This is a genomic window from Streptomyces sp. NBC_01190 (assembly GCF_045039895.1).
Classification (GTDB): Bacteria; Actinomycetota; Actinomycetes; order Streptomycetales; family Streptomycetaceae; genus Actinacidiphila.
The window spans coordinates 2827501-2942843 of the sequence record NZ_CP108580.1 but is presented as its reverse complement, the minus strand read 5'-3'; the positions used below and the strand labels follow the sequence as shown (position 1 = coordinate 2942843).

General features: G+C 72.1%; 88 protein-coding genes, 1 tRNA gene, 1 pseudogene and 1 riboswitch (2 of these 91 only partly in view). Of the genes and pseudogenes, 58 read left to right on the top strand and 32 right to left on the bottom strand.

The annotated features are described in order from the left end of the window. Window positions 1-8, top strand: the 3' portion of a protein-coding gene (locus OG519_RS12240) for a TetR family transcriptional regulator (RefSeq protein WP_405592677.1). It extends 655 nt beyond the left edge of the window; the window shows 8 of its 663 coding nt (coding positions 656-663); its start codon lies beyond the left edge, outside the window; its stop codon occupies window positions 6-8. Between the two features lie 60 nt (window positions 9-68). Here OG519_RS12240 and ppc read toward each other — a convergent pair whose 3' ends face one another. Then, the gene (gene ppc, locus OG519_RS12235; protein WP_405582451.1) at window positions 69-2807 is read right to left on the bottom strand and encodes a phosphoenolpyruvate carboxylase; all 2739 of its coding nucleotides are present in this window, start codon (window positions 2805-2807) and stop codon (window positions 69-71) included. 227 nt (window positions 2808-3034) lie between these two features. Between ppc and OG519_RS12230 the strand changes: the two genes are divergently transcribed. Continuing rightward, complete coding sequence (locus OG519_RS12230) at window positions 3035-4408, top strand: sensor histidine kinase (protein ID WP_405582448.1); 1374 nt, start codon at window positions 3035-3037, stop codon at window positions 4406-4408. Between the two features lie 100 nt (window positions 4409-4508). On the opposite strand, the gene OG519_RS12225 is transcribed toward OG519_RS12230, so the two are convergent. From OG519_RS12225 to OG519_RS12205, 5 genes are all read right to left on the bottom strand, one after another. Next, window positions 4509-5432, bottom strand: coding sequence for a DivIVA domain-containing protein (locus OG519_RS12225; RefSeq protein ID WP_405582446.1), 924 nt, complete (start codon window positions 5430-5432; stop codon window positions 4509-4511). Window positions 5433-5615: 183 nt separating this feature from the next. Continuing rightward, window positions 5616-8708 (bottom strand): SUKH-4 family immunity protein, encoded by a 3093-nt coding sequence (locus OG519_RS12220; RefSeq protein WP_405582443.1) that lies wholly within the window; start codon window positions 8706-8708, stop codon window positions 5616-5618. A 7-nt stretch (window positions 8709-8715) separates the two neighbouring features. After that, window positions 8716-9726: an SMI1/KNR4 family protein gene (locus OG519_RS12215; RefSeq protein WP_405582441.1), complete on the bottom strand. Its 1011-nt coding sequence runs from the start codon at window positions 9724-9726 to the stop codon at window positions 8716-8718. A gap of 165 nt (window positions 9727-9891) precedes the next feature. Further along, on the bottom strand, window positions 9892-10635 hold the full coding sequence (locus tag OG519_RS12210; RefSeq protein WP_405582439.1) for a hypothetical protein: 744 nt from the start codon (window positions 10633-10635) through the stop codon (window positions 9892-9894). Window positions 10636-10876: 241 nt separating this feature from the next. After that, window positions 10877-11656, bottom strand: a complete 780-nt coding sequence (locus OG519_RS12205) for a sensor domain-containing protein (protein WP_405582436.1) — start codon at window positions 11654-11656, stop codon at window positions 10877-10879. Window positions 11657-11933: 277 nt separating this feature from the next. Here OG519_RS12205 and OG519_RS12200 point away from each other — a divergent pair, with 277 nt between their 5' ends. From OG519_RS12200 to OG519_RS12170, 7 genes are all read left to right on the top strand, one after another. Then, complete coding sequence (locus tag OG519_RS12200) at window positions 11934-12443, top strand: YwqJ-related putative deaminase (RefSeq protein WP_405582434.1); 510 nt, start codon at window positions 11934-11936, stop codon at window positions 12441-12443. An 8-nt stretch (window positions 12444-12451) separates the two neighbouring features. After that, window positions 12452-12949, top strand: a complete 498-nt coding sequence (locus tag OG519_RS12195; protein ID WP_405592675.1) for an SUKH-3 domain-containing protein — start codon at window positions 12452-12454, stop codon at window positions 12947-12949. A 513-nt stretch (window positions 12950-13462) separates the two neighbouring features. After that, window positions 13463-14356 carry an ABC transporter ATP-binding protein gene (locus OG519_RS12190; RefSeq protein WP_405582432.1) on the top strand — a complete coding sequence of 298 codons (894 nt, stop codon included), beginning with the start codon at window positions 13463-13465 and terminating at the stop codon, window positions 14354-14356. Further along, entirely contained in the window at window positions 14353-16923 is a 2571-nt protein-coding gene (locus tag OG519_RS12185) for an ABC transporter permease (protein WP_405582430.1), read from the top strand. Before OG519_RS12190 ends, OG519_RS12185 begins: the two co-directional genes overlap by 4 nt. A 278-nt stretch (window positions 16924-17201) precedes the next feature. After that, on the top strand, window positions 17202-20780 hold the full coding sequence (gene mfd / locus OG519_RS12180) for a transcription-repair coupling factor (protein ID WP_405582427.1): 3579 nt from the start codon (window positions 17202-17204) through the stop codon (window positions 20778-20780). Between the two features lie 188 nt (window positions 20781-20968). After that, the gene (locus OG519_RS12175; protein WP_405582425.1) at window positions 20969-22063 is read left to right on the top strand and encodes a glycoside hydrolase family 19 protein; all 1095 of its coding nucleotides are present in this window, start codon (window positions 20969-20971) and stop codon (window positions 22061-22063) included. Between the two features lie 187 nt (window positions 22064-22250). Next, window positions 22251-23195, top strand: coding sequence for a TolB family protein (locus OG519_RS12170; RefSeq protein ID WP_405582422.1), 945 nt, complete (start codon window positions 22251-22253; stop codon window positions 23193-23195). A 67-nt stretch (window positions 23196-23262) separates the two neighbouring features. Here OG519_RS12170 and OG519_RS12165 read toward each other — a convergent pair whose 3' ends face one another. From OG519_RS12165 to OG519_RS12155, 3 genes are all read right to left on the bottom strand, one after another. Then, the gene (locus OG519_RS12165) at window positions 23263-24864 is read right to left on the bottom strand and encodes a DUF2079 domain-containing protein (RefSeq protein ID WP_405582419.1); all 1602 of its coding nucleotides are present in this window, start codon (window positions 24862-24864) and stop codon (window positions 23263-23265) included. A 125-nt stretch (window positions 24865-24989) separates the two neighbouring features. Continuing rightward, complete coding sequence (locus OG519_RS12160; RefSeq protein ID WP_405582417.1) at window positions 24990-26510, bottom strand: DUF2079 domain-containing protein; 1521 nt, start codon at window positions 26508-26510, stop codon at window positions 24990-24992. Window positions 26511-26800: 290 nt separating this feature from the next. Then, the gene (locus tag OG519_RS12155; protein ID WP_405582414.1) at window positions 26801-27532 is read right to left on the bottom strand and encodes a hypothetical protein; all 732 of its coding nucleotides are present in this window, start codon (window positions 27530-27532) and stop codon (window positions 26801-26803) included. 312 nt (window positions 27533-27844) lie between these two features. Between OG519_RS12155 and OG519_RS12150 the strand changes: the two genes are divergently transcribed. The 16 genes and pseudogenes from OG519_RS12150 to OG519_RS12075 all read left to right on the top strand — a co-directional run bounded on the left by OG519_RS12150 (window position 27845) and on the right by OG519_RS12075 (window position 46967). Continuing rightward, complete coding sequence (locus OG519_RS12150) at window positions 27845-29902, top strand: N-6 DNA methylase (RefSeq protein ID WP_405582412.1); 2058 nt, start codon at window positions 27845-27847, stop codon at window positions 29900-29902. Between the two features lie 104 nt (window positions 29903-30006). Beyond that, a complete protein-coding gene (locus OG519_RS12145) occupies window positions 30007-30741 on the top strand; it encodes a hypothetical protein (RefSeq protein WP_405582409.1) in 735 nt (244 codons plus the stop codon). Continuing rightward, complete coding sequence (locus tag OG519_RS12140) at window positions 30738-32264, top strand: protein kinase domain-containing protein (protein WP_405582406.1); 1527 nt, start codon at window positions 30738-30740, stop codon at window positions 32262-32264. Before OG519_RS12145 ends, OG519_RS12140 begins: the two co-directional genes overlap by 4 nt. A gap of 151 nt (window positions 32265-32415) precedes the next feature. Then, on the top strand, window positions 32416-33201 hold the full coding sequence (locus OG519_RS12135; protein WP_405582404.1) for an HNH endonuclease family protein: 786 nt from the start codon (window positions 32416-32418) through the stop codon (window positions 33199-33201). Between the two features lie 262 nt (window positions 33202-33463). Further along, on the top strand, window positions 33464-34132 hold the full coding sequence (locus OG519_RS12130; RefSeq protein WP_405582401.1) for a SurA N-terminal domain-containing protein: 669 nt from the start codon (window positions 33464-33466) through the stop codon (window positions 34130-34132). Window positions 34133-34248: 116 nt separating this feature from the next. Continuing rightward, the gene (locus OG519_RS12125; protein WP_405592673.1) at window positions 34249-35277 is read left to right on the top strand and encodes a nucleoside triphosphate pyrophosphohydrolase; all 1029 of its coding nucleotides are present in this window, start codon (window positions 34249-34251) and stop codon (window positions 35275-35277) included. Between the two features lie 142 nt (window positions 35278-35419). Beyond that, complete coding sequence (locus tag OG519_RS12120) at window positions 35420-36649, top strand: cytochrome P450 (protein ID WP_405592671.1); 1230 nt, start codon at window positions 35420-35422, stop codon at window positions 36647-36649. 362 nt (window positions 36650-37011) lie between these two features. Further along, window positions 37012-38097, top strand: a complete 1086-nt coding sequence (locus OG519_RS12115; protein WP_405582399.1) for a transglycosylase family protein — start codon at window positions 37012-37014, stop codon at window positions 38095-38097. A 367-nt stretch (window positions 38098-38464) separates the two neighbouring features. Then, window positions 38465-38615: riboswitch (cyclic di-AMP (ydaO/yuaA leader) on the top strand. Between the two features lie 6 nt (window positions 38616-38621). Next, window positions 38622-39341, top strand: a complete 720-nt coding sequence (locus tag OG519_RS12110) for a transglycosylase family protein (protein WP_405582397.1) — start codon at window positions 38622-38624, stop codon at window positions 39339-39341. A 234-nt stretch (window positions 39342-39575) separates the two neighbouring features. Beyond that, window positions 39576-40856, top strand: a complete 1281-nt coding sequence (eno, locus tag OG519_RS12105) for a phosphopyruvate hydratase (protein ID WP_405582395.1) — start codon at window positions 39576-39578, stop codon at window positions 40854-40856. Window positions 40857-41011: 155 nt separating this feature from the next. Further along, entirely contained in the window at window positions 41012-41524 is a 513-nt protein-coding gene (locus tag OG519_RS12100; RefSeq protein ID WP_405582393.1) for a septum formation initiator family protein, read from the top strand. Window positions 41525-41632: 108 nt separating this feature from the next. Then, window positions 41633-42034: pseudogene (locus tag OG519_RS12095) on the top strand (DUF501 domain-containing protein); the annotation flags it as partial. Between the two features lie 195 nt (window positions 42035-42229). Beyond that, the gene (locus OG519_RS12090) at window positions 42230-43174 is read left to right on the top strand and encodes an exopolyphosphatase (protein ID WP_405592669.1); all 945 of its coding nucleotides are present in this window, start codon (window positions 42230-42232) and stop codon (window positions 43172-43174) included. Window positions 43175-43553: 379 nt separating this feature from the next. Continuing rightward, a complete protein-coding gene (locus tag OG519_RS12085; protein ID WP_405582392.1) occupies window positions 43554-44969 on the top strand; it encodes an NAD(P)/FAD-dependent oxidoreductase in 1416 nt (471 codons plus the stop codon). Between the two features lie 181 nt (window positions 44970-45150). Then, on the top strand, window positions 45151-46473 hold the full coding sequence (locus tag OG519_RS12080) for a class I SAM-dependent methyltransferase (RefSeq protein ID WP_405582390.1): 1323 nt from the start codon (window positions 45151-45153) through the stop codon (window positions 46471-46473). 411 nt (window positions 46474-46884) lie between these two features. Further along, window positions 46885-46967 (top strand) — tRNA-Leu (locus tag OG519_RS12075). A gap of 2 nt (window positions 46968-46969) precedes the next feature. Here OG519_RS12075 and OG519_RS12070 read toward each other — a convergent pair. Next, entirely contained in the window at window positions 46970-47857 is an 888-nt protein-coding gene (locus OG519_RS12070) for a bifunctional DNA primase/polymerase (RefSeq protein ID WP_405592667.1), read from the bottom strand. A gap of 246 nt (window positions 47858-48103) precedes the next feature. On the opposite strand from OG519_RS12070, the gene OG519_RS12065 reads away from it, so the two are divergent. Further along, window positions 48104-48991, top strand: a complete 888-nt coding sequence (locus OG519_RS12065; RefSeq protein ID WP_405582388.1) for a Bax inhibitor-1/YccA family protein — start codon at window positions 48104-48106, stop codon at window positions 48989-48991. A gap of 114 nt (window positions 48992-49105) precedes the next feature. On the opposite strand, the gene OG519_RS12060 is transcribed toward OG519_RS12065, so the two are convergent. Beyond that, window positions 49106-49339, bottom strand: a complete 234-nt coding sequence (locus OG519_RS12060) for a DUF4287 domain-containing protein (RefSeq protein ID WP_405582386.1) — start codon at window positions 49337-49339, stop codon at window positions 49106-49108. 187 nt (window positions 49340-49526) lie between these two features. On the opposite strand from OG519_RS12060, the gene OG519_RS12055 reads away from it, so the two are divergent. Beyond that, window positions 49527-49862, top strand: a complete 336-nt coding sequence (locus OG519_RS12055; protein WP_405582383.1) for a hypothetical protein — start codon at window positions 49527-49529, stop codon at window positions 49860-49862. Between the two features lie 55 nt (window positions 49863-49917). Here the strand turns inward: OG519_RS12055 and OG519_RS12050 are convergent, their stop codons facing one another. From OG519_RS12050 to OG519_RS12040, 3 genes are all read right to left on the bottom strand, one after another. Further along, window positions 49918-50736 (bottom strand): hypothetical protein, encoded by an 819-nt coding sequence (locus OG519_RS12050; RefSeq protein WP_405582381.1) that lies wholly within the window; start codon window positions 50734-50736, stop codon window positions 49918-49920. A 306-nt stretch (window positions 50737-51042) separates the two neighbouring features. Next, window positions 51043-52263, bottom strand: coding sequence for an acetyl-CoA C-acetyltransferase (locus OG519_RS12045; RefSeq protein ID WP_405582378.1), 1221 nt, complete (start codon window positions 52261-52263; stop codon window positions 51043-51045). 389 nt (window positions 52264-52652) lie between these two features. Next, window positions 52653-53681, bottom strand: a complete 1029-nt coding sequence (locus tag OG519_RS12040) for an SGNH/GDSL hydrolase family protein (RefSeq protein ID WP_405582375.1) — start codon at window positions 53679-53681, stop codon at window positions 52653-52655. 148 nt (window positions 53682-53829) lie between these two features. Here OG519_RS12040 and OG519_RS12035 point away from each other — a divergent pair, with 148 nt between their 5' ends. Continuing rightward, window positions 53830-55224, top strand: a complete 1395-nt coding sequence (locus tag OG519_RS12035) for a cystathionine beta-synthase (protein ID WP_405582372.1) — start codon at window positions 53830-53832, stop codon at window positions 55222-55224. Window positions 55225-55614: 390 nt separating this feature from the next. On the opposite strand, the gene OG519_RS12030 is transcribed toward OG519_RS12035, so the two are convergent. Then, window positions 55615-56034 (bottom strand): hypothetical protein, encoded by a 420-nt coding sequence (locus OG519_RS12030; RefSeq protein ID WP_405582369.1) that lies wholly within the window; start codon window positions 56032-56034, stop codon window positions 55615-55617. 90 nt (window positions 56035-56124) lie between these two features. Between OG519_RS12030 and OG519_RS12025 the strand changes: the two genes are divergently transcribed. From OG519_RS12025 to OG519_RS12010, 4 genes are all read left to right on the top strand, one after another. Further along, on the top strand, window positions 56125-57456 hold the full coding sequence (locus OG519_RS12025) for an AMP-binding protein (protein ID WP_405582366.1): 1332 nt from the start codon (window positions 56125-56127) through the stop codon (window positions 57454-57456). A 279-nt stretch (window positions 57457-57735) separates the two neighbouring features. Continuing rightward, a complete protein-coding gene (locus tag OG519_RS12020; protein ID WP_405582364.1) occupies window positions 57736-59928 on the top strand; it encodes an MMPL family transporter in 2193 nt (730 codons plus the stop codon). A 382-nt stretch (window positions 59929-60310) separates the two neighbouring features. Beyond that, on the top strand, window positions 60311-61357 hold the full coding sequence (locus OG519_RS12015) for a MurR/RpiR family transcriptional regulator (RefSeq protein ID WP_405582362.1): 1047 nt from the start codon (window positions 60311-60313) through the stop codon (window positions 61355-61357). 79 nt (window positions 61358-61436) lie between these two features. Then, complete coding sequence (locus OG519_RS12010; RefSeq protein ID WP_405582360.1) at window positions 61437-61982, top strand: hypothetical protein; 546 nt, start codon at window positions 61437-61439, stop codon at window positions 61980-61982. A gap of 122 nt (window positions 61983-62104) precedes the next feature. Here the strand turns inward: OG519_RS12010 and OG519_RS12005 are convergent, their stop codons facing one another. Further along, the gene (locus OG519_RS12005) at window positions 62105-63433 is read right to left on the bottom strand and encodes a diaminopimelate decarboxylase (protein ID WP_405582358.1); all 1329 of its coding nucleotides are present in this window, start codon (window positions 63431-63433) and stop codon (window positions 62105-62107) included. 292 nt (window positions 63434-63725) lie between these two features. Between OG519_RS12005 and hutU the strand changes: the two genes are divergently transcribed. From hutU to hutI, 4 genes are all read left to right on the top strand, one after another. Next, window positions 63726-65390: a urocanate hydratase gene (gene hutU / locus OG519_RS12000; protein WP_405592665.1), complete on the top strand. Its 1665-nt coding sequence runs from the start codon at window positions 63726-63728 to the stop codon at window positions 65388-65390. Window positions 65391-65455: 65 nt separating this feature from the next. Beyond that, window positions 65456-66667: an allantoate amidohydrolase gene (locus tag OG519_RS11995; RefSeq protein ID WP_405592663.1), complete on the top strand. Its 1212-nt coding sequence runs from the start codon at window positions 65456-65458 to the stop codon at window positions 66665-66667. Next, complete coding sequence (locus OG519_RS11990; RefSeq protein ID WP_405582355.1) at window positions 66658-68028, top strand: formimidoylglutamate deiminase; 1371 nt, start codon at window positions 66658-66660, stop codon at window positions 68026-68028. Before OG519_RS11995 ends, OG519_RS11990 begins: the two co-directional genes overlap by 10 nt. Before the next feature lie 71 nt (window positions 68029-68099). Further along, window positions 68100-69413 (top strand): imidazolonepropionase, encoded by a 1314-nt coding sequence (gene hutI, locus OG519_RS11985; protein WP_405592661.1) that lies wholly within the window; start codon window positions 68100-68102, stop codon window positions 69411-69413. 54 nt (window positions 69414-69467) lie between these two features. Here hutI and OG519_RS11980 read toward each other — a convergent pair whose 3' ends face one another. Further along, entirely contained in the window at window positions 69468-70319 is an 852-nt protein-coding gene (locus tag OG519_RS11980) for an RNA polymerase sigma factor SigF (RefSeq protein ID WP_405582353.1), read from the bottom strand. A gap of 266 nt (window positions 70320-70585) precedes the next feature. Here OG519_RS11980 and OG519_RS11975 point away from each other — a divergent pair, with 266 nt between their 5' ends. The 4 genes from OG519_RS11975 to OG519_RS11960 all read left to right on the top strand — a co-directional run bounded on the left by OG519_RS11975 (window position 70586) and on the right by OG519_RS11960 (window position 73682). Beyond that, complete coding sequence (locus OG519_RS11975) at window positions 70586-70954, top strand: STAS domain-containing protein (RefSeq protein ID WP_405582350.1); 369 nt, start codon at window positions 70586-70588, stop codon at window positions 70952-70954. A 138-nt stretch (window positions 70955-71092) separates the two neighbouring features. Beyond that, window positions 71093-71590: an ATP-binding protein gene (locus tag OG519_RS11970; RefSeq protein ID WP_405582347.1), complete on the top strand. Its 498-nt coding sequence runs from the start codon at window positions 71093-71095 to the stop codon at window positions 71588-71590. Between the two features lie 133 nt (window positions 71591-71723). Continuing rightward, complete coding sequence (locus OG519_RS11965; protein WP_405582345.1) at window positions 71724-72398, top strand: response regulator transcription factor; 675 nt, start codon at window positions 71724-71726, stop codon at window positions 72396-72398. A 12-nt stretch (window positions 72399-72410) separates the two neighbouring features. Further along, entirely contained in the window at window positions 72411-73682 is a 1272-nt protein-coding gene (locus tag OG519_RS11960) for an ATP-binding protein (RefSeq protein WP_405582343.1), read from the top strand. Window positions 73683-73814: 132 nt separating this feature from the next. On the opposite strand, the gene OG519_RS11955 is transcribed toward OG519_RS11960, so the two are convergent. From OG519_RS11955 to OG519_RS11945, 3 genes are all read right to left on the bottom strand, one after another. After that, window positions 73815-74999 (bottom strand): dipeptidase, encoded by a 1185-nt coding sequence (locus OG519_RS11955; RefSeq protein ID WP_405582341.1) that lies wholly within the window; start codon window positions 74997-74999, stop codon window positions 73815-73817. Between the two features lie 125 nt (window positions 75000-75124). Next, entirely contained in the window at window positions 75125-75676 is a 552-nt protein-coding gene (gene purE, locus OG519_RS11950) for a 5-(carboxyamino)imidazole ribonucleotide mutase (RefSeq protein WP_405582339.1), read from the bottom strand. Continuing rightward, on the bottom strand, window positions 75669-76910 hold the full coding sequence (locus OG519_RS11945; protein WP_405592659.1) for a 5-(carboxyamino)imidazole ribonucleotide synthase: 1242 nt from the start codon (window positions 76908-76910) through the stop codon (window positions 75669-75671). The genes purE and OG519_RS11945 overlap by 8 nt, the downstream gene beginning before the upstream one ends. Window positions 76911-77049: 139 nt before the next feature. Here OG519_RS11945 and OG519_RS11940 point away from each other — a divergent pair, with 139 nt between their 5' ends. Next, on the top strand, window positions 77050-77646 hold the full coding sequence (locus OG519_RS11940; RefSeq protein ID WP_405582336.1) for a GtrA family protein: 597 nt from the start codon (window positions 77050-77052) through the stop codon (window positions 77644-77646). 106 nt (window positions 77647-77752) lie between these two features. Here the strand turns inward: OG519_RS11940 and OG519_RS11935 are convergent, their stop codons facing one another. Continuing rightward, entirely contained in the window at window positions 77753-79093 is a 1341-nt protein-coding gene (locus OG519_RS11935) for a UDP-glucose dehydrogenase family protein (protein WP_405582333.1), read from the bottom strand. A 93-nt stretch (window positions 79094-79186) separates the two neighbouring features. On the opposite strand from OG519_RS11935, the gene OG519_RS11930 reads away from it, so the two are divergent. The 3 genes from OG519_RS11930 to OG519_RS11920 all read left to right on the top strand — a co-directional run bounded on the left by OG519_RS11930 (window position 79187) and on the right by OG519_RS11920 (window position 82666). Continuing rightward, window positions 79187-80494: an LCP family protein gene (locus OG519_RS11930; RefSeq protein ID WP_405582330.1), complete on the top strand. Its 1308-nt coding sequence runs from the start codon at window positions 79187-79189 to the stop codon at window positions 80492-80494. Between the two features lie 105 nt (window positions 80495-80599). Then, complete coding sequence (locus OG519_RS11925; protein WP_405592657.1) at window positions 80600-81760, top strand: acyl-CoA dehydrogenase family protein; 1161 nt, start codon at window positions 80600-80602, stop codon at window positions 81758-81760. A gap of 219 nt (window positions 81761-81979) precedes the next feature. Then, a complete protein-coding gene (locus tag OG519_RS11920; protein ID WP_405582327.1) occupies window positions 81980-82666 on the top strand; it encodes an LAETG motif-containing sortase-dependent surface protein in 687 nt (228 codons plus the stop codon). A gap of 116 nt (window positions 82667-82782) precedes the next feature. Here OG519_RS11920 and OG519_RS11915 read toward each other — a convergent pair whose 3' ends face one another. After that, window positions 82783-84003, bottom strand: coding sequence for an LCP family protein (locus tag OG519_RS11915; protein ID WP_405582325.1), 1221 nt, complete (start codon window positions 84001-84003; stop codon window positions 82783-82785). A gap of 263 nt (window positions 84004-84266) precedes the next feature. Between OG519_RS11915 and OG519_RS11910 the strand changes: the two genes are divergently transcribed. Continuing rightward, window positions 84267-84734 carry an acyl-CoA thioesterase gene (locus tag OG519_RS11910; protein WP_405592656.1) on the top strand — a complete coding sequence of 156 codons (468 nt, stop codon included), beginning with the start codon at window positions 84267-84269 and terminating at the stop codon, window positions 84732-84734. Between the two features lie 82 nt (window positions 84735-84816). On the opposite strand, the gene OG519_RS11905 is transcribed toward OG519_RS11910, so the two are convergent. Further along, window positions 84817-86289: an LCP family protein gene (locus OG519_RS11905; protein ID WP_405582322.1), complete on the bottom strand. Its 1473-nt coding sequence runs from the start codon at window positions 86287-86289 to the stop codon at window positions 84817-84819. A 231-nt stretch (window positions 86290-86520) separates the two neighbouring features. Here OG519_RS11905 and OG519_RS11900 point away from each other — a divergent pair, with 231 nt between their 5' ends. Then, window positions 86521-87579 carry a glycosyltransferase family 2 protein gene (locus tag OG519_RS11900; protein ID WP_405582319.1) on the top strand — a complete coding sequence of 353 codons (1059 nt, stop codon included), beginning with the start codon at window positions 86521-86523 and terminating at the stop codon, window positions 87577-87579. Window positions 87580-87718: 139 nt separating this feature from the next. On the opposite strand, the gene OG519_RS11895 is transcribed toward OG519_RS11900, so the two are convergent. The 5 genes from OG519_RS11895 to OG519_RS11875 form a co-directional block, all read right to left on the bottom strand. Beyond that, a complete protein-coding gene (locus tag OG519_RS11895) occupies window positions 87719-89386 on the bottom strand; it encodes an LCP family protein (protein ID WP_405582317.1) in 1668 nt (555 codons plus the stop codon). 200 nt (window positions 89387-89586) lie between these two features. Beyond that, window positions 89587-91227, bottom strand: coding sequence for an LCP family protein (locus OG519_RS11890; RefSeq protein ID WP_405582315.1), 1641 nt, complete (start codon window positions 91225-91227; stop codon window positions 89587-89589). Window positions 91228-91286: 59 nt separating this feature from the next. Beyond that, window positions 91287-93146 (bottom strand): LCP family protein, encoded by a 1860-nt coding sequence (locus OG519_RS11885; protein ID WP_405582312.1) that lies wholly within the window; start codon window positions 93144-93146, stop codon window positions 91287-91289. Between the two features lie 184 nt (window positions 93147-93330). Beyond that, entirely contained in the window at window positions 93331-94839 is a 1509-nt protein-coding gene (locus tag OG519_RS11880; RefSeq protein WP_405582309.1) for an LCP family protein, read from the bottom strand. A gap of 198 nt (window positions 94840-95037) precedes the next feature. Next, the gene (locus OG519_RS11875; RefSeq protein ID WP_405582306.1) at window positions 95038-95796 is read right to left on the bottom strand and encodes a TIGR03089 family protein; all 759 of its coding nucleotides are present in this window, start codon (window positions 95794-95796) and stop codon (window positions 95038-95040) included. 127 nt (window positions 95797-95923) lie between these two features. On the opposite strand from OG519_RS11875, the gene OG519_RS11870 reads away from it, so the two are divergent. Both OG519_RS11870 and OG519_RS11865 read left to right on the top strand, forming a co-directional pair. Continuing rightward, window positions 95924-97156 (top strand): sugar phosphate nucleotidyltransferase, encoded by a 1233-nt coding sequence (locus OG519_RS11870; protein WP_405582303.1) that lies wholly within the window; start codon window positions 95924-95926, stop codon window positions 97154-97156. A gap of 53 nt (window positions 97157-97209) precedes the next feature. After that, on the top strand, window positions 97210-98181 hold the full coding sequence (locus tag OG519_RS11865) for a DNA-3-methyladenine glycosylase family protein (protein ID WP_405582300.1): 972 nt from the start codon (window positions 97210-97212) through the stop codon (window positions 98179-98181). Window positions 98182-98239: 58 nt separating this feature from the next. Here the strand turns inward: OG519_RS11865 and OG519_RS11860 are convergent, their stop codons facing one another. From OG519_RS11860 to OG519_RS11850, 3 genes are read right to left on the bottom strand one after another with little or no spacing between them, the layout of a single operon-like run. Beyond that, window positions 98240-99610, bottom strand: coding sequence for a coenzyme F420-0:L-glutamate ligase (locus OG519_RS11860; RefSeq protein ID WP_405592654.1), 1371 nt, complete (start codon window positions 99608-99610; stop codon window positions 98240-98242). A gap of 17 nt (window positions 99611-99627) precedes the next feature. Further along, on the bottom strand, window positions 99628-100584 hold the full coding sequence (cofD, locus tag OG519_RS11855; protein WP_405582298.1) for a 2-phospho-L-lactate transferase: 957 nt from the start codon (window positions 100582-100584) through the stop codon (window positions 99628-99630). Between the two features lie 38 nt (window positions 100585-100622). Next, window positions 100623-101183 carry a cysteine dioxygenase gene (locus OG519_RS11850; RefSeq protein WP_405582296.1) on the bottom strand — a complete coding sequence of 187 codons (561 nt, stop codon included), beginning with the start codon at window positions 101181-101183 and terminating at the stop codon, window positions 100623-100625. Between the two features lie 656 nt (window positions 101184-101839). Between OG519_RS11850 and OG519_RS11845 the strand changes: the two genes are divergently transcribed. The 3 genes from OG519_RS11845 (at window position 101840) to OG519_RS11835 (ending at window position 107788) form a co-directional block, all read left to right on the top strand. After that, window positions 101840-102103, top strand: coding sequence for a WhiB family transcriptional regulator (locus OG519_RS11845; RefSeq protein ID WP_031519519.1), 264 nt, complete (start codon window positions 101840-101842; stop codon window positions 102101-102103). Between the two features lie 307 nt (window positions 102104-102410). Beyond that, window positions 102411-106310 carry a glycosyltransferase gene (locus OG519_RS11840; protein ID WP_405582293.1) on the top strand — a complete coding sequence of 1300 codons (3900 nt, stop codon included), beginning with the start codon at window positions 102411-102413 and terminating at the stop codon, window positions 106308-106310. Continuing rightward, window positions 106307-107788: a DUF5719 family protein gene (locus tag OG519_RS11835; protein WP_405582290.1), complete on the top strand. Its 1482-nt coding sequence runs from the start codon at window positions 106307-106309 to the stop codon at window positions 107786-107788. The genes OG519_RS11840 and OG519_RS11835 overlap by 4 nt, the downstream gene beginning before the upstream one ends. Window positions 107789-107869: 81 nt before the next feature. On the opposite strand, the gene OG519_RS11830 is transcribed toward OG519_RS11835, so the two are convergent. Further along, window positions 107870-108322: a metallopeptidase family protein gene (locus OG519_RS11830; RefSeq protein WP_405582287.1), complete on the bottom strand. Its 453-nt coding sequence runs from the start codon at window positions 108320-108322 to the stop codon at window positions 107870-107872. A gap of 341 nt (window positions 108323-108663) precedes the next feature. Here OG519_RS11830 and OG519_RS11825 point away from each other — a divergent pair, with 341 nt between their 5' ends. The 7 genes from OG519_RS11825 to ahcY form a co-directional block, all read left to right on the top strand. Then, window positions 108664-109104, top strand: a complete 441-nt coding sequence (locus OG519_RS11825) for a DUF3499 domain-containing protein (RefSeq protein WP_405582284.1) — start codon at window positions 108664-108666, stop codon at window positions 109102-109104. 147 nt (window positions 109105-109251) lie between these two features. Then, window positions 109252-110610: a phosphomannomutase/phosphoglucomutase gene (locus OG519_RS11820; RefSeq protein ID WP_405582281.1), complete on the top strand. Its 1359-nt coding sequence runs from the start codon at window positions 109252-109254 to the stop codon at window positions 110608-110610. A 258-nt stretch (window positions 110611-110868) separates the two neighbouring features. Continuing rightward, entirely contained in the window at window positions 110869-111048 is a 180-nt protein-coding gene (locus OG519_RS11815) for a Trm112 family protein (protein WP_405582278.1), read from the top strand. Between the two features lie 195 nt (window positions 111049-111243). Continuing rightward, on the top strand, window positions 111244-112389 hold the full coding sequence (locus OG519_RS11810) for an SIS domain-containing protein (protein WP_405582275.1): 1146 nt from the start codon (window positions 111244-111246) through the stop codon (window positions 112387-112389). Between the two features lie 5 nt (window positions 112390-112394). Then, complete coding sequence (manA, locus tag OG519_RS11805; protein ID WP_405582272.1) at window positions 112395-113597, top strand: mannose-6-phosphate isomerase, class I; 1203 nt, start codon at window positions 112395-112397, stop codon at window positions 113595-113597. A gap of 98 nt (window positions 113598-113695) precedes the next feature. Next, a complete protein-coding gene (locus OG519_RS11800; protein WP_405582270.1) occupies window positions 113696-114655 on the top strand; it encodes a cation diffusion facilitator family transporter in 960 nt (319 codons plus the stop codon). Window positions 114656-114890: 235 nt separating this feature from the next. Continuing rightward, window positions 114891-115343: the 5' portion of an adenosylhomocysteinase gene (ahcY, locus tag OG519_RS11795; protein WP_405582267.1), read on the top strand. It continues 999 nt past the right edge of the window; only the first 453 of its 1452 coding nucleotides appear in the window; it begins with the start codon at window positions 114891-114893; its stop codon lies off the right edge, out of view.

Genomic DNA, 115343 nt, shown 5'->3' with positions numbered 1-115343 from the left:
AGAACTGACCGGCCCCGTACCTCCGCGGGTACGGGACCGGGTCGTGTGCGGCGGGCGGACCAGATCCGTCAGCCGGTGTTGCGCAGACCCGCCGCCACACCGTTGACGGTCAGCAGCAGCGCCCGGGAGAGCAGCGGGTCCGGCTCCTCGCCGCGGGCGGCGGCCTCCCGCTGACGGGCCAGCAGCGTCACCTGGAGGTAGGAGATCGGGTCCATGTACTGGTCGCGGATGCGGAACGTCCGGGACAGGGCCGGGCTCGCCGCGAGCAGCTCGCTCTCACCGGTGATCCGCAGCACCTCCCGTACCGTCAGCTCGTGCTCGGCCTCGATCGCGTCGAACACATGCTTGAGGTGGTCCGGCACCAGCGTGTCCACATAGTGGCGGGCGATCCGCAGATCGGTCTTGGCCAGCGTCATCTCGACGTTCGACAGGAAGTTGCGGAAGAAGTGCCACTGCCCGAACGCCTCGTCGATCACCGGGCCGAGACCCGCGTCCCGCACCGCCTTCAGCCCGGAGCCGACGCCGTACCAGCCCGGCACGATCTGCCGGGACTGCGTCCAGCCGAAGACCCACGGGATGGCCCGCAGCCCGTCGAGACCGGCCCCGGAGTCGGGACGGCGCGAGGGCCGCGACCCGAGGTGCAGTTCGGCGAGCTGGTCCACCGGGGTCGAGGCGAAGAAGTACGACGGCAGATCGGGGTCCTCCACCAGCTTCCGGTACGCGGAGTGGGCCGCCTCCGAGACCACGTCCATCGCCGCGTCCCAGCTCGCCAGGGCTTCCTGGGACTGCCGCGGCGAGGTGTGCAGGGCCGACGCCTGGAGCGTGGCGGCGACCGTCAGCTCCAGGTTCTCCCGGGCGAGCGAGGGGATCAGGTACTTGTCGGAGATGACCTCGCCCTGCTCGGTCACCTTGATCTCGCCCTCCAGGGTGCCCCAGGGCTGGGCGAGGATCGCGGTGTGCGAGGGGCCGCCACCGCGGCCGACCGTGCCGCCCCGGCCGTGGAACAGCCGCAGCCGTACTCCGTGCCGGTGCGCCACGTCACGCAGCCGCCGCTGCGCCCGGTGGATCTCCCACTGCGAGGTGGTGATGCCGCCGAACTTCGAGGAGTCGCTGTAGCCGAGCATCACCTCCTGCACATCGCCGCGCAGCGACACCAGCCGCCGGTAGGACGGGTCGGAGAGCATCTCGTCCAGCAGCTTGTCGGCGATCTTCAGCTCGTCGGTGGTCTCCAGCAGCGGCACGATGCCGATCTTGGCCACCCCGGCGTGCAGGTCGATAAGACCCGCCTCGCGGGCCAGCACGGCCGCCGCGAACACGTCGTCCGAGCCCAGGCACATCGAGATGATGTACGACTCCACCACCTCGGGCCCGAACCGCTCGAACGCCTCCCCGATGGTGTGGAACACCCCGAGCGTCTTGGCGCCCGCCTCGTCCAGCGGGGCCGGCGTCGGCGCCAGCGGCCGGCGCGAGCGCAGCTCCTTGGCGAGCAGCTTGCGCCGGTAGTCGCGCGGCATGTCCGCGTACCGCCAGGACTCCTCGCCCAGCCGGTCGAAGAGCTGGCCCAGCGCGTGGTGGTGCGCCTCGGCGTGCTCACGGACGTCCATCGTGGCGAGCTGCAACCCGAACGCGGACAGGGTGCGGATCGTCCGGTCCACCCGGCCGTCGGCGATCAGCCCGCCGCGGTGCGCGCGCAGCGAGTCCTGGATCAACTGGAGGTCGTGCAGCAGGTCGGCGGTGCCCAGGTAGTCCCGGCCGGCGACGTGCGGAGTACCGCCGGCCAGCCGCTCCCGGGTGTTGACCAGCTTCTGCCGTACGCAGGTGGCCTTCAGCCGGTAGGGCTCCTCGGCGTTCAGCCGCTTGTAGCGCGGGCTGATCTCCGGCAGCGCCACCAGGTCGTTGGAGAGCGAGTCGAGCAGCTCCTGGCTGGCGCCGGAGTTGCGGATGGAGTTGGAGAGGGCGCCGCGCAGCAGGTCCACCAGGTCCAGCGCGTCGGTGATGCCGTGCTCGTGCTGGAGGATCAGTACGTCCCAGGTGACCTGCGGGGTCACATTGGGGTTGCCGTCCCGGTCGCCGCCGATCCAGGTGCCGAAGGTGAGCGGCCTGGTCGTGGCCGGGAGCTGCACCCCGACCCGCTCCAGCTCGGCCGCCAGGTCCTCCAGCACGTCGCCGACCGCGACGGCGTGCAGCTCGTCCAGGTAATAGATGGCGTTCCGCGCCTCGTCCGCGGGCTCCGGGCGGACCACCCGCAGCTCGTCGGTCTGCCACAGCAGGTCGATGTTCTCGGCCAGCCGCAGGTCGGCGCGGCGCTTGTCCCCGGAGCCGTTCCCCACCGGAGCGGCCTCCAGCAGCTCCGCGATCCGGCGCAGCTTGTTCAGCACCGAGCGGCGGGCCGCCTCGGTGGGATGGGCGGTGAACACCGGCCGCACATTGAGGTTGCGGACCGTCTCACGGACATGGTCCTGGTCGCCGTCCTTCAGCAGGTCGGCGGTCTGGGCGAGCAGCCCGCCCTCCTGGGCGCGGCGGGCGCGCAGTTCGCGGCCGCGGTGCACCTGCTCGGCGACGTTCGCCAGATGGAAGTAGGTGGAGAAGGCGCGGACCAGCTTGGCCGCGGTCTCCAGATCGGTGTCACCGAGCAGGGTGGCGGCGGCCTCGCCGTCGCTGCGGGTCAGGGCGCGGACCTTCTCCACGAGGTCGAGAAGCTCCTGGCCCTCCTGTCTCACCAGGGTGCCGCCCAGCAGCTCACCCAGGCGTCGGATATCGGCTCGCAAGGCGGTGCTGCTGTCCGGGGCTGTGTCGGCGCTGCTCACAGGTGCGGCTCCTTGTGCAGGGGAATGGACGGGGAAATCGCCAGTACCCGCCCCTCGTACATACCCGACGTACGTACTCCGGACGTATGGCGTACTCGCGGACCGCGCTGTCCGACGGCTCCAGGATAGGTGGCCGATCTCACGGTGGGACCGGCGCCCACCAGCGGTGCCCGGGAGGGCCCGACGGGGCCGGGACGGCGGGCAGGGCACCGCCTAGGCTGGACACCATGAGTACGACGGGGGCGCACGTACCGGACGACGGGGCCGGAGGTCTGTCCGGGTCCGGCTGGTGGTGGTGGACGAGGCGGCGCGGCTTTCTGCTGGACGCGACGCTCGCCGCGGTCTCGGCGCTGGAATGCGCCTTCGAGGGCGGGACCTTCGCGGAGAAGACCGGGATCGTGCCGGCCGCGGGCGCCCTGCTGGGCATCCTGGTCGGCACCGTCCTGCTGCTGCGGCGGCGCTGGCCGGTGGCGGTGGTGCTGGTCGGAATCGGGGTCTCGCCCGCCCAGATGGGCTTTCTGCTGACGCTGGTCGGCCTCTACACCCTGGCCTCGTCGGAGGTGCCCCGCCGGATCACCGCGGCGCTCGCGGTGATGAACGGCCTCGGCACCATGCTGGTCGCCTTCCTCAACTTCGAGACGAGCCTGCGGCACGCGGACGACGGCTCGATGTCGCGGTCCCTGACCCTCATCGTCTCCGCGCTGGTGGCGCTCGGCCTGACCGCGCCGCCGGTGCTGCTCGGCCTCTACGCGCGGGCCAGGCGCCGGCTGGTGGAGTCGCTGCGGGAGCGGGCGGACGGTCTGGAGCGCGAGCTGGAGCTGCTCGCCGAGAAGGCGCTGGAGCGGGCCGAACGGGCCCGGTCCGACGAACGCACCAGGATCGCCCGGGAGATGCACGACGTGGTGGCCCACCGGGTGAGCCTGATGGTGGTGCACGCGGCGGCGCTCAAGGCGGTCGCCCTGAAGGACCCGCAGAAGGCGTCGGCGAGCGCGGAGCTGCTGGGGGACATGGGGCGGCAGGCGCTGACCGAGCTGCGGCAGATGCTCGGGGTGCTGCGGACCGCCTCGCAGGTGGAGGCGTCGGTGGTGCCGGCGGCGCGGGTGGCGCCGCGGCGGCCGCCGGAATCCCTGGAGTCGCTGGAATTCCTGGAGCCGCCGGAACGGTTTCCCGGACTTGAAGAGCCGGAGCGGCTGGAACCGTTGACCGCGGGGCCCTGCCTGGCGGAGCTGGAGGCGCTGGTGGAGGAGTCGCGGGCCGCCGGGATGGGCGTCGAGCTGTCGGTCGAGGGGGAGTTCCGGCCCTGCGAGGCCCCCGTCGAGGCGACGGTCTACCGGGTCGTCCAGGAAGCCCTCACCAATGTGCACAAGCACGCGGCCGGCGCGAAGGCCCAGGTGCGGCTCGCCTACCGGGAGGCCGAGATCGCCGTCCTCATCACCAACGGCCCCTCCGACGGCACCGCCACCACCCCGCTGCCCAGCGGTGGGCACGGCCTGCTGGGCATGCGCGAACGGGTCACCTCCCACGGCGGCGGCTTCGCCTGCGGCCCCACCCCCGACGGCGGTTTCCGGGTCTCCGCGATGATCCCGGCGCCGGTGGGGTAGAACGCCCGGGCGGTCAGCGGCCCGCGGCCCGCGGCCCGCGGTCGGCGGCCGGCGGCTGGCAGTCGGGTCGGCGGCCCGGGGCCGGGTGGGCCGCTTCCGGCTAGGCGGGCATCGGAGGCTCGCGGTCCTCGGGGAGGGTACGGCCGGTGAGCGCGGCGAGCGTGGTGCGGATGTGGGCGAGGTGCGCCCGGATCTCCTCCCCGTGCTCCTCGTGCTCCCGCAGCACCCGCTCCGCCTCCCGGCGCACCCGCTCCTCCTGGGCCCGTGCCCGGGCGATGAGTTCGAAGGCCCGCGCTTCGGCCGCCGCCTGCTCGGTCTGGAGCGCCTCCTCCGCCTGGAGACGTTCCTTCTGCGCCTCGGCCAGCCGTCCCTCGGCGTCGGTGAGGAGATCGGTGAGCCGGCCGTCCACACCGGCCTCGCGCTCGGCCAGATCGTGCTCCAGCGCGTCGAGCCGCTCCCGCCGGTCCTGTTCGGCCTGTGCCCGGCCGCGCTCGGCGTCGTCCCGGATCGCCGCCAGCGCCGCGCCGGCCTCGCCGCGGACCGCCTGCGCCGCGGCCCGGGCCTCGCCCAGAATCTCGTTGGCCCGGCCGCGCGCTTCGTCCAGTACGGCCTGGGCCTGCTCCTCCGCCGCCGCGACCCGGGCGGCGGCCGCCGCGCGCGCCTCGTCCTGGAGCGTGCGGCGCGCGGTGTCCGCGGCGTCCCGCGCGTACTGCGCCTCGGTCTCCGCCCGGTCCCTTACGGCCGCGGCCTCCTCCTCGACCAGCCGCAGCAAGTCCTGCGCGCCGGAACCGAGCACGTCGTAGACGGCCGAGGAGAGCGCGGCCACCTGCCCGCGCAGCTCGGCGCACTCGGCGTCCATCTCATTGGCGAGCACCGTCAGCCGGGCCGCCCGCTCCCACGCCGCGTCCCGGTCCTCGGACAACTCGTCGAGGAACCGGTCCACCTGGTCGGGCCGGTAACCGCGGACGCGCACGGTGTCGAACCGTCCCCGCGCCGCCGTCGACGCGGTCGTATCACTGCTCATGGCCACTGCCTCTCGCCCTCGAACGTCGGGCTGATCCGTGGTGCCCATTTTTCGTGTATGTCCGAATTGAGGAGCATCGACACTCCGACCGGTCTCCTACCCCGGAAACACGGACGGGCCGGGTCGAAGACGCACCTTCCACCCGGCCCGCACCCCATGGCCGTAGAACCGCCACCGAGAGAGCTACAGCAAGCCGTCCCACATCTGTTCGATCAGCACCGACCACCAGTTGTCCGGCGAGGCGATCGCCGCCGGGTCCTGGGCGGCCAACCCGCTCTGGAAATCGACCGTCCAACGGCCGGCCTGCTCCGGGGTCAGCCCGATCCGCAGCCGCCACATCCGGCCGAGCAGCGCCAGACAGCGGGCGAACTCCGGCAGGCTGGAGTTGACGAACTGCGCCGGCGCCGGCTGCCCGGCCGCCCCCGCTGCCCCCTCCGCTCCCGCCTCTAGGGGCACCGCCACGATGTGCGCCGTGCCGTACTGCACACAGAGCTGGCGACCGAAGTCGTTGCCCATCACCAGATACGAGCCCGCGTCCGCGGCCGGCCGCACCCCGCGCTCGGCGGCGAGTTCGGCGAGCGTCGGCACCGGCCGGCCCGGCTGGGCCTGTGCCCAGAAGAACGGTCCGAAGTCCACCGGCAGCCCCACCCACGTCAGGGTCCGCGCCACGATGTCCGGCACCCCCTGCCGGGAGACCGCGCGCTGGTCGAACCGGAAGACGCCCCGCGGACCGAACGCGCCCGCCAGTTCCTGGCCGATCACCTCCAGCCCCACCGGCGGCACCCGCTGGACCGTGCGCGGGTCCGGTATCGGCACCCGCTGCGGCTGCGGGCGCGCCGGAGCCCCGGCGACCTGGTGCAACTCACCCTGGTGCGTCAGCAGATGGTGCACGCCCTGTCGCCGCCCGGCATGGTCCCTGCCGTAAGGCGCGGTGTGGCTGATCCGCACCTGTGGCCAGGTCTCGCGGATCATCCGGGTGCAGTAGCCACCCGGCAGATCGCACGACTCCAGCTCGGTGTGCAGCTCAAGCACCTGCTCGGGCCGTACGCCCAACGACCGCAGCTCGTGCAGGATCTGCCACTCCGGATGCGGGGTGCCGGGCGCCGACCGCCGGATCACCTGCTGTTCGCTGCCGTCCTGACCGCGATACCGCAGCACCGCCATGTACCCCGGCCCGACAGTCGGCACCCCGGTCTGCTGCGGATAGCCGTACCCCAGCGGCGGTGGCGGAGGTGGCGGTGGCGGCAGGGGCGCCACCCCGCCCGCACCGCCACCCGGAGGCGGTGGCGGCGGGGGCGGCCCGAGGGGCCCGGGTCCGGAGAGCATGGTGGCGGCGTAGTGGGGATCGTTGGCCCCGGGCGGTGGCGGCGGGCCGGCGGGCCCGCCCAGCGGTGAGCCGGGATACTGCGGATTGCCGCTGCCCGGCGCAGCCGGCGGCCCCGCGGGCCCACCCAGCATGGTGGCCGCGTAATGCGGGTTGCCCGCCCCCGGCGGAGGAGGGGTCCCGACCCCCGGTGGGGGTGGCGGCGGGCCGACCGGCCCGGCGCCGGAGGGACCATGCGGACCGGATCGACCGGCGGGTCCGGCGGGACCCGCCGGACCGGCGAACAGGGTCGACGAATAATGGGGCGCGCCCGCGCCGGGAGGCGGCGTGGTCCCGGTCCCGGGCGGCGGCGGGGGCGGGCCGACGGGTCCCGGCCCGGCGAGCATGGTGTCCGCGTGGAAGGGATCGCTCGCGCCGGGCGGCGGTGGCGGGGTGGCCGGAACGGGTCCGGCAGGGCCCGGGTGGCCCGGAGGCGGGGGCACGCTGCCGCGCGGCGCCTTGGCGGTTTCCAGGTCGGCGATGTCCGCGGCGTCGGCACGTGGCGGCGGCAGCGGCACGGCGGGTCCGGCCGGCGGCGGGTAGGCCGAGCCACGGACCGCGTTCGGCACCCCGGGCCGCCGAGGGGCCACCTTCGTCGTTGGCAGCGAACTCACCTGCGGCATCAGCTCCGTCCGGTCGTCCGCGCCCGGCGGCAGCTCTTCCTCGGCCAGGTCCGCCCCGGTGAGCGGGGGTGCGAAAACGGTTGCCGGCACCTCGACGGACTGCCCCTCCCCAGAATCGCTCACCGTCTTCCCGGCCCAACCTCCCTCGGCGCCGACCCCTTGAGCCGGGGTCATGGGGGCAGCCGGGGCGGCCGGTGCCGCCGGCCGCGGGATGTCGCCCGGCGGCGCGGGCGGCATCGTCGGCACGCGATCAGCCGGCGCTTGCGCGGCGCCCGCCTCCCGCCGCCGGTAGTCGATACCCCCCGCGGCGGCCGGCTCGCCAGGGGCGGACGCCGGCTCGCTCGCTTGGCCGGGCCGTCGGTAGTCGATCGGGCCGTCGGCCGCAGCGGCAGCGGTCCCGTGACCGCGTGTGGAATCGGCCGGAGAAGTGTTCCCTGGGTCTTCGGGGGAGCCGGTCCCGGGAACGGCGGGGGAAGAAGCGACGGTGGCGCCGGGATCGCTGCCCCCTGCTGCGGTGGGCTGGGCCTGGGCGGACGCCTGCTCGCTCGCTTGGCCGGGCCGTCGGTAGTCGATCGGGTGGTCGGCCGCAGCGGCAGCGGTCCCGTGACCGGGTGTGGAATCGGCCGGAGAGGTGCCCCCCGGGTCAGCGGGGGAGCCGGTCCCGGAAACGGCGGGCGAAGAAGCAACCGCGGCGCCGGGATCGCCGGGATCGCCGGAAGTACGGGAGGAACCGTAGGCGTGGGCGGAGCCAGCAGGCGAGGCCGCGGCGGGCGCCTGGTCTGCCACGGGTGGGTCGGCCAGTGGGGCCGCGTCCGCCGGGCCGGGTGAACCGGCCAACGCCGAGGCCGCGTTGAGCGAATTGCCCGGGCCAGCGGAATCACCGGGCCCGGCGGCCGAGCCCCGGTTTCCCGCGTCGCTCATCCGGTCCGCCGCGTCCTGGAGCCACTGCGGGGGGCTCAGCAGAAAAGACGTCGCTTCGAGGTCGACCCGCGGTGGCGGTCCCGGCACCGCGTCGTTCGGCACCGGACCGTACTCCTCCTCGTACCGCCGGATGAGCTCGCCGATGGGCAGCGCCGGCCAGAGCGTCGCCTCACCGGTGTCCCGGGCGATGACGACGCGGACCGAGCCCTCGTCGGCGGGTCCGGCGGACGGGCCGTCCGTCCGGGCCTCAGACCACACCACGAACCCGAGGTCGAACTCACGGACCCGGATGTCCCGCGTCTCGTACCCCGACACATCCGCGTTGACCCAGTGCTCCGCGCGCTCCTGCGCCTGTGCGAACGTCACCATGCCCGCCTCACCCCTCCACCGGTACGGCGGCGGCGAAACCGCCGTCCACCATCAGGTTCGCCACCGTCTCCAGCTCCGGCGGATTGCCCGCGAGCCGCAGCAGGAAGGCGTCGAACGTGTCGCCGCACGGCAGCAGCAGCTCCGCCACCCGGTCCGCCGCAGCCTCCCACCGGTCCCCGTCGCGCACGTCGTCATAGGCGCAGAACCAGACCGAACCGGTCCGCGCCCCCCGCACCTTGACGGCGAGCAGGCCGCCCTGGATGTACCCGATGGCCAGGAAGTCCTTGGTGAGGTGGTCGCGCAGGCACTTGTTGACGTACACCAGGTCGTTCACCGCCGCCTCGTCCCTGACGGTGAAGAAGGGCTGGTCGATGAGGAGACCCAGCTCGGGATCGAGGGCCACGCCTTTGGGCGCGCAGCCGCCGGCCGCTTTGAGGAAGGCGCGGTAGGAGCCAGGCAGCCGGTACCCCAACTCCTCCTCGACGTCTCGAACTTGGTGCTCGGTGACGGAGACCGGGTCCGTGGGGAGCCCGAAGTGCGCCGGGCGGCTGTCCTGCAACGGCCGGGTGCCGCGTTTGCCGTGGTCGGCGACGGAGGTGGCCAGCCCTCCGTGATGGCGCAGCAGCGCCTTCACCTCGACCGGGATCAGCTCCAGCCGGCGGCCGCCGAAGACGTGGTGCCAGGTCCAGCCGTGCGGGGTGGCGACCCGCGGGAGGCTGCCCCACAGTTCGTGACGGGCGGCGTGCAGGGCGGCGTTGGCGGACACGTAATCGGTCAGCCGGAGTTCGTCCACGCCGAAGCCCTCCGGAGGTTCGGCGATCTCGGCGGCGGCGCGGGCGTACGGCGAGAAGTCGGGGTGCCCGTCGTCATCGATCCACACCCCCCGCGGGTGGCGGGCCGCCCGCACCGGATCCGGGAAGTGCACGACCTGCCCCGCGTAAGCCGCGTTGGGCGGCGCCGACTGCCCCGCGGCTGCCGGTCCGGGAGGTACTCCCAGTCCCTGCCGACCTGTTGTCATGGCCGTCGCCCCCTGCTCTTCCCTACAGCCCTCCGAACCGATGACCACAGCCTAGGGGTTGCGGCACAAGCCGCGCCGGGTCCGATCCCCCGCCTGTGGATAACTTCGGGCACCTCTTCCGCCGGCCGCTCCCGGCCCCCGGAAGCGCCCCCACCGACTATCCGGCTATCCCCTCTCCGCCGCCTCCAGCTTCGCCACCTGCTTCAGCGGAATCGCCCGGCGCAGCGTCGCCGGTTTGTGATCGGCGCGGACCGTCTCGAACGCGGCGGTGGCGTCCCCGCTGCGTACCACCGTGACCAGCACCGTCCCCGCGGCCCCGCTCGCCGTGTCGCCGATCGTGTAGGTGACCTGCTGATCCCCGAGCGGCGGGCCGGCCGGCGTCACCGGGCGGACGACGAAGGTGGAGATGACGCCGCTCCGCGTCACCTTGTAGCCGCGGCAGGTCCGCAGCGCGGTGCTCAGCTCGTCCAGGACCGCCTTCGCCTCCCCCTTCTTGTAGGAGGCGATCACCTCCAGGCTGATGGCCTTGGCCTTCTTGTCCTTGTCGGCGGTGTCGGTGAGCAGCGCGCCCGCGTAGACCTGCCGGGGGTGCTTGGGCCGGGTGGCCCACTGGTCGGCGATCGGCTGGCAGTCCGGGTGGTCGGGCTTCGACGGCCCGCCGAGCAGTTGGTTCTTGGTGCCCGAGGGGAGCACCTGGAGATGCGGAACGTCGGAGGGCGTGAGCAGCGCCAGGGTGAGCTTGGCGGCGGGCACCGCGCCCGACGCCGGCACGGTCTTCGGCCCCTTCCCGCCCCCGCCGCAGCCGGCCGTCAGCGCGAGCACGGGCAGCAGCAGCGCGACGGCGACCGGGACCGTACGGCGACCGGCGCGGCTACCGGCCAGTAGGCGACTGCGTACACGGATCGACATCGATAGGTCCCCCTGCGTCCTTGCTACGTCGTGGCGGTGGCGGTGGCGTGGCTGCGTGGCTGCGTCATGCGGTGCCGTGGCCGTCCTGCGGCCTCCGGGTGCCGTCCCGGAGCCGCGCGGCGACGACTCGCTGCCGCGCGACTTTACGGCACCCCTTCCGGCCTGCCCCCCGCGGCGCCGCTCACAACACGATCACGGATCCGGCGCGACCCGGCGAGGAACCCGCCCACTCCCGCCGCCGCTACTTGCCCTGCGCCGCCCGCAGCTTGTCGTTCTGCTCGCGGGCCACGTTGAGCGGCAGTTCGCCGGCGCCGCCCGCCGACTTCACCGAGAGATAGGCGGTGATGGTGTCACCGGTCTTCACCACGGACACCCGCGCCGCCCCGCTCTTCTTGTCGGCCGTATCGGTCATCACATAGGACGCCGAGGCATCGCCGGTCGCCACCGCCGGGCCCTTGGTGATGGCGAACGGGGTCTTCGTCCCGGTGTTGTCGACCGCGTTGAAGGTGGTGCAGGTGCCGAGCGCCTGCTTCACCGAGTCGATGACCTTCTGGGCGTCGCCGGGCGCGTGGCTGGCGACGAGCATCTGGTCGATCTCGGCCGGTGTGGTCTGGCCGGCGGCCGGGGTCTTAGCGAAGGCCGCGCCGACGAACGCCATCCGGTGGATCTTGGGCTTGCTGCTGGTGATGTCGGCCAGCGGCTGGCACTGCGGCTTGTCCGTGGTGAGCGTGGAGTCGTCCTGGGAGTCCTGGGTGTCGGTCTGCGAGACCTGCACCGTCCAGCCCGGCACGTCCGCGTCGGTGACCAGCGCGCTCGTCAACTGGGCCTTGGTCAGCGGCGCCTTGCCGTTGGGCGCGGAGGACGCCGTGGACGACGAGGGAGGCCTGGTCGTGGAGCCGCCGTCGGCGTTCGCCGACTTCGACGCCTTTGAGGAGCCCGAGGAGCCCGACGAGCAGCCGGCGGCGAGCAGCAGCGCCGGCAGTACGGCGACGGTGGCCACGGCGATCCGGGTCTTGCGCATGGGTCACATTCCCTGTCTCGGCGGTGGGGGGACCCGCGAGGCGGGCCGACTGACGATCCTCCGCCACCTGGGCCGTATCGTCCATGCTGCTTCGCCTTCCTGTGTACGCCCTGTGGCCGCGTCGGCGACGGAGCGTCATCCGACGGTGACAAGTCCCACACGGAACGGGTGGTGAACGGCGTTCGGCTTCCCCATCACACGACCCGTTTGGCACTCTGATCAACACATGGGGGACCACCCGCCTCGAGGCGGGCGGACGGAGGGATGCACGCACAATATGACAAGTCACCTACAAGCGGCGGGGACCGCCGATCCGAGGCCGAGCTGGAGCGCGGTTCTCGATCCGGCCGGGCCGCCGGTCCTGCGGCACCGCAGGGACGGGATCCTGCCCGCGGTCGCGGCGGCGCTCTCCATCCGCGACGAGGTGCTGACCTGCACCGGGTCCAAGGGCGAGCAGCCGCCCGAACTCCACCCTCTCGTCCGGGAGTTGCTCGACGCACTCCCGGTCGGGCAGCGCGAGCGGTTCACCGGGCGCTGCGCCGAGGCGGTGCTGCTCTCCCGCCATCTGACGGCCGTCGAGGCGAACCGCGGCAAGCGCGCCTCCCGTCGGCCGCTCACCCAGAGTGAGGCGCGCAAGGCACTGCGCGGCGCCAAGGTGACCGCCCGCCGGATCCGCGAGGACGGCGACCCGGCGCACGGCGCCTATGCCCCGCCCTGCCGGTCGTGCGCCCCGCTGCTCGCGCACTTCGGGGTACGGCCCTTCGACCCGGCGGTGGAGGGGGCGTGAGCGACTTCATGACGGCCGAGGGACCGGCCAGTACGCGCTTCCCGGTCGGAGTGGACGCGGCCTTGCGCGCCGCGGGCTGGCGGCCCGGCCGCTGGGACATCAGGCAGGCGGAGGAGTGGGCCGACCGGCTGCGGGCGTACGAGTCGCCGGCCGGTCACCGGCACGCGGTCTTCCCGGCCGCGGTCGAGGCGTGGGCGGAGTTCGGCGGTCTGGAGATCCCGCCGGTGTCAGGGCCCGGCCGGCAGACCGTGCCCAGCGCCGTGGTGGTCGACCCGATGCGCGGCCTGCACCTGGCCCGTACCTTCGGCGACCTCGGCCGCGCTCTGGAGACCGGGATCAGCCCGCTCGGCGAGGAGCCGGACACCGGCGCCCTGCTGGCCATCGACGCCGAGGGGCGCGTCTACGCGGTGGACCACACCGGCGACTGGTACGCCGGGCCCGACATCGATCGTGCGCTGGCCGCACTGGTCGGCGGCGAACGGCCGGCCCGGCTCAGCCTCAACTGACGGCTGACGGCTGACGCGCCTCAACCGACCGCTGACGCCGGGCCGCCGACAACCCTGCTGACGGCCCGTCACCGCCCCGTCCAGGACCGATCAGCGGCTCGGCATCCGCCCATCGCCGACGGCCCATCCGACTCCCGGGCCCGCCCCCGTACTTCCGTGTACGCCACACCCTCGCACGTGTCCGCGCCGGACCCCGACGTCTGCCTCCTCCCCAGGTAGCACTCCCCTAGGGGGAGACACCTACTTTCGGCAGCCGCTGATTCGTACCGCCGGATGACGATCCCGGCGCCCGCTGTCAATACCGTCTGAGCATGGGGTTGGGAAGACACGCCCCGCTCCCCGGGACCGGGGGTGGGGCTACCCCCACTCCACGACGGAGACCTGCCCCATCGTGCCGCCGGGCACGCTTCGGCAGGCTGGGACGCGACACCACGGCAGGACCACCGCAGAACCACGGCAACCACGGCAACACGGCAACACGGCAACCACGCCAGAAGAACACCAGGAGTGAAAGTGACGACGGCAGTGACGATTCCCAAGGCCGGGGGCAACGGAGAACGTTCGGCTGTTGCCGCCGCGGCCCGCTCGGTGACCAAGGCGTACGGCGCCGGCGAGACCCGCGTGCTCGCCCTTGACGAGGTCGATGTCGACATCGCCCGTGGCCGCTTCACCGCGATCATGGGCCCCTCGGGTTCCGGCAAGTCCACCCTGATGCACTGCCTGGCCGGTCTCGACACCGTGACCGAGGGCCGCATCTGGATCGGCGGCACCGAGATCACCGGGCTGAAGGACAAGCACCTCACCCGGCTGCGCCGCGACAAGATCGGCTTCATCTTCCAGTCGTTCAACCTGCTGCCGACGCTCAACGCGGTGGAGAACATCACCCTGCCGATGGACATCGCCGGCCGCAAGGTCGACCGCGCCTGGCTGGACCAGGTGGTGGAGACCGTCGGCCTCGGCGACCGGCTCAAGCACCGCCCGACGCAGCTCTCCGGCGGCCAGCAGCAGCGGGTCGCGGTGGCCCGGGCCCTCGCCGCCCGTCCCGAGATCATCTTCGGCGACGAGCCGACCGGAAACCTCGACTCCAGGGCCGGCGCCGAGGTACTCGGCTTCCTGCGCCGCTCGGTCGACGAACTCGGTCAGACCATCGTCATGGTCACCCACGACCCGGTCGCGGCCTCGTACGCGGACCGGGTGCTGTATCTGGCCGACGGCCGGATCGTCGAGGAGATGACCAGCCCGACCGCCGAGTCCGTCCTCGAACGCATGCTGCGCTTCACCGGGGAGGCCACCGGGGACGCCGCGGGCAGGGCCGCCGGGGACAGGAAGACCGCCGGGGACGCCTCCCGGAAGGGCGCCGGAAACGAGTCGCACGGTCGCGTCGAGGGTCGCGGGAGCGCGTCGTGACCATCTTCAGGACCTCCGTGCGCAACTTCTTCGCGCACAAGGGGCGGATGGCGCTCTCCGCGGTCGCCGTCCTGCTGTCGGTGGCGTTCGTCTGCGGCACCCTGGTGCTCACCGACACCATGACCGCCACCTTCGACAAGCTCTTCGGCTCCACCGCCTCCGACGTCACCATCAGCGCGCCGAAGGTCGACAACGAGCAGGCCACCGGCATCCCGGACACCGTGCCGGCGTCGCTCCAGGGCACGTTGGCCCACGTGGCCGGGGTGGCCGCGTCCGCCCCCGATGTGACCAGCCAGGACGTCACCGTCGCCGACGCGCACAACGACAAGATCAGTCCGTCCTCCGGCGCCCCGACCATCGTCAGCAACTGGGACCCGACCGAGACCAAGGCCGTCGAGCTGACCTCGGGGCACCTGCCCACGGGCGCCTCCGACGCGCTGCTCGACGCCGACACCGCCAACAAGCACCACCTGCGGATCGGTGACACGCTGCGGGTCATCGCCGCCCCGGGCGACTTCGACGTGACGCTCACCGGCATCGTCACCTTCAAGTCCACCAACCCCGGCGCCGCCGTGGTCTACGTGGACACCGCGACCGCCCAGAGCAAGCTGCTCGGCCGTACCGACGCCTACACCGGCTTCGGGCTGACCGCCGCCAAGGGCGTCAGCGACGAGCAGCTCAAGGCGAACGTCAAGGCGGCCATCGGCGGCCACTACACCATCGACACCGCGGCCGAGACGAAGCAGAAGGACAAGGACGACCTCGGCGGCTTTCTGAACTTCATGAAGTACGCGATGCTCGGCTTCGCCGGGATCGCGGTCCTGGTCGGCATCTTCCTGATCGTCAACACCTTCTCGATGCTGGTCGCCCAGCGGACCCGTGAGATCGGTCTGATGCGGGCCCTCGGGTCGAGCCGCCGGCAGATCAACCGGTCGGTGCTGATCGAGGCGGTCATGCTCGGCGTCACCGGCTCGGTGCTCGGTATCGGCGGCGGCATCGGGCTGGCCATCGGACTGATGAAGCTGATGGGCAAGGTCGGCATGAAGCTCGACATGTCCGAGCTGACCATCAAGGCGTCCACCCCGCTGGTGGGCCTGCTCATCGGTGTCGTGGTCACCGTGGTGTCCGCCTATGTGCCCGCCCGCCGGGCCGGGAAGATCTCCCCGATGGCGGCGCTGCGCGACGCGGGCACCCCGGCCGACGCGAAGTCCGGCCGGATCCGGGCCGCACTCGGCCTCCTCGTCTCGGCGGCTGGCGTGCTCGCCCTGGTGGCGGCGACCCAGGCGGCCAAGGCGGCGACCGGCGGCAGTCTGCTCGGCCTCGGGGTGCTGCTCACCCTGATCGGCTTTGTGATCATCGGCCCGCTGCTGGCCAATGTGATCGTACGAGCGGTCAGTGCCGTGCTGCTGCGCTTCTTCGGTCCGATGGGCCGGCTCGCCGAGCGCAACGCGCTGCGCAACCCGCGCCGTACCGGTGCCACCGCGTCCGCGCTGATGATCGGACTGGCGCTGGTGGCCGGCATGTCGGTGGTCGGCTCCTCCATGGTCGCCTCCGCCAACGATCAGCTCGACAAGTCCGTCGGTGCCGACTTCATCATCCAGGTCGGCGACAACGGTGCCCAGCCGATCACCCCGGCGGCGCTGAAGGCGCTGCGGTCCGCCAAGGACGTCGAGCACTTCACCGACTACACCGTCGTCAACGCGACCCTCACCACCCCCGCCGGCAAGGTGATCAAGGACCGGCTGAGCGCCGCCGATCCCAGCTACGCCGAGGACCTCCGCCTCGACACGGTCCACGGCAAGCTCACCGACGCCTACGGCAAGGACGCCATGTCGGTGCCCGAGGGCTTCGCCAACGACAACCACGTCAAGCTCGGCGACGAGATGACCGTCGCCATGGTCGGCGGCCGCACCGCCAAGCTGCGGATCGCCGCGATCACCAGCGACGACACCACCATCGAGCACGGCACGCTGTTCACCGGCATCGACACCGCCCGCCGCTATCTGCCGGCCGACAAGATGCCCGGCGACTTCCTGCTCTTCGGCAAGGCGGTCGACGGCAAGGAACAGCAGGCCTACGCCTCGCTCAAGGCCGCGGCCAGGAACTATCCGCAGATCGACGTGCGGGACCAGGCCGACTACAAGACCCAGATCCAGCACCAGGTCAACCAGCTCCTCTACATGATCTACGTGCTGCTCGGCCTCGCCATCGTGGTCGCCGTCCTGGGCGTGGTGAACACCCTCGCCCTGTCGGTGGTCGAACGCACCCGGGAGATCGGCCTGATGCGCGCCATCGGCACCTCCCGGCGGCAGCTCCGGCGCATGATCCGGCTCGAATCGGTGGTGATCGCGCTCTTCGGCGCGCTGATCGGGGTGGTCCTCGGCCTGGGCTGGGGCTCGACCGGGCAGCGGGTCCTGGCCTCCCAGGGACTCGGCATCCTGCGGATCCCCTGGACGACGATCATCGTGGTCTTCGTCGCCTCGGCGCTCGTCGGCCTGCTGGCGGCCCTGCTGCCGGCCTTCAGGGCGGCCCGGATGAACGTACTCAACGCCATCGCCACGGACTGATCCACCCGTCCGCACCGATCGCGGCGGCCCCGGCAGCGCAGCCCCCCGCGCGCCGGGGCCGTCGTCCGTCCGGCGGCGGCCCCCGCAGGCCCCCGCCGCCCGCCCCCGCCGATGGCGGGACCACGTCGGAAAGCGGCCGGAAAGCGGTCCCTGCGGTGCGTGTCGGCGGCAGGTCGTACGCTGGGAGTACCCCGGCCCGTGACACGTGTCGGGCGGTTCGTGTTGCCCGTACGGCACCGCGCCTTGTTTCTCTCGCCTGCCCCCGGGACGGAATCCTGATGAGTCTGAACGGTCTGGTCGACGTCGTCGTCGAGGACCCCGCCCTCGCCGAGGCGGTGGCCGCCGCCACCTCCGGCGCCCGCCCCCTGGTGGACCTGGTGGGTCCGCCCGCCGCCCGCCCGGTGGTGGTCGCCGCGCTCGCCGCGCGCGCCCACCGCACCGTGCTCGCGGTGACCGCGACCGGCCGCGAGGCGGAGGACCTGGCCGCCGCGCTGCGCTCCCTGCTGCCGCCCGACGCCGTAGTGGAGTACCCGGCCTGGGAGACACTGCCGCACGAGCGGCTCTCCCCGCGCAGCGACACCGTCGGCCGTCGGCTCGCCGTCCTGCGCCGACTCGCCCACCCGCGGGCCGACGACCCGTCGGCAGGACCGGTCCAGGTCGTCGTGGCGCCGATCCGGTCCGTGCTCCAGCCGCAGGTCAAGGGGCTCGGCGACCTGGAGCCGGTGTTTTTGCGCAGCGGGCAGAGCGCGGACCTCGGCAGCGTGGTGGACGGGCTGGCGGCAGCCGCGTACGCCCGGGTGGAGCTGGTCGAGAAGCGCGGCGAGTTCGCGGTACGCGGCGGCATCCTGGACGTCTTCCCGCCCACCGAGGAGCATCCGCTGCGGGTGGAGTTCTGGGGTGACGACGTCGAGGAGATCCGCTACTTCAAGGTCGCCGACCAGCGCTCCCTGGAAGTCGCGGAACACGGCCTGTGGGCGCCGCCCTGCCGCGAGCTGCTGCTGACCCCGCAGGTGCGGGCCAGGGCCGCCGAGCTGGGCGCCCGGCACCCAGAACTCGACGAGATGCTCGGCAAGATCGCCGAGGGCATCGCGGTGGAGGGCATGGAGTCTTTGGCGCCCGTCCTCGTCGACGACATGGAGCTGCTGCTGGACGTACTGCCGGCCGGCGCGATGGCGGTGGTCTGCGACCCTGAGCGGGTCCGTACCCGCGCCGCCGACCTGGTGGCGACCTCGCAGGAGTTCCTGGAAGCGTCCTGGGCGGCGTCGGCGGGCGGCGGTGAGGCCCCGGTCGACCTCGGCGCGGCTTCGCTGTGGGCGATCGCGGACGTACGGGACCGGGCGCGCGAACTGGGCCTCGCCTGGTGGTCGGTGAGCCCCTTCGCGGCCGACGAGATCGCCGCCGCCGAGCGGCTCGCCACCGGTGACACCGGCCTGGAGCGGGAGTTCGGCGACACCCTGCGGCTCGGGATGCACGCGCCCGAGCTGTACCGCGGCGACACCGCGCGGGCGCTGGCCGACACCAAGGGCTGGCTGGCCGACGGGTGGCGCACGGTCTTCGTCACCGAAGGCCACGGCCCCGCCTCCCGGATGGTGGAGGTGCTCGGCGGCGAGGGCATCGCCGCCCGCCTCGACCTGGAACTCGGCGCGCTGACGCCCGCGGTCGTCCACGTCGCCACCGGCTCGGTGGAGCACGGCTTCATCGACCCCGCCCGCAAGCTGGCGGTGCTCACCGAGACCGACCTGTCGGGCCAGAAGTCGTCCACCAAGGACATGGGGCGGATGCCGTCCCGCCGCCGCAAGTCCATCGACCCGCTCACCCTGGTCGGCGGTGACTACATCGTGCACGAACAGCACGGTGTGGGCCGCTATGTGGAGATGGTGCAGCGGACGGTGCAGGGCGCCACCCGCGAGTACCTGGTGGTGGAGTACGCGGCGGCCAAGCGCGGCCAGCCCGGCGACCGGCTCTTCGTGCCCACCGACCAGTTGGAGCAGATCACCAAGTACGTGGGCGGCGAGGCGCCCTCGCTGCACCGGCTCGGCGGCGCGGACTGGACCAAGACCAAGGCCCGCGCGAAGAAGGCGGTCAAGGAGATCGCCGCCGACCTGATCCGCCTGTACTCGGCGCGGATGGCCGCCCCCGGCCACACCTTCACCCCGGACACCCCCTGGCAGCGCGAGCTGGAGGACGCCTTCCCGTACGCGGAGACGCCCGACCAGCTCACCACCATCGCCGAGGTGAAGGAGGACATGGAGAAGTCGGTGCCGATGGACCGGCTGATCTGCGGCGACGTGGGTTACGGCAAGACGGAGATCGCGGTCAGGGCCGCCTTCAAGGCGGTGCAGGACGGCAAGCAGGTCGCGGTGCTCGTACCGACGACACTGCTGGTCCAGCAGCACTTCGGCACCTTCTCCGAGCGGTACGCGCAGTTCCCGGTGAAGGTGCGGGCGCTGTCCCGCTTCCAGACCGACACCGAGGCCAAGGCGGCGCTCGAAGGGCTGCGGGACGGCTCGGTCGACGTGGTCATCGGCACCCACCGGCTGTTCTCGTCGGAGACCAAGTTCAAGGACCTGGGCCTGGTCATCGTGGACGAGGAGCAGCGGTTCGGCGTCGAGCACAAGGAGCAGTTGAAGAAGCTGCGGGCCAACGTGGACGTCCTCACCATGTCCGCGACGCCGATCCCGCGCACCCTGGAGATGGCGGTCACCGGCATCCGTGAGATGTCCACGATCACCACCCCGCCGGAGGAACGGCACCCGGTGCTGACGTTCGTCGGACCGTACGAGGAACGGCAGATCGGCGCCGCGGTCCGTCGGGAGCTGCTGCGCGAGGGCCAGGTCTTCTACATTCACAACCGGGTGGAATCCATCGACCGGGCCGCGGCCCGGCTGCGCGAGATCGTGCCGGAGGCGCGGATCGCCACCGCGCACGGGCAGATGGGGGAGTCGCAGCTCGAACAGGTCGTGGTGGACTTCTGGGAGAAGAAGTTCGATGTGCTGGTGTCGACGACGATCGTCGAATCCGGTATCGACATCCCTAACGCCAACACGCTCATCGTGGAGCGCGGCGACACCTTCGGCCTCTCGCAGCTCCACCAGTTGCGCGGCCGGGTCGGCCGGTCCCGGGAGCGCGGCTACGCCTACTTCCTCTACCCGCCGGAGAAGCCGCTCACCGAGACGGCGCACGAGCGGCTGGCGACCATCGCCCAGCACACCGAGATGGGCGCGGGCATGTACGTCGCGATGAAGGACCTGGAGATCCGCGGCGCCGGCAATCTGCTCGGCGGCGAGCAGTCGGGGCACATCGCGGGCGTCGGCTTCGACCTCTACGTACGGATGGTCGGCGAAGCGGTTGCCGATTACCGGTCGGCCCTGGAAACGGGCGGCGAGCCCGAGGAGACGCTGCTCGACGTCAAGATCGAGCTGCCGGTCGACGCGCACGTCCCGCACGACTACGCGCCCGGTGAACGGCTGCGTCTCCAGGCGTACCGGTCGATCGCCGCGGCCACCACCGACGAGGACATCACCGCGGTCAGGGACGAACTCACCGACCGCTACGGCAAGCTGCCGGAGCCGGTGGAGAACCTGCTGCTCGTCGCGGGCCTGCGGATGCTGGCCCGGCGGGTGGGGGTCGGCGACATCACCCTCCAGGGGGCCAATGTGCGCTTCGGCCCGGTGGAGCTGCGGGAGTCGCAGGAGCTGCGGCTCCAGCGGATCTACCCGCGGTCACTGATCAAGCACTCGACCAGGCAGGTGCTGGTGCCACGGCCGGCCACCGCGCGGATCGGCGGGAAGCCCGTGGTGGGCCGGGAACTGCTCCAGTGGACGGCGGAGTTCCTGACGACGGTGCTGGGGTCGTAAGGCTCCGCGGCGCAGCGGCGGGTGGGCCGACGGCTGAAGTGCCGTCGGCCCACCGCTTGTTTCCGCCGGTTCCCGGCAGTTCTTGCCGGTGACCGTGGCTTGAATTGGTCTGGACTATTGACAGGTCCAGACCAATCCGTTTGAGTGCTGACTCGACCCCACTTCACCCCCCCACAAGGAGTGGTCACGTGTCGAGACAACGGATCATCGCCCTGTTCGCCGCCCTCGCGGTGGCCATCGGGCTCGCGATCCTCGTACCGCTGTCCTCCACCGCTTCCGCCGCCACCTGCGCCTCGCCGTGGAGTTCGTCGACGGTCTACACCGGCGGCCAGTCCGCCTCCTACAGCAGCCACAACTGGCTCGCCAAGTGGTGGACGCAGGGCGAGACGCCCGGCGCCGCCGACGTCTGGAGCGACCAGGGCGCCTGTGGCGGCTCCTCGGGTGGCACCGGAGGCACCGGGGGCTGTAGCTACCCGGCCTGGGTGGCCGGCCAGTCCTACGTGACCGGGAACGTCGTCCGCTACACCGACGGCAACTACTACATCGCCGAGCACGACAACCCGGGCTACGACCCGATCATCAGCACCTGGTACTGGGACCCGTACACCTGCACCGGCGGCAGCGGCGGGACGACCGGCGGTACCACGCCGCCGCCCAACCCCGGTGGATTCGTCGTCAGCGAGGCCCAGTTCAACCAGATGTTCCCGAGCCGGAACTCCTTCTACACCTACAGCGGGCTGACCGCCGCCCTCAGCGCGTACCCCGGCTTCGCCACCACCGGCAGCGACACGGTGAAGAAGCAGGAAGCCGCGGCCTTCCTCGCCAACGTCAGCCACGAGACCGGCGGCCTCGTCTACATCGTCGAGCAGAACACCGCCAACTACCCGACCTACTGCGACAGCAGCCAGTCGTACGGGTGCCCGGCCGGACAGGCCGCGTACTACGGTCGCGGACCCATCCAGCTCAGCTGGAACTTCAACTACAAGGCGGCCGGCGACGCACTCGGCATCGATCTGCTGCACAACCCGAACCTCGTCCAGACCGACGCGGCGGTCGCCTGGAAGACCGGCCTCTGGTACTGGAACACCCAATCCGGACCCGGCACCATGACCCCGCACAACGCCATGGTCAACGGCGCCGGCTTCGGTCAGACGATCCGCAGCATTAACGGCAGCATCGAGTGCAACGGCGGCAACCCGGCGCAGGTGCAGAGCCGGATCAACGCGTACACGAGCTTCACCTCGATCCTGGGCGTGCCGACCGGGGGCAACCTGTCCTGCTGAGGGGGCTGTGCCGACCGGTGAACAGTGACCGGTGACTAGTGTCCAGCGACCAGTGACTTGTGACCAGCGTCGACGGTTGACGGCCCCGGCTTTTAGCCGTTCACCGGCGCCGCGGGCACCCCTCGAACGCGCGCCCCGCTCCCGGACCCTGAGGAGCGGGGCGCGCCACCCATTAGGGTGGGCGGCTGTGACGATCACCCGTGCCGGTACGAACATCCGACCCCTGGCGCCGGGGCAGCGTGCCCGACTGATGGTCGCCTCCGTCCGGGATGGCGACGAGGGCTCCCCGCGGGTCGTGCACGAGACGACGGGCAGCGCGCTGGAAGCCCCCAACTGGACGCCGGACGGCCGCTGGCTGGTCTTCAACCAGGACGGTCTGCTGCTGCGGATCGCCGCCGACGTGTCGTGGGGCGACGCTGGCCCGGGCCCCGAGATCATCGACACCGGGGGCATCACGGACGCCAACAACGACCATGTGCTCTCCCCGGACGGCCGCACCCTCTATCTTTCGGCGGGCGACGGGCACATCCACGCCGTTCCGTTCGAGGGCGGCCCGGCCCGCCGGGTGACCAACGAGCAGGCACCGGGCGTCTTCCAGCCGTTCCGGCACTTCCTGCACGGTGTCTCCCCTGACGGCCGCACCCTCGCCTACGTGGGCGTCGAACCCTACGGTGGCGACGAATGGGGTTATCGCAACATCTTCACCGTGCCGGCGGCGGGCGGCCCCGACACCCGGCTGACCGACGAACCCGCTCCCGCCGACGGCCCGGAGTTCAGCCCGGACGGTGCCTGGATCTACTTCAACTCCGAGCACGGCGCCACCGTCCCCGGCCATGCCCAGCTCTTTCGGATGCGGCCCGACGGCACCGGACTGACCCGGCTCACCTCGGACGAACGGGTCAACTGGTTCCCGCATCTGTCGCCCGACGGCCGCCACGTGCTCTACATCAGTTTCCCGCCGGGTACCGAGGGCCACCCGGCCGACCGCGAGGTGATCCTGCGCCGCATCGACCCGGACGGCGGCGCCCCGCGGGACGTCCTCTCCTTCTTCGGCGGCCAGGGCAGCCTCAACGTCAACAGCTGGGCCCCCGACTCCCAGCACTTCGCCTACGTTGACTATCCGATGATCTGACGCGGGGGGTCTGGCCGAAGGGACGTGCCGCCAGGAGGAGCCCGCGAGGCCGCCGGCCGCCGTTCGGTCAGCTCCGGCGGAGGATCACATATCCCTCGGAGTTGGCCACCATCACGTACTTCGCCATCGGATGGAGCTGCCCGGCGTACGTCAACGGGTCCGGCACCCAGCCCGAGGAGTTGTCCAGCGCGATGTAGTCGGGGGTCACGCCCGGAGTGTCCCCGACCCAGTAGACCGTGGTCCGGTGCGCCAGCCGGCTGATCGGTCCGACGTTCGCCTCGACCGTGGCCCCGTCCGGTATCTCGTCCAGCAGCTTCTCGACCGCCTTGGTTTGCGCGTCCACCCGGTAGGTGGCGCCCTGGTCGAGTGAGGCCAGTGGCAGCGTGAGGGTGAGCGCCAGCGCCGCCCCGGCCACCGCGGCCGGCGCCCCCGACGCGTACGAGCGCAGCCACGGCTTGCGGCTGGCCCGCGAACGGTCGGCCGCGTCCACCAGCGCCAGGAAGATCACCGGCATCAGTACGGCGCTGTAGTGCCAGTCGGTACCCCAGTAGTGGTCGTCGTGCGAGACGAACCGCCAGCCGATGGTCGGCAGCGCCGCCAGGAACAGCGGGGAGCGCAGCGCCAGCAGCCCGCTGGTCGGCAACAGGATCCACAGCAGGGTGTGCAGCGCGGTGCCGAACGGGATGTGGCCGGGCATCGGAGCGCCGTCCCCGTTCAGCTTGTTCCAGTAGTCGTAGCCGCCCGCCTTGTTGAACGCCGGGATGATCACCCCGAACGCCAGCGCCGACGCCGCCACCCCGAACCCCATCAGACCGATCGCCCACGGTCCGTACCGCAGCGCGTCCGACAGCTCCTCCTCGGCGCCCTCGCCGCCGCCCGGATCACCCGCGTGATCGTCGATGCCCTCGCCGGAGGCCGTGTCACCGGTCCGTTCCACGGTGGCCGATGCGGTGGCCTCCACGGGTACGGGATCGGTCCCGGTCTCCTGGCGGGTGCGCCACCAGACGATCACGCCGATCGCGGCGGCGGTGATCCCCATGTCCTCCTTGACGAAGATCAGCGGCACCGCCCACCACAAGGCCGCCGCCCACCGCTTGCGGACCACCGCCTCCAGCGAGAACGCGAGCAGCGGCATCGCGAAGGCGATCTCGTGGAAGTCGAACTCGACCGCCTTCTGCACCCCCCACGACAACCCGTAGGCGGCCCCGATCGCCAGCCCGCGACCCCGCCCGAGGAGATACCCGGCGGCCCGCGTGACCGGGATCACCGACACCGCGAAGAGCAGCGCCTGCGCCACCAGCAACGTCACCGGGGTGGGAAACACCCGGTAGAACGGCGCGATCAGGGCGGTGATCGGGCTGAAGTGGTCGCCCAGGATGTTGAATCCGGGCCCCTTCAGGTCCGCGACCGGCGCGTGCAGGTGGGCGTAGGACTTGATCGCCTGCTCGAAGATGCCCAGGTCCCAGGACATGGTGAGCATGCGCCGGTAACGCGTCACCGACAGCAGCAGATACGCCACGAAGAACACGGTGGCCAGCAGGTACGGATCCAGACGCGCCCCGGCCGCCCGGAACCTGGCGCGCTGGACGACGCTCGGCCGCTCCCGCCGGCCCGCCTCGCGCGCCGCCCTGCCGCCCTGCGCCGGTATGACAGCCTCGGCCCTGTCCATCGTCGTCCTCCTGTGGAAACGGGGTCGGGGTCTGCCGGAAAAGATACGGGACGACGCAATGCCCGCGGGACCCGTGTGACATCCCCAGCCTTCCGTCCGGCCGTCATCGACCGGTCGCGGTCCCGTCACTCCCGCCGGAGCACCACATAGCCGCCGGCCTTCCCCAGCAATCCGTACCTCGCCCCGGGATGCAGCTCCCGCGCGTACTCCACCGGATCGCCTGGCCATCGCACCTCCCCGTTCTCTCCGACGTCGCCCTGGAGCGCCAGATACCGTGGCGTCACCCCCTTCGTCCCACCGAGCCAATAGACATTGGTCCTGCTCACGAGGCTGCTGATCGGTCCGACGTTCGCCTCCACCGTGGCTCCGTCCGGAATGCGCGCCAGCAGCCGCTCGGCCGCCCTGGTCCGCGCGTCCACCGTGTACGCGGCCGTGTGTGTCAGTCCGGCCAGCGGCAGTTGGGTGCTCAGTGCCACCGCCGCCGCGGCAGCCGCCAGTGGCATCCCGCCGGCGTATCCGCGCGCCCACCGGCGGAGCTTCCCGTCCCCCGGGCCGCCCGCTGCGACCGCCCCGGCCGCGTCCACCAGGGCGAGGAACACCACTGGCATCAACACGGCGCTGTAGTGCCAGCCGGTGCCCCAGTTCTCCGGGTAGTGCGACAGGAACCGCCAGCCGATGGTCGGCAGCGCCACCAGCAGCAGTGGTGAACGCAGCGCCAGCAATCCGCTGGTGGGCAGCAGGATCCACAGCAGGGTGCGGATCGCGGTGTCCACCGGGATGTGACCGGTGACCGAACCTTCCCCGTTGATGTGGGTCAACATGTCGTACCCCGGGCCGTGGAACGCCGGGATCAGCCGGTCGATCTCCCACAGCGACGCGGCCACCCCGAAGACCGCCAGCCTGATCGCGTACCTCCGTGTCCTGCCCGCTCGTCCCTCGCTCTCCTTCTCTCGTGTGCCTCCCTCGTTCTCGCGGTCTCCTGCCGGGCGGGCTCGCAGCCACACCACCAGGCCGATCAGCGCGACGCTCGCCCCCAGGTCCTCCTTGACCAGTACCAGCGGCAGCGCCCACCACATCGCCGCCGCCCACCGCCTGCGGAGCACCGCTTCCAGTGAGAACCCCAGCAGCGGCATCGCGAAGGCCACTTCGTGGAAGTCGAAGTCCACCGCGTTCTGGATGCCCCAGGACAGTCCGTAGGCCGTGCCGAGCAGCAGCCCCGCGGCCCGGCCGAGTCCCCGGCCGGCTGCCCGGGCAACCGGCACCACCGAAATACCGAAGAGCAACGCCTGGGCCACCAGCAGCGTCACCGAGGTCGGAAACAACCGGTAGAAGGGCGCGATCAGCGCGATGACCGGGCTGAAGTGATCACCGAGCACATTGAATCCGGGGCCCTTCAGGATCGCGACCGGGGCGTGGAAGTGGGCGTAGGACTTGATCGCCTGCTCGAAGATGCCCAGATCCCACGACTGGCTGAGCATCCGCCGGTCGCGCCCCACCGACAGCGCGGCGTAGAGCAGGAAGAAGCCGCCGGCGAGCAGCCAGGGGTCCAGTCGTCCCGGCGGCGGTCCGTCCCCGTCGTCACCACCGCCGACCGAGTCCCCGGTCCGGGTGTCCTCCTCGGCCACTGCGATCTCGGCGGCCTCCACGGTGCGGGGGCTCCCCGCCAGGGCCGTGACCGTGGCTGCGGAAGGTGGTGTTTCTGTGGTCGTCGCCGCAGGTGTGGCTGCGGTCGTGGCGCTGCTTGTGCTCGCGGCCGCGTCGGGCGACGCGACCCCCTGCGTGGGAAGGACGGCTTCTGCCCTGTCCATGGACACCACTCTTTCGGCGATTTATGGCGATATGCACCGAAAGATAGGTGATGGATGGCCGCCGATCGTGGTCCGCGCCCTGTACGGTCCAGCCCGTGGCGCCGCCGGGCCTTGAGCCGAGCCGGCGGTCAGGCCTTGCCCTTGAGTCCGGCGGCGATGTGCGCGGCCACCTTCTTCGCGGTCCCGCTGCCGTCGCCCGCGCTCCCGTCGGTGGAGAGAACCGAGACCACCGCGGTGCCGACCCGGGCCGCTATCAGGGTGTTGCCGCTCTGCCAGCCCGGGCAGGACAGCGTCACCTTGTAGGCGCCGTCGCCTATCCCGGGCAGCGGCTTCACCGTGACTTTCACCTTGGTGTGCGTCTGGTCGTCGGTGAACGAGGGGCAACGGTCCGCGATCCGCGACAGCTTGTCGAGGACGGTCGTGGACGTGGTGCCCTTGAAGACGTCGATGCCTTGGTAGACCTCGGTGGTCGTGCTCTTGTCGAACCGGTCCTGCTGGGTGAACGAGACACCGGAGATGCCGGTGATCGTCATCCATCCCGTGGTGTCCAGCGTGGAACAGGGCGCCTTCGGCGGGTTCTCGACGGCCTGCGTCTGATAGCTGGAGCCGGTGTCCCGGGTGGCCGACGGGTCGACCGCGAGTCCGGGCGCGAAAAGCGAGGCCGGAGCGAGTTCCTTGGTCAACTGGTCACCGGTGAGCGGTTCGGGCGTCCGCTTCGCGGTCGCGGTCGCGCTCGGCGGCCCGTCGGTGGACGAGGCGTTGTCGTCCTTGTCCTGACACGCGGTCAGCCCGACCGCGGCGATGGCGGTGAGGGCGCACAGGGCCGCGAACGTGCCGCGGCGGGAGGGGTTCTGGCGCATGGCAGTGCCTTTCTGAAGATGAGCAGCGGAGAAGCGCGGAAGCCGAACTGAGGCCCAAGAGGCCAAAGAGTCGAAAGCTTAAAAAAAGAGGAGAAAGAGGAGAAATAGCGACATCGGGCACGGGAGCGGGGAGGCAACGCTGTGACAGTCCCGCTCCGTGAGCGATGAGTCAATGAGAGCATGTTCTGTGAACCGAATCAACCAGCATTTCCCTGTCCTCACTCGTTCGTGTTGTGAAGTGATCTCTCGGACCGTCGTGGGTATGCTCGACGTCACAACGACGGGAGACAGCGGGGGAGAGGAGTCGGGCGGATGTCGGAGCAGGCAAGCGAGGTGACATCAGCGGGCATCGCCAGGCTGGCCGGTGTCGGCCGCGCCGCGGTCAGCAACTGGCGCCGACGGCACGTCGACTTCCCCAAGCCGGTTGGCGGTACCGAGACCAGCCCGACGTTCGAACTGACGGCGGTGGAGAGCTGGTTGCGCGATCAGGGCAAGCTCGCCGTGGTCCCGCCGCACGAGCGGGTGTGGCAGCAGGCCGACAGCCATCCGGCGGGCACGCCAGCGGCCCTGCGGCTCGCCGGCTCGCTGCTGCTGCTCGTCCGCGACCGGCCGGGGGTGTCCGCAGGGTATGTCGGCGCTTCCGACAGCGAGTTCGCCGCGCGCCTGCCCGCGGATCTCGCGTCGGTGCTGACCGCGCGATTCGGCGCCCAGCACCCGGTGCGGCTGCCGGCAGACCTGGAAGACGCGGTGCCGCTGCTGCGCGGTACCGCGAAGCTCGCCCTGGAGACCGGCCCGGGTCAGGCATACGAATTTCTGCTCGGCCGTTATCTGGACGCCAACCCGAGGCAGTTCACCCTCACCCCCGCCGCCCTGGCCGACCTGATGGCCGCGCTCCTCGGCGGCCCGCCCGGAAGCGTGCTCGACCCGGCCTGCGGCGCCGGTTCCCTGCTGCGCGCGGTGTCGGCGACCGAGGCCGTCAACGCCCAGGAAGCCGAGCCGGAGTTGGCCGCACTGACCGCGCTGCGGCTGGCGCTCGCCACCGACGCCGCCGTCCGGATCCGGGTCCGCGCCGGCGACAGCCTCCGCGCCGACGCCTTCGCGGGGCTCACCGCCGACGCCGTGCTCTGCCACCCCCCGTTCAACGACCGGAACTGGGGCCATGAAGAACTGGGTTACGACGCCCGGTGGGAGTACGGCTTCCCTGCCCGGACGGAATCGGAGCTCGCCTGGCTGCAACACGCCCTCGCCCGGGTGCGCGAAGGGGGCACCGTGGTCATGCTGATGCCGCCGGCCACCGCCTCCCGCAGGTCCGGCCGGCGCATCCGGGCCGACCTGTTGCGTCGCGGAGCCCTGAAAGCCGTGATCGCGCTGCCGGCGGGAGCGGCGCCGCCCTATGGCATCCCCCTGCACCTGTGGGTGCTGCGCAGCCCCGGCGCCGAGCAACGACCCGCCGCCGACCTGCTGCTGGTCGACACCGCGGCCATCCCCAACCCTGGAGCGGAGAAGGCGCCCTGGCACGCCGTCAGGGCCGCGGTGCTCGACGCCTGGCAGTCCTTCGACCGGCACGGCACCACAGAGGCGCGGCCCGGGGTCAGCCGGGCCGTGCCGGTCATCGAACTCCTCGACGACGACGTCGACCTGTCCCCGGCCCGGCACCTGCCGCCGCCGACGGCCGAAGGCGGCGCCGCCGCGCTCGACGCGATACGCGACCGGCTGGCGGCCAGCCTCCGCCACACCGCGGAACTCGCCCCGGCCCCCGCCGCGCCCGGCGACCCGGCCCACTGGCCCACCACCACGATCGGCGAACTCGCCCGCGCGGGCGCGCTGCTGATGCGGGCCGGAGGCGTCGGCACGGCCCCGGCGGACGCCGGCACGCCGGTGGTCGCCGTGCTCACCGAGCACGATGTGATCGGCGGCGGCGGCCCGACGGGCCTCCTTCCGGCGGCCCAGCCGGACACATCCACCGAGGAGCCGGTGCTCACCGAACCGGGCGACGTGGTGGTGCCGGTGCTGGGTGGTGGCGCGGTGGCCAGAGTCGTGGACGAGAGCACCGCCGGCGCCGCCCTCGGCCGCAATGTCTATCTGCTGCGCCCCGACCCCGCGGCGATCGACCCGTGGTTCCTGGCCGGCTTTCTGCGGGGGACCGCCAACAACCGCCAGGCGAGCAGTTACGCCTCCACATCCACCCGGCTCGATGTGCGGCGCCTCCAGGTACCCAGGATGCCGGCGGCGGACCAGCGGCGGTACGGCGAGCGGTTCCGCACCCTCGCCGGGTTCGAGGACGCGCTGCGCCAGGCGTCCCAGCTCGGCGAGCAGCTCGTCCAGGGCCTGCACGACGGGCTGACGGACGGTACGGTGCGGCCCGAATAGTTATCCACAGGTCGTGCCGGAGCGGGCGACGGGTGTCGGCTCAGGCGGATACGCTCTCGCCAAGTGCTTTCCCCCAGCGACCGATCGACGACCAGGAGCACACGATGTACGGCCCCGGCACCGCTCCGCCACCCCTCCGCCCCGCGGGGCGGGCGGCCGTCGTCATCGGACTGCGCGTGCTGTTCACCGTCCTGCCGGCGATCACCCTCGGCATCGCCGCCTGGGGCTCGGTGCTCTGGCTGGCCGTGCGGTTCCGGCGTCCGCTGGACTGGGTCCTGGTCCCCTTCGTGGCGGCGATCGCCATCACCGCCTTCGTGCTCATCGGTCAGGCCGAGGACGAGAACAGCACGCAGAGCAACATCGGCGGTGGCTGTCTGATGTTCTGCATGTTCGCCGTGCCGGTCTACTTCCTCGTGGTGGACCTCCAGCAGTCGTCCAAGGCCAGGCGGCTGGCCGGGGGAGCCGAGCCCTTCGGCCGCCAGCAGCCCTACTTCGCCGGTCCGGTCCCGGGCACGGTCGCCGGTCCGGTCCCGGGCACGGTCACCGGTCCGGTCCCGGGCCGGATATCCGGCCAGATGCCCGGCCGTGTACCGGGCCGAACAGCGGGGCCGATACCGGGCGCGCCGGTCGGCCGGACGAACACGGGCGGCACAACCGGGCGGGAGGCATATGGATACCCGCAGCAGCCCCGTCCTCACCGGCCCCCCGCTCCGGCCGGGCTCCCCGGGCCACCGGTCCCGCCGGTCCCGCAGGCCGGCCCTCCGCACCCGAGGATCAGCCAGGTCCGCGCCGAGCTCGACGAGTTGAGTGACTACCTCCGCAAAGAGGAGGACCGGTGATCGGTCGGCTCATCGCCGACCGGTACGAACTGGCCACCGTCATCGGTCAGGGCGGCATGGGCCAGGTGTGGACCGCCTACGACCGCCGGCTCGACCGCCGGGTCGCGGTGAAGCTGCTGCGGCCCGACAAGGTGGCCGCGGGCGAGGACGCCTCGGAGCTGCGGCAGCGATTCGACCGGGAGTGCCGGGTCACCGCGCAGGTCGACCACCCGGGGCTGGTCACCGTGCACGACGCGGGCGGTGACGGCGACGAGTTGTACCTGGTGATGCAGTACGTGGAGGGCGCCGACCTCAGCGATCACCTGGCCGAGCACGACCCGTACCCCTGGCCGTGGGCGGTCGCGGTGGCCGCGCAGCTCTGCGGAGCCCTCTCCGCCGTGCACGCGGTGCCGATCGTCCACCGGGACCTCAAGCCGCGCAATGTGATGGTCAGACCGGATGGCACCCTGATCGTGCTCGACCTGGGCGTCGCGTCGGTCATGGACACCGACACCACCCGGCTGACGCACACCGGTTCGCCGATCGGCAGTCCCGCCTACATGGCGCCGGAACAGGCCATGGGGGGCGCCGTCGGACCGCGCACCGACCTGTACGCGCTCGGCGTCGTGCTGCACGAACTGCTCAGCGGCCAGACGCCGTTCGCGGGTTCGACCGCGCTGGGGGTGCTGCACCGCCATCTCTACGAGGCGCCGGTGCCGCTGCGGCAGTTGCGGCCCGAGGTACCGGAGCGGGTCGAGTCGTTGGTGCTGCGGCTGCTCGCCAAGGACCCGCAGCACCGACCGGCCGGTGCACAGGAGGTCTTCCGTGAGCTGGCCGTTCTGCTGCCCGCGGCCGGCTCGTCGCACGCGCCGCTGGGGCCGATGGACCCCACCCGGCCGTTCCTGCGCCCGCACGCGCCCTGGCCCGACCGGGCGGCGCCCCCCGAGCCGAACCCGGGACCGGCGCCCGCCCCCGCGCCCAAAGGCGCCGATCTGGCCACCGCGGTGGACGAGGTGAAGCGGCTGCTGGACGCCGGCCGGATCACCCAGGCGGTGGACATGCTCGGCGGCATCATCCCGGCGGCAGCGGAGAAACACGGCGAGCACTCCCCGGTGCTGCGGGCGCTGCGCAAGCAGTACGCGGCGACGCTGATGGAGGACGGCCAGTACCGTCGGGCGCTGCCGGAGCTGCGCCGGCTGTCAGAGCAGTTCGCGCATCAGTACGGGGGAGCGGACCAGCAGGCGTTGCAGTTCCGCTACGAGGCGGCGCAATGCCTGGAGCAGCTCGGGGACACCACCGCCGCGCTCTCCGAATACCGGGTCCTGCTGCCGTACTTCGAGCGGTACGCGGCGACCGCCCCGGCCGTACCGCTGGACATCCGCCGGCGGATCGGCCATCTCCTGCTCTCGGTGGGCGACCGCCCCGGCGCGCGGGAGGTCCTCACCCGTCTCCTCTACGACGCCGAGCGCGTCCACGGCCCGCACCACCCCTTTCCGGTGGAGATCCGCCGAACGCTGACCTGGCTGGGGCAAGTTCAGCGCTAGCGCCGTGACGGGCGGTAGGGAACCTCCGGTCGGGGGTGGTGTTTCCGCCGGTCAACTCGGCTCTAATCTCTGCCTGTCGGGGCAGATGCTCCTCATGGACAGCACAGGACGCGGGCGGGCCTGCCCCGTCACTTCCCCTCCGAGGTGGTAGATGGACATACGGATTTCCAGAACCCTCGCCTGCGCCGCGGCCATCGCCGCGGTGATCGGCGTCGCCGGCTGCAAGGACACCACGATCGGTGCCGAGGGACCCGGCGAGGGGGGCGCGACCACCGCGGGCAGCGGGCCCGTGGTGAGCAATGGCCGCGCGGTCAGTCCGTTCGACAACCCCGACGGCACCAAGACGGGACTCGCCGCCATCACCTCGTCGGGTGACCGGGCCAAGGCGGTCAGCCTGATCAAGAAGGTGGCCACCAAGGGGCGAGGCCCGAAGACCGGCTACAGCAGGGAGGAGTTCGGCACCGCCTGGATGGACTCCGCACCTGACGTACCGTTCGCGCACAACGGCTGCGACACCCGCAACGACCTGCTCAAGCGGGACGGCGAGGACGTCCACTACCGGTCGGGTTCGAAGTGCGTGGTGATGTCCATGACCCTGGACGACCCCTACACCGGAAAAGCCATCCACTGGACCAAGGCCAAGGCGACCATCGTCCAGATAGACCACGTCATGCCGCTGTCGTATGACTGGCAGATGGGCGCCGCCCACTGGAGCAAGGACAAGCGCGAGGAGATCGCCAACGACCCGCTCAACCTGCTGCCGGTCGACGGCCCCTCCAACGGGGCCAAGAGCGACTCGGGCGCCGCGAGTTGGCTGCCGCCGAGCAAGCAGATCCGCTGCTCGTACGCCGTGCGGATCGCCCAGGTGTCCCTCAAGTACGACCTGCCGGTGACCAGCGCGGACAAGCAGGCGATGCTGACGCAGTGCGGGGGCTGATCCGACAGGCGGCGTAGCCGGGGTTCGCCCGAGGCCGAGGCCGAGGTCGATGCGGATGCCGGCGCGGATGCCGGCGCCGTAGCCACCGCCGAAGCCCAGGCCCGCCCACAGCGCACCCACAAACACGCCCCCAGGAGGATCACCTTCGGCAGAGTGCTGGCTATCGGCGCCCCCGGCTCAATATCCTCGGGTGGTTCGATCAACGTCATGGTCATCGTCGTCACGTCAGCATCGCGAGGCATGTTCCTCGCCGGGAGGCACCATGGTCCGCCGCCGTACCGCTGTCTCGATCGCCGCCGCCGGGCTGCTCCTCGCCGCACCGGCGCTCACCGCGTGCGGCTCGGGACCCGCCCATCCGGGCGCCGCGGCGGTGGTCGGTGACCACCGGATCACCGTCTCCTCCCTGGAGACGGCGGTCAACGACCTGCGCTCCGCAGCCGTCAAGTCCCCGCAGGGCCAGCAACTGCTCGACGCGGCGGGCAATCTCTCCACGCAGATGCTGGGCCGGCTGGTGGCCGACCAGGTGCTCCAGCAGGCCCTGTCCGACGCGCGGATCTCGGTCAGCAACGGCGAGGTGCAGCAGGACCGCCAGGCGGCGCTCGCCCAGTTCAGCGGGAACGAGGCGCAGCTCAACAGCACCCTGCTGGTCAACTACGGAGTGGCGCCCAACGACATCGACCACTTCTTCTACCGGGACGTCGCCTCCGGCAAGCTCATCCAGAGCCTCGGGTACCAGCCGGGAAGCGACGGCGGGAACACCGCGCTGGCCCAGACGATCAGCAAGGCGGCCGCGTCGCTGGGCGTGACCGTCAACCCCCGGTACGGCGCCTGGGACGCGAAGAAGGCGACCATCGCCACCCTGAAAGACCCGTGGGTGGTCGACAAGACCCCGGTCGCGGCCGCGGTCACCACCGGGAACAGCGGGACCTGACAGCGGCCCCGGCCGGTCCCGGCGGCCGCGGCACCCGGGCGTGTGAACGCGTTGTCGGTGCCTCGCGGTACGTTCGAGGGGTGGAGCAAGCAAACGAAGCGGCAGACGCGGCACAGGTGAACGGCGGCGCGGGCGGTGCGCCCGCGCCGGGCCGCGTGGTGTTGCTCACCACCAGCCACCGGGTCGCGGCCGGCCAGCTCTCCTGGCCCGCCTGGCGGACCCTGCACGAGGCCGATCGGGTGCTGTGCCCGGACCCGGACCACCCGCACCTCCCCTATCTCCGCGAGGCGGGCGTCCCGGTGGAGCTCGCCGACCTCACCGGCCAGGAGCTGGTGGACGCGACCGCCGGCGGCCGTACCGTCGTCTATCTGCCGCCGTCGGGCGGGGCGCCGCCGGCCGTCACCGACGAGCTGGCCCGGCTCGGCGGTTCCGGACGGGTCGCGATGCCGGATCTCGAGCTGCTGCCCGGCTCCTACGATCTGCCGGGCGCCCGGCTGCTCGACCTCGTCCAGGTGATGGACCGGATCAGGGCCGAATGCCCCTGGAGCAGTCTGCGCACCCACGAGGAGCTCGCCAAGTACGGCATCGAGGAGATGTACGAGCTGGTCGAGGCGATCGAGGACGGAGACCGGGAGGCGATCCGGGAGGAGCTGGGGGACGTGCTGCTCCAGGTCGTCTTCCACGCGGCGATCGCCGAGGGCCACCCGGAGGAGCCCTTCGGGATCGATGACGTGGCCGCGACGCTGGTCGAGAAGCTCGTCCACCGCCACCCGCACATCTACGGGGACGAGGTCGCCGAGACCCCCGAGCAGGTGCAGGCGAACTGGGTGCGGCTCAAGGGCGTCGAAAAGGCGCGGGATTCGGTGACCGACGGGGTTCCGGTCGCCTCACCGGCGCTCGCGCAGGCCGCCAAGCTCGCCGACCGGGCTCGCGCGGCCGGACTGCCGCTCCCGGCCGCCCCAGCGGCGCCCGCCGTTGACGACGAGGCCACGCTGGGCGACCATCTCCTCGCCGAGGCCGCCGCGGCCCAGGCGGCCGGAATCGACCCGGAGGCCGCCCTCCGCCATGCCGCCCGCCGCTACCGCGCGGCGATACGGGCGGCCGAGGCGGACCGGGGCGCCGGGCGCTTCGACGAGGACCAGTAGCCCCGCTCCCCGGCGTCAGGTCAGCCCCGGGGGTGGAGTCGGCCGGAGGAATGAAGCAGCCGGGGGATCCCGCCCCGGCCGGGACGGATAACGTCAGGGGGTGACTCAGCCCGTCGTTCCGGAGGGGCCGGGCGATGCCCGGATGCCCGACCTCTTCACCTGGGAGTTCGCCACCGACCCGTATCCGGCGTACGCCTGGCTGCGGGAGTACGCGCCGGTCCGGTGGACGGAGCTGCCCAGCGGGGTCGAGGCCTGGCTGGTGACGCGGTACGTCGACGCCCGTGAGGCCCTGGCGGACGGCCGGCTCAGCAAGAACCCGGTCCACCACGCCGAGGAGTCGCGGGCCCGGGGCCGTACCGGCATCCCGGGGGAGCGCGGCGCCGACCTGATGACGCATCTGCTCAACCTCGATCCACCGGACCACACCCGGCTGCGCCGACTGGTCTCGAAGGCGTTCACCCCCCGCCGGGTGGCGGAGTTCGAACCGCGGGTGCGGGAGCTGACGGACCGCTTCATCGACGGTTTCGCGGGGCGGGGCGAGGCGGATCTGATCCACGAGTTCGCGTTCCCGCTGCCGATCTACGCGATCTGCGACCTGCTCGGTGTGCCGGCCGAGGACCAGGACGACTTCCGGGACTGGGCCGGGATGATGATCAGACACGGCGGTGGACCGCGCGGCGGCGTGGCGCGCTCGGTGAAGCGGATACGGACGTATCTGGTCGAGTTGATCCACCGCAAGCGGGGCGACCTCGGCGACGACCTCATCTCCGGCCTGATCCGGGCGAGCGACGACGGTGAGCACCTGACCGAGAACGAGGCCGCGGCGATGGCGTTCATCCTGCTCTTCGCCGGCTTCGAGACCACCGTCAACCTGATCGGCAACGGCGTGCACACCCTGCTGCGCCACCCCGCCGAGCGGACGCGCCTTCAGGAGTCGCTGGCCCGCGGCGAGTACGCCCTGCTGGAGACCGCAGTCGAGGAACTGCTCCGCTACGACGGGCCGGTGGAGCTGGCCACCTGGCGGTACGCGACGGAGCCGCTGACCATCGGCGGCCAGGCCGTCGCGGCCGGTGATCCGGTGCTGGTGGTGCTGGCCGCCGCCGACCGGGACCCGGACCGTTTCGACGGCCCCAACACCCTTGACCTGGCCCGCCGGGACAATCCGCACCTCGGCTACGGCCACGGCATCCACTACTGCCTCGGCGCTCCACTCGCCCGCCTGGAGGCGCGAACCGCGCTGGCCGCCCTCCTCACCCGGCTGCCGGATCTGCGCCTGGCCGCCGATCCGGCCGAACTGCGCTGGCGCGGCGGCCTGATCATGCGCGGCCTGCGTACGCTTCCGGTCGCGTTCTCACCCCCGCGTCACCCCTGAGCCCCCTGAGTCACCCCGGGCCCGGCCGCCGGGCCAAACGCATCCCACCCCCGTCCCACCCGCGTTTCACCCCCATCCCATCCCCGGACCCGCCCGGCACTTCGAGCGGGCCGGGAAAGAAGAATGACGCCCCGTCACCACCGTGATCGCGACGTGATGATCGCTACATCCACTTGTGATCCAGTGTCGACTCCCGCTACGTTCTGCGGTCAACGCGAGGCACGCACGGCTCGCGGGACGCGCTCATCCCCACAGCGCTCACCGTCGCGGACGGCAGAACGGCCGGATCGGCCGAGTCCGCAGGTCAACAGGACCGACGCGGTGGGCGCGGGCGCGTAGGGCCAGAATGAAAGGCGACCGCAATGCTCTCGTCAGGCAACGGCCGGCACCGCCGTCCCCGACCGACCCCCGCGGCCGTGGTGACCATGGCGACGGCCGCCGCGACGGGCGCCGGCATCGCCCTTCCGCTCTTCGGCGCCGCCACCGCACAGGCCGCGGACCCCAGTACGTGGGACCGGGTCGCCTTCTGCGAGACCGGCGGCCTGTGGCAGGCCAACACCGGCAACGGCTTCTACGGCGGCCTCGCCATCACCCAGGACACCTGGGACCAGTACGGCGGTGACGCGTACGCCAAGCGCCCCGATCTCGCCACCGAGGCCCAGCAGATAGCCGTGGCCGAGAAGATGCTCACGAATCTCGGCCCGGGCGCCTGGCCGGGCTGCGAGGAGGGCACCGGTCTGCTGCCGGACAGCCCGCCCACCGATCCGACCGCCGCGCCCACCCCGGCGCAGCCCGGCGAGCACACGCCGGCTCCGACCCCGGACCCCTCGGCGCCGGTCGCCACGCCCACCGCCCCCACCGCGGATCCCTCGGCGCCCGCCACGACCCCCGGTGTCCCGGTCACGCCCACCACGCCGCCGACGACCGGGATGGGCAACCCGGGCGATCCGAGCGACCCCGGCGACCCGGCTACCGACCCCACCACCCCGGTGACGCCGTCCACCCCGCGGACCCCCGCGCCGCCCGCCACCGTCACGCCGCCGCCCGCCACGCCGGGCTCCGGCGCGAGCACGCTGGCCCCCACCGACTCCTCCGGCGCCACGGTCGCCCCGCCGGACGCGAGCAGCGGCACGGGACGGCACGCGAAGCCGTACAGCCCGACCGACGAGGAGCTCGCCGCCCAGGACCAGGCCACCCGGACCCAGGTCTTCGCGATCGCCGACGGCGGCCCGGCGAGCCCGACCGCTACCGATACCACCAACAAGGGTGAGGATTCGCGCACTTCGCCCACGGGTCACTACACGATCGGCGCCGGCGACTCGCTCTCCGGCATCGCGCGGGCCGAGCGCGTGGACGGCGGCTGGCGCCACCTCTACGACGTCAACCGGCAGGCGATCGGCGCCAACCCGAACCTCATCAAACCAGGACAGATCATCAACCTCGACTGAGAAAAGGGGAAATGAGGGTCGGCCGACAAACCGGACGTACCGCTCGCCTCCTCGCTGTGGGGATGTGACAAGCCTCTCTCGGGCCGCTGTGACCACCCGCTTGCGGAGCGCTGAAATCGACCGCTGTGACCTGCGGTTCTTGTCCTGACCCGAGCGCGTGGGCCCAGTTGGCCGACGTGATCGGGGTGTTTGTCCTATCTGCTGCCTTGTGCTTAACGTTTCCACGCTCGCCACAGCGGGCCCCGCCGGGCAGAACGCCGAGTCCTGCCGCCGCCCGACGGGAACAGCCGACGCGAAAGCGCCGCAGGCAGGAGCGGGGGACCCAAGGTCTTCCGCCGGGACCCCGGCCGTACGCCGCCGCAGCACCGGACAGCACACGCCCACGCTGCGGACGTACACCAGGACGGGGACCGGCTTGGGGTGAAGCCGAGATGGCCGCGATGAGCAACAGGCGGTCCGGCCGGGCAACTCACGCCCGAACCCGACAGCTCACCTCGTAGGCGTCGGTGAGGACTGAATTCATCATGGGTAAGCACCGTCGTGCCTCAAAGCTTGTCCGATACGCCGCATTCGCCGGAGTCGCCGGCACCGCGATCGCCGTACCGCTGATCGGCGCCACCTCCGCCTCCGCCGCTTCGGTCGCCACCTGGGACGCGGTGGCGCAGTGCGAGTCCGGTGGCAACTGGTCCATCAACACCGGCAACGGCTACTACGGCGGCCTCCAGTTCTCCCAGTCGAGCTGGGAAGCGGCCGGTGGCCTCCAGTACGCGCCGCGCGCCGACCTCGCCACCAAGGACCAGCAGATCGCCGTCGCCGAGAAGCTGCTCGCGCTCCAGGGCCCGGGTGCCTGGTCCTGCGCGTCGGCCGGCGGCCTGACCGCGGGTGGTCCGGCGCCGGACATCAACTCCGGCGGCTCGTCGTCCGCGTCGTCCTCGGCGCCCGCTCCGGCAGCGTCGTCGGCGTCGTCGTCGTCATCGTCGGCGGCCTCGTCATCGTCGTCGAACACCACCGCCCCGGCCCCCGCCAAGGCGCCGAAGCCCAGCACCCCGACCCACACCACCACCCACCACAAGGGGTTCCGCAAGGGCCACGGCGAGTACACCGTGGTCGGCGGCGACACCCTGTCCCGGATCGCCGCGTCGCACCACGTCAAGGGCGGCTGGCGGAAGCTGTACGACCTCAACCGCGGCATCGTCAACAACCCGGACCTCATCTTCCCGGGCCAGCACCTGCACCTGCGCTGACCACGCCCGCCGCGCGGCCTCCACACAGCCGCGCGACGGCTGTTGGCCGAACAGCGGATTGACGGCAGCCGAACCCCTCGACCGCCCCGGCCGGGCACGCCCTCCCCCAGGTGTGCCCGGCCGGGGTATTACGTCTCCGGTGCGGGGGCGAGCGCCTCCCCGGACGCCGAAGCCGGTTAGGCTCGTCCCGGAAAAAGAAGAGAAGACATCGAAGCCTGCTGAGAAGGAGACAACGTGCCGTCCATCGACGTCGTCGTAGCCCGGGAAATCCTCGACTCACGAGGCAACCCCACTGTCGAGGTGGAGGTCGGCCTCGACGACGGCAGCACGGGCCGTGCGGCAGTCCCGTCCGGCGCCTCCACCGGCGCCTTCGAGGCACTGGAACTCCGTGACGGCGACAAGAACCGCTACCAGGGCAAGGGCGTCGAGAAGGCCGTCCTCGCCGTGATCGAGCAGATCGGCCCCGAGCTGGTCGGCTACGACGCCACGGAGCAGCGCCTCATCGACCAGGCGATGTTCGACCTGGACGCCACCCCGGACAAGTCCTCGCTCGGTGCCAACGCCATCCTCGGCGTCTCGCTCGCCGTCGCCCACGCCGCCTCCGAGGCGTCCGACCTGCCGCTCTTCCGCTACCTCGGCGGCCCGAACGCGCACGTCCTGCCGGTCCCGATGATGAACATCCTCAACGGCGGTTCGCACGCGGACTCCAACGTGGACATCCAGGAGTTCATGATCGCGCCGATCGGCGCCGAGTCCTTCTCCGAGGCGCTGCGCTGGGGCGCCGAGGTCTACCACACGCTCAAGGGCGTGCTGAAGTCCCGCGGCCTGTCCACCGGTCTGGGCGACGAGGGCGGCTTCGCGCCGAACCTGGAGTCCAACCGCGCCGCCCTCGACCTCATCATCGAGGCCATCAAGCAGGCCGGCTACGCCCCCGGCCAGGACATCGCGCTCGCCCTGGACGTCGCCGCCTCCGAGTTCTACAAGGACGGCAAGTACCAGTTCGAGGGCGAGGACAAGTCCGCCGCCGAGCTGACCGAGTACTACGAGGACCTGGTCGCCTCGTACCCGCTGGTCTCCATCGAGGACCCGCTGTACGAGGACGACTGGGCCGGCTGGAAGGTGCTCACCGACAAGCTCGGCACCAAGGTGCAGATCGTCGGCGACGACCTGTTCGTCACCAACCCGGAGCGGCTCCAGCGCGGCATCGACAACGCCACCGCCAACGCGCTGCTGGTCAAGGTCAACCAGATCGGCTCGCTGACCGAGACCCTGGACGCGGTCGAGCTGGCCCAGCGCAACGGCTACAAGTGCATGATGTCGCACCGCTCCGGCGAGACCGAGGACGTCACCATCGCCGACCTGGCCGTCGCCACCAACTGCGGCCAGATCAAGACCGGCGCCCCGGCCCGCTCCGAGCGCGTCGCCAAGTACAACCAGTTGCTCCGCATCGAGGAGATCCTGGACGACGCGGCGGTCTACGCCGGGCGCTCGGCGTTCCCCCGCTTCAAGCACTGAAAGCGCCGCGGGCGCTGAACCGCCCAGGGTATTGAGCCGGACGGCTCGGCGCCCCGCCTCCGTATGTCCCCGCACCCGGTCCCGTACCGTGGGCGGGGACATACGGGATATACGGGAGCAAGGCGGCCGGCAGGAACGGCGAGGGGAGTCACGGCGTGGAGGCGGACCGGTTCTCCACCGCGGCCCGGCTGAAGGCCATCGGCCAGGAGGCGCAGGCCCGGGTCTACCGTGCCGCGACCCGGCGCCCGGTGCGCCGCAACAAGCTCACCGGGCGGGCCGCGCTGCTCGCTCTGGTGCTGTGCGCGCTGGTGGTGGCCCTCGCGTATCCGACGCGCCAGTACATCGCCCAGCGCTCCGACATCGCCGATCAGCGCCGCGCGGCGCAGCGGGCGAAGGAGAAGGTCGAGCAGCTCCGCGAGGAGAAGGCCCGCTGGGAGGACCCGGACTACGTACGCGCGCAGGCCCGGCAACGGCTGCACTACGTGGTCCCCGGGGAGACCGGCTATCAGCTCACCGGACCCCTCCCGACGGCCACCCCCGGCTCCGCCGCCGATCCGGCGACCGCGGACCGGGCGGCGGGCGAGGCCGCGGCCAACCGCCCGTGGTACGACAATCTGTGGGACGGCGTCGACCAGGCCGACGCCGCCGCGACCACCTCCCGCCACTGACGGGCCCGCCCGCGACGGACGGGGCCCTCCCGCCACGTACCGGCCGGTCGCGCGCAGGCGCCCGAGGATCCCCCGGAACGCCCCCACCTCCCCGACGCGGAACGGCTCATGAACAGCACTCCTCAGCAACCACCCGCCCCGATCGCCGAGCAGGACCTCGCCGCGGTCCGGGCCCAGCTCGGCCGCCCGCCGCGCGGCCTGCGCGCGGTCGCCCACCGCTGCCCCTGCGGCAACCCCGATGTGGTGGAGACCCAGCCCAGGCTGGAGGACGGCGCCCCCTTCCCGACCACGTACTACCTGACGTGCCCGCGCGCGGCCTCCGCGATCGGCACCCTGGAGGCGGAGGGCGAGATGAAGCGGATGACCGCCCGGCTCGCCGAGGACGAGGAGCTGGCCGCCGGCTACCGCGCCGCCCACGAGGACTACATCGCCCGCCGGGACGCCATCGAGGTGCTGCCGGGCTTCCCCAGCGCCGGCGGGATGCCGGACCGCGTCAAGTGCCTCCACGTGCTGGCCGCGCACGCCCTCGCCGCGGGCCCCGGCGTCAACCCGCTGGGCGACGAGACGCTGGCCCTGCTCCCCGACTGGTGGGCGAAGGGCCCGTGCGTGACCCCGGCGGCGGACGACGTGATGAGCGCCGACGCCGACGCCGCGGCCGTACCGGCGGACGCCGCGTCAGACCGGCCCGCGGCAGGCAGCGTTCGGGTGGCCGCCATCGACTGCGGTACGAACTCGATCCGTCTGCTCGTCGCCGACCTCGATCCGGTCACCGGCACCCTCACCGAGCTGGACCGGCGGATGCGGATCGTCCGCCTCGGACAGGGCGTCGACCGGACGGGCCGGCTCGCCCCCGAGGCGCTGGAGCGGACCTTCGCCGCCTGCCGGGAGTACGCCGAGGTGATCAGGGCCCACCATGTGCCCACCGAGCGGGTGCGGTTCGTCGCCACCTCCGCCTCGCGCGACGCCGAGAACCGGGACGACTTCGTGGCCGGCGTACGCGCCGCCCTCGGCGTCGAACCGGAGGTGATCAGCGGCGACCAGGAGGCGGAGCTCTCCTTCACCGGCGCCACCCGCGAACTCGGGCGCGGCCACGGGCTGTCCACCCCCTACCTCGTGGTGGACATCGGGGGCGGCTCCACCGAGTTCGTGCTGGGCGACGACTCGGTGACCGCGGCCCGTTCGGTGGACATCGGCTGCGTCCGGCTGACCGAACGTCACCTGCTGCACGACGGCGACCTCACCGACCCGCCCACCGCCCCCCACGTCGCGGCCATAACAGCGGACATCGACGCCGCCCTGACCGAGGCGGCCGGGACCGTGCCGCTGGACCTGGCCGGCACGCTGGTCGGCCTGGCCGGCTCCGTCACCACGGTGGCCGGTATCGCCCTGGAGCTGGCCGCCTACGACTCGGCGGCCATCCACCACTCCCGCCTCTCCGTCGAGCAGGTCCGTGAGATCACCAGCCGGCTGCTCGCCGCGACGCACGCGGAACGCGCGGCGATCCCGGTGATGCACGAGGGCCGGGTGGACGTGATCGGCGCGGGCGCGCTGATCCTGCTGCGGATCATGGAACGGACCGGCGCCCAGGAGGTCGTGGTGAGCGAACACGACATCCTCGACGGGATCGCCTGGAAGGTCGCGGAGGCCTGAGCGCCCCCGGAAGACTGCCCCTTTCGGCCCGGAAGCACTGGCCCGATCGGCCCTCGCGAAGTCCGCCGGGAAAAGCTTTGTGAAACTCTTCACATGAAGTTCCCGCGTCGTAGCGGCGATTTTCCAGGGTTCGGCGACCTCAAACCCCGGTAATCCATGGTGGGGCCGTGTTTCGGCGGTATGACGGCTGTCCGACCGGGCCGTGTTCAGGAGTCAAACGACGCTGCTCAGAGCCGGGTGCGAGCACCGGCCTCCATGGGCGGCGCACAGGGTTCGCGTACCCCCAGGTCGTGAAGTCGGGCAGGGTAGCACAGGCTGTCCAGTACCTTGTGAAGGGGCTCACGAGGGGGGTGCCGCGTCGTGCTGGATACTCAGAGACATGAGCACCACGGAGCGTCCACGGATCCTCGTAGTAGGCGGCGGTTACGTCGGCCTGTACGCGGCGCGCCGCATCCTGAAGAAGATGCGGTACGGCGAGGCGACGGTCACTGTCGTCGACCCGCGCTCGTACATGACCTACCAGCCCTTCCTGCCCGAGACAGCAGCAGGCAGCATCTCACCGCGGCATGTCGTCGTCCCGCTGCGGCGCGTGCTGCCCGGCGCCGAGGTGCTCACCGGTCGCGTCACCGGCATCGACCAGGACCGCAAGGTCGCCTCGGTCGAGCCGCTCGTCGGCGAGTCCTACGAGCTTCCCTTCGACTACCTGGTGATCGCGCTGGGCGCGGTCTCCCGGACCTTCCCGATCCCCGGCCTGGCCGAGAACGGCATCGGCATGAAGGGCGTCGAGGAGGCCATCGGACTGCGCAACCACGTGCTGGAGCAGCTCGACAAGGCCGACTCCACCACCGACGAGGAGATCCGCCGCCGGGCGCTCACCTTCGTCTTCGTCGGCGGCGGGTTCGCCGGCGCGGAGACCATCGGCGAGGTCGAGGACATGGCCCGCGACGCGGCCGCGTACTACCCGAACGTGAAGCGCGAGGACATGCGCTTCATCCTCGTCGACGCGGCCGACAAGATCCTGCCCGAGGTGGGTCCCGAGCTCGGCACCTGGGGCCTGGAGCACCTGCGCGAGCGCGGTATCGAGGTCTACCTCAGCACCTCGATGAAGTCCTGCGTCGACAAGCACGTGGTGCTCGCCAACGGGCTCGAAGTGGACGCCTCCACCATCGTGTGGACGGCCGGGGTGAAGCCGAACCCGGCGCTCGCCACCTTCGGCCTGCCGCTCGGCCCGCGCGGCCACGTGGACACCGCCCCCTCCTTGCAGGTGCGCGGCACCGACTACATCTGGGCGGCGGGCGACAACGCCCAGGTCCCGGACCTCGCCGTCGGCGAGGGCGCGTGGTGCCCGCCGAACGCGCAGCACGCGCTGCGCCAGGCCAAGGTGCTCGGCGACAACGTGGTCTCGGGGATGCGCGGCTTCCCGCAGCAGGAGTACAAGCACGCCAACAAGGGCGCGGTCGCCGGCCTCGGCCTGCACAAGGGCGTCGCCATGATCGTGCTCGGCAAGACCAAGATCCGGCTCAAGGGCCGTCTCGCGTGGTACATGCACCGCGGTTACCACGGTCTGGCCGTACCGACCTGGAACCGCAAGATCCGGGTCTTCGCCGACTGGACGCTGGGCATGTTCCTCAAGCGCGAGGTCGTCTCGCTCGGCGCCATCGAGCACCCCCGCGAGGAGTTCGCGGTGGCCGCGAGGCCGGTCCCGGCGCAGGCCGCCGCACCGGTCCGGCCGGCCGGCCAAGCAGCTCCCGCGGCTCCCGCTGACAAGCCGGCGGAGACCGCCGCGGCTTCCTGAGCGAGCTGTCGACGAGCCACCGGCACATCAACGGTGAATCGTCGGCGAAACCGCCTTATCGTCGCCGAGGGCGCCCGCCATCCGTGGTGCGGGCGCCCTCGCGGCATAAGTGTGTGTATCTGCAACGTAGATTTTCGCGTCAGCGCTGCTGACAGGCTTCTTCGGTCGTACGCTCAGAACCATGGCTGACGCGGCTCATCGCATCCTTGACCTCGCCGAACATGCCCTCTCGACGTCGTTCCCGCTGCGCGTGCGCGCTTGGGACGGCAGCGAGGCCGGGCCGTCCGGCGCACCCGTCCTCATCATCCGGCGGCGCCGGGCGCTGCGCCGGCTGCTCTGGAGACCGGGCGAGCTCGGTCTGGCCCGTGCCTGGGTGGCCGGTGACCTGGACATCGAGGGTGACCTCTACAAGGCGCTGGACGAGTTGTCCGGCCTCTTCTGGGAGCGCGGCGAGGGGCAGCCGGCGGTCGGCCGGGTCGAGAGGGTGCGGCGGGCCGGTACCGCCCTGCGGGACCCGGCGACGTACCGGCTGGCCCGCGAGGCGCTGACGCTGGCCGGACCGGGACTGCCGCCCGCGCCGCCGCCGGAGGAGATCCGCGGCCGCCGCGGCATGGTGCACACCAAGAGGCGCGACAAGGCCGCCATCTCGCACCACTACGACGTCGGCAACGCCTTCTACGAGATGGTCCTCGGGCCCTCCATGGTCTACTCCTGCGCGGTCTTTCCCGAGTCCGACAGCACTCTGGAGGAGGCCCAGAGGGCCAAACTGGACCTGGTCTGCCGCAAATTGCAGCTCCGCGAGGGCCAGCGGCTGCTGGACGTCGGCTGCGGCTGGGGCTCGATGGTGCTGCACGCCGCCCAGCACTACGGGGTGCGCGCCACCGGGATCACCCTCTCGGTGGAGCAGGCCGCCTATGCCCGCAAGCGGGTCGCCGACGCCGGGCTGAGCGACCGGATCGAGATCCGGGTGCAGGACTACCGGGACGTCAAGGACGAGCCCTTTGACGCGATCTCGTCGATCGGCATGGCGGAACACGTCGGCAGCGAGCGCTATCTGGAGTACGCCCGCACCCTGTACGCCCTGCTGCGGCCCGGCGGTCTGCTGCTCAACCACCAGATCGGCCGGCGCCCGCTGATGGACGAGGAGACGTACCGGATCGACGAGTTCATCGACCGCTATGTCTTTCCCGACGGCGAACTCTCGCCGATCGACGCCACCATCTCCTGGCTGGAGCAGGCGGGCTTCGAAGCACGCGATATGGAAGCGCTGCGCGAGCACTACGCACGCACCTTGCGAGCCTGGGTGCGCAATCTGGAGAGCTGCTGGGACAAGGCGGTCGCCGCGACCTCCCCCGGCCGGGCCCGGGTCTGGCGGCTCTACATGGCCGCGTCGGCGGTGTCCTTCGAGCGCAACCGGATCGGCGTCAACCAGGTGCTGGCGGTCCGCACGGGGGACGACGGTACTTCGGACATGCCCCCGACCCGTACCGCGTGGCTGTCCTGAGCGGGACGCCCTGGGCCGGCGGCCGGGAGAGCGCCCGTGCTGGCGCAATTGTCGCGGGCCGCCGGCGTCCGGGAGGTAGGAGGAATGCGGCGTGACTCTCCGGCGTTCGGCGGTCCCGATCATCACTGTGCGTATGCGGCTTGCCGGACCGGTGTCGCTGCAAATGATGCATAAGTGCACGTCTTTCGGTGCGGACGGTCGGATTCCGCACCGGGAAGGTGATTGCGGAGAGCGATTTCGCGTCACTTCTGCGTAAGGACCAACCTTGCCGGGAAGGGCGCCTGTGGTGCATGGAGGCCCTTCTGGAGGGGCTAACGGGTCGTCAGTAACCCCTAAAATAAGACAACATGGCTGGTTGGGCGTCCTGTTCGCGTCCCTTAACCCGGATACGCTTTTCACCGCGCCCCGCCGGCCCGGATGGTGGAACGCAGACACGGCGAGCTTAAACCTCGCTGCCCCTCGGGGGCGTGCCGGTTCAAGTCCGGCTCCGGGCACTTCAGTGCTCCGCGGATGCCCGGAGCCGGCCCGCGGAGGCCACCGTGCTGGCTGCCTCCCGCTCACTCAGTCCGGTGTGCACCGCCGCCGTCACCAGGGCCGGTGCCAGGGTGTCGCCCAGTCCGGCGTCATAAGCCCGGCAAGCGGCCCAGAACAGTCGGCCGTTGCGCTCGCCCTCCCGGGAATCCAGCACGAACCGGACGAGCCCCTCGGCTCGCTTCTCGGCCGGATGGCGGGCTCTCGTGCCCCGCGTCTCGCGGGACGGCTGGGGTGAGAGGGGCGCTTGGTGCGGCGGGGCGGCGAGTCGCAGCAGCGCGGCGGGGGCCTCGCCGAGGGTGTGCTGCCGGGTGCCGGGCAGCAGCAGATACCGGCCGGCGACCGTACGCGAACCGGGGCCGACGACGTAGCCGCCGAGGCCGCGCACATCGATGCCGGCCGCCAGCCGGCCCACCGAGTTGGGCACCGGCCCCGGTGCGGTCAGCCACAAGTGGCGGCCGCCGCTCGGGGTGAGCACGGTGACCGTCTCCGGAAGGGTGAAACCGTGGGCGGCGGTGAGGGCGCCCAGCTCCTTCATCCCGTCGGAGCCGTGCTTCACATCGAGGTCGAGCCCTATCAGGTGGTGCGGCGCCCGGCCGCACGCGATGCCGTACCCGGTCGCCCAGGGGGCGACGGCGAACAGCGCGCGTATCCCGGCCGGGTCGGTGGTGGCGTCGTGCACCCCGTGCCCCGGCCGGCCGCACTCGCCCCGGCAGGCGGACGGACGTGGCTCGTCCCGGTGCGGCGAACGAACGGCGGGCAGCTTGCTGCGGGACAGCGGGATCACCGGCAGGCCGCGCGCGGCGGTCAGCAGCGCCGCGTGCAGGGCGCGGGTGTGGTCGGGGCGTGGCATGGCCTGTTCCCTGATCTTCGAACGCGCGTTCGTTTCCACATGTCAGTGATACCGCGCCGGGGCGCCACCGTCCACTCCATAGCCGATCGCCGCGGGTGCCGGGGGTTCCCTCGGGTCTGATGGGGGCCGGACAGGAGTGGCGGCCCAGCTCAGGGGAAGATCCCCGGCCGGGCGCCGTCCGGAATTTTTGCCATGCCATTAATCTTGACGCCAGTGCCGCAGCGAAGCGGTCCATGGAGGAGTGACATGAGGAGCACCAACCCGGTCTTCTCCCGACGGGGGTTCACCCGCGGGAGCGAGTACGCCGGTTTCGGCGCGCAGGCGCAGGGCGCCCAACAGGGCAACCCCTTTGGCGGACAGGGCGGCAACCCGTACGCGCAGGCGCCGCGCAACCCCTATGACCAGCCGCGGACCCAGCCCCTCACCGCTGACGAGATGGAGCGGATGTACGCGGGCCCGGCCGCGGGACCCGCGCAGACCGGCCGGATGACGATCGACGACGTCGTCGCCAGGACCGCGATGACGCTGGGCACGGTCGCGGTGGCCGCGGTGCTGGGCTGGACGGTCCTGCCGGACCGGACCGGTCTCGCCTTCGGCGCGGCTCTGGTGGCCTTCGTGCTGGCGATGGTCCAGTCGTTCAAGCGCACCCCGGTGCCGGCCCTGATCCTCGGCTACGCGGCCTTCGAGGGCATCTTCCTCGGCGTGCTGAGCCGTGCCTACAACGACGCCTGGCAAGGCGCCCCGGTGCAGGCGGTGCTGGGCACCATCGCGGTCTTCGCCGGCATGCTCGTCGCCTATCGCACCCGGCTCATCCGGGTCACCGCGCGCTATCAGCGGATCGGCCTGGCCATCGCGGTCGGCTTCGTGCTCGCCCTCTTCGCGAACCTGCTCTTCTACGCCTTCGGCAGTTCGAACGGCCTGGGCCTGACGACGGGCGGCCTGGGCATCGTCTTCTGCCTGCTCGGTATCGGGCTCGGCGCCTTCTTCCTCTCCCTGGACTTCAAGCAGGTCGAGGACGGCATCAGGTACGGCGCCCCGCAGCGGGAGTCGTGGCTGGCCGCGTTCGGTCTGACGGTGTCCCTGGTGTGGATCTACCTGCAACTGCTGCGGCTGATCTCGATCCTGCGCGACTGACGCGCGAGCCGCGGCGCGTCCTTCGCGTCGACGCCACGACGGGCCGTCCGGAAGAGGTTTCCGGGCGGCCCGGCGTGCGTGGGACGAGCTTGCGGACGCGAGGTGGGCGGGCGGCTACAGCAGATTGCGGGCGGCCCGCCGCAGATCGTGTTCGTGGACGATGGCCTTCGCGTGGCCGTAGGAGAGAGCGTGCTCGCTGCGCAGCCAGCTCACCTTGTCGTCGAAGCGGAGGAACGAGGGCCCGTCGTCGACGGCGCGGAGCCAGTCGGTGACCTCGCGGCCTGTGCAGTCCGGGATGCGGGAGATCAGATTCCGGTGGGTTTCTTCAGAGAAGTGCGTTTGGTACATCGGCGCCTCCGGTAGGTGGTCCGGTAACCCCACGGTGCCCCAGTGGTCGGCACTTGGCAACCATGTCGGCCGATGGATACCCGATGGAAGGCCTACGGAGCGCGGGGTGGACGACCGAGGCGGAGCCGGCGGACGGCCGACGGATCCGGGGCGAGGGATGTCGGCGGCCCCCGGTAGGGTCGGCGCCATGGCCGATCGCACCGCTCTGACCGCCGCCGTGGAACGCCTCGCCGGTCGGCTGCGGTCGCTGCCGCAACGGCGCCTCCAGTCGGGCGCCGCGGTGGCGGCTCTGGAGCTGGCCCGCTGGCTGGCGCGGGAGGCGGAGCTGCTGGAGTTTCCCGGCCGCCCGCCCCATGAACTGCCGGATGACGGAATCTTCGTGGTCGGTGATCAACTGGCCGTCGCCGGGCACGCGTTGGTCGCCGCGCTGGAAACGGCGGGCGCGGCGGACCCGGAGCGGGCCGACGCTCTGCTGCGGGAGGCGCTGCGGCGGCTGGCGGCCGCCGCGAAGGCGATCGGCTGAGGAGCGGGGCGGTCCGGGCGGGCCGGACCCGCTGCTGCCCAGGCGGCCCGGTCGGTCAGAGCGAGGCGACCACGCGGTCGGCGAGCACGTAGATGCTCTCCTCGCCGTAGGCGAACGTCAGCGCGTAGGCGCCCGCGATCGCCGATCCGCCGCGCAGCACCGGCACTTCGCCGCGGCTCAGCGCCGCGGAGAGCTTGAGGGCGGTCTCGCGGTGGCCGGGGGTCATGCACAGCGTGGTGCCGTCGGCGAAGACGTACACGTCCAGCGTGCCGAGCGGTCCGGGGCGTACGTCGGCGAGCGGGACGCGCGCGTCGGCCAGGTCGGCGAGCCGGTCGGCGGTCTGGTCGCGGGAGGCGACCACCGGGGAGGGTGCGAAGTCGGGCCCCGAGGGGTGGGGGATCGCGCCCGGGGCCGGCACTGTCACCTCGGGGGCCTCGGGTTCCACTCCGGCGAAGTCGGGCTGCCGGGGCACGAAGGGCAGCACCGGCGGGACCTCGTAATCGGGGTAGCCGGGGTAGTCGGGGTGGTCGGGGTGGTCGGGCAGCCCTTCCACGGCTCCCTCGGCGTCGGCGGAGGCGGCGAAGAGGCCACCGCGGAAGAACGTTCCTTCACCGGCGGTCTCGCGCGCCTCCTGCTCGGCCCAGAAGGCGCGGGCCTCGGCGAGTTCGCGATCCCGCTCGTCGGCCAGGGCGCCGGCCACCGCGGTACGGATGTCCGCGGCGGACGCGCGCGGCCCCGGCAGCCGCAGCCCGGCCAGATCCCGGCGCAGCGCGATCAGCTCCCGGCGCATCCCCCGAGCCGCCAGCAGGGCGGCCGAACCCGCGGCCACCGCGAGCCCCGCCGCGACCAGCAGGACGGTGAAGTTGACACTCACTGACGTTCTCCCGACTGACGCGACCCAGCAACGCCCACCTGAGTGGTGTACGAAACTTTCCCCACTCATCACTCTGCCGGTAAACCCGTGGCCTTGGTTGTACGGAACGTCATGAATTGGGCTGGTCTGCGGGTTGAGGCTTCCTGAGATGTACCAGGCTGACCTGCGAAAATGAAGAGCCCCCGGGGAAAAATCACATCCCGGGGGCGATTTCATTGCGACTTATGTCACAGAGAGTGCGCAACGCAGCCGGTTGGCTGCTCTGAGTGAACGTTCCTGCTGAGGGTGGTGTCGGAGCGGGCGCTGTCAGGAGAGGCGCTCGACGACCATGGCCATGCCCTGGCCACCGCCCACGCACATCGTCTCCAGGCCGAACTGCTTGTCGTGGAACTGGAGGCTGTTGATGAGCGTGCCGGCGATCCGGGCGCCGGTCATGCCGAAGGGGTGGCCGACGGCGATCGCGCCGCCGTTGACGTTCAACCGGTCCAGGTCGATGGCGAGGCCGCGGTAGGAGGGGATGACCTGGGCGGCGAACGCCTCGTTGATCTCCACCAGGTCGATGTCGCCGATGGACATGCCGGCCCGCCGCAGCGCCTGCTCGGACGCCTCGACCGGCCCGTATCCCATGATCTCGGGGGAGAGTCCGGAGACGCCGGTGGACACGACCCGGGCGAGCGGGGTGACGCCCAGCTCCCGGGCCTTGGTGTCGGACATGATCACCAGCGCGGCGGCGCCGTCGTTGAGCGGACAGCAGTTGCCCGCCGTCACGGTGCCGTCGGGCCGGAAGACCGGCTTGAGGCCGGCCACGCCCTCCATCGTCACGCCCGGCCGGGGGCCGTCGTCCTTGGCCACCACCGTGCCGTCCGGAAGCGTCACCGGGGTGATCTCGCGCTCCCAGAAGCCATTCTCCAGCGCTTGCTCGGCGAGGTTCTGCGACCGCACGCCGAACTCGTCCTGCTCCTGGCGGGAGATGCCCTTGAGCGCGGCCAGGTTCTCCGCGGTCTGGCCCATCGCGATGTACGGGTCGGGCACGAGGTCGTCCTCGCGCGGGTCGTGCCACTCGCCGCCGCCCTCTTCCGCCCGCTCCCGGGTACGGGTCTGCGCGTCGGCGAAGAGCGGGTTCGCCGTGTCGGGCAGGCTGTCGGAGTTGCCCTTGGCGAAGCGGGAGACCATCTCGACGCCGGCCGAGACGAAGACGTCGCCCTCGCCCGCCTTGATCGCGTGCAGGGCCATCCGCGTGGTCTGCAAGGAGGACGAGCAGTAGCGGGTGACGGTGCAGCCGGGCAGGTGGTCCATGCCCATCTGCACGGCGACGATCCGGGCGAGGTTGAAGCCCTGCTCGCCGCCGGGCAGGCCGCAGCCGAGCATCAGGTCGTCGATCTCGCGCGGGTCGAGCTGGGGGATCTTGTCGAGGGCGGTCCTGATGATGGTGGCGGTCAGGTCGTCCGGGCGGAGGTCTTTCAGCGAACCCTTGAAGGCGCGCCCGATGGGCGAACGGGCGGCGGAGACGATGACGGCTTCGGGCATCGCGGCACTCCTCGGCGAGCGGCGGGTGTTCTGTCCGGACCCTCAGGGAAGTTACCCGCCCGTAGCGGGTGGGTCACGGGGGTAGGGGTGTGATGCGGGATACTTTCTGAGCGCTTGCTTATCCCTGCGGGGCTTGGGCGGGGGTGGGGTCGGGGGCGTGAGGGGGTGGCGGGGCGCCGTCGCCGTCGGCGGGTGCGTCGTGGTCGTTCGCGCAGTTCCCCGCGCCCCTTTCGGGGCTTGGTCGTCGTTGCCGGCTGCGGGATCGTCGTGGCTTGTCGCGCAGTTCCTCGCGCCCCTAGTGGGGGCTCGGCCGTCGTTGTCGGCTGTGGGAACTGCGCGCTCAGCCACGGTGGCGGTGCGGGCGGGCGGTGTCGGGGTGGGAGGGGGCGTCAAGGTGCTGCGGGGGTGGTGTGGGGGGTCGACGCGGGCTGCTCCGCGGGGAGGGGGCGACGGCGGCGGCGTTTGAGGAGGGCGAAGCGGCCGCGGGGGCCGGCCTCGGACGCCGCGGCGACCTCCGTACCGCCTTCGGAAACCGCTTCCGCCGCCGCCTGGGCCACCGGCAGGATCCCCTCGCCCCGGCGGGCGTCCGGCCGCTCATCCGCCTCGGGCCACAGATTCAGCGTCGCGCACACCGTCGGCAGCATCGCCATCGCCGCGGTCGCGTACCCCTCGGCGGAGGGGTGGTAGTTGTCGGGTCCGAAAAGCTCCCGCGGCCTCGCCTCGAACTCCGGGCCCAGCAGATCCCCGAGGGAGACCGTCCGCCCGCCCAGCTCCACCACCGCGATGGTCTGCGCCGCGGCGAGCTGCCGGCTGGCGCGCCGGGCGAGCCAGCGCAGCGGCTGGTAGACCGGCTCGACGGAGCCCAGATCGGGGCAGGTGCCGACCACCACCTCCGTACCGGCCGCGCGCAGCCGCCGTACCGCGTCCGACAGCAGCCGTACCGAGGTGACCAGCGGCATCCGGCGGGTCACATCGTTGGCGCCGATCATGATGACCGCCACGTCCGGCGCCGGCACCGCCGGATCGGTCAGCAGGGACACCTGCCGGTCCAGGTCGTCGGACTGGGCGCCGGGCAGCGCCACGTTCACCAGCTTCACCGGCCGTTCCGCGACCGCCGCCAGGCCCGAGGCGAGCAGCGCGCCCGGGGTTTCCCTGGCCCGGTGGACGCCCTGTCCCGCCGCGGTGGAATCACCCAGAAAGCCCAGCCGCAGGGGTGGCTCGCCGCCTTGGTGCGCGAAGGCCGAGCCGTACCGGCCGTCGGCCCGCGGCGGTACGTCGTCCGAGCCGCCGACCACCCGTTTCGCCAGCCGTACCTCGGTCAGCAGCACACCGACCGCCGCCCCGCCCAGCAGGCTGATCCCGCCGCCGCCGAACGCCGCCGCGGTCGCGATCCGCCGTGCCACTCTCGCCCTCGACATCGAGCCCGCCACCTCCACTGCCCCAATAGCCCGCCTCGACATGAACCAGGTGCACCGTAGAACATCTCCGTGACTCGACGGTGGCGGTCGCCTTTGCGTTTCCGGCCTACGCTGGCCGTACCCATCTCGGAGAACCCGGAGACCAACGGTGCAGTTTCACGACTCCATGATCAGCCTCGTCGGCAACACCCCGCTGGTGAAGCTCAGCAGTGTGACCGACGGCATTCAGGCAACCGTCCTTGCCAAGGTCGAATACTTCAATCCCGGCGGGTCGGTCAAGGACCGTATCGCACTGCGCATGATCGAGGCGGCGGAACGCAGCGGCGAACTCAAGCCGGGCGGCACCATCGTCGAGCCCACCTCGGGAAACACCGGAGTGGGGCTGGCGATCGTCGCCCAGCGCAAGGGTTATCACTGCATTTTCGTCTGCCCGGACAAGGTCTCGATGGACAAGATCAACGTACTGCGGGCCTATGGCGCCGAAGTCGTGGTCTGCCCGACCGCCGTTGACCCGGATCACCCGGATTCGTACTACAACGTGTCGGACCGGCTGGTGCGCGAGACGCCCAACGCCTGGAAGCCGGACCAGTACAGCAACCCGCAGAATCCGCTGTCGCACTATCACACCACCGGTCCCGAGCTGTGGCGGCAGACCGACGGCCGGATCACCCACTTCGTGGCGGGTGTCGGGACCGGCGGCACCATCTCCGGCACCGGCCGCTACCTCAAGGAGGCCAGCGAGGGCGGGGTGCGGGTGATCGGCGCCGACCCCGAGGGCTCCGTCTACAGCGGCGGCTCCGGCCGCCCGTATCTGGTGGAGGGTGTCGGCGAGGACTTCTGGCCCACCGCCTACGACCGCGACGTGGCCGACGAGATCGTGGCGGTCTCCGACAAGGACTCGTTCCAGATGACCCGTCGGCTCGCCCGCGAGGAGGGCCTGCTGGTCGGCGGCTCCTGCGGGATGGCGGTCGTCGCGGCGCTCAAGATCGCCGCACCGCTCGGCCCCGACGACGTGGTGGTCGTGCTGCTGCCGGACAGCGGGCGCGGCTATCTGTCGAAGATCTTCAGCGATGTGTGGATGAGTTCACACGGCTTCCTGGACGAGGGCGAGGGACAGGCGAGGATCGCCGACGTCATCGCCCGCAAGGACGGGGGCATGCCGAACCTGGTCCATATGCACCCCGATGAGACGGTCGGTCAGGCCATCGAGGTGCTGCGCGAGTACGGCGTCTCGCAGATGCCGGTCGTCAAGCCCGGCGCCGGGCACCCCGATGTGATGGCCGCCGAGGTGATCGGCTCGGTGGTGGAACGCGAGTTGCTGCACGCGCTCTTCACCAAGCGCGCCCAGCTGGACGACCCGCTGGACAAGCACCTCTCGCCGGCGCTGCCCCAGGTCGGCTCGGGTGAGCCGGTGGCGGACCTGATGACGGTGCTCGAGGTCGCGGACGCGGCGATCGTGCTGGTCGAGGGGAAGCCGACCGGAGTGGTGAGCAGGCAGGACCTGCTGGCCTTCCTCGCCGGGCACGGCGGTGCCTCGGCCTGACACGGTGTCCGGCGCCGGGCCGTCGGCCGCCCCGGGCCCTTGCCGGAGTCTCCGGCGCCCGCCACGGCGATTCGCGGAACTGGTACACCCGCGACACGTACGCGCAGCACGGGCTTAACAAGCGTCCGGCACATTTGGTGATGTCGGAACGACCGGTACGCCGGTCGGGACGACCCACCGATGTGGCGCCAAGGCTTCCGGAGCGGCTCCCGGACTCCATGGTGGCCCTGGACGCGCCTGCCCGGCCCTGACCCGGCTCGCGTCCCGGCGGGAACCGCCGTCGTCCCGCCCCTCTGGGCCTTGTGCCCCAGGGGGTGCGGCGGTTCCCGCCCTTAATCTTTCCGGCCCCTTCCCGGGGCCTTTCTCTTTTCCGTCTCCTTCCGCCTTTCCTCACGACCATTCGTCGGCCTCCTGCTTGTGCCGGGGGCCCAGCGCGTTGGCGAGACTCTGCGCGACATTGACGCCGACGATGCCCGCCCAGGTGATGAAGAGACCGGGCGTACCGGCTTGGACCGCGCCGATCGCGGAGAGCGGGATCGCCGCGATCATGGTGAAACCGGCGAATCCGTAGCGGGCGAACCACGCGCTCGGCTGCGGCGGCCCGATGGGGCGGCGGTCGGCCCGGGCCGACGAGGTCTGCTGCTCGGCCAGTTCACGGCGTACGCGCTGCTCGACATGGCTGTCGACGCGTTCGGTCACCTTGTCCATGAAGGAGTCGACGAGTTCCGACTCGTACTCCGCCCCGAGATCCTTGCGGGCCTGCACGGTGGCGGCGAATTCCTTGTTGAGTTCCGGGTCGCGGGCGTCCATGGCCCAACCGTAGGGACCCCGAGGGTGGGCGACACTGGGGTTAGCCCCCGGTTTTCCCCGGGGGACCGCCGTCCTGGAGGAGAGACCCTCATGCCCGACGCGCCGCTGCTCACCGCCCTGGACGCGGGCGACGACCGGGCGGACGCGCTGACCGTGGACGGCAGGTCCTGCGGCTACCAGGAACTGCTGGGCGCGGCCGGCGCGGTGGCGCGGCGCGCGGCGGGGACCAAGGCGCTCGCGGTCGAGGCGACCGCCTCCCTGGAGACGGTCGCCGCGGTCGTCGGCGGCCTGCTCGCGGGCGTTCCCGTCGTCCCCATCGCCCCGGACGCCGGCGCGGAGGAACGCGCCCATGTCCTGCGGGACTCCGGCGCCGAGGTGCTGCCGGTGGACTTCGCGGAGCGCGCCGACCACCGCGGGGAGCCGGCCGGCGACACCGCGCTGATCCTCTACACCTCGGGCACGACAGGGCCGCCGAAGGGCGTGCTGATCTCCCGGGCCGCGATCGCCGCCGACCTGGACGCGCTGGCCACCGCCTGGGAGTGGACCGCCGACGACACCCTGGTGCACGGGCTGCCGCTCTTCCATGTGCACGGCCTGGTGCTCGGCGTCCTGGGGGCGCTGCGCACCGGCAGCCGTCTGGTGCACACCGGGCGCCCCCTCCCCGCGGCCTACGCGGCGGCCCGGGGCAGCCTCTACTTCGGGGTGCCCACGGTGTGGCACCGGGTGGCACAGGACGAGGCCGCCGCCCGGGCGCTGTCCGGGGCCCGGTTGCTGGTGTCCGGCAGCGCCCCGCTCCCCGCGCCGGTCTTCCACGCCCTGCACGCGCTGACCGGTCATGAACCGGTGGAGCGCTACGGCATGACGGAGACGCTGATCACGGTGAGCGCGCGGGCTGCGGGAGAGCGCCGGCCGGGTGCGGTCGGCACCCCGTTGACCGGCGTCAGCACCCGGATCGCCGACGCCGTCGACGGGGTCGGCGAGCTGCAACTCAAGGGCCCGACGCTCTTCGACGGCTACCTGGGCCGGCCGGAGGCGACCGCGGCCGCCTACACCGACGACGGCTGGTTCCGTACCGGCGACATCGCCTCGATCGATCCCGACGGCACCCACCGGATCGTCGGCCGGGCCTCCACCGATCTGATCAAGTCCGGCGGCTACCGGATCGGCGCGGGCGAGGTGGAGAACGCGCTGCTCGCCCACCCCGCGGTCCGGGAGGCGGCCGTGGTCGGCGCGCCGCACGCGGATCTGGGGCAGCAGATCGTGGCCTATGTGGTCGCCACCGGGGTGAGCGAGCGGGAACTCACCGACTTCGTCGCGGCCCGGCTGTCGGTGCACAAGCGGCCACGCGAGGTGCGCTTTCTCGCCGCGCTCCCGCGCAACGCCATGGGGAAGCCGCAGAAGCGGTTGCTGCCGCCGATCTGAAGGGCAGGCGCGGCCGGTGCGCGCGGGCGACGAATGGGCGACAAATGCGCGGCGAAGGAGTGACGATCGGCGACAGGATGGGGGGCCACCAGCAAATGATTGCTGGTGGGCAACTAAAATCGTGTCGTTAGCTTGCCGGTCGGCAAGTAAGATCGTGCCCGATCAGCCCAGCCCATAAGACAACCGCCGGACGGGGTGTGCACACCGTCCGGGTCGCCGATACCCGGGTCCCGCTCCAAAGGGTGGCGGTGATACGTCCTGCCATGGAGGCAGCACCGCATGTTCCACCGCATCGGACGCACCGTCGTCCGCCATCCCATCTGGACGATCGTCGTATGGCTCATAGCGACCGTCGCGATCGTCTCCACCGCACCGAACCTGCCGTCGAACAGTGACGAGAGCAGCTTCCTGCCCAGCAGCTATCAGTCGATCAAGGCGATGGACATCCAGCAGAAGGCGTTCCCCGCCGCCTTCACGCCGGCCGCGATCGTCCTCTACGAGCGGGCCGACCACGCCCCGCTCACCGCCGCAGACAAGGCCGACATCACCCGGATCACCAACGAACTGGGCGAGAAGAAGATCGACCAAGTCCAGAAGGTCATCGCCGGCAGCCCGTCCAAGGACGGCAAGTACCAGACGGCGCTGGTCCAGATGGACAAGAAGTCGGCCGGCCAGCCCAAGCAGGCGGACGCGGCCAAGGCGCTGCGCACCGACTCCACGGCGCTCACCAAGGGCACCGATCTGAAGGCGCAGGTCGGCGGTCAGGCCGCACAGGCCCTTGACCAGCAGGACGCGGGAAAGACCTCGGACGCGATCGCGTTCCTCGGCTCCGTGCTGATCATCATCATCACGCTGCTGGTGCTCTTCCGGTCCCTGATCGTCGTCGTGCTGCCGTTGCTCGTGCTGGCGATGGTCTACCTCGACGCCAACGCACTGATCGCCGACGCCACCAAGCTGTTCGGACTCCAGGCCAACAGCAGTGTCTCGGCGCTGCTGATCGTGGTGGTGCTCGGCGTGGGCACCGACTACTTCCTCTTCCTGATGTTCCGTTACCGGGAGCGGCTGCGTCTGGGTGACGAACCCAAGCAGGCGATGATCAACAGCGTCACCAGGGTCGGCGAGGCGATCGCCTCGGCGGCAGGCGCGGTGATCATCTCCTTCCTGGCCCTGACGCTCTCCACCCTGGGCTTCCTCACCCAGCTCGGCCCGGCGCTGGCCATCCTGGTCGCCGTCACCCTGATCGCCGGTCTGACCCTCTTCCCGGCCATCTGCTCGCTGATTCCGCCGCGTGCGCTGTTCTGGCCCGGCAAGAAGTGGGGCGAGGAGCCGTCGGACGCCCGCTTCGCGGCCCTCGGCCGGCTGGTCGGCCGCAAGTCCGCGATGGTGGCCGTCTTCTCCGGCCTGGTCATGGTGGTGCTGGCGCTCGGCACGTTCGGCTTCAAGGCGAACTACGACCTCGCCTCCGGGTCCATCCCGAAGACCAAGGAATCGGTCGTCGTCCAGGACACCATGGAGAAGGCGTACTCCGCCGGCGCCGCCGACCCGACCTCGGTCTTCCTCACCAGCACCAACGGCAAGCCGCTCGACTCGGTGGACTTCTCCGGCTTCGTCGGCAAGCTGCGCCAGGTCGACGGGGTCGCCAGTGCGTCCTTCGACCAGAAGACCGGCCTCAACAAGGACCACACGACGGCCCTGGTCGATCTGACGCTCAAGTACTCGGGCGCCAGCGACCAGGCCATCTCCGCGGTGGGCAAGGTCCGCACGGTGGCCGCCGCCGGCGCGCCGCCGGGCACCGAGGCGGTGGTCGGCGGTACGTCCTCGATCTACCGGGACATCAACGCGGCGGTCGACCACGACTACCGCACGGTCTTCCCGATCGCCGCGATCCTGATCATGGTCATCCTGGGGCTGCTGCTGCGCAGTGTGGTCGCGCCCTGGTACCTGATCGCGTCGGTGGCGCTCGGCTTCGGCGCGACGCTCGGCGCGACGGTGCTGATCTTCGGCCGCGGTGACGGGCTGATCTTCCTGCTGCCGATCATCATGTACCTGTTCGTGGTCGCCATCGGTACCGACTACAACATCCTGATGATCGCCCGGCTGCGGGAGGAGGCCCGTGAGGGCAAGGAGCCGCGTGAGGCGGCCGCTGCGGCGCTGCGGCACGCCGGGCCGACGATCGCCTCGGCCGGCTTCATCCTGGCGGCCACCTTCGCCACGCTGATGCTGGGCGGCAACGCCTTCCTGGTCGAGATGGGGTTCGCGATCGCCTTCGGCATCGTGGTCGCCGCGTTCGTGATGGCGATGTTCTTCACGCCGAGCCTCACCGCGCTCATCGGGCACGCCGCCTGGTGGCCCGGGCACGCGGACCGTGGCGACGGGGGCCACACCGGCGAGCTCCTGGCGGCCGGTGACGGTCGTCCGGAGGGCGGCGAGACACGGGACGCGCCGGAGTTGGACGATTCCGGGCGCCGCTGAGCAGGCCTGAACACCTGAACATGGGTGCGGGAGCGGACGGTTCCGGCCGGGGCTGAGGCCGGGGGCGGCTGAGGTCGGCCGGAGCCGATCGTGGTTTTCCACGGGGCCGGACAGGTGTTGATCACCTGTCCGGCCCTTTCCGTTACGCTGGCGGAGCGGCGGGTGACTGTGGGTGATTGTGGATGGTCGGAGGCGAGGGGTGGGGAACGGGGGTGCTTGGGCGATGCTGGGCGGGTGAAGGATCGGCGAAGGGTGGTGCGGGATGGTGAGTGGCGGAGGTCCGTTGCCGTTGCCGCCCGTCTTGCGTGACTGAATAGCCTCATGCAGAGTCGTGTTCCGGTGAATAGCGGCCCGCTGGGCCATGGGTCGGGACGGGACTGCGATGAGTGATGCGGCGCAAGGCGACAGTGGGGTGGTAGCCGTCGGTGCGGAGCGCGGCATCGCCGTCGGTGGGGCTGCGGGCGGCAGCGGTACGGGGATCGGTGGCGGGGTCGGGACGAGCACCGGGATCGGGACGAGCACCGGGGTCGGTGGGGACAGCGGTGGCGGCGGGGTGGGAGCCGGTGGCGGCACGGTGATCGGGGCGGCGGAAGGGGCGGGGCAGGCGTCGGCGCGGCTGCTGAGGCTCTTCGAGGCCCACCGGCTGACGCCCACCCAGCGGCGGATCGCGCACTGCCTGGTGCGGAAGGCGGACGAGGCGCCCTTCCTGTCCAGCGTGGAGGTGGCCGAGCTCGCCGGTGTCAGCCAGCCGTCGGTGACCCGGTTCGCGGTCGCCCTGGGCTTCGACGGCTATCCCGCGCTGCGCCGCCACCTGCGCGAGGTCGCACCCGCCCAAGCCCTGCCGGCGGGCGCCGCGTACAACGCCTACCAGCAGGCTGTGCACGCGGAGATCGAGAATCTGCGGCACCTGGCCGCACTGCTCGCCGACCCGGCACCCGTCGCCAGGGCCGGGGCGGTGCTCGCCGGGTCCCGCCCGCTGCCGGTCCTCGGCCTGCGCGCGGCCGGCGCCCAGGCGCGGGGCTTCGCCTACTTCGCGGCGAAGGTGCACCCCGATGTGCGGCTGCTGGACGAGGGCGGCACGATGCTCGCCGACCGCGTCGACGCCTCGGTCCGGGCCGGGGCGAGCGCGCTGCTGTGCTTCGCGCTGCCGCGCCACCCCCGCGAGGTGGTCGACGCGCTGACTTATGCGCGGGCGGCCGGTCTCACCGTGGTGACCGTGGCGGACAGCGCCTTCGCCCCGGTGGCCGCCGTCAGCGACCTGCTCCTCCCGGCGGCCGTCGGCACCGGCCTGGCCTTCGACACCGCGTGCGCGCCCATGCTGCTCGGCCGGGTGCTGCTGGAGTCGATGTGCGACGCGCTGCCGGACGCGCAGGCCCGGCTTGAGGAGTTCGACGCGTACGCGGCGGCGCGCGGCATGTTCGTCGACTGAGTCTGAACGTCTTAACGAAAATCTGAGAAACGCGAAGTACTCTCCCGACCACTTACCGAAGACGAGGAGGGAGTACGTCGTGGTGCGCGGGGCCTACACATTGGCACGGGTAGCGGTGACGGTGCGGGTGGCGGCGTGCTGGCTGTGGTGGCTGGGGGTGATGGCCGCCGCGCCGGGGACGGCGGTGACGTTCAGTCCGACCGGACGCCGTATCGGGGTCATGGCCGGGGCGGCGCTCTTCGTCGTGGCGGCGGTGGTCGCGTTCGTGATCCGGGGCGGCCGGTACGGAGCGCGGGCGAACGAGGCGGCGCGGGCCGCGAAGGCGGTGTTCCTCCAGGACCGCAAGGTGACCGCCCGGAGCTGGCTGCGGCGGCGCCGCTGGTGGCTGCTGGCCGCGTTCCTGGTCGCCGCCGGGTCCTCGGCCCTGCTGCCGTGCGCCGGCGGGATGCTGCTCGCGGGGGTGGGCGCCGGCCTGTGGGCGAAGTCGGTGCGGGTGGGCCGGATCGAGCGCTCCCGGGACGCCCTGCTGTGGGTGCGCCCGGACAGCGACCCGCCCGCCTACCAGCTCACCGGGATAGCCGCCGGCGACGCGGCCCCGGGTGGCGGCCGGCGCCGCCGGGGGTGAAGGGCAGGTTGCGACCGGCCGCGCTTTACCGGACCCTGCCCTCCCGGGCGGCCCGGCGCTGCCGGGCACGCACTGCTCGGGCTGCCGGCCTGTCCGCCGTATTCGGCCGGTCCGGCCCGCTGTCACTGGGCCCGGCGCAGTGGGGGCAGTCCGCCGCCGCTCTCCGCGACCACCTCCGCCTCGCTCTGGGCCGCCCGGACCGGACTGAAGCTCACCCCGCCGTCCTCGCGGACGCGGTAGCCGTGGACCGCCGGGCGGGGCAGCGAGTTGTACGCGAAGTGGTTGGAGAAGTAGTAGGCGCCGGTGTCGAGCAGGGCGACATGGTCGCCGGCCGCGAGCAGCGGCAGCCGACATCCCTTGGCCACCAGGTCGCCGGCGAAGCAGCACGGCCCCGCGACGTCCTGGACCACCGGCGGCCCGCTCTTCTCCTGGCCCTTGCCGTCCAGGGCGAGTACCCGGATCGGCCAGGCGTCCGGTACGAAGACGGTCCGGGTGGCGACCTGGGCACCGGCGTGGGTGACGGCTATCGGCCGACCGCCGGCCGACTTGGCGTATTCGACCCGGGCCAGCACCGAGCCGTTCTTGGCCAGCAGCGAGCGGCCGAACTCGGTGACCAGTCCGTAGCGTCCGTCGAAGAGCCCGGGCACCCGGGTCCGCAGCAGGGCGGCGTAGTCCGCGAAGGCCGGCGTGATCTCGTCCGAGTCGAAGTTGACCGGCAGACCGCCGCCGATGTCCAGCACCGTGACCTGCTGCCTTCCGGCAGCCTGGTTGATCCGCTCGGCCAGGTCGTAGGCGGCCCTGACCCCCTCGGCCATCAGCTCCAGCGGTACCCCTTGCGAACCGGTGTGGGTGTGCAGGCGGTTGAGCCACGGGCGTTCCGCGTAGGTGCGCAGCACCCACTCCTCGGCGCCCGGGTCGCGCAGCGCGACACCGAACTTGGACGTGGCGGTCGCCGTGCTCATCGCCCCGATGCTGCCGCCGCCGACCTGCGGATTGACCCGCAGCCCCACCGGCGAGCCGCCGCCGGGCACGGTCGACCGCAGGGCGTCGATCCGCGCCAGCTCCTCGGGGTTGTCCACATTGACCGCGATGCCGAGTCCCAGCGCGGTGCGCAGTTCGGCGACCGTCTTGGCGGGGGAGTCGAGCACCGTCCGGTCGGCCGGGATGCCGGCCGCCCGCGCCAGTGCCAGCTCGCCGGGGCTCGCCACCTCCGCGCCGAGCCCGCACTCGCCGAGCAGCGCCAGGACCGGTACGAGCGAAGCGGCCTTCACCGCGAAGGTGTGGGTGATCGCCATGCCGGGGGTGGTGAAAGCGGCGTGCAGCGCGGTCGCCGACTCTTCGATGCCGGTGACGTCCAGCAGCCCGACCACCGGCTCGGCCTCGCTCGCCAGCCCTTGCTCCACTGCGGCGCGCAGTGCCTGGCCACGCCGTATCCCCAGCTCATCGCTCATACCGACCATCCCACCACCAGCCGGGGGAGGGACGCCACCCGCCCCCCGGTACCCGGCCGGGAAGCGGCGGGCCGGGAGCGGGGACGCGCGCCTGGCGGGGTCGGGAGCGGGGAGGCGGCCCGGCGGCATCGGGGGCGGGGCGTACCGGCCGAGTCGGGGCCGAGGACCGGCGGAGGGACGGGCGAGGCGGCGCCGGATCGCCACCGCCGCCTTGTTGACTAGAGCTATTCACCTGGCAAGGATGTGAATGAATTGCACCACGGGTGATGGCGACGACGAGGAGGCCGGACCGATGGCAGGACCGAGGCCGGTACGCGCACCGCGCGGCACGGAGCTGAGCGCTCTGGGATGGCAGCAGGAAGCCGCGCTGCGGATGCTCCAGAACAACCTCGATCCGGAGGTCGCCGAGCACCCGGACAAGCTGGTGGTCTACGGCGGCACCGGCAAGGCCGCCCGGGACTGGAACTCCTTCGACGCGATGGTCCGCACCCTGCGCGGGCTGAAGCAGGACGAGACCATGCTCGTCCAGTCCGGCCGCCCGGTCGGCGTCCTGCAGACCCACGAGTGGGCGCCGCGGGTGCTGATCGCCAACTCCAACCTGGTCGGCGACTGGGCCACCTGGGAGGAGTTCCGCCGCCTGGAGGCGCTCGGCCTGACCATGTACGGGCAGATGACCGCCGGGTCGTGGATCTACATCGGCACCCAGGGCATCCTCCAGGGCACCTACGAGACCTTCGCCGCCGTCGCCGCCAAGCGGTTCAACGGGACGCTGGCCGGCACCATCACCCTCACCGCCGGGCTCGGCGGCATGGGCGGCGCCCAGCCGCTCGCGGTCACCATGAACGGCGGCGTGGTCATCTGCGTCGACTGCGACCCGCGGGCCATCGACCGGCGGATCGAGCACCGCTACCTCGACGTCAAGGCCGACTCCCTCGACGACGCCCTGCGGCTGGCGACCGAGGCCCGCGACGCCCGTCGTCCGCTCTCCATCGGCGTCCTCGGCAACGCGGCCGACCTCGTGCCGCGGCTGCTCGCCATGGGAGCCCCGATCGACATCGTCACCGACCAGACCTCGGCCCACGACCCGCTCGCCTACCTCCCCACCGGTGTCGACCTCGCCGACATGACCGCCTATGCCACCGAGAAGCCCGCCGAGTTCACCGAACGGGCCCGCGAATCCATGGCCAGGCACGTGGAAGCGATGGTCGGCTTCCAGGAAGCGGGCGCCGAGGTCTTCGACTACGGCAACTCCATCCGCGGCGAGGCCCGGCTCGCCGGGTACGAGCGGGCCTTCGACTTCCCCGGCTTCGTGCCCGCCTACATCCGGCCGCTCTTCAGCGAGGGCAAGGGCCCCTTCCGGTGGGCCGCCCTCTCCGGCGACCCCGCCGACATCGCCGCCACCGACCGGGCGATCCTCGACCTCTTCCCGGCGAACGAGTCGCTGGCCCGCTGGATCAAGCTCGCCGGTGAACGGGTCCACTTCCAGGGCCTGCCGGCCCGCATCTGCTGGCTCGGCTACGGCGAACGCGACCGGGCCGGCGAACGCTTCAACGAGATGGTCGCCGACGGCACCCTCAAGGCCCCCATCGTCATCGGCCGCGACCACCTCGACGCCGGCTCGGTCGCCTCCCCCTACCGGGAGACCGAGGCGATGCTGGACGGCTCCGACGCCATCGCCGACTGGCCGCTGCTCAACGCCATGGTCAATGTCGCCTCCGGCGCCTCCTGGGTCTCCATCCACCACGGCGGCGGCGTCGGGATCGGCCGCAGCATCCACGCGGGCCAGGTCACAGTGGCCGACGGCACGGCCCTGGCCGGCGAGAAGATCCGCCGGGTCCTCACCAACGACCCCGGCATGGGCGTCATCCGCCATGTCGACGCGGGCTACGACCGCGCGCGCGAAGTCGCCGCGGAGCGCGGGGTCCGCGTGCCCATGGCAGAGGGCACCGAGCAGTGACGGAGACCTCCCCGCCGGGAGCGGCGGGCGAGGCCCCGCCCTCCCGGCCGGCCGGCTTCCACGAGATGTGGCGGGACCTGCTGCCGCTCGGCCGCGACGCGCGCTCGGGCGGCTACCGGCGCTACGCCTGGACCCCGGCCGACGGCGACTGCCGCGCCTGGTTCCGCGCACAGGCCGCGGACCGGGGCCTGGCCTACGAGATCGACCGCAACGGCAACCAGTGGGCCTGGCTCGGGGATCCGACGGCGGGACAGGCCGTCGTCACGGGCTCCCACCTGGACTCGGTGCCCGACGGGGGCGCCTACGACGGCCCGCTCGGTGTCGTCTCCGCCTTCGCCGCCCTGGACGAACTCCGCGACCGGGGCGCCGTACCCCGCAAGCCGCTCGCCGTCGTCAACTTCGGCGACGAGGAGGGCGCCCGCTTCGGCCTCGCCTGCGTCGGCTCCCGGCTGACCGCCGGTCAACTCGGCCCGGAAGACGCCAGGGAACTGCGCGACGGCGACGGCGTCACGCTGGCCGCCGCCATGGAACGGGCCGGGTACGACCCGGCGGCCATCGGCGCCGATCCCGAACGCCTCGCCCGCATCGACGCCTTCGTCGAACTCCATGTCGAACAGGGCCGCGCCCTCGACCTCCAGAGCGCCCCGGTCGGCGTCGCCTCCGCGATCTGGCCGCACGGCCGCTGGCGGTTCGATTTCCGCGGCGAGGCCAACCACGCCGGCACCACCCGTCTCGACGACCGGCACGACCCGATGCTCACCTACGCCCACACCGTGCTCGCCGCCCGCGAGAAGGCGCGGCTGGCGGGGGCGCTCGCCACCTTCGGCAAGGTCGGCGTGGAGCCCAACGGGGTCAACGCCATCGCCTCCCTCGTCCGCGGCTGGCTCGACTCCCGCGCCGCCGACGAGGAGACCCTCGCCGGACTCGTCGCGGCCGTCGAAGCGGCCGCCCGGGAGCACGGCGCCCGCGACGGCGTGGACGTCCGGGTGGTCCGCGAATCCTTCACCCCCGTGGTGGAGTTCGCCCACGACCTGCGCGACCGCCTCACCGCGCTGCTCGACCCGGCCGCGGCGGGCCGCGGGACCCCGGTGCCCGTGCTGCCCACCGGCGCGGGACACGACGCGGGAATCCTCTCCGCGGCCGTGCCCACCGCCATGCTGTTCGTACGGAACCCCACCGGCGTCTCGCACTCCCCGGCGGAGTCCGCGGCCGAGGACGACTGCGTCGCGGGCGTGACCGCACTGGCCGACGTACTGGAGGGGCTGGCGTGCGGGTGACGTACTGGCTGGAGCACGCCTGGCTCGGCACCCGGGTGGAGCCGGGCGTCGCCCTGACCGTCACCGACGGCCGCATCGCCCAGCTCCGCACCGGCGTGCAGGCGCCACCGCCCGGCGCGACGGTGCTGCGCGGCCTCACCCTGCCCGGCCTCGCCAACGCCCACAGCCACGCCTTCCACCGCGCCCTGCGCGGCACCGCCCAGGGCGGCGCCCCCGCGGACGGCGGGCCGTCGGTGACCGACTCCTTCTGGACCTGGCGCGACGTCATGTACGAGGTGGCGCGGAACCTCACCCCGGACAGCTACTTCGCCCTCGCCCGCGCGGTGTACGCCGAGATGGCGCTGGCCGGCATCACCTGCGTCGGCGAATTCCACTATCTGCACCACCAGCGCGGCGGGACCCCGTACGACAACCCCAACGCGATGGGCGAGGCACTGATCGCCGCCGCCGCCGAGGCGGGCCTGCGCATCACCCTGCTCGACACCGCCTACCTGCGCGGCGGCCTCACCCGCGACGGCTATCAGCCGCTCGAAGGCACCCAGACCCGCTTCGGCGACGGCACCGCCGACCGCTGGCACGACCGCTGGTCGCTGCTCAAGGGCGGCGGGCACAGCAGGATCGGCGCCGCGCTGCACTCGGTACGGGCCTTCGCCGACCGGGACGACTACGCCGCCTTCGCCTCCTGGACCGCCGGTGCGCCCACCCACGTCCACCTCTCCGAGCAGCCCGCGGAGAACGAGGCGTCCCTGGCCTTCCACGGCCGGACCCCCACCCGCCTGCTGGCCGACTCCGGTTTCTGGGGCCCGCACACCACCGCCGTGCACGCCACCCACCTCACCGCCGAGGACATCGCCCTGCTCGGCGACGCGGGCAGCACCGTCTGCATGTGCCCCACCACCGAGCGGGATCTGGCCGACGGGATCGGCCCGGCTCCCCGACTACGGCGGGCCGGCTGCCCGCTGAGCCTGGGCAGCGACAGCCACGCGGTGATCGACCTCTTCGAGGAGGCCCGCGCGATGGAGCTGAACGAACGGCTCCGCAGCCGGACCCGCGGCCACTGGACAGCGGCGGAACTGCTCCGGGCCGCCACCGAGGACGGCCACGCGAGCCTGGGGTGGACCGACGCCGGTCGACTCGTGGCAGGCGCGCTCGCCGACTTCACCACGATCGCGCTGGACTCGGTCCGCACCGCCGGACCCGCGCCCCGGTCGGGCGCCGCGACGGCCGTATTCGCGGCGACCGGGGCGGATGTCCGGCACACCGTGGTGGCCGGCCGGCAGATCGTCCGCGACGGCCGCCACCAGCTTGTCGAGGACGTCCCCGGCGCCCTGGCCAGGGCGATCGCCGCCGTCCGCCGCTGACTTCGGCCCCACCGCCCGCGAAGAACCCCCGAACCGACCGCCGTCCAAGGAAAGCGAAGGCCGTGCCGAGGATGACCCCCGCGCCGAGCATGCCGAGCCACCAGGCCCCCTCGGCCACGCCGCCCACCTCGGCCACCCGGCCGGTCCCGACGACGCCCACCGCGCCGGCCACGCGCCCTGTCCCGGCGGCGCAGCCGAGCAGTACCGTCATCACCAACATCGGCAGCCTGGTCACCAACGATCCCTCCCGCTCCGCTCCCGGCAATCCCCTCGGTCTGATCCAGGACGCGGCGGTCGTCATCGACGGCGACCGGATCGTCTGGACCGGTGCGACCAGCAAAGCACCCCCCACTGACAACCGGTTCGACGCGGCCGGCCGGGCCCTGCTCCCCGGCTTCGTCGACTCGCACGCACATCTCGTCTTCGCCGGTGACCGCACCGCCGAGTTCGCCGCCCGGATGACCGGCCGCCCGTACACCGCGGGCGGCATCCGCACCACGGTCGCCGCGACCCGCGCCGCCTCCGACGCCGAACTGTCCGCGAACGTCGCCCGGCACCTGGCCGAGGCCGCACGCCAGGGCACCACCACCATGGAGACCAAGTCCGGCTACGGCCTCACCGTCCACGACGAGGCCCGGGCGTTGCGGATCGCCGCCGGACACACCGAAGAGGTCACCTTCCTCGGCGCCCATGTGGTGGCTCCCGAGTTCGCCGACGATCCGGCCGGCTACGTGGACCTGGTGACCGGGGACATGCTGGCCGCCTGCGCCCCGTACGCCCGCTGGGTCGACGTCTTCTGCGAGCGGGGCGCCTTCGACGGCGACCAGGCGCGCGCCGTCCTCACCGCCGGCCGTGAGCGGGGCCTGATCCCACGCGTGCACGCCAACCAGCTGGGACCCGGGCCCGGCGTGCTGCTCGCTGTGGAACTCGGCGCCGCCTCCGCCGACCACTGCACCCACCTCACCGAGGCGGACGTCGACGCCCTGGCGGGCGGCGCGGACACCACGGTCGCCACGCTGCTGCCGGGCGCGGAGTTCTCCACCCGGGCCGTCTACCCGGACGCCCGCCGGCTGCTCGACGCGGGCGCCACCGTCGCCCTGTCGACCGACTGCAATCCGGGCTCGTCCTTCACCACGTCGATGCCGTTCTGCGTCGCGGTCGCCGTCCGGGACATGCGGATGACCCCTGACGAGGCGGTGTACGCGGCCACGTACGGCGGCGCGCGCGCCCTGCGCCGTACCGACATCGGTACGGTCACCGCGGGCGCGCGCGCCGATCTGCACCTGCTGGAGGCTCCCAGCCATGTCCACCTCGCCTACCGCCCCGGCGTGCCCCTGACAGCGGCCGTATGGCAGGCGGGGCGGCTCGTCCACCGGGCCCCGTAAGATCGCCGGAGAGTCGGCCGGGCCCGGCCGGTGGACGGCCCCCTACTCGTCGACCTACTCGTCGACCAGCAGTCCCCGCCGCAGCCGGGAGAGCGTGCGGGTCAGCAGCCGGGAGACGTGCATCTGGGAGATGCCCAGCTCCTCACCGATCTCGGACTGGGTCAGGTTGCCGACGAAGCGGAGCGAGAGGATCTCCCGGTCACGCGAGGAGAGACTCGCGATCAGCGGCTTCAGCGACTCGACGTACTCAACGCCCTCCAGATCGTGGTCGTCGTACCCGATCCGGTCCGCCAGTGCCCCTTCCGGGTCGTCCTCGGCGGGCTGGGCGTCCAGCGAACTCGCGGTGTAGGCGTTGCTCGCCGCCATCCCCTCGATGATCTCGTGCTCGGGCAGGTCGAGCTTCTCGGCCAGCTCCCGCACGGTCGGCGTCCGGTCGAACTCCTGGGCCAGCTCGTCGCCGGCCTTGGCGAGATCGAGCCGCAGCTCCTGGAGTCGCCGCGGTACCCGCACCGACCAGCTGGTGTCACGGAAGAAACGCTTGATCTCCCCGACGATGGTCGGCATCGCGAAGGTGGGGAACTCCACCTCGCGGCTGAGCTCGAACCGGTCGATCGCCTTGATCAGGCCGATCGTACCGACCTGGATGATGTCTTCCATCGGCTCGCTGCGGGTGCGGAACCGGGACGCCGCGAACTTCACCAGCGCCAGGTTGAGCTCCACCAGCGTGTTGCGGACGTACGCGTACTCGGGGGTGCCCTCCTCCAGCGTGCGGAGGCGGGCGAAGAGCGTCTTGGACAGGGCGCGCGCGTCGACCGGTCCGATCTCGTCGTAGGCGGGAATCTCCGGGAGCCCTGCGAGACCCTCAAGCCGTTCCTGCTGCTGATCCAGGCCGAGCTGGGGTGCCATGTGCTCCTCCCTCTCCTTGCTTCGGCGGTTGGCTCGATGTCGGACGTGCCCGGACGTGCCAATGCCGTATCTCCACCCCTACCCCGTTTTCGGGGCGTGTCGCAAGTCAGGGGAGGATGAGTCCGAAATCAATCCACGGCCAGGGAAAAGGATGCGTAAAGCTCTGCGGGGGGAGGTGGCGTGGAGCGGGACAAGAGGCGACTACCGTCGGTGCCGCCGAACGCGTAGGGTCATACACGCGTCATGAGGATGCATAAGGAGCGCACATGGACCGCGAGGCGGTCGGCACGGCCGACGTCGGCAGGCTGCAGGTTGAGGTCAGGCAGGTCGGCCATACCGCGGTCTTCACGCCGTCGGGAGAGCTGGACCACCACACCGCCGAGGTGCTCGCCGGACCGCTCGGCGACGCCGTCGAGGCGGGGGTGAACCGGCTGGTGATCGACTGCGCGAACCTGGCGTTCTGCGATTCCACCGGTTTGAACGTGCTGCTCGGAGCCCGGTTGCGGGTCGAGGCCATCGGCGGCGCGGTGCATCTGGCGGCGATGCGGCCGACGGTCGCCCGGGTCTTCGAGATCACCGGGGCAGAGGCCGTCTTCACCATTCATGACACGCTCGATCAGGCGCTTCAGGAATAGCGGAGTGCGGACGGGGGCGGGCGTGAGTGTTGTGCGCCGGAGCACACGGGCATTGCCGTCGCTCCGGACGTGTTCCCGGAGATCGACCGGGCAGAAGACTGTCGGATCACAGTTGGACATCCGTGAGGTGAGGCCTTGATGAGCACCGCCCGGCCCTACGCCGCGGACGACCATGGTCCGGAACCGGCCGGCCCAGAGGGCGTGCCCCAGGTCGACACCCGGGCCCCCGAGCCCATGCGGCGACTGGCGCTCTCCGGCGAAAGCGGTGTCGTGCCCCTGGCACGGGACTTCACGCGGGAGGCGCTCCGTGACTGGGGATGGCTGCCCGCCGCGACCGCCGATCGCCGGGCCGCCGCCGAGGACGTACTGCTGGTGGTGTCCGAGCTGGTGACCAACGCCTGCCTGCACGCCGGCGGCCCCGAGGAGCTGCGGCTGTGGCGCCACCCCAAGGCGCTGCGGATGGAGGTCGTCGACGGCGGCCCCGGTGAGCCCGCGCCCCGCACCCCGCACCGCGCCGGCCGGCCCGGTGGGCACGGCATGTTCATCGTGCAGCGGCTCTGTCTCGACTGGGGGGTCACCCGCGTCGAGGGCCAGCCCGGCAAGACCGTGTGGGCGGAGATGGCCGCGCCCTCCTAGCGGCCGCAAGGACTCGGTGCGGGCGCCATAGCGTGTCCGATCGGTTGAAAACGCGCCCGCTCGGGCAATCCCGCGCGCAGCCCTCTACGTACCACCGAGTCGGGACGCTCTCGTGCGGACTACCATCAAGCCCATGACCCGCGTACTTCTCGCCGAGGACGACGCATCCATCTCGGAGCCACTGGCACGCGCACTGCGTCGTGAGGGCTACGAGGTCGAGGTGCGCGAGGACGGACCCACCGCGCTGGAGACGGCACTGCTCGGCGCCGTCGATCTGGTGGTGCTCGACCTGGGCCTGCCCGACATGGACGGCCTCGACGTATGCCGCCGGATCCGTGTCGAAGGCCACACTTTTCCGGTCCTGGTGCTCACCGCCCGCGCCGACGAGGTCGACACGGTCGTCGGCCTCGACGCCGGCGCCGACGACTACGTCACCAAGCCCTTCCGCCTCGCCGAACTCCTCGCCCGGGTCCGCGCTCTGCTCCGCCGGGGCACCACCGAGCCCACCCAGCCGTCCACCCACGGCGTACGGATCGACGTCGAGTCGCACCGCGCCTGGATGGGCGACGACGAACTCCAGCTCACCGCCAAGGAGTTCGACCTGCTGCGGGTGCTGGTCCGGGACGCCGGCCGGGTGGTCACCCGCGAGCAGCTCATGCGCGAGGTGTGGGACACCACCTGGTGGTCCTCCACCAAGACCCTTGACATGCACATCTCCTGGCTGCGCAAGAAGCTCGGTGACGACGCGGCCAACCCGCGGTTCATCTCCACCGTGCGCGGAGTGGGTTTCCGGTTCGAGAAGAACTGAACCGGCACCTCCATGCGCCGTCGCCTGATCTCCTCCACGCTCGCCGTGGTGCTCGTCGTGATCGCTGTCTTCGGCATCTCCCTGGTGATCGTCGAGGCCAGGACCATCGAGAGCAGCGCGCGGGACGGGGTGGAGTCCGAGGCGGTGCGGCTGGTCGGCATCGTGGAGAACCGCCTGCTGGCCGGTGAGCCGGTCGACGCCCAGGGGCTTGACCGGCAGATCGCCGAGGGCCGCTTCGCGGTGGTGCGCGTCCCCCACCACCCCGAGGTACGGCTCGGCACACAGCCGCGCGGCAGCGTCATCACCTCCACCCAGACCGGTGACGAGGGCGAATCCGTCACCGTCGAGGAGTCACGCTCCACCATCAGCCAGCAGATCGGCCGCACCCTGCTGGTGATCCTGGCCGTCGCGCTGCTCGCGGTACTGGCCGCGGTCGCCCTCGCCGTACGGCAGGCCCGGCGGCTGGCCAGCCCGCTCACCGATCTCGCCGAGACCGCCGAACGCCTCGGCTCCGGCGACCCCCGGCCCCGGCACCGCCGCTACGGCGTGCCCGAACTGGACCGGATCGCCGACGTCCTGGACGCCAGCGCCGAACGGATCGGGCGGATGCTCACCGCCGAGCGCCGGCTGGCCGCGGACGCCTCACACCAACTGCGCACCCCGCTCACCGCCCTCTCCATGCGGCTGGAGGAGATCGTGGCCACCGCGGAGGACGAGGAGGCGGTCCGGGAGGAGGCGAGCATCGCGCTCGGCCAGGTCGAGCGGCTCACCGACGTGGTGCAGCGGCTGCTCACCAACTCCCGCGACCCCCGCTCCGGCTCCGCCGTCGACTTCGACCTCGACGAGGTGATCCGGCAGCAGGTGGAGGAGTGGCGCCCCGCCTACCAGGCCGAGGGCCGCGCCCTGGTGCTCTCCGGCGGCCGCTCGCTGCGTGCGGTCGGCACCCCCGGCGCGGTCGCCCAGGTGCTGGCCACCCTCATCGAGAACTCCCTGATGCACGGGGCCGGCACGGTCGCCCTGCACACCCGGGTGACCGGCAACCAGGCGGTGGTGGAGGTCTCGGACGACGGGCCCGGCGTGCCCCCCGACCTCGGCGCCCGGGTCTTCGAGCGCACGGTCAGCGGCCGCAACTCCACCGGCCTCGGCCTCGCCGTGGCCCGCGACCTGGCCGAGGCGGACGGCGGACGGCTGGAACTCCTCCAGCAGCGCCCACCGGTGTTCGCCCTCTTCCTGGCCCAGGAGATCACCCCGCGCCAGCCCCCGCCGGACGACATCATCACCTGAGGCCGTGCCGCCGTGCCGCCGTGCCCCTGTGCCGCCGGGAGGCCGGGCTGCTGCGCGCCGTGCTGCCGCAGGCTCGTGCGCCCGTGCGCCCGTCGCGCCGTGCTCCCGCTTGGCCCCGTCGCCGCGGGACCCTCAGCCGTCCAGTGCGGTGAAGGTCGCGGTCGACGGTTCACGCTTGGCCCGGAGCGTCACCGCTGCCGATTCCGCGTCGCGCAACACCCGCACCGCGTTCTGCCAGGTGAGTTTGGCCAGGTCGGAATCGGACCAGCCGCGGCGCAGGAGCTCGGCGATCAGGTTGGGGTAGCCCGCGACATCGCCGAGGCCGGTGGGGGTGAAGGCGGTGCCGTCGAAGTCCCCGCCGAGGCCGAGGTGCGAGACACCGGCCACCTCGCGCATGTGGTCCAGGTGGTCGGCGACGGTGGCGACGGTCGCCGCCGGACGGGGACGCGCGGCCTCGAAGGCGTGCTGGACCGTCATCGCCCCCGGCGTGGTGTCGAGCGGATGGAAGCCGTGCTCACGCATGTTGGCGTCGGCTTCCAGCGTCCAGTCGATCGCGGCGGGGAGGATGAACTTGGGCACGAAGGTGGCCATCGCGACCCCGCCGTTGGCCGGCAGGAGGGCCAGCACGTCGTCCGGGATGTTGCGGACATGGTCGCAGACGGCGCGGGCCGAGGAGTGGGAGAAGAGGACCGGCGCCTCGGCGATCCGCAGGGCGTGCCGCATGGTGTCCGCCGACACATGGGAGAGGTCGACCAGCATCCCCAGCCGGTTCATCTCGCGGACGACCTCCTCGCCGAAGGCGGTGAGGCCGTGGGCGGCCGGCTCGTCCGTCGCGGAGTCCGCCCACGGGGTGTTGGAGTTGTGGGTGAGGGTCATATAGCGGACACCCAGCCCGTAGAGCTGACGCAGCACGGCCAGCGAGCAGTCGATGGAGTGGCCGCCCTCCGCTCCCATCAGCGAGGCGATGCGGCCCTCCGACCTGGCGGCCTCCAGATCGTCGGCGGTGAGCGCGAGCCGGAGGTCGTCGGTGTACCGCTCGGTCATCCGGTGGACCACGTCGATCTGCTCGAGCGTCGCGGTGACGGCCGAGCCGGTGGGCAGGTCGGCCGGCACGTACACCGACCAGAACTGCCCGCCGACCCCGCCGGCCCGCAGCCGGGGGATGTCCGTGTGCGTACGGCCGGTCTGGTCGACCGCGATGTCCAGCCGGTCGAGGTCGTACGACACCTGCATGCGCAGGCCCCACGGCAGGTCGTTGTGCCCGTCCACGACCGGGTGGACGGCGAGCAGATCGCGAGCGTGCGTCAGAAGGTCCATGCCGACCACTGTATTGAGCCGGGCGCCTCCCGGCGTTCGACCCTGTGGACAACCGCGGCCGCCGCGACCCGACCTGTGGACAACCTCCTCGCGCCACCGGCCCCTTGCGCTACCAGCCCCTAGCGCTACCGGCCGAAGCCGAACCCCGCCGCCCCGGTCGCCTTCGCCCGCAGCCGCTTCCCCTTCTCCTGCGCCTGCTCGTTCAGCGACACCTGGAACTCCCGCATCCGGGCGAGCAGTTCCGGGTCGTGCGCGGCCAGGATCCGGACCGCGAGCAGCCCCGCGTTGCGCGCCCCGCCGACCGAGACCGTCGCGACCGGCACCCCGGCCGGCATCTGGACGATCGACAGCAGCGAGTCCATCCCGTCCAGGTACTTCAGCGGCACCGGTACGCCGATCACCGGCAGCGGGGTGACCGAGGCGAGCATCCCCGGCAGATGGGCCGCGCCGCCCGCGCCCGCCACGATGGCCTTGAGACCGCGGTCGGCGGCCTGCTCACCGTAGGTGATCATCTCCCGCGGCATGCGGTGCGCGGACAGCACATCGACCTCAAAGAGCACGCCGAACTCGTCCAGCGCCTGCGCCGCCGCCTCCATCACCGGCCAGTCGGAGTCCGAGCCCATCACGATGCCGACCAGCGGCGAGGTCGCGGGCGCGTCCGGCGGGGTGCTACTCATCGATCGTTCCTCGCAGGTAGTCGGCCGCGTGGCGGGCGCGCTCGCGCACCTCGGCCAGGTCGGCGCCGTAGGTGTTGACGTGGCCGACCTTGCGGCCCGGCTTGACGTCCTTGCCGTACATGTGGATCTTCAGCCCCGGGTCGCGGGCCATGCAGTGCAGATAGGCGGTGTACATGTCGGGGTAGTCGCCGCCGAGCACATTGGCCATCACCGTCCAGGGGGCGCGGGGCCGCGGGTCGCCGAGCGGCAGGTCGAGCACCGCCCGCAGGTGGTTGGCGAACTGCGAGGTGGCGGCGCCGTCCATGGTCCAGTGGCCGCTGTTGTGCGGGCGCATGGCCAGCTCGTTGACGAGGATCCGGCCGTCGGCGGTCTCGAAGAGCTCGACCGCGAGATGTCCGACGACCCCCAGCTCGTCGGCGATGGTCAGGGCCATCCCCTGGGCCCGCGCCGACAGCTCCTCCGGCAGGCCGGGCGCGGGCGCGATCACCGTGTCGCACACCCCGTCCACCTGGATGGATTCCACCACCGGATAGGCGACCGCCTGGCCGTGCGGCGAGCGCACCACGTTGGCGGCCAGTTCACGGACGAAGTCCACCTTCTCCTCGGCGAGCACCGGCACCTCGCCCCGGAAGGGCTCGGCGGCGTCCGCCTCGGACCGGACGATCCACACGCCCTTGCCGTCGTATCCACCGCGTACGGTCTTGAGCACGACCGGGAAGCCGCCGACCTCGGCCGCGAACCGGGAGACGTCCGCGGGGTCGGCGACGATCCGGTTGCGCGGGCAGGGGATCCCGATGACCGCGAGCCGGGTCCGCATGACGCCCTTGTCCTGGGCGTGCACCAGGGCCTCGGCGCCGGGCCGGACGATCACGCCGTCCGCCTCCAGGGCGCGCAGATGCTCGGTGGGCACATGCTCGTGGTCGAAGGTGAGCACGTCACACCCCGCCGCGAAGGCCCGCAGTGTGTCCAGATCGCGATAGTCACCGACGGTCACATCGGCCACCACCTGGGCGGCGGAATCCCGCGGACCGTCGCTGAGAATCCTGAAACGGACGCCGAGCGGAATGCCCGCCTCATGGGTCATACGGGCGAGCTGGCCGCCACCGACCATGCCGACTACGGGGAATGTCACGTTGTGTCCTGCCGGAGATACGCGCGTGGTACGCGGGGCCTGTCGTGCGGATCGCCCCGGAAACTGGCTCCTCCAGGATATCCGCCGTGCGGCGGCACGAATAACGGCCCTCGATCGCCGTATTTTCGCACAACGCGGTTAGCATGAGGTGCCTCCGGCCTCGTGCCGACCACCTGCCGGGCACCTGGCCGTCCGGCTCTCCACCAGGCAACCGCCCTCCACAGACAGGCCCAGCGATCAGATGAGCGGACTGCGCGCGATGCGTTCCCGGGTGCGCCTGCTGTACCGCGAGATCGCGAAGTTCGGGGCCGTCGGCGGGGTGGGCGTGCTGGTGAACATCGGCGTGTTCAACCTGGTGCGCAACAACACCGGGTTGCAGACCGTACGGGCCAGCATCCTGGCCACCGTGGTGTCCATCGCCTTCAACTACGTGGGTTTCCGGTATTTCACCTACCGTGACCGGGACCGGGCCGGACGCACCAAGGAACTCAGCCTCTTCCTGCTCTTCAGCGCGGTCGGCCTGGTCATCGAGAACGGCGTCCTCTACCTGGCGACCTATGGCTTCGACTGGGACAGCCGGATCCAGAGCAACATCTTCAAGTTCGTCGGCATCGGGGTGGCCACCCTCTTCCGCTTCTGGTCCTACCGCACCTGGGTCTTCCGCGCGATGCCGGCCAGGGAGGCCGTGGAGCAGGCGGAGTCCTTCCTCGCCGACGACGCCGACCGCGGTGCCGACCACCGAGGCGCCGACGGCCGCAGCGCCGCCGACCGCGGTGCCGACCACCGGGGTCAGGCCGCCGGCCGGCCGGCGCGGGAGCCGAAGCCCAGGTCCCGGTAGCCCGTACGTCCACCGTCGGTACGTCCCCGCCCGGTGCGCCCGCGCGCGACCCCGCCCACCCGCGCCTCAGGCATCAGGCGTCAGGAAGGCGCCGTGGCCGGCCGGGTCAAGCAGCGGGCCGCCCCATCGCCCGGTACGTCCAGCCCGCCTTGCGCCACAGCGCCGGATCCAGCGCGTTCCGCCCGTCCAGGATGTGCCGGCGGCCGGCCACGTCGCCCAGCGCGGCGGGGTCCAGTTCCCGGAACTCCCGCCACTCGGTCAGATGCAGCACTATGTCCGCGCCCCGCACCGCGTCCAGTGCGGTGGGCGCGTAGCCGAGGGTGGGGAAGAGCCGTTTCGCGTTCTCCATGCCCTTGGGGTCGTAGACCATCACCTGGCCGCCCTGGAGGTGGATCTGACCGGCCACGTTGAGCGCGGGGGAGTCGCGTACGTCGTCGGAGTCCGGCTTGAAGCTGGCGCCCAGCACCGCGATCCGGCGGCCGAGGAAACCGCCGCCGACCGCCTCACGGGCCATCTCGACCATGTGGGTGCGGCGGCGCATGTTGATGGAGTCGACCTCGCGCAGGAAGGTCAGCGCCTGGTCGGCGCCCAGTTCGCCGGCCCGGGCCATGAAGGCGCGGATGTCCTTGGGCAGGCAGCCGCCGCCGAAGCCGATGCCGGCCCGCAGGAACTTGTGGCCGATCCGGTCGTCGTAACCGATCGCCTCCGCGAGTGTCGCGACATCGCCGCCGGCCGCCTCGCTGACCTCGGCCATCGCGTTGATGAAGGAGATCTTGGTGGCCAGGAACGCGTTGGCCGCGGTCTTGACCAGCTCGGCGGTCGGGTAGTCCGCCACCACGAAGGGCGTGCCCTCGGCGATGGGCCCCGCGTACACCTCCCGCAGCCGCGCCTCGGCCCGCTCGCCGGCCACACCGACCACGATCCGGTCCGGGTGCAGGGTGTCCTCGACCGCGAAGCCCTCCCGCAGGAACTCCGGGTTCCAGGCCAGCTCGGCGTCCTGGCCGGCCGGCGCCAGCCGGTGCAGGAGTTCGGCGAGCCGGGAGGCGCTGCCCACCGGAACCGTCGACTTGCCGACCACGAGGGCCGGACGCCGCAGATGCGGGGCCAACTGGGTGAAGGCGCTCTCCACATGGCTCATGTCGCAGGCGTACTCACCCTGCTTCTGCGGGGTGTTGACGCACACGAAGTGGACATCGCCGAACTCGGCGACCTCCTCCCAGGAGGTGGTGAAGCGCAGCCGCCCGCTGGAGCCGGCCATCCCCGCCACGTGCTGGGCGAGCAGGTCTTCCAGACCCGGTTCGTACATCGGCACCTTGCCGCGCGCGAGCATCTCGATCTTGCCGGGGTCGATGTCGAGCCCGAGCACCTCGAACCCCAACTCGGCCATGGCGGCGGCGTGGGTGGCACCCAGGTATCCGGTGCCGATGACGGTGAGCTTCAGAGGCATGGGCCGAAGCATAGTCGGCACAAGGTGAACCAAATGAGGTACGGAGGGTGGCCACTCGGTCCACAATGCGCGCATACATCTAAGGGGTGGGTTGTGGCCGAGAGTGCCGACGGTGGCAAGGGCAGCGCTGGAACGGAGCGGCCCGCCGGGCTCGCCGCGGGGGAGAGCCCGGCGGAGAGCCGGCAGAACCTGAGCAAGGATTCCGCCGGGAGCCCGGCCCGGTCGGCACAGGGGCCGGCCGAGGAGCCCCGTCCGCCGGCCCATGATCCGGCCTGGGAGCCGGCTGAGGAGCCCGGTGAGCCGACCGCCGGACCAGCCGGAGAACCGGCTGAGGAGCCCGGTGAGCCGGCCGGCGATCCCGCCCGCCGCACCCGGCGCCGCCGCGCCGGCAGGGTCCTCTATGGCGCGCTCGTCCTGCTGTGCGCCGGTCTCCTGCTGGCCGGCGGCTCCGCCTACTGGGCCTATGAGCACTACACCGGGCGTGTCGCGCGCATCCCCAACGCCTTCCCCACCAATGTGCCCAAGGCCGCGCTGCCGCCGCCGTCCAAGGACGGCAGCGAGACGTTTCTGCTGGTCGGTCTGGACGCGCGGTCCGACCTCCCGACCACCGGCAAGGACGCCAAGGCGCCGGAGTGGAAGCCGGGCGCCCAGCGCAGCGACACGATGATGCTGGTCCACCTGCCGGCCGACCACAGCCACGCCTACGTCGTCTCGCTGCCCCGCGACTCCTGGGTGAGCATCCCGGGCCACGGCCAGGCCAAGCTGAACGCGGCGTTCTCCTGGGGCGGCCCGCCGCTGCTCATCGACACCGTGCAGCGGCTGACCAGGGTGAAGATCGACCATCTCGCCGTCATCGACTGGAGTGGCTTCAAGAAGCTCACCGACGCGGTGGGCGGTGTGGACATCACCGTCGACAAGACGGTCTCCCGGCTGCACGGCCCCGGCGGCGTCTGGACCGCGGGCACGCACCACATGGACGGCGGCGAGGCGCTCGACTACGTCCGCGAGCGCTACGGACTGCCCAACGGCGACCTGGACCGCACCCACCGCCAGCAGAACTTCCTGCGGGCGGTGCTGGCCAAGATGCTCTCCGGCGGCACCTTCAGCAACCCGCTCAAACTCAAGCGCACCCTCGACCAGGTGACCTCGGTGGTGAGCGTCGACGACCAGCTGTCCAACGGCGATCTGCGCGGCCTGGTGTGGGATCTGCGGAACGTCAGGTCGTCCGACATGGCCTTCATGAACGCGCCGGTAGCCGGCTTCGACACGATCCGCAAGCAGTCCGTGGTGTTGCTCGACACCAACGCCTCAGGTGAACTGTGGGAGGCGATGCGCAACGACACCATGACGGACTTCGTGGCCACCCACAGCCTGGACACCCTGGGTGACCGGGTGTCGTGAAGGTCACCCGATCAGGGTGGCGCACGCCATGAGACGTCCGGCCGGGGCGGCCCTAGGATCGAAGAGTTACTTAACGGTAGTTAGCACCGGGGAGTGAGACACACAGTGGCCGGATCCTCCGACTTCGACTTTTTCCGGACCTCAGAGGAGCACGAGATGCTCCGGGACGCCGTACGTTCGCTCGCCGAGGCGAAGATCGCGCCCTTTGCCGCCGAGGTCGACGAACAGGCGCGCTTCCCCCAGGAGGCCCGCGACGCGCTGGAGGCCAACGACCTGCACGCGGTGCACGTCCCCGAGGCGTACGACGGCTCCGGCGCGGACGCGCTGTCCACCGTCATCGTGATCGAGGAGATCGCGCGCGTCTGCGCCTCCTCCTCGCTCATCCCCGCGGTCAACAAGCTGGGATCGCTGCCCGTGCAGCTCGCCGGGTCCGAGGAGCTCAAGGCCAGGTACCTCGGGGCGCTCGCGCGCAGGGAGGGCATGTTCTCCTACTGCCTGTCCGAGCCCGAGGCCGGCTCCGACGCGGGCGGTATGAAGACCCGCGCGGTCCGCGACGGCGACCACTACGTGCTCAACGGCGTCAAGCGCTGGATCACCAACGCCGGCGTCTCCGACTACTACACGGTGATGGCCGTCACCGACCCGGACAAGCGGACCAAGGGCATCTCCGCCTTCGTGGTGGAGAAGGGCGACGAGGGCGTCTCCTTCGGCGCCCCGGAGAAGAAGCTCGGCATCAAAGGGTCCCCGACGCGCGAGGTCTACTTCGACAACGTGCGCATCCCCGCCGACCGGATCATCGGCGCCGAGGGCACCGGCTTCGCCACCGCCATGAAGACCCTCGACCACACCCGCATCACCATCGCCGCCCAGGCCCTCGGCATCGCCCAGGGTGCGCTCGACTACGCCAAGGGCTACGTCAACGAGCGCAAGCAGTTCGGCAAAGCCATCGCCGAGTTCCAGGGCATCCAGTTCATGCTCGCCGACATGGCCATGAAGCTCGAAGCGGCCCGGCAGCTCACCTATGCCGCGGCGGCCAAGTCCGAGCGGGTGGACGCCGATCTGACCTTCTTCGGTGCCGCGGCCAAGTGCTTCGCCTCCGACGCGGCCATGGAGATCACCACCGACGCGGTCCAGCTCCTCGGCGGCTACGGCTACACCCGTGACTACCCGGTGGAACGGATGATGCGGGACGCCAAGATCACCCAGATCTATGAAGGTACCAACCAGGTGCAGCGGATCGTGATGGCCCGCAACTTGCCCGCATGACGTTTTTTAGCGTCTCAACTCTGTAATAACCGCTGCCCGAGGGGAACCCCACGGGGTGCCCTTTGGGTAGTTGGGGTGGTTTAGGATCCGTTTTGCGATCAATTGACAAGCGTGTCAGGCGGCTTGTAGAGCTGTAGGGCCATCAGCGGGACGGGGGGCCGTACGCGTCTGCTGAGCGGCCTTCCTCTGCTTGTGATCCGAGTCCCGTGAAGGGAAGACGTGTCCATTAACCGCCGCACCGCGATAGCGGTGCGATCCATTGGCGTCGCCTCCGCCGCAGCCGCTCTGGCGCTGGGCGTTGCAGGCAACGCGTTCGCTTGCAAAATTGGTGACTTCACCTCGAGCATCTCGTGCGACCACGCGACCGGCACGAGCACGGTCACGGTCCACGACACCGACAGCAGCCGCCCGGTGACCGTGACGGTCAAGAACGGCGACACCGTGGTGGCGTCGCAGGACTTCAGCGACCAGGGCAGCGACTTCACGCTCCCGGTTGCCTGGACGCCCAACTCCACGTACCAGGTCGTTATCGATGTGAAGGGTCACTTCAGCGGTAAGAAGATCGACCAGGATCTGACCCTCGAGGGCGACTGCACCGCTCCCAAGCCGCCGACCCAGCCGTCGGACAGCCCCACCCCGTCCGACACCCCCACCAAGGACACCCCCACCGCGGCGCCCACCACGTCGCCCGCCACGGCGCCGACGGCCTCGCCGTCCAGCACCACCGCCGCTCCGGTCGTGGCCGACACCAACGCGCCGTCCCCGGCCGCCGGTGGCAGCCAGAACCTGGCCGAGACCGGAAGCAGCAGCAGCACCCCGATCATCGCGGGCATCGCCGCCGCGCTGGTCGTCGTCGGTGGTGGCTCGGTCTTCGTGCTGCGGCGCCGCAAGCCGTCCGCGCACTGACGTCCGCTGCTTCACCGCTCCAACGTTCTGCCGCACCACGCACAACACAACGGCCGTACGACACCCAGTCGTACGGCCGTTGTGTGTGCGGTGCCGCTGTCCGGCGTTGTCCGGCGTTACTGCGCGGCGCTGACGCCGACCGTCACCTTCTGGTCGTTCTTCAGCTCGTCGAAGAGCGTCTTGCCCTTCGTCATGTCCCACTTGAGGGCGTCGCCGTCGTTCGGAGTCTGGTAGTTGGCGTTGGCGATCGGCACCGTGATCGAGTGGCCCGAGCCGCCGGTGACACCCTTCATCGCCCAGAACATGGACGTGAGGTCGAACAGGCTCATCTTCTTGTCGACGATGAGCGTGTCGAGGCCCGAGCCGATCACCGGGTAGAGCTTGAACGGGTTGAGCACCGTGGACGGCGAGGCGGCCTGGTGGGCCAGGGTGGACAGGAACTTCTGCTGGTTCCGCATCCGGCCCAGGTCCTGGTCCGCCTCCTGGTGCCGCTGCCGGACGAAGGCGAGCGACTGCTTGCCGTTCAGCTTCTGGCAGCCGGCCGCGAAGTCCGCGCCGGACGCCTTGTCGTGCAGCGGCTTGTCCAGACACATGTTCACACCGCCGAGGGCGTCCACCAGGTTCACGAAACCGGAGAAGCCGATCTCCGCGTAGTGGTCGATGTGTATGCCGGTGTTGTACTCGATGGTCCGGGTCAGCAGCTCGGGACCGCCGTCCGAGTAGGCGCGGTTGAGCTTGTGGGTGGAGGCGGCGTACCGCTTGTGCGACTGCTGCCCGGTGAAGGCCGGGATGGTGACGTACGAGTCGCGCGGCAGGCTCATCATGGTGGTCCCGTTGGAGCCGGTGTGCAGGATCATCATGGAGTCGGTGCGCTGGCCGCTGTCGGCGCCGGTGTGGAGCTGCTTCTCCTCGGCCTTGGTCAGCCCCTCACGGCTGTCGGAGCCGACGATCAGGTAGTTGGTGCCCTTGCCGGTCGGCGGGCGGTCCTCGACCTTGCTGAGGTCCACCTCGCGGCGCACCTTGGAGTCGGCCCAGAAGTAGGTGGAGACGGACACCACGAGCAGCACCACGACCAGTCCGAGCGCGGTGTACCCGATCTTCCTGCGGGTGCTCCAGCGCGGACCGCGCGGCCCGCGGCCGTCGGGGCCCCCGGTGCTGGGCGGACCGTAGCCGCCGCCGTTCCCGCCGGGCTGCGGGCCGGCGCCGCCCGGCTGCTGACCGCGGCCGGCCTGCGGCGGGACCCCGCCGGCGGCAGCGGCCCTGCGCGGCGACAGTTCTGGGGGCAGCGGGGGCTCCGTGAGCCGGCGCCGCTCGGTGTCATCGCTCCAACCGTTCATGCCGCCAGTGTGCCCGGCGGCGCGGGGAACCCCGCCTTCCGAGGCCGTTCTGTAGCACAGCCGATGCATATCCGCACCAGCCGCGGTGCTTCCGTGACGGACATAAGGTTGGTGCCATGATCGAGTCCCCAGCGGGGCCGGGATCCGGCCCCGACCGCGGCAGCCGCACCGGCCCGGGCACCCCCGAGCCGCTGCCCGCCCCGGCCGTCCCGGTGATCCCGGGCAAGCCGACCTCCGCCTCCCGGATCACGCTCTCCCACATCATGAGCGCGCACGACACCAACCTGCTCGGCACCGTGCACGGCGGGGTGGTGATGAAACTGGTCGACGACGCGGCAGGCGCGGTGGCCGGCCGGCACTCCGGGGGGCCGGCGGTGACCGGCGCGATGGACGAGATGGCGTTCCTCGAACCCGTCAGGGTCGGCGACCTGCTCCATGTGAAGGCCCAGATCAACTGGACCGGCAAGACCTCCATGGAGGTCGGGGTCCGGGTGGTCGCCGAGCGGTGGAACGAGTCCGGGCCGGCGAAACAGGTCGCCAGCGCCTATCTGGTCTTCGTGGCCGTGGACGCGGAGGGCAAGCCGCGCCCCGTGCCGCAGGTCATACCCGGGACCGACCGTGACCACCGCAGGCGGCAGGAGGCGCAGATCCGCCGTACCCACCGGCTGGCCAGGCGCCGGGCCATCGTCGAGCTGCGCCGGCGGCGGATGGCCGAAGGCCGGGACGAGTAGCCCCCCGGCTCACCCGACCCGCGCCTCACCCGACCCGCGGCCTCGCTTCAGCCTCGCGTGGAACCTCGCTGCGAACCTCATCTCAGCCGCACGCCACCTCGTCACCGGTCACCGCGTTCTCCCCGACGGCCGGGGCGGTGATCTTCACCGGGATGACCTTGGTGTAGTCCGCGCCGAGCGTGATGTCCATCACCGGCCCCTGCCCCGCGGCGGGCACCAGCTCGGCGCCCGGCAGGGCCGCGGCCACCGACCGTACCGAGCGGTCCCAGCGGGGGTCGTAGCGGATCACCGTCCGCCGGACGTGGTGTTCCGCGGTGGTCGGCAGGCCCGGGGTGACGAATCCGGTCGCGCGCAGCGCCTTCTGCGCCTCACCGGCCAGCCCCTTGGTCCCGGTGCCGTTCTCCACCCGCACCCGGATCCGCGACGGGTCGACCTCGGCCCGGGCGCCCTGGTGCCTGGGCTCCGGGTGCGACGGGGCCAGCGGCCGGTCGGCCCGGATCGCCGCCCAGAGCTTGCCGGCCTTGGCGTTGTCCCACTTCACGGTCGAGCCGATGCCGGGGACCTGGTAGTCGATGTCGCCGAGCGGCACCGACAAGAACTCCGAGGAACTCGCCGACAGGCCCTTCATGCCCTTGGCGAGCGCGATCAGATCGGTGGGCCGCAGCCCCTGGTCGGCGCGGACCGAACCGAGCGCGGTGCCGGCGATCCGGCTCAGCGCCACCGGGTTGCCCAGCGTGTTCCCGCTGGTGATCTTCTCGATGACCTGGGCCAGGAAGTGCTGCTGACGCTGCATCCGGCCGAGGTCGGCGGAACCGTCGAGGTGCCGGGAGCGGACGTACTGGAGCGCCTGGGCGCCGTCCAGCGTGGTCCGGCCGGCCGGCAGGTCGAGGCCGCTGTGGGAGTCCTTCAGCGGCTCGGTGGTGCACACCTGGACGCCGCCGATGACGTCCACCGTCTTCATGAAGCTGGTGAAGTCGACCTCCAGGTAGTGGTCGATGTGGACGCCGGTCAACTGCTCGACGGTGCGCACGGTGAGCTTGGCGCCGCCGTCCGCGTACGCCTCGTTGATCTTGGCCGGGTGGGTGCCGGCGGACAGCCCGATCGGCGTGGGCGCGGTGATGAGGGAGGCGGTGGCCGCCGCGTGGACGGGCCGCCCCGGCTGGTCGGGCAGCCGTACGTAGCTGTCGCGCGGGATGCTGACGATGCTGGCGCGCCGCCGGTCCTCGGAGAGGTGCACCAGCATGATGGTGTCGGTGCAGTGGCAGGGGGCGCCGCCCAGGTGGTAGCGGCGCTTCTCCGCCGGGTCGATGCCGTCCCGGCTGTCGGTGCCGACCAGCAGGAAAGTGGTGCCCTTGGTGCCGCCCGGGCGCCCCTGCATGCCGCCGAAGGCGTCCACCCGGCCGATCGCGCTGTTCATCCCGTTGACGACGGCGTGCCCCACCCCGCTGACGGTGATCACCAGCAGGGCCAGGCCGCCGGCGATCCGGGTGCTCCAGCGGATCGGCGCCCGGCGGCGCGGCCGGACCGCGGGCCGCGGACCTCTGGCCGCCGGCACCCGGGTGTCGGGCGGCGGGCGGCGCCGAGCGGGCGGCGGGCGGTGCCGGGACGGCGGCGGGGAGCGGCGCGGGGATGGTGCTGGGGACCGGCGTTGGGTGGGCGGCACGGGGCGAGACCTCCAACCAGCGGGAACAGACCCGTTCAGGCCAACGACAAACTACCTGCAAATAGGACAGTCGGTCTTGACCCCACGCGCTGAGGTCCCCCGTAAGCGGTAACGTTTGCCGCGATGAACGCCGCCACTCACCCCGCTGTGAACTCCGCGCTCCCGGCCGTCTCCGTGATCATGCCGGTGCTCGACGAGGAGCGCCATCTGCGCAACGCCGTCCGGCACATCCTGGAACAGGACTACCCGGGACGGCTGGAAGTCGTCATCGCCCTCGGTCCGTCCACCGACCGGACCGACGCGATCGCCGCCCAACTGGTCGCGGAGGACCCCCGGGTCCACACCGTGCCCAATCCCACCGGACGCACTCCGGCCGCCCTCAACGCGGCGATCAAGGCGTCCCGGCACCCGGTCGTTGTCCGGGTCGACGGGCACGGCATGCTCTCGCCCAACTACATCGCCACCGCCGTCCGCCTCCTGGAGGAGACCGGCGCGGCCAATGTCGGCGGCATCATGCACGCCGAGGGCGAGAACGACTGGGAGCACGCGGTGGCCGCCGCGATGACCGCGAAGATCGGCGTCGGCAACGCCGCCTTCCACACCGGGGGCCTGGCCGCCGCCGCGGACACGGTCTACCTCGGCGTCTTCCGCCGCGAGGTGCTCGAGCAGCAGGGCGGCTACAACGTGGAGTTCATCCGCGCCCAGGACTGGGAGCTGAACTACCGCATCCGCGAGGCCGGTCATCTCATCTGGTTCTCGCCCGAGTTGCGGGTCTCCTACCGCCCCCGGCCCAGCGTGCGCACCCTCGCCAAGCAGTACAAGGACTACGGCCGCTGGCGTCGCGTCGTCACCCGCTACCACCGCGGCTCGGTCAACCTCCGCTATCTCGCCGCCCCCGCCGCGCTGCTCGCCAACGTCGTCGGTCTCGTCGTCGGCGCGGCCGTCACACCCTGGGCGCTGCTGATCCCGGCCGTATACGTCGTCGGTATCGTCGTCGGCTCGCTCCCGGCGGGGCGCGGGCTGCCGATCGGCGCCCGGATCCGTATCCCGTTGGCGCTCGCCACCATGCACATGTGCTGGGGGTACGGCTTCCTCACCAGCCCCCGTTCGCTGGCCCGTAAGGTCATCGCCAGCCGCCGCCCGGCGGTGAAGGCGGAGTCCGCCGAGCGGGCGGACGTCTAGGGGCATCCAGGGGCATCCAGAGGCGCCCAAAGGCAATCAGGCATCCACGGGCATCCAGGGGCCGTCGGCGGTCGTTGTGCGGAAGGGCCCACCGGATCACGTCCGGCGGGCCCCTCGACGTCTGCCGCCGTGTGGGTCGTCAGCCGCCGTGGTAGACGTACGGCCGGTAGACCGGCATACAGCCCTTGTCCGCGCCGTTGACGGCCTCGGCGGAGGTGGGCACCGTGCCGGACTTCGGCAGGGTCGCGCTGAAGTCGGTGCCGCTCTTCCAGTCCGAGCCGATCGTCAGGGTGATGCCCTGGGCGTCGGCGGACGGCTTGACGTTGCCGGCCGGGATCCTGAGCGCCTTGGCCACCGAGAGGGCGTCGGAGCTGCCCTGGGCGCCGGCGCTCCGCGGGTAGACCATTGTGGTGCCGAGGCTGGGCGCGGGGGCCCGGTCGAAGCCGGCCTTGGCGAACCCCGCCGTCCTGAGCGCCTCGGTGATGTCGCCGGCCCGATGGGGTGTCGGCTCGCCGGCCGCGGTGCCGGCCGTGCCGTTCACCACCGTGACCGGAATGGTGGCCGCCGCGGCGGCCGGCGGTCCCGGCTTCACGGTTGGCTGGGGGGTGGCCGAGGCGCCGGCGCGCGGCCTGCCGTTGGCGTCGAGCGCCACGTCGTTGCGCACCGAGGTCCACACCCCGTCGGCCTCGCCCGGCATCGGCAGGTAATGCGCGCTGTTCAACGGGTCGGCGACGCGCGGCATCGTCAGCATGGTGATCCGGTCCGGCGGGATCGTCTTGAGCTGCATCCCGAGGTCGTAGAGCTTCTTCGGGGTGCCGATCTCCTCGGACACCTCGAAGGCGGACATCGCGGCGGTGGCGACCTTGTTGAGCTTGCCGGGGTTGGTGAAGTAGTTCTGGCCGCGCAGTGAGCGGATCAGCGAGCTCATGTACATGTGCTGGGCCTTCGCCCGGCCCGCGTCGCTCTCGAACGGGTGGCGGGCGCGCAGCCAGGCCAGCGCCATCGTGCCGTAGACCTTCTGCGGACCGGCCTTCTTCAGCAGCAGGTGCGACGAGCCGGGGGCGCTGGGCGTCGGGTGGTCCCGCACCGGCTGGTCGACACAGACCTCGACGCCGCCGACGACATCGGCCATCTTCACCACACCGGAGAAGTCGATCATCAGCCAGTGGTCGATGTAGAGGTCGGTGAGGTTCTGCACGGTGGCCAGCGTGCAGCCGGGACCGCCGCGGCCGAGCGAGGCGTTGATGATGTCGTTGGTCGCCTGATACGTCTTGTCGGTCTTCGGGTCGGTGCAGGCCGGGATGTCGACCCGGGTGTCGCGCGGGATGCTCACCACCGACATGTTGGCGCGGTCGGCCGAGAGGTGGGCGATCATGATCACGTCGGCCCGCGCCCCGGCGGCGTCCGCCGCACCGCCCAGCTTGGCGTCCGCCGGATCGGCCCGGGTGTCGGAGCCGAGGATCAGGATGTTCATCGCGGTCTGCCCGGCGGAGTTGGCCTTCGGCTTGGCGACATCGCTCGAACCGCTGCTGCGCTGGCCCTTGCGGATCTTTCCGGCGAGGTACTCGTAGTAGCCGTACGCGGCGCCCGCCGAGCCGAGGACCCCGACGGCGGCGACGATCGCGGTCCACTTGAGGGCCTTTTGCCTGCGGGTCCTCTCGCGTCGCTTGGGGCCGCCGCGGTGACCGCCCGGCCGGGGCCCGGGTATCGGTACCCGGTCGGACTCGGAGGTGTGGGGTCCGCTGTCGTCGCCGTAGGGGTCCGGACCCCAGTCCACCTGGTGGCCCCCCGCCGTCCCGTCGCGCATGTGTTCCCCTCCCCCGAAGCCTCGGGCGTGGTGTCGTCGGTTCACCTGTCAGACGGCGACGAGGGGCGCGGAGTTGCACGCGGCGGGCGAGCACCTTCGGCCGGCGATCGGCGGAGCGCCGGCCGGTCCTCGGGTGACACCCGGCGGCCGACCGTCGGGCGAGCTTCAGCCGAACCTTCGACCGAACTTCAGCCGAACCGTCAGCCGACACACGCCGTGCGGTCCGCCGTCGTCATCGCCAGGCCCTTGGGGGGCGCGGTCGGCGGACCGATCGGCGCGCCCGGTGCGGTGTAGTCGGCGCCGAGCGTCAGCGTCATATAGGCGAGCGGTTCCGCGTCCTTGGTGCCCTCGTGCAGGGCGGATCCCGGCAGTCCCATCATCGCGGCCAGCGACCTGGCCTGGTCGGCCTGGTTGGGGGCGTACTCCAGGGTGGTGGCGGCGAGCTTCGCGGGCGCGTCGCCGCCGTTGGCCGAGCGGTTGACCCCCTGCTCGTTCTGCAGCCAGTTGAGGACGTCCTGGGAGGCGCCGAAGACACCGCTGCCGTTGAGGACGGTGACCCGGGTGTCGTGCGGGGTCGCCTTGGAGCCGGTCAGCCGGGGATCGGGCTTGGCGGACCCCTGGGAGAACGACACGTCGTTCTTGATCAGCGCGAACACCTGGGCGGCCTTGGCCTGGTCGATGACGACCGTGCCGCCGGTCGGGTCCGCCGCGTTGTCCCCCACCGGCAGGGTGGTGAGCGTGATGTGCTTGGTGTCGACCTTGCCGAGGTCCGCCGCCAGGCTGTCGAGCGCCTCGACGCTGCCGAGCGCGGTGTCCACGGTGAGCGCTCCCGCCGCGGTCCGCGCCAGCGCCTGCCGCTGCTTCTGGTCGGTGAACATCCCGCCGCTCTTGGCTGCGCGGATCAGTCCGGCGAAGAACTGCTGCTGCACCGGGATCCGGTCGAGACCGTCGAGCCCGGGCGCCCGTACCAGGTGGAGCGCCTGGTCGCCCTCGACCTTGTGCCGGCCCGCGCCGAGATTCGCCCCTGACCCGGGGTCGTCGATCGGGTGGGCGAGGCAGACGTCCGCCCCGCCGACCGCCGTCGACAGGGCCTTGACGGCCGCCGCGTCCACCTCGACGAGATGGTCGACCGGGATGCCGGTGAGCTGTCTGACCAGCCGCAGGGTGCAGCTCGGATCGCGGCCGTCGGTGCCGAGGCTTTCCGCCAGCTTGGGGGAGGCGCCCTTGAGCGGTGATCCCGGTACGACACCGCTCCGGCCCGCCGGACAGTCGGGGATGCCGGTGACGAGGTCGCGCGGAATGCTCAGCGCGGTCGCGTCGGCCCGGTCGGCGGCGACGTGCAGCAGGATCGTGGCGTCGGCGCCCCCCGCGGGGCCGTCGGGGTCGCCGACGATCAGCAGGTTCAGCGGTCCGCCCGCCGCGAGGGTGGCGGCGCCCGCGTCCCCGGCGTCCACCGTACTGACGCCCTGGCCGCCGTCGCCTGAGGCGAGATAGCCGATACCGCTCGCCACCAGGACGACGCCGACCGCGCCGGCCGTCCACAGCGCCGCGTTCCGCCGTCCGTTCTGTTTGGGCTTGCGCCTGCGGCGGCTCGCCGGGGGAGCGGCCCGCCGGCCGCCGCCCGACGGGGGCCGGGGCGTCGGGGGCGCCGAAGCCTCGGGGGACGTTTGGGCCGAAGCCGCCGAAGCCGCCGTCGCCGGTGGGGACGCCGAAGGCGCGGCTGGCGCCGTGCCGGGCTGCCCCGGGTCCACCGGGTCCAGCCGCAACTGGTAGGTGCCGGTGGCCGGGTCAAGCACCCACTGGTCCGCCGGGTCCACGAAATCGGGGCCTTGTGTGTCCACGGTCGCTCAGGCTCTCCAAGCAGTCGGCCGGTCCTGACGGACCCGGCCACAGAATTCGGCTATCCGACGCACGTCCTGCTGTCCGCCTCGGTTCTCTGCACGCCGTCGGGCACGGCGGTCGGCGTGCCGATCGGAGCGCCCGGCCTGGTGAAATCGGCGCCCAGGGTGAGTCTCATGTACGCCAGTGGCCGAGCGTCCACGGCCCCCTCCTTCAGCGCGGCGGCCGGCAGTCCCATCATCGCCGCCAGCGAGCGGGCCTGGTCCGCCTGGTTGGGCGCGTACTCCAGTGTGGTCCTGGCCACCCGTACGGGAGCGTTGCCGGAGTTCGCCGAGCGGTTGACGCGCTGCTCGTTCCGCAGCCAGTTGACGGTGTCCTGGGCGGCGCCGAACACCCCGCTGCCGTTGAACACGCCGACCCGGGTGTCGGAGGGCGCCGCTTTGGCGCCGACGAGCCGGGGATCGGGCGCGCCCGAGGCCTTCTTTCCCTGGGTGAGCGAGACATCACGCCTGATCAGGGAGAGCAGCGACGCCGCCTTCACCTGGTCGACGACGACGGTCGCGCGGACCTTCTCGTCGGGGTTGTCCCGCACCGGCAGCGTGGTGAAGGTGATGTGCCGGGTGTCGACCCTGCTGAGGTCCTCGGCCAGGCTGCTGAGCCTGCTGACGCTGCCGATCGCGGTGTCCACGGTGAGTGCCCTGGTGGCGGCGTCGGCCAGCGTCCACAGCTTCGACGGGCTGGTCAGGGTGCCGCTCGACTTGACCTTGCGGATCATCGCGCTGATGAAGTTCTGCTGGAGCTTGATCCGGTCCAGATCGCTCTGGTTGCGCAGCGCGTGCCGGGTCCGGACGAATTCCAGCGCCTGCTCGCCCTTGATGAGGTGCGGTCCGGCGCGCAGATCGAGGTGGGACTTGGGGTCGACCAGCGGGCGGGCCAGACAGACGTTCACCCCGCCGACCGCCGTCGACAGCGTCTTGACCGCCTCGAAGTCGACCATCATGAAGTGGTCGATCCGCAGCCCGGTCAGCCGGGAGACCAGCCGCATCGTGCAGCCGGGGTCGCGGCCGTCCTGCCCCAGGCTCTCGTTGAACCGCGGTGTGCTCACCCGCGCCGGGGTCCCCGGCACGACCTTGGTCGAGCCGTCCCGCTGCTTGGTGGGGCAGTCCGGGATGCCGGTGACGATGTCTCGCGGGATGCTCAGCGCGGTGGCGTTGTTCCTGGCCGCCGATACGTGGAACAGGATCGTGGTGTCCGCGTGGCCGACGCTGCCGGTGTCGCCGTAGCGCGAACCCAGCCCCTGCCGGCTGTCGGTGCCGATGATCAGGATGTTCATCGGACCCTCGTGGGTGACGCTGCGGCTGCCCGCGTCCCCCACGTCGATGGTGGTGATGTTGTCGTTGAAGTGCTGGTAGAGCAGATAGCCGCCGATGGTGCCGGCGATCAGCACGAGGCCGACGGCGCCGCCGGTCCAGGCGAGCGCCCGGTGCCGGCGCGAGGTCTTCTGCCGGGGCCTGCGGCGGCTGCGGGGGCCGGTCAGCGCGGTGACGGGCCGCCGGGCCGGGCGGGCCGGCACGGCGATGGCGGCGGTGGCAGCGGGAGTGGGGAGCCCGGCGGCGGTGGGGACCGCGGGCGTTCCAGAGGGCCCGAGGGCTTCAGGGAATCCGAGGGGCGCGGGGCCTTCGAGAGGCCCGGGGGGTCCGGGGGTTCCAGGGGTGAAGTACGCCTCGCCGTAGGAGGTCGGGCCGGCGGGCGGTGGGGGCGGCTCCGCCGACCGCACCACCGTTTCACCGTAGTTGCCCTGCGCCGGCACGCTCGGTGACGAGGGCTCCTCCGGGTCAAGCCGCAACTGGTACGTCCCCGTGGCAGGATCCAGCACCCACTGGTCCGCCGGGTCGATGTTCCTACGGCCTTGCCTGTCCACGGTCCCTCGGGTCCTCCATCCGGGATCGGCCGGAGCGCTCACACTAGCCGCACAGTTCAGCGCCGATATCCGCCCGTGACAAATCCCGCGCCGCTACAAGCGGACAAAAACGACGATCCCGGCCATGGCTTGAGTGGGCCTTGGAGCGGCCTTTACTGGTGCCGTACCCGCCTTTGCCGGGCTTTCACCGATTTTGGCCACATACATCGCGGTCGGCGGTCGTCCCCTCGTAGGTGGGAACGGTGCTCGCGGTCACACTGGGTGAAGCACCGTCAGAGGTATCGGTGGCCGGCGAACCGGTGGGCGAACCGGTGGGCGTCCCGGTTGCCCCGTCGCCGGGCGACGCCGTCCCGCTGTCCGACGGTACGTCGCCGCTCACGTTCACCACCCGGTCCTCCCGGATCGCGGCGAAGAGCGTGTCGGCGGCCGGCTGCATCAACTGGTCGCGGTTGTGGTCCTCGGTGTACGGCTCCTGGGGCAGCGTGAGGAAACGTATCGCCCCGGTCGGCGTCTGCTGGATGCCGTGCGCGAGGTCGTACAGCTCGCTGAGCGAGTCGAGACCCGGGTCGGCGGTGAGCGAGGACGTCGCGGCCGACAGCAGCGGATAGAGCTTGACCGGGTTGAGCAGCACGCCGTTGCCGCGCACCTTCTTCACCAGTGAGGCCAGGAAGTCCTGCTGGCGTTCCATCCGCTGGGTGTCGCTGCCGTCGCCGATGCTCTCGCGGGCCCGTACGTAGCCCAGCGCCTGCTCGCCGTCGAGCTTCTGCCGGCCGGCGGGCAGGTCGAGGTGGGCGTTCTGGTCGTGCACCGGTTCCGGCGCGCAGATCTCGACCCCGTCCACCGCGTCGACCATCTTCTTGAAGCCGGTGAAGTCCACGATGAGGTGATGGTCGATCCGGACGCCCGTCATGTCCTCGACGGTCCGGATGGTGCAGGCGGCGCCGCCCATCTCGAACGCCCAGTTGAACTGCTCGAAGCGCGGCGAGACGGTGGCGCCGCCGGGCTTGGTGCATTTGGGCACCTGGGCCATCAGGTCGCGGGGGATGCTCACCGCGGTGGCGCTGCCCCGGTCGGCGGCCAGGTGCAGCAGGATCGTGGTGTCCGAGCGCTGGGTGCCGGTGTCCTCGCCGTACTTCTCGTTGCCGTCGCCGCGGTTGTCCGAGCCGATGAGCAGGATGTTCTCGGCCGTGGTCGGGCCTTCCGTGGGCCGGTCGGCGTCGTCGGCCTTCAACTGGGTCTCGGTGGCGGTGTCGGTGGTGATGTTGCCGCTGAGCTGGTGGTAGAGGTACCAGCAGCCGGCGCCGAGGGCGAGGACGACGAAGGCCGTGACGGCGGCGAGCACCCGCGGCCAGCGGCGGCCGGGCGGCCGGCCCGGCGCGGGCTCGGCGGTGACCGGAGCGGGGGGCTCGGGCGGGGCCGTGTCGTTTGCGTCGTTCGCGGCGTTCGTGTCGGTCGCGCCGTTCGTGTCGTTTGCAGCGTCCGCTTCGTTTGCGCCGGCCGTGCCGGTCGCGGGCTCGCCCGAATCGTCCACGGCGGGAGGCTCGGCCTCCGGGGCGGCTGAGGGCTCGGCGGGCGCGGCGGGTCCGTCCGGCGGGGTGACCGGCTCGGGAGCCTTCCCTGTGGTGCTCTTCGGCGAGTCCGGAGCGGCCGCGGTGGCGGGCTCGTGCTGCGGGGGCTCGTCTGGCGTGGTCACGTCGGTGCCCGTCCCTCGGTTGTTCGTCCGGCCGATGGCCGGTCGCCGGCCGTCTCCGGGGGATTAGGACCCGAATGCCCTACCGGCACTCGTTCAGACAGTCGAATACCGTACTTGGTTGCCTGAGGGGGCGGATTCCCCGCACTGTTCACCGAAAACCTGGGCGCGGCCGGTGCCCCGCCCCACCCCGACCGCTCGTCAGACCGCCGTGTGGGTGACGTTCTCGGCGTCCTTGCGCCGGTCCAGCCGCTCGGCCGGCAGCGCGTCCAGGTGACGGCAGAGCACCACCGAGGCGTCCACCGCGAGCGGTGCGAGCAGCCCCGCCGCCAGCCCGTCCCACGTGCTGAACGGCAATCCGCTCAAGAGCCGGGACCCGCGGCCGAGTCCGAGCTTCTCGGCCGAGGCGATCGCCCGCTCCACCACGTCGCCGGCGGTCAGTACCCCGCCGCCGCCCGGAAGTTCGAGCGCGGGCGCGTCCGGTCCGACCGGGGCGTACGGCGTGAAGCGGTCGCCCTGTCCTGGCACCTCGACCGCGTAGTCGGCGAATCCGGCCGGCGGCTGCGGGAAACGTCCGCCGAGCGGCCGCAGAGCCAGCGCGACCCGCTCGCCCGGGCAGGCCAGCGCCGCGTCCAGCGTGTCCGGCCCGCTCACCACCAGATCGGCGCCCGCCGGATCCGCCTCGGGCGCCACCACCACGCCGGTGGAGAAGGCCGCGAGCAGCCACACCGCGGTCTGCCAGTGCGCGGGCAGCAGCAGCGCGAGCCGGTCGCCGGGCTGGGCGCCGAGCTCGTCCTGGAGCAGATTCGCCGTCTTGGCCACCCAGTTGGCGAAGGTGGCCACCGACAGCTCGACCCGTTCGCCGGTCGCGTCGTCGTAGAAGGTGATCAGCGGCCGGCCGGCGTCGGCGCGCAGGGCGTCGGCGAGCAGCGCGGCGGGGGTGCGGGTGGTGGGTGTCACGTCGGCCAGGCTACCTGGCATGATCGAGCCGCCGCGGCTGGGCCGTACGGGTAGCCTGCCCCGACGCGGCCGACGGGCTGTCAGCTCATGAATCGACGGCTTTACGGCTTATGTCACCATCTTCCCCATGTCCGCACCCCAGCCCGCACAGAGCCCCCCGGTGATCAGCGAAGTCAGCTCCTTGTCCAGGGGCGCGAGGGACGCCACGGGCGCCGGGGACGCTGCGGCGGCCGCGACGGCTGCCGCGACCCCTGACGCGCCCCGGGGGAGCCGCCGCGCGACCGAGGCCGTCCTGCTGGTCGGCGGCAAGGGGACCCGGTTGCGGCCGCTCACCGTGAACACCCCCAAGCCGATGATCCCGGCCGCCGGTGTGCCGTTCATCACCCACCAGCTCGCCCGGGCCAGGGCGGCCGGCGTCGAGCACGTCGTGCTCGCCACCTCCTACCTCGCCGAGGTCTTCGAACCGTACTTCGGCGACGGCTCCGCGCTCGGCCTGCACCTGGAGTACGTCACCGAGACCGACCCGCTCGGCACCGGCGGCGCCATCCGCAACGTCGCCCACCGCCTGCGCTCCGCCCCCGGCGACCCGGTGCTCGTCTTCAACGGCGACATCCTCACCGGCCTCGACATCCCGGCGCTGGTCGCCACCCACCGGGCCACCGGCGCGGACATCTCCCTGCATCTGACGAAGGTGCCCGACCCGCGCGCCTTCGGCCTGGTCCCCACCGACTCAAGCGGCCGTGTCACCGCCTTCCTGGAGAAGCCGCAGACGCCCGAGGAGATCGCCACCGACCAGATCAACGCCGGTGCCTACGTCTTCACCCGGTCGGTCATCGACGCCATCCCGGCCGGCCGCCCGGTCTCCGTCGAACGCGAGACCTTCCCCGATCTGCTCGCGGCCGGCGCGCATCTGCAAGGCATGGTCGACTCCACCTACTGGCTCGACCTCGGCACCCCGCAGGCGTTCGTCCGCGGCTCCGCCGATCTCGTTCTCGGCCGCGCCCCGTCACCCGCCGTCCCCGGCCGCCACGGTGAGCGGCTGGTCCTTCCCGGCGCCTACGTCGCCGACGACGCCAAGCTCTCCGGCGGCACCTGCGTCGCGGCGGGCGCCGTCATCGGCTCCGGCGCGCGCGTCGACGGCAGTACGGTGCTGGCCGGCGCCCGGGTGGACGCCGGCGCGGTGGTCAGGGGCTCGCTGATCGGCGCCGGCGCGCGGGTCGGCGCCCGCACGGTCCTCGACGGGGTGGTCCTCGGCGACGGCGCGGTCCTCGGCCCGGACAACGAGCTCGCCCACGGCGCCCGGGTCTGGTGCGGGGCGCGCATCGACGCGGGCGCGATCCGCTTCTCGTCCGACCAGTAGTCCCGCCCGCCGGCGGGCGGAGGGCGGTGCGCCGGGCCGGGTACGCTCGGCGGATGCCGTCGCCCCACCCACTCCCGCTCGCCGCGGGCCCGCCCGCCGCAGGGCCGGCCGTACCGGCGCCGCGGACACGTACCTGGGTGCCGTCGGGGCCGCTCGACGTACGGCTCACCGTGCTACCGCTGCGCAGGGGCGGCGGCGACCCCACCTTCCGGATCACCCCGGACGGCGCGGTGTGGCGGGCCAGCCGGACACCCGCCGGGCCCGGCACGCTGCGGATCACCGGCACTCCGGCCGCCCTGGAAGGCCAGGCGTGGGGGCCGGGCGCGGAATGGCTGCTCGACGCGCTTCCGGGCATCCTCGGCGCCCACGACGATCCCGCCGGCTTCGTCCCCCGGCACCGGGTGGTGCAGCACGCGCACAAGCGCCACCCGGGGCTGCGGCTCGCCAGGACCGGACTCGTGCTGGAGGCGCTGATCCCCACCATCCTCGAACAGAAGGTCACCACGACCGAGGCCAACCGTGCCTGGAAGCTGCTGCTCTTCCAGCACGGCGAGCCCGCGCCCGGCCCCGCGGAGCGGATGCGCGTCATGCCCGACGCCCGGGGCTGGGCCCTCATCCCCTCCTGGGACTGGCACTGCGTCGGCGTCGACAACAAACGCGCCTCCACCATCCTGCGCGCGGTCCGGGTCGGCGCCCGCCTCGACACCTTCGCCGCCCTCTCCCCGCTGGAGGCCGCCGCCCGCCTCCAGACCATCCCCGGCATAGGCCCTTGGACCACCGCGGAGACCCTTCAGCGCACCCATGGCGACCCCGACGCCCTCACCGTCGGCGATCTCCACCTCCCGCACCACATCGGCTACGCCCTGGAGGGCACCCGCCGCTCCAGCGACGAGGCCATGCTGCGCCTGCTCGCCCCCTACGCGGGACACCGCCACCGCGCCGCCCGGCTGATCCTCCTGACCACCCACGCCCCGCCGCGCCGCGCGCCCCGGCTGGCCCCCAACCCGCCGACCCGGCACTCCTGACCGGCCGAACCCGCCCGGTGGAGCCGTCCGAGGAGCCCCCGGCCCGCGGCCCCGCCGCCTAACGCACGACCAGGAAATCCGCCTCGGAGCGGGCCGGACGGCGGGCCGGCGGGACCGCCGGGCGACCCACCGCGACCGCTCCCATGGGATCCCAGGCCGCCGGCAGATCGAGTACCTGCCGCACCACCTCGCGGCAGAACATCGTGGACGACACCCAGGCCGACCCCAACTGCTCCCCGGCCAGCGCGACCAGGAAGTTCTGGACGCCCGCGCCCGCCGCCACCACGAACATCTCCCGTTCGGCCGCCGCCCGCCGTTCGTCCGGATAGGCGTGCGCCCCCTCCGCGACCAGGCACGGCACCACCAGGCACGGCGCCCCGCGCAGCACATCCCCGCGCCGCAGCCGCTTGGCGACGCTCTGGTCGGAGAACCCGTCACGCCGCAGATCCGCCGCCCACGCCTCGCGCATCGCGTCGAGCAGCCGGGTCCGGGTCCGCGCCGACTCCACCAGCACGAACCGCCACGGCGTCGTGTGGTGCGGGGCGGGCGCCGTGACGGCGAGGGCGACCGCGCGCCGTACCGCCGCCGGATCCACCGGCTCGTCGGTGAACTCCCGTACCGTCCGGCGCAGTGACACCGCCTCCCGTACCGCCTCCGACGTACCGAGCCGGAACATGTCGTCCGCCGCCCGGCGCACCAGTGCCCGCGCCCCGGGGTCTTCCGCGCCGGATCCGGGGTCCGGGTCCACCACCGATGCCAGGCCGCGTACCACCGCGACCGGCACGCCCGTCGCCTTGCCCTTCACCAGGTCACCGGCGGCGGCCAGTTCGTCCGCGGTCGCGGTGACCGTCATGCTCAGCTCATTGCCGTGCGAGTCCAGGGCGCCGCGCAGATCCCCCAGCACCCTTACCCCTGACGCGCCGACCGCCACATCGGTGAGGCCTTCCCGCCAGGGCCGGCCGAAGGTGTCGGTGACGACGACCCCGACCCGTACCCCCAGCGTGTCGCGCAGCCCCTCGCGGATACGCCGGGCCGAGGCGTCCGGGTCCTCGGGGAGCAACAGCACCGTCCCCGCAGGGGTGTTGGAGGCGTCCACGCCCGCCGCGGCCATCACGAAGCCGTGCCGGGTCTCGACGATCCGGGTCGGCCCGCGCCGCGCCACCAGCCGGACCGCCTCCGCGTCGATCGCCGCCTCCCGGTCCTCGGCACGCACCATCCGGCCCTCGGCCTTGCTGACGATCTTCGAAGTGACCAGCAGCACATCCCCGTCGGCGAGTTCGACCCCGGTCGCGGCGATCAGCTTGGCGAGGTCGGCGCCCGGCTGCACCTCGCCGATGCCGGGCACGCCGAAGACCTCGTAGCGGGCCGCGCTCTCCGTACCCGTGCTCTCCGCGGCCGCGGTCTTCTCGGCGTTCTCGATGTTCTCCATGCCGGTGTCCGCCGCGTTCACGCCTGGACCTCCTCGGCCAGCGTCAGCGCCTCCCGCGCCATCCGCGTGGTGGCCTCGACGCTCTCCATCAGCAGCGGTACCGCCCGGCAGCGGATCCCCGCCGACTCGATCTCGTCGACCGCGGCCGCGTCCACCGTGTCCACCAGCCAGCCGTCCAGCAGCCCGCTGCCGTAGTGCGCCGCCACCGCGGCGGCGGTCGACTCGACGCCCACCGCGGCCAGCACCTTGTCGGCCATGCCGCGCACCGGCGCGTCCCCGACGATGGGGGAGAGCCCGACCACGGGCACACCCGCCTCCGCGATCCCCTCCCGGATGCCGGGCACCGCGAGGATGGTGCCGATGCTGACCACCGGGTTGGACGGCGGGAAGACGATCACATCGGCGGCGGCGATCGCCTCCAGCACCCCGGGCGCCGGCTTGGCCGTGTCCGCGCCGACCGGCACCACCGCGTGCGCCTGGACCGCCGCCCGCAGCCGTACCCAGTACTCCTGGAAGTGGACGGCCTTGCGCTCGCCGTCCACCTCGATGACGACATGGGTCTCCACCCGGTCGTCCGACATGGGGATGAGCCGCACCCCCGGCGTCCAGCGCGCGCAGAGCGCCTCGGTGACGGCGCTCAGCGGATAGCCGGCGCCGAGCATCTGGGTACGGACGATGTGGGTGGCGAAGTCCCGGTCGCCGAGCCCGAACCACTCCGGTCCGACGCCATAGGCGGCGAGTTCCTCCTTCACGGCGAAGGTCTCGCCCTCGCGGCCCCAGCCCTGCTCCTCGTGGATACCGCCGCCGAGGGTGTACATCACGGTGTCGAGGTCGGGGCAGACCTTCAGACCGAACAGATGGATGTCGTCTCCGGTGTTGCCGATGACGGTGATCTCCGCCTCGGGCGCCGCTGCCTTGAGGCCGCGCAGGAAGCGCGCGCCCCCGATACCTCCGGCCAGAACCACAATTCGCATGGTTCCCAGTCTGCCCTCCGCCCGCCCGGGCGGAGGAATCAGCGTCCGGCCGGAGCCGCCGGAGCCGGGGGCGCGGTGCTCGCGCCGGGCGTCCCCTCGGCCCGCGCGACCGCGTCGCCGCCGCCGGTGCAGGCGTGGGGCGTCATCTCGGTCAGCCCGGGGAAGTACACATGCACGGTCACCGCGGGTTCGAGCGAGTCGTTGACCACCTCGTGCACGTAGCCCTCGGCGAAGGCCCGCTGGTGCCCGGCGGTGAGCACCCGGGTCGTCATCCCGCCGCTCGCGCCGCGGGCCCGCTCGCTCAGGGTGCCCCGCACGACGGTCAGCACGCCGGCCGAGGGGCCGTGGTCGTGCAGGCCGCTGCCCTGGCCCGGCAGCCAACTGAGCAGCCACACCTCGTAACCGGGACCGGTCTGGAGCCGGGCGTACCACCGGGTGGTGGCGTCGTAGCGCACCAGGGGCGCCCAGCGGGACCGGTCGGCGGCGATGGAGCGGGCCAGTCCTGCGAACTCCGCGACGGTAGCGGGGTGTTGCCGCACCGGGGGGAGCAGATGGGGCAGAGCGAGTGGGTCACCGGCGATAGAGACGTCGGAGTACATGGGGGTGTGTTCCTCTGTGACGCGCGTGAATGGGGGGCGCCGGGTCCTCATACGGTCCCGGGCGGGGGTTCAGCGGCAGCGACAGGAACAACAACAGCTCTGCGCGAGCGCGACGCAGCGGGACTCGCCGCGGCGAGTCCGGAAAGGCGCGAAGTGCTCAGCGGACATGGTGTCAAGAAGACCGTTCGCGGCCCGCACTTGTCAACTCAATGTCCGTTTGGTCCGCCATGTTCACCCGATTCGGTAACGCACGGTGGTGAAAGGTTTGTGCACTCAGGGGTGGGGATAGATGGTGCGGCATCCGTGCAGATTCGATGCGGGTCCGGCGGGAAGGCGCGTGCCTGGTGTGACGTTGGTCTTCTGTCATCGAACCGTGATCCGCCGCGCTTCGTGTACAGGGTCGGAACGCGGTGCGTTGCCCATGCGTCTGCCTGAGAGAGGTCATCGACAGGACCGTTGTTGACGCGCCGAGCTTTCAGACTGATTTCAACACTTTCCGTGACACCTTGGTTCAGCGGAGTGAATAACGGGATCAATAGCAGATCTCGGCTTGACTGGCGCGGATCGGCACACTTGTAATTTCACTCGTGTCGTTTCAGCCGGACATGGTGACGGCAGGCAACATCACGGGGAAGCACGACAGACGAGGGGCGCGCATGACCGAGCAGTTCCAGTTGCTGCTGGCCGAAGAGGCCGACGAGGAACTCGGCTGGCAGGAGCGCGCGCTGTGTGCGCAGACCGACCCCGAGTCGTTCTTCCCCGAAAAGGGCGGTTCCACGCGCGAGGCGAAGAAAGTCTGCCTGGCGTGCGAAGTCCGCTCCGACTGCCTGGAGTACGCCCTCGCCAACGACGAGCGCTTCGGCATCTGGGGCGGCCTGTCCGAGCGTGAGCGCCGCCGGCTGAAGAAGGGCGTCGTCTGACGCGGCTCCTGGCGCCGTCCGACGGCGGATCCCCGCGACCACCCGCGTACAGCCCGTCTTCCGTGCCCGCGGCACGGCAGGCGGGCTGTCGCTGTCTTATGGCGTTCCCGCGCTCCCGCGCGGGTGCCCGCTCCCGTTCCGGCCGCCGTCCCCACTCTCTCGGCCGGCCGTTCCCGGCCGCCCGGGAGCGCATCCGGACGGGACCCCCGGTGTAAGCCGTTAGTGTGGGGGGCCGTCCAAGACATGGGCCCGCGCCGCGCGGGCACAACCGTCCACCGCAGTCCAGCGAACCGGGGCCAGAACCTCGATGTCCGTGAACAGCCCAGCACCGGCCGCGCACCCGGCCGGCACCCCTGAGTCCCCGCGCCATGTCGTCACCGCCGTGCTGGTCGCGCACGATGGAGCGCGCTGGCTGCCCAAAGCCCTGTCCGGGCTGCTCGCCCAGGACCGCCCGGTCCAGGAGGTGGTCGCCGCCGACACCGGCAGCGCCGACGACTCCGCACGCCTGCTCGCCGAATCCCTCGGCGACCAGCGCGTGCTCCACCTCGCCCGCCGTACCGGCTTCGGCGCCGCGGTCGACGAAGCCGTCCGCACCGCACCGCCGCTCACCGCCGACGACCTGCCGTACCTCCGGCGCCGCAGCGGCTGGGACCCGGTGACCCGCACCTGGAACGACGACGTCTACGACGAGCCCGAGCAGCCGCACGGCGACCTCGTCCACTGGCTGTGGCTGCTCCACGACGACTGCGAACCGGACCCCGGCGCCCTCGCCGCCCTGCTGCGCACCGCCGAGGCGTCACCATCAGCCGCGATCATCGGTCCCAAACTCCGTAGCTGGTACGACCGCAGGCAACTGCTCGAAGCCGGTGTCAGCATCGCCCGCAGCGGCCGGCGCTGGACCGGACTGGAGCGCCGCGAGCAGGACCAGGGCCAGCACGACCAGGTACGCCCGGTGCTGTCGGTCTCCTCCGCGGGCATGCTGGTGCGCCGCGACGTCTGGGAGGAACTCGGCGGCTTCGACCGCAGACTCCCGCTGATGCGGGACGACGTGGACTTCTGCTGGCGCGCCCACGCCGCGGGACACACCGTCCTCATCGCCCCCGACGCCGTGCTGCGGCACGCCGAGGCGGCCTCCCGCGAGCGCCGCCCGGTCGACTGCGCCGGCCGCTCCGCGGTCAACCCGCACCGCGTCGACAAGGCCGGCGCCGTCTACACCCTGCTCGCCAACACCCGTGGCCCGCTGCTGCCCTACGTGGTGCTGCGGATCTTCCTCGGCACGCTGCTGCGCACGCTCGCCTACCTCGTGGGCAAGGTCCCGGGCCAGGCCGTCGACGAGATCGTCGGCCTGATGAGCGTGCTGCTGCGGCCTGGCCGGCTGCTCGCCGCCCGCGCCAGACGCGGCCGCGGCCAGGTGCCGCCCGCCGAACTCCGGCCGCTCTTCCCGCCGCCCGGTGCCACCGTGCGCGCCACCGTCGAGCAGGTCGTCAGCAACCTCTCCGGCCGCGCCGACGCCGCCTCCGCCGCCGTCGGACGGCACGGCGGCTCGGTCGAGTCCGGACCCGGCGACGAGGACGGCGACTTCCTGGAAGTCGAGCAGTTCGCGCGGCTCAAGCGGATCGCCCGCAAGCCGGGCCCGGTGCTCTTCGCCGTGCTGCTCGTCGTCTCGCTCGCCGCGTGCCGGTCCCTCGTCGGCAGTGGCGCGCTGGCCGGCGGGGCACTGCTGCCCGCCGACCCGGGCGCCTCCGACCTGTGGGCCACCTACGCGGGCTCCTGGCACGCCCTCGGCGTCGGCGGCACCCAGGACGCGCCCCCCTACCTCGCGGTGCTCGCCCTCTTCGCCACCGTGCTGTTCGGCTCCACCGGGCTCACCCTGACGCTGTTCCTGGTCGCCTCGGTGCCGCTGGCCGGCATCGCCGCCTACTTCGCGTCCCGGCCGCTGGTGGAATCCCGGCTGCTGCGCGCCTGGGCGTCGGTCGCCTACGCCTTCCTGCCCGCGGCCACCGGGGCCCTGGCCGCCGGGCGTCTCGGCACCGCGCTGCTGGCCATCCTGCTGCCGCTGATGGCACGCGCCGCCGTGGCCGCCGCCGGTCTCCAGCTCAGCGCGGGAGCCGTCGAGCGCGGCGCCCGTCCCGGCTGGCGCGCCACCTGGGCGCTGGCCCTGATGCTGACCTTCACCACCGCCTTCACCCCGGTCACCTGGCCGATCGCGCTGGTGCTCGCCGCCGCCACCATCGGCTGGCGGCTGGTCGCGGGCCAACGGCAGTTGCTCGTCCCGCATCTGCTCCGCTTCGCCGCGCTGATCATCACACCGATCGTTTTGCTGGCCCCCTGGTCGCTGACCCTGCTCGGCCACCCCGGCCGACTGATGAACGAGGCCGGACTGCCCTACGGCACCGGCTCCGCCTCCGGCGCCGATCTGCTGCTGCTCAGCCCCGGCGGCCCCAAGGCGGGCGGCGGATTCCTGCTGATCGGTGTGGTGCTCGCCGCGCTCGCCGCCCTGATGCGCGGCAGCCGCCGCACCGCCATCGTCGCCGCCTGGGCCGCCGCCACGGCCGGCCTGCTCTTCGCGGTCGTCGAGAACGGCAAGGACTGGGCAGGACCGGCCACCCTCGTCTACGGCCTGGCGCTCCTGGCCGCCGCCGCGGTCGGCGCGGAAGGCGCCAACGAGCGGATCGCCGCCAGCGGCTTCGGCTGGCGGCAGCCCGTCGCCGGCCTCATCGCGATCGCCGCCGTCGCCGCGCCGCTGCTCGCCGCCTTCACCTGGGTGGCCGACGGCGCCGACGGCCCGATCAAGCGCACCGACCCCGTCCAGGTCCCCGCCTTCGTCGCCGAGGAGAGCACCTCCGGCGACCAGCCGCGCACCCTGGTCATCAACGGCACCCCCGCCCGCGTCTCCTACTTCCTGGTACGCGGCTCGGGCGCCCGGCTCGGCGACGCCGAACTCGCCGCCCAGGCCGGCCGTGACAGCGCGCTGGACGGTGTCGTCGCCAACCTCGTCGCGGGCTCCGGCGCCGATCAGGGCAGCCGGCTGGCCGGATACGCGATCCGCTACGTCCTCGCCGAGAAGGGCGCGCCCCGCTCGTACGAGAAGGTCCTGGACAGCACCCCCGGCCTGTCCCGGGTCAGCCAGACCGCGGGGTCCGAGCTGTGGCGGGTGGACTCCGACGTCTCCCGGATCACCATCACCGGCAAGGGCGCCCAGCCGGTCCAGGTGGCCGCGGGCCGCGTCGAGGCGCACACCAAGGTGCCCGCCGGGCCCAGCGGACGTGTGCTGCGGCTCGCCGACTCCGCCAATTCCGGCTGGCACGCCACCCTTGACGGCACCGCGCTGACCCCGACGACCGTGGACGGCTGGGCCCAGGGCTTCGAACTGCCGGCCACCGCCGGGCGGCTCGACGTCACCTTCGAGGAGCCGGTCACCCACATCGGCTGGCTGGTCGTCCAGGCCTTCCTGCTGCTGCTGGTGATCGTGCTGGCGCTGCCGGGCCGGCGCCGCGAGGTCGACGACGACCTGCCGGAGGCCGAAGGGGCCGCCGGGACCACCGGGGCCCCGGCCGCCGCCTTCACCGCCGACATCCCCGCCCAGGCGGTCGGCGAGGGCCGCCGTGCCCGCCGCCTCCAGGCCGCCGCCGAGGCCGAGGGCGCCGCGGCGCCGGACGCCCCGGAGACGGGCGCCGGCTCCGACGCCGGGGAGCCGGCCGAGCAGACCGGCCACGAGCGGGATCCGTACGAGCAGGACCCGTATGAACAGCCGGTCGCGTACGACCCGGCCGAGGGGGGCTACGACCCCTACGCGGTCCCGACCGGCGGCGAGAACGGCTACGGCTACCAGGAGCAGGGCTACCCGGACCAGCAGTACGCCCAGGGTGCCACCGGCGCCGACCAGCAGCAGTGGGACACCGGCCAGTACCCGCCCGTCCCGGCCCAGGCCCCCGGTCCCGGCGGGTACGAGCAGCAGCAGGGCGCGTACGGCGACGAATACGGCTACGTGCCGCCCCAGCCCGGCTACGACGCCTACGGCTCACCCGCCTCCGACGACCAGGCCGCGTACGGCGGCCCGCAGGAGGGGTACGGCCAGGGCCAGGGCTACGGCCAGCAGCAGGGATACGGCGAGGACCAGGGCTACGCCGACCCGGCCGCGTACCCCGACCCCGGGGCGTACTACCCAGAGGGCGACCCGCGCCACGACGGGAGCAACCACCAGTGAACCGGAACACCTACTCCCTGGCCGGCGCGGTCGTCGTACTCGCCGTCCTGACCGGCGCGGCCGGCCTGAACAGCGGCGGTGGCGACAGCGGCGGCACCCCCGCCGCCGGCGCCGCCGCCCGGCTGCCGGTGCAGCGAACCAGCCTGCTGTGCCCGGAACCGTCCTCCTCGGAGCTGGCCAGCACGCAGTACACGTCCTTCACCCCCAACGGATCGGGGACCGGGGCGGGGACGGCAGCCGGCGGCGGTAGCGCCAAGCTGCTGCCGGTCACCCCCAAGGCGAAGCCGGTCGCCCCGCTCACCTCGGTCGGCAAACCGGCCGTCGCGAACGTCGACAAGCCGGACGGTCCGGCGCTCATCGGCACCGCGGACGGCTCGCTGGCACCCGGCTGGACGGTGCAGCAGACCACGGTCGTCGACAGCGGTGACGGGCGCGGCCTGCTCGGCACGTCGTGTGTCGCGCCCGACAGCGAGTTCTGGTTCCCCGGCGCCAGCACCGTGACCGGCCGGCAGGACTATGTGCACCTCATCAATCCCGATGAGACGCCCGCCGTCGTGGACATCGAGCTCTACGGCAAGGACGGCCTGCTCAAGGCATCCACCGGCGAGGGCATCACGGTGGCCGGCGGCAGCTCGGAACCGGTCATGCTGTCCACCCTGGTGGCAGACAAGGCGGCCGACCTGACCGTGCACGTGGTCGCCCGCAGTGGCCGGGTCGGCGCCCTGCTCCAGTCCGTCGACGACAAGGCGGGCGCCGACTGGATGGCCCCGGCCGCCGAGCCCGCGACGAGCCTGGTCCTGCCCGGCATCCCGGCCGACGCCACCGACGTCCGCCTGGTCGCCTTCGCGACCGGGTCCGACGACGCCGACCTCACCTTCAAGCTGGCCACCCCGACCGGCTCGATCACGCCGGCCGGGCACGAGACGCTGCACGTCAAGAGCGGGATGTCGACGGTGGCGGACCTCGGGGACGTCACCAAGGGCGACGCCTCCTCGCTGATCATCGGATCGAGCGACGCGCACACCGCCGTGCCGGTGGTCGCCGCACTCCGTGTCACCCGCGGCAAGGGCGCCAAGCAGGAGATCGCCTTCCTGCCCGCGACACCCCGCATCGACACCAGGGCCAGCGTGGCGGACAACCGCGCCAAGGGGTCGACGCTGTCGCTGACCGCCGTCGGCGGGTCGGCCACCGTGCGGGTCACCTCGTCGGCGGGCTCCGGCGGCGGCACCGGGTCGAGCAAGACGCTCATCGTCAAGGCGGGCACCACGACGGCCCTGGTGCCGACCCCGCCGGCCGGCCTCAAGGGCACCTACGCGCTGACGGTCGAGCGGCTGTCCGGCGGGCAGCTTTACGCGTCGCGGACCCTGGCGCTGCCGGTGGGCGACGTGCAGATGTTCACCATCCAGCCGATGCCCGATGACCACGGGACGGTGTCGGTGCCGGAGGCGGCGCAGGACCTGCGGATCCTCAACCGCTGAGGGCTGAGGGCTGAGGGCTGAGGGCTGAGGGCTGAGGGCTGAGGGCCGGGCGTCGGGTGCGGCGGGCCCGGCGCCCGGCGCTCAGTCCTCGCCGTACTTCGGGTCGACGTTCTCCGGCGAGAGGCCGAGCAGCTCGGCGACCTGCTCCACGACGATCTCGTGGACCAGCAGCGCCCGCTCGTCGCGGGTCTTGGCGCGGATCTCCACCGGCCGGCGGTAGACGACGATCCGGCTCGGCCGGTCCTTGGCCGCGCTGATCAGCCGGCCCAGCGGCACCGTGTCGCCGTCGGTGGCCGGACCGTCCTGCGGCCAGGGCACCTCCTGGACGGCGAACTCGACATCGGCGAGCTGCGGCCAGCGCCGCTCGAGCCGGTCGGCGGCGTCCCGGACCAGATCGTCGAAGGCATCGGCCCGGCTGACCGCCAGCGGCACCTGCGGGGGCGCGATGGGTCCGCGCATCCCTCGCCCGTGACGATCGCGGCGACGCGGTCGTGACGCGGGAGGGATCGGAGGCGTGGGTGCCGAGCTGTCCATCAGCGTGAGCCTAGTCCTCGATGAGGGTCCGTACAGCAATAGATCCCGCTCTTGTCGCCGGAAGAGCGGAGGGTGATCGGCCGGGACGGCGCCGGGGACCGGGTACCGGCGGAATCCGCGCGGCTCGGGAGCCGCGTCCGGGCGGTGTCCTCGTGGCAACCCGCTGGTATTCGGCCATCGTCGGACGCCATCCGGCCAGGGAAGCCACGGATATCCGCCACCTCGGTCAGGCCGTCGCTCGCCACCGGGTCGTGACCAAAGCCTTACCCTCGGTATATAAGCGGAGGGCTGCCACCGTCCCCGCAGGTCAGCGCCAACGGAGTGAAGACCGGCCCTCCCAGGTGTGGCGAGCGACACGACCGGGTGAGTCGGGGGAGAGTCGTCGCGGCCCGTTCAAGAGTGCGGTACCGTCCAACGTCGTGAGCCCTGTACGTCGCTGTTCGCGAACCGCCTGCGGCCGTCCCGCCGTCGCGACGCTGACGTACGTCTACGCGGACTCCACCGCCGTTCTCGGCCCCCTCGCCACGTATGCCGAACCGCACTGCTACGACCTGTGCTCCGAGCACTCGGAGCGGCTGACCGCCCCGCGCGGCTGGGAGGTCGTGCGGCTGGCCACGGACAACGGCCCGGTCCGTCCCAGCGGCGACGATCTCGAAGCACTGGCCAATGCCGTACGCGAGGCCGCCAGGCCCCAGCCGCGGCGCTCGGGGGCGCGGGAGATCGATCCGCTGGAGGTCGCCCGGCGCGGGCACCTGCGCGTGCTGCGGTCCCCGGAGTCATAGCCCCGTCGGCACCCTTGGATAGGTTGTGCGGAGCCCCGGCGCGCGACGTTCCAGGTACCGGCCCGGTCTTCCCGCGTCGGCCGGCCCCGCTCTTCGCGCTGTACCCGCCGGTTCCGTTCGACTGACCCCGTTCGACAGAGGTGTGCTGTGGCCGACTTGTCGCAAATCGTCAAGGCATACGACGTGCGCGGTGTCGTTCCCGATCAGTGGGACGAGCCGCTCGCGGAGATCCTCGGGGCCGCCTTCGCCACCGTCACCGAGGCCGACGCGATCGTCATCGGCCACGACATGCGGCCCTCCTCGCCCGCCCTGTCCCGTGCCTTCGGCCGCGGCGCCGCCTCGCGGGGCGCCGACGTGACCGAGATCGGCCTCTGCTCGACCGACGAGCTGTACTTCGCCAGCGGCCGGCTCGGCCTGCCCGGCGCCATGTTCACCGCGAGCCACAACCCGGCCCGCTACAACGGCATCAAGATGTGCCGGGCCGGCGCCGCCCCCGTCGGGCAGGACACCGGGCTCGCCGACATCAGGGCGCTCGCCGAGAAGTGGTCGGAGACCGAGCTGCCGGCCCCGGTCGGCGCGCCCGGTACCATCGGCCGGCGGGACGTGCTCGACGACTACGCGGGGCATCTGCGCTCCCTGGTCGACCTCTCCGGTATCCGGCCGCTCAAGGTGGTGGTGGACGCGGGCAACGGCATGGGCGGCCACACCGTGCCCACCGTGCTGGCCGGCCTGCCGGTCGAGCTGGTGCCGATGTACTTCGAACTGGACGGCACCTTCCCCAACCACGAGGCCAACCCGCTCGATCCGAAGAACCTCGTCGACCTCCAGACGAGGGTCCTCGCCACCGGCGCCGACCTCGGCCTCGCCTTCGACGGCGACGCCGACCGCTGCTTCGCCGTCGACGAGCGCGGCGAACCCGTCCCGCCGTCCGCGGTCACCGCCCTGGTCGCGGCCCGCGAACTGGCCAAGCACCCGGGGGCGGTGATCATCCACAACCTGATCACCTCGTGGTCGGTGCCCGAGGTCGTCGCCGAGCACGGCGGCGTCGCCGTCCGCACCCGGGTCGGGCACTCCTTCATCAAACAGGAGATGGCCGCCACCGGCGCGGTCTTCGGCGGCGAGCACTCCGCGCACTACTACTTCCAGGACTTCTGGAACGCCGACACCGGCATGCTCGCCGCCCTGCACCTGCTGGCCGCCCTCGGCGGCCAGGACGGCCCGCTGTCGGCCCTGGTCGCCGAGTACGACCGCTACGCCGCCTCCGGTGAGATCAACAGCACGGTCGCCGACCAGGCCGGCCGCACCGCCGCCGTCCGCGCCGCCTTCGCCGGGCAGCCGGGCGTCACCTTCGACCAGCTCGACGGGCTCACCGTCACCGCCGCCGACTGGTGGTTCAACCTGCGCGCCTCCAACACCGAGCCGCTGCTCCGGCTGAACGTCGAGGCCCGCGACGAGGAGACCGTCGCGCGGCTCCGCGACCAGGTACTGGGGATCGTCCGGGCATAGCGGGCACCGGACCGCTGCCCGGCCGCTGTCGTGCCGCGGCCCGGCACCGCGCCCGTACGATCCCGGCCCCGGCGCCGGGATCGTACGGGCGCGCGGCACGGCGATAGGCTGAGGTGCACGGGGAGAAAGCCGCCGACGCGACGGACGGTCCAGCGGACAACTCACCGACCGCCGGGTCCGGTCGTCGCCGACCGGCACCGGCATCCGATGCCCGACACAGGCCGCCCTCGGCCGCACACCGTCCGGAGGACACCGCTCATGTCGCTCGTCGAACCCAGCCTGCTGGAGATCCTCGCCTGCCCGGCCTGCCACGCTCCCTTCCGCGAGGACACCGACGCCAGTGAGCTCGTGTGCACCTCCGCCACGTGCGGCCTGGCCTATCCGGTACGCGACGACATCCCCGTCCTGCTGGTGGACGAGGCTCGCCGCCCCGCCTGACGCCGAGCGCGTTCGGGCAACTCCGCAGGGGTTCCCCCGGATCTCGCGGGCAGACGCCCCAGAACGAAGCACCGGAAGGCGTCCCGCCCCCGGGTCCACCGCACCCCGCGTCCACCATGCGCGTCCACCACTCGCGGCGCCCCGCACCGCGCGGCGCGAAACCGCATCACAGCCGTATCCGACCCGGAGGTCGCGTTGTTCGACGAGTCGCTGTTGGAGGACGCCGACGCCCTCGCCCGCGCCGACGTCCATGAACTGCTGCGCGGGGTCGCCGGCGCCGGCGCCCGGGTGCGGACCGCCCTGCGGCTGGCCGAGGAGGCCGGGGTAGCCGGGTTGCAACCCGACGGCGAGCCCCGAGCCGTGCTCGTCGCCGGCAGCGGTCCCGAGGCGGCGGCCGTCGCCGACCTGCTGTCCGCGCTCGGCTCCGGCAGTTGCCCGGTGCAGCTCCTCCACCCCACCGGCCCCACCCCGCAGCAGTCCCGCTGGACGCTGCCCGGCTGGGCCGGCTCCCTCGACCTGCTGCTCCTGGTCAGTCCGCTCGGCACCGAACAGGGACTGACCGACCTGGTGGAACAGGCCTACCGGCGGGGCTGCACGGCCGCCGCCGTCACCGCGCCCAAGGCGCCGCTGGCCGAAGCCGTCGCGCAGGTCCGCGGCATGGCACTGCCCTTCGCCGGACCCGACGGCAACGAACGCGCGACCGGCACCCGCTTCGACGCCGAGCAGATCACCGACACCGGCGCGCTCTGGGCCCTGCTCACCCCGCTGCTGGCCCTCACCGACCGCATCGGACTGCTTGACGCGCCCCCCGCCGCCCTGCACGCCATGGCCGACACCCTGGACTCCGTCGCCGCCCGCTGCGGACCCGCCGTCGCCACCTACACCAACCCGGCCAAGACCCTCGCCGCCGAACTCGACGGCTCCCTGCCGCTGTTGTGGAGCCAGGGCCGCATCGCCGCGGCCGGCGCCCGCCGGTTCACCACCGTGCTCGCCGCCCGCGCCGGCCGGCCCGCGCTCAACGCCGAACTGCCCGCCGCCCTCACCGCCCACGGCCCGCTCCAGGCGAGCGCCCATGTCCTCGCGGTCGAGAGCGACGACTTCTTCCGGGACCGGGTGGAGAACAGCGACGGGCTCCGGCTGCGCATCGTGCTCTTCCAGGAGGCCGCCGACCAGCCGGGCTCCGCCGCACCCGCCGCCCGCGCACAGGCGTACGCCCACGACACTCCGCTCAGCGAGATCTCCACCACGGCGGAGACCCCCCTCGACACCGCCGCCGAACTCCTCGCCCTGACGGATTTCGCCGCCGTTTACCTCGCCGTAGCCTCGACCGAGAGAACATAACCGGCATGAACCGCCTTTTCAACACCATCCGCCCCTACGCCTGGGGATCCACCACCGCCATTCCGGAGCTGCTCGGCACCGAGCCCACCGGCGAACCCCAGGCCGAACTGTGGATGGGCGCCCACCCCGGCGCACCCTCCCGTATCGACCGCGGTGACGGCCTCGTCGCCCTCGACACGGTCATCGCCGCCGACCCCGCCGCCGCACTCGGCGAGGCCACCGTCAAGCGGTTCGGTCCCACGCTGCCCTTCCTCCTCAAAGTGCTCGCCGCCGGCGCACCCCTCTCTCTCCAGGTGCACCCCGACCTCGCCCAGGCCAGGGCCGGCTTCGCCGACGAAGAGGCCCGCGGCATCCCGCTCGACGCGCCGTTCCGCACCTACAAGGACGCCAACCACAAGCCCGAGATGCTCGTGGCCCTGTCGCCCTTCGACGGCCTGTGCGGCTTCCGCCGACCGACCGAAGCCGCCGAACTCCTCGACACCCTCGGCGTCGGCAGCCTCGCCCCCTACGTGGACATCCTGCGCGCCCACCCCGAGGACCGGGCGCTGCGCGAGGTGCTCGCCGCCGTCCTGAGCGCGGACCCCGACGACATGCGGCCCACCGTGCACGACGCCACCGAGGCCGCCATCCGTCTCGCCGCAAGCCCCGGCACCCCGTACGCGGCCTCCTACGCCGCCTACGCCAAGGCCGCCCACAGCTTCCCCGGCGACCGGGGCATCATCGCCGCGATGCTGCTCAACCACGTCCGGCTCCAGCCCGGCGAAGCCCTCTACCTCGGCGCGGGCGTCCCGCACGCCTACCTCGACGGCCTCGGGGTCGAGATCATGGCCAACTCCGACAACGTGCTCCGCTGTGGCCTCACCCCCAAACACATCGACGTACCCGAACTCCTGCGCGTCGTCCGCTTCGAGGCCGGCGACCCCGCCGTGCTCCGCCCCGAGGCCGCCGCCGACGGCGAGGAGCTCTACGCGGCCCCCATCGACGAATTCCGGCTCTCCCGCTACGTGCTCGCACCCGGCGCCCAAGCCCGCCGGCTCGACCCGAGCAGCCCGCAGATCCTGCTGTGCACCGATGGCGAGGCACGGCTGCGCACCGACGACGCCACCGCCCTCACCCTCGCCGCCGGCGAATCCGCCTTCATCCCGGCCGGCGAGCACGCCGAGATCAGCGGTGCGGGCACCGTCTTCCGGGCCGCCGTGGCGGCCTGACCCACCCACAACCCGCGACGGACTGCAACAATGACCGACCGCGGCGCCCGCGCAGGCGTGGCGACCGCCGGGCCGATGGAAGGGACATCAAGCAACCTATGAGCGCGTCAGGCGGAACCAGGGCGATCATCGCGGCGCTGAGTGCGAACCTCGCCATCGCCGCGGCCAAGTTCGTGGCATTCGCGTTCAGCGGCTCCTCCTCACTGCTTGCCGAGGGTGTCCACTCCCTCGCCGACTCCGGCAACCAGGCACTCCTGCTGATCGGCGGCAAGCGCGCCAAGCGCGCCGCCACGGAGCAACACCCCTTCGGCTACGGCCGGGAACGGTACGTCTACGCCTTCCTGGTGTCGATCGTGCTCTTCTCGGTCGGCGGCATGTTCGCGGTCTACGAGGGCTACGAGAAGATCCGCCAACCGCACTCCGTCGACCACTGGTACTGGCCGGTCGCCGTGCTCCTCTTCGCGATCGTCGCCGAGGGCTCCTCCTTCCGCACCGCCATCAAGGAGTCCAACCACACCCGCGGCTCCCTGTCCTGGGTCGCTTTCATCCGCCGGGCCAAGGCCCCCGAGCTCCCCATCGTGCTGCTGGAGGACTTCGGCGCGCTCATCGGTCTGGTCCTCGCCCTCGCGGGTGTCGGTATCGCCATCGCCACCGACGACGGCACCTGGGACGGCGTCGGCACCATCTGCATCGGCTCCCTCCTCATCGTCATCGCCCTCGTACTCGCCGCCGAGACCAAGTCCCTGCTCATCGGTGAGGGTGCCAACCCGGAATCCGTCGCCCGCATCCGCGCCGCCATGATCGACGGGGAGACCGTCACCGGCGTCATCCACATGCGCACCCTGCACCTCGGCCCCGAGGAGCTGCTGATCGCCGCGAAGGTGGCCGTCCAGCACGACGACACCGCCGTCGAGGTCGCCCGCGCCATCGACGCCGCCGAGGAACGCATCCGAACGGCCGAACCCTTCGCCCGCGTCATCTACCTCGAACCGGACATCTACAGCGACGCCGCCGCCTCGGCGGGGCCCGACGCGGCGCAGACGCCCGGTGGCCGCTGAGCCGGACCCACTGGGGCCGATGCGCCGACCGGTGTAGATTCATCCTTAGCCAGACGTCGCTGCTGATGGCGGTCGGGCGATCCCCACTGGGTGATCGGCCGAGGGAGAGAGGGCCTCCGACGGATTGCGCTGCCGCAAGGGGACGGGTGTGCCCGCAGTGCGCCACACCCCGAGCCGTCCGTCGGCCGCGCCACCTTCCTGTCCGCCCCGACCTCAACCGCGAGGAGCAGACCGCATGACCACCTCCACCGCCGACTTCAAAGTCGCGGATCTCTCCCTTGCCACCTTCGGCCGCAAGGAGATCACCCTCGCCGAGCACGAGATGCCCGGCCTGATGTCCCTCCGCGAGGAACACGGCGCCAGTCAGCCGCTGGCCGGTGCCAGGATCACCGGCTCCCTGCACATGACCGTGCAGACCGCCGTGCTGATCGAGACCCTCGTGGCGCTGGGCGCCGATGTCCGCTGGGCCTCCTGCAACATCTTCTCCACCCAGGACCACGCCGCCGCGGCCATCGCCGTCGGCCCGCACGGCACCCCGGAGGACCCGCAGGGCATCCCGGTCTTCGCCTGGAAGGGCGAAAGCCTCGAAGAGTACTGGTGGTGCACGGAACAGGCGCTGACCTGGCCGAACACCCCCACCGGCGGCCCCAACATGATCCTGGACGACGGCGGGGACGCCACCCTCCTG

Excerpts from the sequence above, each read along its gene's own strand:
- OG519_RS11935 (WP_405582333.1), bottom strand. The coding sequence starts at position 79,093 with ATGCCTCTGAAGCTCACCGTCATCGGCACCGGATACCTGGGTGCCACC.
- OG519_RS11895 (WP_405582317.1), bottom strand. The coding sequence starts at position 89,386 with ATGCGCGACGGGACGGCGGGGGGCCACCAGGTGGACTGGGGTCCGGAC.
- OG519_RS11865 (WP_405582300.1), top strand. The coding sequence starts at position 97,210 with ATGCCGTCGCCCCACCCACTCCCGCTCGCCGCGGGCCCGCCCGCCGCA.
- OG519_RS12220 (WP_405582443.1), bottom strand. The coding sequence starts at position 8,708 with ATGGTGACGTTCGCACAGGCGCAGGAGCGCGCGGAGCACTGGGTCAAC.
- OG519_RS12065 (WP_405582388.1), top strand. The coding sequence starts at position 48,104 with ATGAGGAGCACCAACCCGGTCTTCTCCCGACGGGGGTTCACCCGCGGG.
- OG519_RS11955 (WP_405582341.1), bottom strand. The coding sequence starts at position 74,999 with ATGGACCTTCTGACGCACGCTCGCGATCTGCTCGCCGTCCACCCGGTC.
- hutI (WP_405592661.1), top strand. The coding sequence starts at position 68,100 with ATGACCCCCGCGCCGAGCATGCCGAGCCACCAGGCCCCCTCGGCCACG.
- OG519_RS11850 (WP_405582296.1), bottom strand. The coding sequence starts at position 101,183 with ATGTACTCCGACGTCTCTATCGCCGGTGACCCACTCGCTCTGCCCCAT.
- OG519_RS11815 (WP_405582278.1), top strand. The coding sequence starts at position 110,869 with ATGTCGCTCGTCGAACCCAGCCTGCTGGAGATCCTCGCCTGCCCGGCC.
- OG519_RS12085 (WP_405582392.1), top strand. The coding sequence starts at position 43,554 with ATGAGCACCACGGAGCGTCCACGGATCCTCGTAGTAGGCGGCGGTTAC.
- OG519_RS12205 (WP_405582436.1), bottom strand. The coding sequence starts at position 11,656 with ATGCGCAAGACCCGGATCGCCGTGGCCACCGTCGCCGTACTGCCGGCG.
- OG519_RS12135 (WP_405582404.1), top strand. The coding sequence starts at position 32,416 with ATGGACATACGGATTTCCAGAACCCTCGCCTGCGCCGCGGCCATCGCC.
- OG519_RS12070 (WP_405592667.1), bottom strand. The coding sequence starts at position 47,857 with ATGCCACGCCCCGACCACACCCGCGCCCTGCACGCGGCGCTGCTGACC.
- OG519_RS11960 (WP_405582343.1), top strand. The coding sequence starts at position 72,411 with ATGCGCCGTCGCCTGATCTCCTCCACGCTCGCCGTGGTGCTCGTCGTG.
- OG519_RS12195 (WP_405592675.1), top strand. The coding sequence starts at position 12,452 with ATGACGGCCGAGGGACCGGCCAGTACGCGCTTCCCGGTCGGAGTGGAC.
- OG519_RS11800 (WP_405582270.1), top strand. The coding sequence starts at position 113,696 with ATGAGCGCGTCAGGCGGAACCAGGGCGATCATCGCGGCGCTGAGTGCG.
- OG519_RS12215 (WP_405582441.1), bottom strand. The coding sequence starts at position 9,726 with ATGACAACAGGTCGGCAGGGACTGGGAGTACCTCCCGGACCGGCAGCC.
- OG519_RS11910 (WP_405592656.1), top strand. The coding sequence starts at position 84,267 with ATGAGCGCGCACGACACCAACCTGCTCGGCACCGTGCACGGCGGGGTG.
- OG519_RS11860 (WP_405592654.1), bottom strand. The coding sequence starts at position 99,610 with ATGGAGAACATCGAGAACGCCGAGAAGACCGCGGCCGCGGAGAGCACG.
- OG519_RS12020 (WP_405582364.1), top strand. The coding sequence starts at position 57,736 with ATGTTCCACCGCATCGGACGCACCGTCGTCCGCCATCCCATCTGGACG.
- OG519_RS12005 (WP_405582358.1), bottom strand. The coding sequence starts at position 63,433 with ATGAGCGATGAGCTGGGGATACGGCGTGGCCAGGCACTGCGCGCCGCA.
- OG519_RS12165 (WP_405582419.1), bottom strand. The coding sequence starts at position 24,864 with ATGGACAGGGCCGAGGCTGTCATACCGGCGCAGGGCGGCAGGGCGGCG.
- OG519_RS12030 (WP_405582369.1), bottom strand. The coding sequence starts at position 56,034 with ATGGACGCCCGCGACCCGGAACTCAACAAGGAATTCGCCGCCACCGTG.
- OG519_RS12155 (WP_405582414.1), bottom strand. The coding sequence starts at position 27,532 with ATGCGCCAGAACCCCTCCCGCCGCGGCACGTTCGCGGCCCTGTGCGCC.
- OG519_RS12025 (WP_405582366.1), top strand. The coding sequence starts at position 56,125 with ATGCCCGACGCGCCGCTGCTCACCGCCCTGGACGCGGGCGACGACCGG.
- OG519_RS11975 (WP_405582350.1), top strand. The coding sequence starts at position 70,586 with ATGGACCGCGAGGCGGTCGGCACGGCCGACGTCGGCAGGCTGCAGGTT.
- OG519_RS11830 (WP_405582287.1), bottom strand. The coding sequence starts at position 108,322 with ATGGACAGCTCGGCACCCACGCCTCCGATCCCTCCCGCGTCACGACCG.
- OG519_RS11965 (WP_405582345.1), top strand. The coding sequence starts at position 71,724 with ATGACCCGCGTACTTCTCGCCGAGGACGACGCATCCATCTCGGAGCCA.
- OG519_RS12130 (WP_405582401.1), top strand. The coding sequence starts at position 33,464 with ATGGTCCGCCGCCGTACCGCTGTCTCGATCGCCGCCGCCGGGCTGCTC.
- OG519_RS11870 (WP_405582303.1), top strand. The coding sequence starts at position 95,924 with ATGTCCGCACCCCAGCCCGCACAGAGCCCCCCGGTGATCAGCGAAGTC.
- OG519_RS12015 (WP_405582362.1), top strand. The coding sequence starts at position 60,311 with ATGAGTGATGCGGCGCAAGGCGACAGTGGGGTGGTAGCCGTCGGTGCG.
- manA (WP_405582272.1), top strand. The coding sequence starts at position 112,395 with ATGAACCGCCTTTTCAACACCATCCGCCCCTACGCCTGGGGATCCACC.
- OG519_RS12145 (WP_405582409.1), top strand. The coding sequence starts at position 30,007 with ATGTACGGCCCCGGCACCGCTCCGCCACCCCTCCGCCCCGCGGGGCGG.
- OG519_RS11900 (WP_405582319.1), top strand. The coding sequence starts at position 86,521 with ATGAACGCCGCCACTCACCCCGCTGTGAACTCCGCGCTCCCGGCCGTC.
- mfd (WP_405582427.1), top strand. The coding sequence starts at position 17,202 with ATGAGTCTGAACGGTCTGGTCGACGTCGTCGTCGAGGACCCCGCCCTC.
- OG519_RS12045 (WP_405582378.1), bottom strand. The coding sequence starts at position 52,263 with ATGCCCGAAGCCGTCATCGTCTCCGCCGCCCGTTCGCCCATCGGGCGC.
- OG519_RS12110 (WP_405582397.1), top strand. The coding sequence starts at position 38,622 with ATGGGTAAGCACCGTCGTGCCTCAAAGCTTGTCCGATACGCCGCATTC.
- OG519_RS11915 (WP_405582325.1), bottom strand. The coding sequence starts at position 84,003 with ATGAACGGTTGGAGCGATGACACCGAGCGGCGCCGGCTCACGGAGCCC.
- OG519_RS12200 (WP_405582434.1), top strand. The coding sequence starts at position 11,934 with ATGACAAGTCACCTACAAGCGGCGGGGACCGCCGATCCGAGGCCGAGC.
- cofD (WP_405582298.1), bottom strand. The coding sequence starts at position 100,584 with ATGCGAATTGTGGTTCTGGCCGGAGGTATCGGGGGCGCGCGCTTCCTG.
- OG519_RS12150 (WP_405582412.1), top strand. The coding sequence starts at position 27,845 with ATGTCGGAGCAGGCAAGCGAGGTGACATCAGCGGGCATCGCCAGGCTG.
- OG519_RS11995 (WP_405592663.1), top strand. The coding sequence starts at position 65,456 with ATGTGGCGGGACCTGCTGCCGCTCGGCCGCGACGCGCGCTCGGGCGGC.
- OG519_RS11845 (WP_031519519.1), top strand. The coding sequence starts at position 101,840 with ATGACCGAGCAGTTCCAGTTGCTGCTGGCCGAAGAGGCCGACGAGGAA.
- OG519_RS12120 (WP_405592671.1), top strand. The coding sequence starts at position 35,420 with ATGCCCGACCTCTTCACCTGGGAGTTCGCCACCGACCCGTATCCGGCG.
- OG519_RS12060 (WP_405582386.1), bottom strand. The coding sequence starts at position 49,339 with ATGTACCAAACGCACTTCTCTGAAGAAACCCACCGGAATCTGATCTCC.
- OG519_RS11970 (WP_405582347.1), top strand. The coding sequence starts at position 71,093 with ATGAGCACCGCCCGGCCCTACGCCGCGGACGACCATGGTCCGGAACCG.
- OG519_RS11980 (WP_405582353.1), bottom strand. The coding sequence starts at position 70,319 with ATGGCACCCCAGCTCGGCCTGGATCAGCAGCAGGAACGGCTTGAGGGT.
- purE (WP_405582339.1), bottom strand. The coding sequence starts at position 75,676 with ATGAGTAGCACCCCGCCGGACGCGCCCGCGACCTCGCCGCTGGTCGGC.
- OG519_RS12055 (WP_405582383.1), top strand. The coding sequence starts at position 49,527 with ATGGCCGATCGCACCGCTCTGACCGCCGCCGTGGAACGCCTCGCCGGT.
- OG519_RS12080 (WP_405582390.1), top strand. The coding sequence starts at position 45,151 with ATGGCTGACGCGGCTCATCGCATCCTTGACCTCGCCGAACATGCCCTC.
- OG519_RS12230 (WP_405582448.1), top strand. The coding sequence starts at position 3,035 with ATGAGTACGACGGGGGCGCACGTACCGGACGACGGGGCCGGAGGTCTG.
- OG519_RS11840 (WP_405582293.1), top strand. The coding sequence starts at position 102,411 with ATGTCCGTGAACAGCCCAGCACCGGCCGCGCACCCGGCCGGCACCCCT.
- OG519_RS12115 (WP_405582399.1), top strand. The coding sequence starts at position 37,012 with ATGCTCTCGTCAGGCAACGGCCGGCACCGCCGTCCCCGACCGACCCCC.
- OG519_RS12040 (WP_405582375.1), bottom strand. The coding sequence starts at position 53,681 with ATGTCGAGGGCGAGAGTGGCACGGCGGATCGCGACCGCGGCGGCGTTC.
- OG519_RS11940 (WP_405582336.1), top strand. The coding sequence starts at position 77,050 with ATGAGCGGACTGCGCGCGATGCGTTCCCGGGTGCGCCTGCTGTACCGC.
- hutU (WP_405592665.1), top strand. The coding sequence starts at position 63,726 with ATGGCAGGACCGAGGCCGGTACGCGCACCGCGCGGCACGGAGCTGAGC.
- OG519_RS12210 (WP_405582439.1), bottom strand. The coding sequence starts at position 10,635 with ATGTCGATCCGTGTACGCAGTCGCCTACTGGCCGGTAGCCGCGCCGGT.
- OG519_RS12225 (WP_405582446.1), bottom strand. The coding sequence starts at position 5,432 with ATGAGCAGTGATACGACCGCGTCGACGGCGGCGCGGGGACGGTTCGAC.